113 protein-coding genes, 1 tRNA gene and 2 pseudogenes (2 of these 116 running past the window's edge) are annotated in these 111,431 nt (G+C 70.1%); 56 read left to right on the forward strand and 60 right to left on the reverse strand.

Annotated elements, in window-relative coordinates:
• Positions 1-1,119, reverse strand: the 5' portion of a protein-coding gene (locus AB0L00_RS08570) for a hypothetical protein (RefSeq protein WP_364430251.1). 198 nt of this gene lie to the left of the window's left edge; the window shows 1,119 of its 1,317 coding nt (coding positions 1-1,119); its start codon is at positions 1,117-1,119; its stop codon lies beyond the left edge, outside the window.
• Between the two features lie 182 nt (positions 1,120-1,301).
• A complete protein-coding gene (locus AB0L00_RS08575) occupies positions 1,302-2,099 on the reverse strand; it encodes an ATP-binding protein (RefSeq protein WP_364431593.1) in 798 nt (265 codons plus the stop codon).
• A gap of 146 nt (positions 2,100-2,245) precedes the next feature.
• Between AB0L00_RS08575 and AB0L00_RS08580 the strand changes: the two genes are divergently transcribed.
• From AB0L00_RS08580 to AB0L00_RS08605, 6 genes and pseudogenes are all read left to right on the forward strand, one after another.
• Positions 2,246-3,046: a helix-turn-helix transcriptional regulator gene (locus tag AB0L00_RS08580; RefSeq protein WP_364430253.1), complete on the forward strand. Its 801-nt coding sequence runs from the start codon at positions 2,246-2,248 to the stop codon at positions 3,044-3,046.
• A complete protein-coding gene (locus AB0L00_RS08585) occupies positions 3,037-3,162 on the forward strand; it encodes a DUF397 domain-containing protein (protein ID WP_364430256.1) in 126 nt (41 codons plus the stop codon). Before AB0L00_RS08580 ends, AB0L00_RS08585 begins: the two co-directional genes overlap by 10 nt.
• Before the next feature lie 117 nt (positions 3,163-3,279).
• Positions 3,280-3,378 (forward strand): annotated as a pseudogene (locus AB0L00_RS08590) (DUF397 domain-containing protein); the annotation flags it as partial.
• A gap of 172 nt (positions 3,379-3,550) precedes the next feature.
• The gene (locus tag AB0L00_RS08595) at positions 3,551-4,066 is read left to right on the forward strand and encodes a hypothetical protein (RefSeq protein ID WP_364430258.1); all 516 of its coding nucleotides are present in this window, start codon (positions 3,551-3,553) and stop codon (positions 4,064-4,066) included.
• Between the two features lie 443 nt (positions 4,067-4,509).
• Entirely contained in the window at positions 4,510-5,118 is a 609-nt protein-coding gene (locus tag AB0L00_RS08600; RefSeq protein WP_364430261.1) for a hypothetical protein, read from the forward strand.
• Positions 5,119-5,846: 728 nt separating this feature from the next.
• Entirely contained in the window at positions 5,847-6,047 is a 201-nt protein-coding gene (locus tag AB0L00_RS08605) for a hypothetical protein (protein WP_345354761.1), read from the forward strand.
• A 131-nt stretch (positions 6,048-6,178) separates the two neighbouring features.
• Here the strand turns inward: AB0L00_RS08605 and AB0L00_RS08610 are convergent, their stop codons facing one another.
• Together AB0L00_RS08610 and AB0L00_RS08615 are read right to left on the reverse strand one after the other, a co-directional pair.
• Positions 6,179-6,574, reverse strand: a complete 396-nt coding sequence (locus tag AB0L00_RS08610; RefSeq protein WP_364430264.1) for a carboxymuconolactone decarboxylase family protein — start codon at positions 6,572-6,574, stop codon at positions 6,179-6,181.
• Positions 6,575-6,652: 78 nt separating this feature from the next.
• On the reverse strand, positions 6,653-7,543 hold the full coding sequence (locus AB0L00_RS08615; protein ID WP_364430267.1) for a LysR family transcriptional regulator: 891 nt from the start codon (positions 7,541-7,543) through the stop codon (positions 6,653-6,655).
• A gap of 107 nt (positions 7,544-7,650) precedes the next feature.
• Between AB0L00_RS08615 and AB0L00_RS08620 the strand changes: the two genes are divergently transcribed.
• The gene (locus tag AB0L00_RS08620) at positions 7,651-8,508 is read left to right on the forward strand and encodes an oxidoreductase (protein WP_364430270.1); all 858 of its coding nucleotides are present in this window, start codon (positions 7,651-7,653) and stop codon (positions 8,506-8,508) included.
• Between the two features lie 54 nt (positions 8,509-8,562).
• Here the strand turns inward: AB0L00_RS08620 and AB0L00_RS08625 are convergent, their stop codons facing one another.
• The gene (locus tag AB0L00_RS08625; RefSeq protein ID WP_364430273.1) at positions 8,563-9,174 is read right to left on the reverse strand and encodes a helix-turn-helix domain-containing protein; all 612 of its coding nucleotides are present in this window, start codon (positions 9,172-9,174) and stop codon (positions 8,563-8,565) included.
• Positions 9,175-9,321: 147 nt separating this feature from the next.
• Here AB0L00_RS08625 and AB0L00_RS08630 point away from each other — a divergent pair, with 147 nt between their 5' ends.
• The 3 genes from AB0L00_RS08630 to AB0L00_RS08640 all read left to right on the forward strand — a co-directional run bounded on the left by AB0L00_RS08630 (position 9,322) and on the right by AB0L00_RS08640 (position 11,058).
• Entirely contained in the window at positions 9,322-9,834 is a 513-nt protein-coding gene (locus AB0L00_RS08630; protein ID WP_364430276.1) for a GNAT family N-acetyltransferase, read from the forward strand.
• A 59-nt stretch (positions 9,835-9,893) separates the two neighbouring features.
• Positions 9,894-10,526: an alpha-ketoglutarate-dependent dioxygenase AlkB gene (locus AB0L00_RS08635; RefSeq protein ID WP_364430279.1), complete on the forward strand. Its 633-nt coding sequence runs from the start codon at positions 9,894-9,896 to the stop codon at positions 10,524-10,526.
• 109 nt (positions 10,527-10,635) lie between these two features.
• Positions 10,636-11,058: a YkvA family protein gene (locus AB0L00_RS08640; protein ID WP_364430282.1), complete on the forward strand. Its 423-nt coding sequence runs from the start codon at positions 10,636-10,638 to the stop codon at positions 11,056-11,058.
• Between the two features lie 14 nt (positions 11,059-11,072).
• Here AB0L00_RS08640 and AB0L00_RS08645 read toward each other — a convergent pair whose 3' ends face one another.
• Complete coding sequence (locus AB0L00_RS08645) at positions 11,073-12,023, reverse strand: AraC family transcriptional regulator (protein ID WP_364430285.1); 951 nt, start codon at positions 12,021-12,023, stop codon at positions 11,073-11,075.
• Between the two features lie 154 nt (positions 12,024-12,177).
• Between AB0L00_RS08645 and AB0L00_RS08650 the strand changes: the two genes are divergently transcribed.
• Entirely contained in the window at positions 12,178-13,245 is a 1,068-nt protein-coding gene (locus AB0L00_RS08650; protein WP_364430288.1) for a saccharopine dehydrogenase NADP-binding domain-containing protein, read from the forward strand.
• Here the strand turns inward: AB0L00_RS08650 and AB0L00_RS08655 are convergent.
• The 4 genes from AB0L00_RS08655 to AB0L00_RS08670 form a co-directional block, all read right to left on the reverse strand.
• Complete coding sequence (locus AB0L00_RS08655; RefSeq protein WP_364430291.1) at positions 13,224-13,982, reverse strand: metallophosphoesterase; 759 nt, start codon at positions 13,980-13,982, stop codon at positions 13,224-13,226. The genes AB0L00_RS08650 and AB0L00_RS08655 overlap by 22 nt on opposite strands.
• Positions 13,983-14,117: 135 nt before the next feature.
• Positions 14,118-15,089, reverse strand: a complete 972-nt coding sequence (locus AB0L00_RS08660) for a hypothetical protein (protein ID WP_364430294.1) — start codon at positions 15,087-15,089, stop codon at positions 14,118-14,120.
• 15 nt (positions 15,090-15,104) lie between these two features.
• Positions 15,105-16,124 (reverse strand): pectinesterase family protein, encoded by a 1,020-nt coding sequence (locus AB0L00_RS08665; RefSeq protein ID WP_364430297.1) that lies wholly within the window; start codon positions 16,122-16,124, stop codon positions 15,105-15,107.
• A gap of 132 nt (positions 16,125-16,256) precedes the next feature.
• Positions 16,257-16,784, reverse strand: coding sequence for a MarR family winged helix-turn-helix transcriptional regulator (locus AB0L00_RS08670; protein WP_364430300.1), 528 nt, complete (start codon positions 16,782-16,784; stop codon positions 16,257-16,259).
• A gap of 49 nt (positions 16,785-16,833) precedes the next feature.
• On the opposite strand from AB0L00_RS08670, the gene AB0L00_RS08675 reads away from it, so the two are divergent.
• Positions 16,834-17,277 (forward strand): MarR family transcriptional regulator, encoded by a 444-nt coding sequence (locus tag AB0L00_RS08675; RefSeq protein WP_364430303.1) that lies wholly within the window; start codon positions 16,834-16,836, stop codon positions 17,275-17,277.
• A gap of 88 nt (positions 17,278-17,365) precedes the next feature.
• The gene (locus tag AB0L00_RS08680) at positions 17,366-18,352 is read left to right on the forward strand and encodes an NAD-dependent epimerase/dehydratase family protein (protein WP_364430306.1); all 987 of its coding nucleotides are present in this window, start codon (positions 17,366-17,368) and stop codon (positions 18,350-18,352) included.
• Positions 18,353-18,456: 104 nt separating this feature from the next.
• Here the strand turns inward: AB0L00_RS08680 and AB0L00_RS08685 are convergent, their stop codons facing one another.
• From AB0L00_RS08685 to AB0L00_RS08700, 4 genes are all read right to left on the reverse strand, one after another.
• Positions 18,457-19,209, reverse strand: a complete 753-nt coding sequence (locus AB0L00_RS08685; RefSeq protein WP_364430309.1) for a cupin domain-containing protein — start codon at positions 19,207-19,209, stop codon at positions 18,457-18,459.
• Positions 19,210-19,338: 129 nt separating this feature from the next.
• Entirely contained in the window at positions 19,339-20,466 is a 1,128-nt protein-coding gene (locus tag AB0L00_RS08690; RefSeq protein ID WP_364430312.1) for a HAMP domain-containing sensor histidine kinase, read from the reverse strand.
• Positions 20,463-21,158: a response regulator transcription factor gene (locus tag AB0L00_RS08695; protein WP_345354798.1), complete on the reverse strand. Its 696-nt coding sequence runs from the start codon at positions 21,156-21,158 to the stop codon at positions 20,463-20,465. The genes AB0L00_RS08690 and AB0L00_RS08695 overlap by 4 nt, the downstream gene beginning before the upstream one ends.
• Entirely contained in the window at positions 21,155-22,828 is a 1,674-nt protein-coding gene (locus AB0L00_RS08700) for a hypothetical protein (protein ID WP_364430314.1), read from the reverse strand. The genes AB0L00_RS08695 and AB0L00_RS08700 overlap by 4 nt, the downstream gene beginning before the upstream one ends.
• Positions 22,829-22,921: 93 nt before the next feature.
• On the opposite strand from AB0L00_RS08700, the gene AB0L00_RS08705 reads away from it, so the two are divergent.
• The 5 genes from AB0L00_RS08705 (at position 22,922) to AB0L00_RS08725 (ending at position 26,747) form a co-directional block, all read left to right on the forward strand.
• Positions 22,922-23,734 (forward strand): glycosyltransferase family 2 protein, encoded by an 813-nt coding sequence (locus AB0L00_RS08705; RefSeq protein ID WP_364430317.1) that lies wholly within the window; start codon positions 22,922-22,924, stop codon positions 23,732-23,734.
• A gap of 92 nt (positions 23,735-23,826) precedes the next feature.
• Positions 23,827-24,531: a TIGR04282 family arsenosugar biosynthesis glycosyltransferase gene (locus AB0L00_RS08710; protein ID WP_364430320.1), complete on the forward strand. Its 705-nt coding sequence runs from the start codon at positions 23,827-23,829 to the stop codon at positions 24,529-24,531.
• A 49-nt stretch (positions 24,532-24,580) separates the two neighbouring features.
• Positions 24,581-25,195: an SAM-dependent methyltransferase gene (locus AB0L00_RS08715; RefSeq protein WP_364430323.1), complete on the forward strand. Its 615-nt coding sequence runs from the start codon at positions 24,581-24,583 to the stop codon at positions 25,193-25,195.
• Positions 25,165-26,325, forward strand: a complete 1,161-nt coding sequence (locus AB0L00_RS08720) for a molybdopterin-dependent oxidoreductase (protein ID WP_364430326.1) — start codon at positions 25,165-25,167, stop codon at positions 26,323-26,325. The genes AB0L00_RS08715 and AB0L00_RS08720 overlap by 31 nt, the downstream gene beginning before the upstream one ends.
• Complete coding sequence (locus tag AB0L00_RS08725; RefSeq protein WP_364430329.1) at positions 26,322-26,747, forward strand: hypothetical protein; 426 nt, start codon at positions 26,322-26,324, stop codon at positions 26,745-26,747. The genes AB0L00_RS08720 and AB0L00_RS08725 overlap by 4 nt, the downstream gene beginning before the upstream one ends.
• 80 nt (positions 26,748-26,827) lie before the next feature.
• Here the strand turns inward: AB0L00_RS08725 and AB0L00_RS08730 are convergent, their stop codons facing one another.
• From AB0L00_RS08730 to AB0L00_RS08740, 3 genes are all read right to left on the reverse strand, one after another.
• Positions 26,828-27,076: a hypothetical protein gene (locus AB0L00_RS08730; protein WP_364430332.1), complete on the reverse strand. Its 249-nt coding sequence runs from the start codon at positions 27,074-27,076 to the stop codon at positions 26,828-26,830.
• The gene (locus AB0L00_RS08735) at positions 27,073-28,206 is read right to left on the reverse strand and encodes an inorganic phosphate transporter (protein WP_364430334.1); all 1,134 of its coding nucleotides are present in this window, start codon (positions 28,204-28,206) and stop codon (positions 27,073-27,075) included. Before AB0L00_RS08735 ends, AB0L00_RS08730 begins: the two co-directional genes overlap by 4 nt.
• A gap of 181 nt (positions 28,207-28,387) precedes the next feature.
• The gene (locus AB0L00_RS08740) at positions 28,388-29,026 is read right to left on the reverse strand and encodes an MBL fold metallo-hydrolase (RefSeq protein ID WP_364430337.1); all 639 of its coding nucleotides are present in this window, start codon (positions 29,024-29,026) and stop codon (positions 28,388-28,390) included.
• A gap of 85 nt (positions 29,027-29,111) precedes the next feature.
• On the opposite strand from AB0L00_RS08740, the gene AB0L00_RS08745 reads away from it, so the two are divergent.
• Positions 29,112-29,534: a MarR family transcriptional regulator gene (locus AB0L00_RS08745; RefSeq protein WP_364430340.1), complete on the forward strand. Its 423-nt coding sequence runs from the start codon at positions 29,112-29,114 to the stop codon at positions 29,532-29,534.
• Positions 29,535-29,634: 100 nt separating this feature from the next.
• Here AB0L00_RS08745 and AB0L00_RS08750 read toward each other — a convergent pair whose 3' ends face one another.
• Both AB0L00_RS08750 and AB0L00_RS08755 read right to left on the reverse strand, forming a co-directional pair.
• On the reverse strand, positions 29,635-30,684 hold the full coding sequence (locus AB0L00_RS08750) for a hypothetical protein (protein ID WP_364430343.1): 1,050 nt from the start codon (positions 30,682-30,684) through the stop codon (positions 29,635-29,637).
• A 91-nt stretch (positions 30,685-30,775) separates the two neighbouring features.
• Complete coding sequence (locus AB0L00_RS08755) at positions 30,776-32,950, reverse strand: hypothetical protein (RefSeq protein ID WP_364430346.1); 2,175 nt, start codon at positions 32,948-32,950, stop codon at positions 30,776-30,778.
• A 184-nt stretch (positions 32,951-33,134) separates the two neighbouring features.
• Here AB0L00_RS08755 and AB0L00_RS08760 point away from each other — a divergent pair, with 184 nt between their 5' ends.
• Positions 33,135-33,542: an STAS domain-containing protein gene (locus AB0L00_RS08760; protein WP_364430348.1), complete on the forward strand. Its 408-nt coding sequence runs from the start codon at positions 33,135-33,137 to the stop codon at positions 33,540-33,542.
• 525 nt (positions 33,543-34,067) lie between these two features.
• Here AB0L00_RS08760 and AB0L00_RS08765 read toward each other — a convergent pair.
• Together AB0L00_RS08765 and AB0L00_RS08770 are read right to left on the reverse strand one after the other, a co-directional pair.
• The gene (locus tag AB0L00_RS08765) at positions 34,068-34,868 is read right to left on the reverse strand and encodes a transglycosylase family protein (RefSeq protein WP_364430351.1); all 801 of its coding nucleotides are present in this window, start codon (positions 34,866-34,868) and stop codon (positions 34,068-34,070) included.
• A gap of 211 nt (positions 34,869-35,079) precedes the next feature.
• Positions 35,080-36,471, reverse strand: coding sequence for a gluconate:H+ symporter (locus AB0L00_RS08770; RefSeq protein ID WP_364430354.1), 1,392 nt, complete (start codon positions 36,469-36,471; stop codon positions 35,080-35,082).
• Between the two features lie 338 nt (positions 36,472-36,809).
• On the opposite strand from AB0L00_RS08770, the gene AB0L00_RS08775 reads away from it, so the two are divergent.
• Both AB0L00_RS08775 and AB0L00_RS08780 read left to right on the forward strand, forming a co-directional pair.
• Positions 36,810-38,150, forward strand: a complete 1,341-nt coding sequence (locus tag AB0L00_RS08775; protein WP_364430357.1) for an HD-GYP domain-containing protein — start codon at positions 36,810-36,812, stop codon at positions 38,148-38,150.
• 149 nt (positions 38,151-38,299) lie between these two features.
• Positions 38,300-39,427, forward strand: coding sequence for a PP2C family protein-serine/threonine phosphatase (locus AB0L00_RS08780; protein ID WP_364430359.1), 1,128 nt, complete (start codon positions 38,300-38,302; stop codon positions 39,425-39,427).
• Between the two features lie 76 nt (positions 39,428-39,503).
• Here the strand turns inward: AB0L00_RS08780 and AB0L00_RS08785 are convergent, their stop codons facing one another.
• Together AB0L00_RS08785 and AB0L00_RS08790 are read right to left on the reverse strand one after the other, a co-directional pair.
• Complete coding sequence (locus AB0L00_RS08785; protein WP_364430361.1) at positions 39,504-40,202, reverse strand: DMT family transporter; 699 nt, start codon at positions 40,200-40,202, stop codon at positions 39,504-39,506.
• Between the two features lie 153 nt (positions 40,203-40,355).
• Positions 40,356-41,237, reverse strand: a complete 882-nt coding sequence (locus AB0L00_RS08790) for a DMT family transporter (protein WP_364430363.1) — start codon at positions 41,235-41,237, stop codon at positions 40,356-40,358.
• A gap of 355 nt (positions 41,238-41,592) precedes the next feature.
• Between AB0L00_RS08790 and AB0L00_RS08795 the strand changes: the two genes are divergently transcribed.
• Positions 41,593-42,657: a PP2C family protein-serine/threonine phosphatase gene (locus AB0L00_RS08795; protein ID WP_364430366.1), complete on the forward strand. Its 1,065-nt coding sequence runs from the start codon at positions 41,593-41,595 to the stop codon at positions 42,655-42,657.
• Positions 42,658-42,693: 36 nt separating this feature from the next.
• Here the strand turns inward: AB0L00_RS08795 and AB0L00_RS08800 are convergent, their stop codons facing one another.
• Positions 42,694-42,891, reverse strand: a complete 198-nt coding sequence (locus tag AB0L00_RS08800; RefSeq protein WP_364430368.1) for a DUF3099 domain-containing protein — start codon at positions 42,889-42,891, stop codon at positions 42,694-42,696.
• 159 nt (positions 42,892-43,050) lie between these two features.
• Entirely contained in the window at positions 43,051-43,545 is a 495-nt protein-coding gene (locus tag AB0L00_RS08805) for a hypothetical protein (protein ID WP_364430371.1), read from the reverse strand.
• Between the two features lie 57 nt (positions 43,546-43,602).
• On the opposite strand from AB0L00_RS08805, the gene AB0L00_RS08810 reads away from it, so the two are divergent.
• Complete coding sequence (locus AB0L00_RS08810) at positions 43,603-43,743, forward strand: hypothetical protein (protein ID WP_364430373.1); 141 nt, start codon at positions 43,603-43,605, stop codon at positions 43,741-43,743.
• 218 nt (positions 43,744-43,961) lie between these two features.
• Complete coding sequence (locus tag AB0L00_RS08815; protein ID WP_345354847.1) at positions 43,962-44,375, forward strand: VOC family protein; 414 nt, start codon at positions 43,962-43,964, stop codon at positions 44,373-44,375.
• Between the two features lie 205 nt (positions 44,376-44,580).
• Here the strand turns inward: AB0L00_RS08815 and AB0L00_RS08820 are convergent, their stop codons facing one another.
• The 5 genes from AB0L00_RS08820 to AB0L00_RS08840 form a co-directional block, all read right to left on the reverse strand.
• Positions 44,581-45,927: an MFS transporter gene (locus AB0L00_RS08820; RefSeq protein ID WP_364430376.1), complete on the reverse strand. Its 1,347-nt coding sequence runs from the start codon at positions 45,925-45,927 to the stop codon at positions 44,581-44,583.
• A 227-nt stretch (positions 45,928-46,154) separates the two neighbouring features.
• Positions 46,155-47,225: a hypothetical protein gene (locus AB0L00_RS08825; RefSeq protein WP_364430378.1), complete on the reverse strand. Its 1,071-nt coding sequence runs from the start codon at positions 47,223-47,225 to the stop codon at positions 46,155-46,157.
• Positions 47,226-47,703: 478 nt separating this feature from the next.
• A complete protein-coding gene (locus tag AB0L00_RS08830) occupies positions 47,704-48,666 on the reverse strand; it encodes an NAD-dependent epimerase/dehydratase family protein (RefSeq protein ID WP_364430380.1) in 963 nt (320 codons plus the stop codon).
• A 33-nt stretch (positions 48,667-48,699) separates the two neighbouring features.
• Complete coding sequence (locus AB0L00_RS08835; RefSeq protein WP_364430383.1) at positions 48,700-49,320, reverse strand: AAA family ATPase; 621 nt, start codon at positions 49,318-49,320, stop codon at positions 48,700-48,702.
• A gap of 51 nt (positions 49,321-49,371) precedes the next feature.
• Positions 49,372-50,505 (reverse strand): hypothetical protein, encoded by a 1,134-nt coding sequence (locus tag AB0L00_RS08840; RefSeq protein ID WP_364430385.1) that lies wholly within the window; start codon positions 50,503-50,505, stop codon positions 49,372-49,374.
• A 77-nt stretch (positions 50,506-50,582) separates the two neighbouring features.
• Between AB0L00_RS08840 and AB0L00_RS08845 the strand changes: the two genes are divergently transcribed.
• Positions 50,583-51,443, forward strand: coding sequence for an HAD family hydrolase (locus tag AB0L00_RS08845; protein ID WP_364430388.1), 861 nt, complete (start codon positions 50,583-50,585; stop codon positions 51,441-51,443).
• A gap of 4 nt (positions 51,444-51,447) precedes the next feature.
• Here the strand turns inward: AB0L00_RS08845 and AB0L00_RS08850 are convergent, their stop codons facing one another.
• The 9 genes from AB0L00_RS08850 to AB0L00_RS08890 all read right to left on the reverse strand — a co-directional run bounded on the left by AB0L00_RS08850 (position 51,448) and on the right by AB0L00_RS08890 (position 61,102).
• Complete coding sequence (locus AB0L00_RS08850; RefSeq protein WP_364430391.1) at positions 51,448-52,119, reverse strand: shikimate kinase; 672 nt, start codon at positions 52,117-52,119, stop codon at positions 51,448-51,450.
• Between the two features lie 18 nt (positions 52,120-52,137).
• Complete coding sequence (locus AB0L00_RS08855) at positions 52,138-53,304, reverse strand: glycosyltransferase family 4 protein (protein ID WP_364430394.1); 1,167 nt, start codon at positions 53,302-53,304, stop codon at positions 52,138-52,140.
• Between the two features lie 14 nt (positions 53,305-53,318).
• A complete protein-coding gene (locus AB0L00_RS08860) occupies positions 53,319-54,536 on the reverse strand; it encodes an arylsulfotransferase family protein (protein WP_364430397.1) in 1,218 nt (405 codons plus the stop codon).
• Positions 54,533-55,516 (reverse strand): glycosyltransferase family A protein, encoded by a 984-nt coding sequence (locus AB0L00_RS08865; protein ID WP_364430400.1) that lies wholly within the window; start codon positions 55,514-55,516, stop codon positions 54,533-54,535. The genes AB0L00_RS08860 and AB0L00_RS08865 overlap by 4 nt, the downstream gene beginning before the upstream one ends.
• The gene (locus AB0L00_RS08870; RefSeq protein WP_364430403.1) at positions 55,506-57,092 is read right to left on the reverse strand and encodes a carbamoyltransferase C-terminal domain-containing protein; all 1,587 of its coding nucleotides are present in this window, start codon (positions 57,090-57,092) and stop codon (positions 55,506-55,508) included. The genes AB0L00_RS08865 and AB0L00_RS08870 overlap by 11 nt, the downstream gene beginning before the upstream one ends.
• A gap of 8 nt (positions 57,093-57,100) precedes the next feature.
• Positions 57,101-57,865: a creatininase family protein gene (locus AB0L00_RS08875; RefSeq protein ID WP_364430405.1), complete on the reverse strand. Its 765-nt coding sequence runs from the start codon at positions 57,863-57,865 to the stop codon at positions 57,101-57,103.
• Complete coding sequence (locus AB0L00_RS08880; protein WP_364430408.1) at positions 57,865-58,926, reverse strand: radical SAM protein; 1,062 nt, start codon at positions 58,924-58,926, stop codon at positions 57,865-57,867. The genes AB0L00_RS08875 and AB0L00_RS08880 overlap by 1 nt, the downstream gene beginning before the upstream one ends.
• The gene (locus AB0L00_RS08885) at positions 58,919-60,076 is read right to left on the reverse strand and encodes a radical SAM/SPASM domain-containing protein (RefSeq protein ID WP_364430411.1); all 1,158 of its coding nucleotides are present in this window, start codon (positions 60,074-60,076) and stop codon (positions 58,919-58,921) included. The genes AB0L00_RS08880 and AB0L00_RS08885 overlap by 8 nt, the downstream gene beginning before the upstream one ends.
• Before the next feature lie 786 nt (positions 60,077-60,862).
• Positions 60,863-61,102 (reverse strand): hypothetical protein, encoded by a 240-nt coding sequence (locus AB0L00_RS08890; protein WP_364430413.1) that lies wholly within the window; start codon positions 61,100-61,102, stop codon positions 60,863-60,865.
• A gap of 162 nt (positions 61,103-61,264) precedes the next feature.
• Here AB0L00_RS08890 and AB0L00_RS08895 point away from each other — a divergent pair, with 162 nt between their 5' ends.
• The 3 genes from AB0L00_RS08895 (at position 61,265) to AB0L00_RS08905 (ending at position 63,553) form a co-directional block, all read left to right on the forward strand.
• Positions 61,265-61,549 carry a hypothetical protein gene (locus AB0L00_RS08895; protein ID WP_364430415.1) on the forward strand — a complete coding sequence of 95 codons (285 nt, stop codon included), beginning with the start codon at positions 61,265-61,267 and terminating at the stop codon, positions 61,547-61,549.
• 289 nt (positions 61,550-61,838) lie between these two features.
• Positions 61,839-62,099: a hypothetical protein gene (locus AB0L00_RS08900; RefSeq protein ID WP_364430417.1), complete on the forward strand. Its 261-nt coding sequence runs from the start codon at positions 61,839-61,841 to the stop codon at positions 62,097-62,099.
• Between the two features lie 1,253 nt (positions 62,100-63,352).
• Positions 63,353-63,553 (forward strand): hypothetical protein, encoded by a 201-nt coding sequence (locus tag AB0L00_RS08905; RefSeq protein ID WP_364430420.1) that lies wholly within the window; start codon positions 63,353-63,355, stop codon positions 63,551-63,553.
• Positions 63,554-63,791: 238 nt separating this feature from the next.
• Here AB0L00_RS08905 and AB0L00_RS08910 read toward each other — a convergent pair whose 3' ends face one another.
• Complete coding sequence (locus tag AB0L00_RS08910) at positions 63,792-64,898, reverse strand: HNH endonuclease signature motif containing protein (RefSeq protein WP_364431596.1); 1,107 nt, start codon at positions 64,896-64,898, stop codon at positions 63,792-63,794.
• 858 nt (positions 64,899-65,756) lie between these two features.
• Between AB0L00_RS08910 and AB0L00_RS08915 the strand changes: the two genes are divergently transcribed.
• Positions 65,757-66,236, forward strand: coding sequence for a hypothetical protein (locus AB0L00_RS08915; RefSeq protein WP_364430423.1), 480 nt, complete (start codon positions 65,757-65,759; stop codon positions 66,234-66,236).
• Between the two features lie 374 nt (positions 66,237-66,610).
• Here AB0L00_RS08915 and AB0L00_RS08920 read toward each other — a convergent pair whose 3' ends face one another.
• From AB0L00_RS08920 to AB0L00_RS08935, 4 genes are all read right to left on the reverse strand, one after another.
• Complete coding sequence (locus AB0L00_RS08920; RefSeq protein ID WP_364430425.1) at positions 66,611-67,849, reverse strand: HipA domain-containing protein; 1,239 nt, start codon at positions 67,847-67,849, stop codon at positions 66,611-66,613.
• 3 nt (positions 67,850-67,852) lie between these two features.
• Entirely contained in the window at positions 67,853-69,487 is a 1,635-nt protein-coding gene (locus tag AB0L00_RS08925; protein ID WP_364430428.1) for a DUF262 domain-containing protein, read from the reverse strand.
• 364 nt (positions 69,488-69,851) lie between these two features.
• Positions 69,852-70,559: an HAD family phosphatase gene (locus AB0L00_RS08930; protein ID WP_364430431.1), complete on the reverse strand. Its 708-nt coding sequence runs from the start codon at positions 70,557-70,559 to the stop codon at positions 69,852-69,854.
• A complete protein-coding gene (locus AB0L00_RS08935) occupies positions 70,556-71,518 on the reverse strand; it encodes a hypothetical protein (RefSeq protein WP_364430434.1) in 963 nt (320 codons plus the stop codon). The genes AB0L00_RS08930 and AB0L00_RS08935 overlap by 4 nt, the downstream gene beginning before the upstream one ends.
• A 522-nt stretch (positions 71,519-72,040) precedes the next feature.
• On the opposite strand from AB0L00_RS08935, the gene AB0L00_RS08940 reads away from it, so the two are divergent.
• Positions 72,041-72,328, forward strand: coding sequence for a hypothetical protein (locus tag AB0L00_RS08940; protein WP_364430436.1), 288 nt, complete (start codon positions 72,041-72,043; stop codon positions 72,326-72,328).
• Between the two features lie 306 nt (positions 72,329-72,634).
• On the opposite strand, the gene AB0L00_RS08945 is transcribed toward AB0L00_RS08940, so the two are convergent.
• Positions 72,635-73,072 carry a winged helix-turn-helix domain-containing protein gene (locus AB0L00_RS08945; protein WP_364430439.1) on the reverse strand — a complete coding sequence of 146 codons (438 nt, stop codon included), beginning with the start codon at positions 73,070-73,072 and terminating at the stop codon, positions 72,635-72,637.
• 86 nt (positions 73,073-73,158) lie between these two features.
• Here AB0L00_RS08945 and AB0L00_RS08950 point away from each other — a divergent pair, with 86 nt between their 5' ends.
• From AB0L00_RS08950 to AB0L00_RS08985, 8 genes are all read left to right on the forward strand, one after another.
• Positions 73,159-73,500 (forward strand): hypothetical protein, encoded by a 342-nt coding sequence (locus tag AB0L00_RS08950; RefSeq protein ID WP_364430441.1) that lies wholly within the window; start codon positions 73,159-73,161, stop codon positions 73,498-73,500.
• Positions 73,501-73,512: 12 nt separating this feature from the next.
• Positions 73,513-74,871: an FtsK/SpoIIIE domain-containing protein gene (locus AB0L00_RS08955; RefSeq protein WP_364430444.1), complete on the forward strand. Its 1,359-nt coding sequence runs from the start codon at positions 73,513-73,515 to the stop codon at positions 74,869-74,871.
• Positions 74,872-75,001: 130 nt separating this feature from the next.
• A complete protein-coding gene (locus tag AB0L00_RS08960; protein WP_364430447.1) occupies positions 75,002-75,172 on the forward strand; it encodes a hypothetical protein in 171 nt (56 codons plus the stop codon).
• The gene (locus AB0L00_RS08965) at positions 75,172-75,876 is read left to right on the forward strand and encodes a DUF2637 domain-containing protein (RefSeq protein ID WP_364431599.1); all 705 of its coding nucleotides are present in this window, start codon (positions 75,172-75,174) and stop codon (positions 75,874-75,876) included. The genes AB0L00_RS08960 and AB0L00_RS08965 overlap by 1 nt, the downstream gene beginning before the upstream one ends.
• 17 nt (positions 75,877-75,893) lie before the next feature.
• Positions 75,894-76,262 (forward strand): hypothetical protein, encoded by a 369-nt coding sequence (locus tag AB0L00_RS08970; RefSeq protein WP_364430450.1) that lies wholly within the window; start codon positions 75,894-75,896, stop codon positions 76,260-76,262.
• Positions 76,262-76,390, forward strand: coding sequence for a hypothetical protein (locus tag AB0L00_RS08975; protein WP_364430452.1), 129 nt, complete (start codon positions 76,262-76,264; stop codon positions 76,388-76,390). Before AB0L00_RS08970 ends, AB0L00_RS08975 begins: the two co-directional genes overlap by 1 nt.
• A gap of 100 nt (positions 76,391-76,490) precedes the next feature.
• The gene (locus tag AB0L00_RS08980) at positions 76,491-78,047 is read left to right on the forward strand and encodes a replication initiator (protein ID WP_364430455.1); all 1,557 of its coding nucleotides are present in this window, start codon (positions 76,491-76,493) and stop codon (positions 78,045-78,047) included.
• A gap of 43 nt (positions 78,048-78,090) precedes the next feature.
• A complete protein-coding gene (locus AB0L00_RS08985; RefSeq protein ID WP_364430458.1) occupies positions 78,091-78,957 on the forward strand; it encodes a tyrosine-type recombinase/integrase in 867 nt (288 codons plus the stop codon).
• A 211-nt stretch (positions 78,958-79,168) separates the two neighbouring features.
• Here the strand turns inward: AB0L00_RS08985 and AB0L00_RS08990 are convergent.
• Positions 79,169-79,241 (reverse strand) — tRNA-Arg (locus AB0L00_RS08990).
• Between the two features lie 784 nt (positions 79,242-80,025).
• Between AB0L00_RS08990 and AB0L00_RS08995 the strand changes: the two genes are divergently transcribed.
• Positions 80,026-80,826, forward strand: coding sequence for a hypothetical protein (locus AB0L00_RS08995; RefSeq protein ID WP_364430460.1), 801 nt, complete (start codon positions 80,026-80,028; stop codon positions 80,824-80,826).
• Between the two features lie 213 nt (positions 80,827-81,039).
• Here the strand turns inward: AB0L00_RS08995 and AB0L00_RS09000 are convergent, their stop codons facing one another.
• The 4 genes from AB0L00_RS09000 to AB0L00_RS09015 form a co-directional block, all read right to left on the reverse strand.
• A complete protein-coding gene (locus tag AB0L00_RS09000; protein ID WP_364430462.1) occupies positions 81,040-81,336 on the reverse strand; it encodes a hypothetical protein in 297 nt (98 codons plus the stop codon).
• A 209-nt stretch (positions 81,337-81,545) separates the two neighbouring features.
• Entirely contained in the window at positions 81,546-82,130 is a 585-nt protein-coding gene (locus AB0L00_RS09005) for a hypothetical protein (RefSeq protein WP_364430465.1), read from the reverse strand.
• Between the two features lie 30 nt (positions 82,131-82,160).
• The gene (locus AB0L00_RS09010) at positions 82,161-82,745 is read right to left on the reverse strand and encodes a hypothetical protein (RefSeq protein ID WP_364430467.1); all 585 of its coding nucleotides are present in this window, start codon (positions 82,743-82,745) and stop codon (positions 82,161-82,163) included.
• Between the two features lie 440 nt (positions 82,746-83,185).
• Entirely contained in the window at positions 83,186-83,755 is a 570-nt protein-coding gene (locus tag AB0L00_RS09015; RefSeq protein ID WP_364430469.1) for a DinB family protein, read from the reverse strand.
• Between the two features lie 256 nt (positions 83,756-84,011).
• Between AB0L00_RS09015 and AB0L00_RS09020 the strand changes: the two genes are divergently transcribed.
• Together AB0L00_RS09020 and AB0L00_RS09025 are read left to right on the forward strand one after the other, a co-directional pair.
• The gene (locus AB0L00_RS09020; protein WP_364430472.1) at positions 84,012-84,518 is read left to right on the forward strand and encodes a hypothetical protein; all 507 of its coding nucleotides are present in this window, start codon (positions 84,012-84,014) and stop codon (positions 84,516-84,518) included.
• Positions 84,519-84,596: 78 nt separating this feature from the next.
• Positions 84,597-85,235 carry a hypothetical protein gene (locus tag AB0L00_RS09025; protein WP_364430475.1) on the forward strand — a complete coding sequence of 213 codons (639 nt, stop codon included), beginning with the start codon at positions 84,597-84,599 and terminating at the stop codon, positions 85,233-85,235.
• A gap of 10 nt (positions 85,236-85,245) precedes the next feature.
• Here the strand turns inward: AB0L00_RS09025 and AB0L00_RS09030 are convergent.
• Positions 85,246-85,539: pseudogene (locus AB0L00_RS09030) on the reverse strand (NUDIX domain-containing protein); the annotation flags it as partial.
• 123 nt (positions 85,540-85,662) lie between these two features.
• On the opposite strand from AB0L00_RS09030, the gene AB0L00_RS09035 reads away from it, so the two are divergent.
• From AB0L00_RS09035 to AB0L00_RS09045, 3 genes are all read left to right on the forward strand, one after another.
• Complete coding sequence (locus AB0L00_RS09035) at positions 85,663-86,310, forward strand: class I SAM-dependent methyltransferase (RefSeq protein ID WP_364430477.1); 648 nt, start codon at positions 85,663-85,665, stop codon at positions 86,308-86,310.
• 215 nt (positions 86,311-86,525) lie between these two features.
• Positions 86,526-87,509 (forward strand): GNAT family N-acetyltransferase, encoded by a 984-nt coding sequence (locus tag AB0L00_RS09040; RefSeq protein WP_364430480.1) that lies wholly within the window; start codon positions 86,526-86,528, stop codon positions 87,507-87,509.
• Positions 87,510-87,572: 63 nt separating this feature from the next.
• Entirely contained in the window at positions 87,573-88,247 is a 675-nt protein-coding gene (locus AB0L00_RS09045) for a lysophospholipid acyltransferase family protein (RefSeq protein WP_345354916.1), read from the forward strand.
• A gap of 24 nt (positions 88,248-88,271) precedes the next feature.
• On the opposite strand, the gene AB0L00_RS09050 is transcribed toward AB0L00_RS09045, so the two are convergent.
• Positions 88,272-90,680, reverse strand: coding sequence for a SpoIIE family protein phosphatase (locus AB0L00_RS09050; RefSeq protein ID WP_364430483.1), 2,409 nt, complete (start codon positions 90,678-90,680; stop codon positions 88,272-88,274).
• A gap of 638 nt (positions 90,681-91,318) precedes the next feature.
• Here AB0L00_RS09050 and AB0L00_RS09055 point away from each other — a divergent pair.
• Complete coding sequence (locus AB0L00_RS09055; RefSeq protein WP_364430486.1) at positions 91,319-91,903, forward strand: sigma-70 family RNA polymerase sigma factor; 585 nt, start codon at positions 91,319-91,321, stop codon at positions 91,901-91,903.
• 82 nt (positions 91,904-91,985) lie between these two features.
• Here the strand turns inward: AB0L00_RS09055 and AB0L00_RS09060 are convergent, their stop codons facing one another.
• Genes AB0L00_RS09060 through AB0L00_RS09070 form a run of 3 tightly spaced genes read right to left on the reverse strand, consistent with a single transcriptional unit; the run spans position 91,986 to position 95,820 of the window.
• A complete protein-coding gene (locus AB0L00_RS09060) occupies positions 91,986-92,939 on the reverse strand; it encodes a DUF6177 family protein (protein WP_364430489.1) in 954 nt (317 codons plus the stop codon).
• Positions 92,936-93,316, reverse strand: coding sequence for a hypothetical protein (locus AB0L00_RS09065; RefSeq protein WP_364430492.1), 381 nt, complete (start codon positions 93,314-93,316; stop codon positions 92,936-92,938). Before AB0L00_RS09065 ends, AB0L00_RS09060 begins: the two co-directional genes overlap by 4 nt.
• Before the next feature lie 53 nt (positions 93,317-93,369).
• Entirely contained in the window at positions 93,370-95,820 is a 2,451-nt protein-coding gene (locus AB0L00_RS09070; protein ID WP_364430495.1) for a hypothetical protein, read from the reverse strand.
• A 180-nt stretch (positions 95,821-96,000) separates the two neighbouring features.
• Between AB0L00_RS09070 and AB0L00_RS09075 the strand changes: the two genes are divergently transcribed.
• From AB0L00_RS09075 to AB0L00_RS09100, 6 genes are all read left to right on the forward strand, one after another.
• Positions 96,001-96,645 carry an SSI family serine proteinase inhibitor gene (locus tag AB0L00_RS09075; protein ID WP_364430497.1) on the forward strand — a complete coding sequence of 215 codons (645 nt, stop codon included), beginning with the start codon at positions 96,001-96,003 and terminating at the stop codon, positions 96,643-96,645.
• A gap of 123 nt (positions 96,646-96,768) precedes the next feature.
• Entirely contained in the window at positions 96,769-97,188 is a 420-nt protein-coding gene (locus tag AB0L00_RS09080; protein WP_364430500.1) for a CBS domain-containing protein, read from the forward strand.
• A gap of 18 nt (positions 97,189-97,206) precedes the next feature.
• Positions 97,207-97,962: a GAF and ANTAR domain-containing protein gene (locus AB0L00_RS09085; protein WP_364430503.1), complete on the forward strand. Its 756-nt coding sequence runs from the start codon at positions 97,207-97,209 to the stop codon at positions 97,960-97,962.
• Positions 97,963-98,021: 59 nt separating this feature from the next.
• Positions 98,022-99,926, forward strand: coding sequence for a SpoIIE family protein phosphatase (locus AB0L00_RS09090; RefSeq protein WP_364430505.1), 1,905 nt, complete (start codon positions 98,022-98,024; stop codon positions 99,924-99,926).
• A 327-nt stretch (positions 99,927-100,253) separates the two neighbouring features.
• Entirely contained in the window at positions 100,254-101,498 is a 1,245-nt protein-coding gene (locus AB0L00_RS09095; protein ID WP_364430508.1) for a glycosyltransferase, read from the forward strand.
• A gap of 8 nt (positions 101,499-101,506) precedes the next feature.
• On the forward strand, positions 101,507-102,046 hold the full coding sequence (locus AB0L00_RS09100; protein ID WP_364430511.1) for a DUF6328 family protein: 540 nt from the start codon (positions 101,507-101,509) through the stop codon (positions 102,044-102,046).
• A gap of 83 nt (positions 102,047-102,129) precedes the next feature.
• On the opposite strand, the gene proS is transcribed toward AB0L00_RS09100, so the two are convergent.
• Entirely contained in the window at positions 102,130-103,566 is a 1,437-nt protein-coding gene (gene proS / locus AB0L00_RS09105) for a proline--tRNA ligase (RefSeq protein WP_364394443.1), read from the reverse strand.
• Positions 103,567-103,754: 188 nt separating this feature from the next.
• On the opposite strand from proS, the gene lepB reads away from it, so the two are divergent.
• Together lepB and AB0L00_RS09115 are read left to right on the forward strand one after the other, a co-directional pair.
• The gene (gene lepB / locus AB0L00_RS09110) at positions 103,755-104,444 is read left to right on the forward strand and encodes a signal peptidase I (RefSeq protein WP_364430514.1); all 690 of its coding nucleotides are present in this window, start codon (positions 103,755-103,757) and stop codon (positions 104,442-104,444) included.
• 59 nt (positions 104,445-104,503) lie between these two features.
• Positions 104,504-106,111, forward strand: a complete 1,608-nt coding sequence (locus AB0L00_RS09115; RefSeq protein WP_364430517.1) for an ATP-binding cassette domain-containing protein — start codon at positions 104,504-104,506, stop codon at positions 106,109-106,111.
• 123 nt (positions 106,112-106,234) lie between these two features.
• Here AB0L00_RS09115 and AB0L00_RS09120 read toward each other — a convergent pair whose 3' ends face one another.
• The 3 genes from AB0L00_RS09120 to AB0L00_RS09130 form a co-directional block, all read right to left on the reverse strand.
• On the reverse strand, positions 106,235-106,789 hold the full coding sequence (locus AB0L00_RS09120; RefSeq protein WP_364430520.1) for a YceI family protein: 555 nt from the start codon (positions 106,787-106,789) through the stop codon (positions 106,235-106,237).
• 119 nt (positions 106,790-106,908) lie between these two features.
• Positions 106,909-107,274: a DUF2795 domain-containing protein gene (locus tag AB0L00_RS09125; RefSeq protein WP_364430522.1), complete on the reverse strand. Its 366-nt coding sequence runs from the start codon at positions 107,272-107,274 to the stop codon at positions 106,909-106,911.
• A gap of 215 nt (positions 107,275-107,489) precedes the next feature.
• Positions 107,490-108,977 carry a diacylglycerol kinase family protein gene (locus AB0L00_RS09130; RefSeq protein ID WP_364430525.1) on the reverse strand — a complete coding sequence of 496 codons (1,488 nt, stop codon included), beginning with the start codon at positions 108,975-108,977 and terminating at the stop codon, positions 107,490-107,492.
• A gap of 202 nt (positions 108,978-109,179) precedes the next feature.
• On the opposite strand from AB0L00_RS09130, the gene AB0L00_RS09135 reads away from it, so the two are divergent.
• Together AB0L00_RS09135 and AB0L00_RS09140 are read left to right on the forward strand one after the other, a co-directional pair.
• Complete coding sequence (locus AB0L00_RS09135; protein WP_364430527.1) at positions 109,180-110,160, forward strand: ABC transporter permease; 981 nt, start codon at positions 109,180-109,182, stop codon at positions 110,158-110,160.
• Positions 110,161-110,182: 22 nt separating this feature from the next.
• A complete protein-coding gene (locus AB0L00_RS09140) occupies positions 110,183-110,980 on the forward strand; it encodes an ABC transporter ATP-binding protein (protein ID WP_345355935.1) in 798 nt (265 codons plus the stop codon).
• Positions 110,981-111,044: 64 nt separating this feature from the next.
• Here AB0L00_RS09140 and AB0L00_RS09145 read toward each other — a convergent pair whose 3' ends face one another.
• Positions 111,045-111,431 carry the end of a phospholipase D-like domain-containing protein gene (locus AB0L00_RS09145; RefSeq protein WP_364430530.1) on the reverse strand. The gene runs 843 nt beyond the window's last position, so the window shows 387 of its 1,230 coding nt (coding positions 844-1,230); its start codon lies beyond the right edge, outside the window; the stop codon is at positions 111,045-111,047.

Consider the following 111,431-nt stretch of genomic DNA (forward strand, 5'->3'; position numbering starts at 1 on the left):
GCCGGTCAGCGTCGTGTTCAGGAAGAAACCGACCAGGGCCACGAAGACTCCGACCAGGCCCACCGGCCCCAAGGTCTGGTGCAGGATGACGAAACCCACCAGAGCGCTCAACGCCGGCAGGGTGACCGCCACGGCGGCCGCCAGCCTCTTCGGACAATGCAACGGCACATGGGCGATCCAGAACAGGAGAAAGCCGCCGGTGTTGAAAACGCCGGAGGCGATCCCCCGCAGAAGGATCCCCCAAGTCCAGTGGATCATCAGCAGCGAAGGAACTCCCAGGGCCAGATTCACCGTCAGCAAGAGGGCCCCGGTCTTCGCCAGCATCCCCGCGTCCGACACCGACTTCCTCGCGGAGACGCCGACAGCGGCCAGCACCGCGCCGGCCACGGCGGCCAGGAGACCGGCACCATCGACGTGTTCTCCCCAGGGAATGAACATCATCGCTCCCGACGCCGACAGCAGCGGCAGGAACAGCGGGAGTCCCTTCTTGTCGCCCTTCCACGCGAGCGCCATCGCCAGGATGGCCGGGCCGAGGGTCACGATCGCCACACCGGTCGCCAGGGGCATCCTCGCAGCGTAGAACTGCCCCAGAACGGAGGCGCCGAACCCCGTCGCCAGATACGGCAGGAACGACAACACCCATCGGTGCCGCTTCTCCCGCTCGACGATCCGGGACAGGAGGGCGTGCACCAACGTGAATTTCCGAACGGCACTCAGGACCCAGGGAAAGACCCGGTCCCGCCGTTCGGTGTCCGGCACCGCGTCACGCAGGCGCGGCTCGTTCAGTTTGCGCCGCCCCGCTGCCATCACGATGCCGTAAAGCGGCAGGGTGAAAAGGCAGAGGACGGCGTTCGCCTGCAGAGCCGTCAGTTGATGTCCGGCCGTCAACGGCTGTAGGACCGCGCCCGACACGCGTGCGGCGACCGTATTTCCGATCAGCGCGACTCCGGCCGTCAGCCAGACCGAACGGCCGGCCAGGCCGAGCAGCCACCGAGCCGCCCGGCGCGGATGGTGAATCAGCCACCCGGATAAAGATCTGTCTCGGCCACCAGGTAGACTCGACGAATCTTTCCGATTTTCAGGTTTCATTGCAAAATTCCCCTTTTGTTGATCGCGCACGCTTTTGCGATACGCATGACGGAAACGCCTTGCCGGATCGGCACCGGGTGGAGTCTCCGTGCTCCCACTACCGTCCGGAAGGCGCGTTCGTCGGCAAGCCGCTGAGCAGCCGAAACCGTCGGCTGCCGCGCCTGCTCAGGCCCATGAAGACGGGGGCCGGCTCCGGTCACGGCGGCGAAGCGTCAAGCGCGGCGGCAGTCCGTGGCGGTGTCGAGTTCGGCGCAGTGGCGGACGATCCGTTCCACCACCTCGACGCGGTCGTACGGCGAGTGGCGCACGACGCCGAGACCGGGGGCGCGGTAGGAGATCGACCCGTCGCGCACCCAGACGTGCATCCCGGCGCGGACGCAGATGACGGCCATGCCGTAGCCGATGGCCAGTTGCAGCGGGCCGAGGCCTCGGGCGGCGAGCAGGGCGTGGATCTCCTCCGCCGTCCGCCTCGTGGTGCTCTCGCCCGGCGTCACCAGCCCGGCCGGTACGGGCACGGTGAAGTAGACCGCCTTTCCCGGAACCGGCCCGGCACCCAGCCGCGACCGCGTCCGGTACATGCCCCACTCGCCGCCGTACTCCGTGGTCAGCGCGTCCACCACCTCGAAGCCGCGCCCGCCCTCGGCGTACGGCGGCGGCCGCAGCCGCCCGTCCGGGACCGGCCCGCGCCACGGCGCCGAGTCGTAGACCGCGAACACGACCTCCGGCTCCACGCGCCATCGCACGTACGCCCACAGCTCCGGCAGCCCGGCGATCGGCAGGTAGGCCGGGATCGCGCCGCCGTACGCGTGGACGTGGACGTTGGTCGCCAGCTCGGAGAGCGCGACGGCGGCGTCGTACGTCGTGACGGCGGGCATGCGCAGCTCGCCGAACACCGCCTTCAGCACGCCGCGCGCGAAGCCCGCCCCGGTGGGGCCCGGCGGAAGAGGCCAGGCGGCGCACCCGCCGGCCGGTACGACATTCGGATCGACGCCGCCGATCGCTGTCACCATGCTCACCTCGCCGTCCCTCTGTCGAAATTCCTTTCCACAGCCTGGCCAACGGACCTCACCTTGCGTAATTATTCGCTCTACACTCCGTTACATTCTGGTCGACCGGCCCCCGCCGGTTGCGAACACCTGCCAACGGAGGTCCCCCCATGCCGCGCCGATCGAGCCCTCTCGACCCGTCCGCGTCCCCCCTCGCCCTCTTCGGCTCGGAGCTGCGCTTCCTGCGCGAGCGCGCCGGCCTGTCCCAGGACCAGGCCGGCACGAAGGCCAACTACAGCGGCTCCCACATCGGCGCCGTCGAGCGCGCCGAGGACATGCCGCTCCGGAACTTCGCCGAGCGGATGGACGACGTCCTCGGTGGCAACGGCATCCTGCTACGCCTCTGGGACGGCCTCCTCAAGCGCAGCGTCCACCCCCCGTGGTTCGACTGGCCGATCCACGAGTCCACCGCCGACCTGCTGCGCAGCTTCCAGCTCGCCCTGGTCGACGGCCTCCTCCAGACCGAGGCGTACGCACGGGCGCTGCTGCACGGCGACGAACAGAAGGTGCGCGCCCGGCTGGCTCGCCAGGAGATCCTCCGGCGCACCGAGCCCGAGCCGCCCTATCTCGCCTGCGTGCTCGACGAGGCCGTGCTCTGGCGCGAGGTCGGCGGCCCGCAAGTCATGCGCGAGCAGCTCCAGCACCTGGTCGCGGTCGTCTCCGAGAAGATCAGCGTGCAGATCCTCCCCTGCGGGCTGCACCGCGGCGTCAACGGGTCGTTCACACTCGCCACGGTCGACGATCGGAGGGAGGTGGCGTACGTTGAGACGGCGGCGCGCGGGATCACGACGGGCGAGCCGGCGGACCTGGCAAGGGTGACCAAACGGTTCGAGTCGATCCGGTCGCGCGCGCTGCCGGTCGACCAGTCGCTCGACCTGATCACGAGGACGGTGAAGGAACGATGGAGCTGACCACCACCCCCGAGTGGCGCACATCCACCCACAGCGGCGACGACGGGGGCCACTGCGTCCAGGTCGCGGTGCTCCCGCTCACCAGCAGCGACCCGGCCCCCGCCGACCGCGCCTAGCCATCTCTGACGGAGGCGGCGAAGGAACGATGACGCTGACCACCACGCCCGAGTGGCGCAAGTCGACCCGCTCGCAGTACCGACAACGGCGGCGACTGCGTCCAGGTCGCGCTCTGGCGCAAAGCGAGCTACAGCGGCGACAACGGTGGAGCCTGCGTCGAGGTCGCAGCGGCGCCGCTCACAGGCGATGACTGGACCCACGCCGGGCGCGGCTAGCGGTATCTCGTAGCGGGCGATCGGCGATCGCCCCTTCGCGGGGTGGCCATGTCCGGCGGAGTCGCTCGCGGGCGGTCGTGGCCGGAAGACCGTTCGCGGTCGCGTCCGTGCCAGGCGTTCGCGTTCGGAAAATCGTTCGCGGGCGTGCCCTGCCCTGAAGAGACTGCCGGGCGTGGCCATAACTCAGCAGCTCGCCCGAGTCTCCGGGGCCGAGCTCGACGCCTGCCGGGCGTCGGTCGAGACATTGAACCTGCTGTGCTCATTCGACCTGCGACCGCGGTCGGACCACCTTGACCTCGACTGGTCCCCGGAAGGTCTCGTCCGGTCCTGTGAGGTCGCGGGGGTCGACACCGCGACGGTCGCGGCGCTCCGCCGTTCGGTCGACGGAGACGACGAGGTCAATCCCGCGTACCGCGACTTCCCCTATTCCGTCTGGAGTCATCCGGTGACCGCGTTGGTGCCGGACGTCGTCACGGAGGTCGCCACTCGACTGCGGCGGATCGAACCACGGGCCGTGCTCGACGCGCTTCCCGCCGACCCGGCGGAGGCGCTGGCGCGGATGGGCCGGAGCGTCGAGTTCCTGTCGGGCCATCCCCGCCGCTATCTCGAAGAGCACTTCACCGCCCTGCTCGCCTTTTACCGCGACACGGCCGAGCGGGGTCTGGCCGTCGTCCTCTGGTGGGACTGACCGATCCGAGCAAGCCCCTTCCTGCCTTCGGTGCGGTCCGGCGGCGGCGGGCAAAAATCTCGGAGAACCTCCCTACGGCCGCCCGAATGACCATGCTTCGCCCGCATTTGCTGGCCCGGTCCCGAAGCATTGACCGAACTTTCTGTGCGCCCCTATCGCCCCGGCCGCACGCGCGCGCACGGCACTACTGAGGTGGTGGGCGAAAGTCTCGGAGACCCCATCCGCCATCGCCCGTTTCATCAAGCTTTGCCCGCCTTTATGGGCCGGGACTCAAAGCGTTCGCGGCACCGCAGGTTCCTGACCTGGGCTGCGGCTACGCCGACGTGTGCTTTTTGAGATGGTCCCCGTTTCCGAGCAACTTCGGTGGCCTGGCGAGCATCTCTTCTCGTGAGGTTGATGATCACGAGTGCTCGCCGCGCTCGGCCGAACTCGGGGAGAGTCAGATGCAGGGTAAGAGCCGACGGAAGTCGCGTGTACTGATCGCAGCGGTGGGCGTCGCGGGCGGTGTCGCCGCCGTCGTGACCGCCCTTGCGCCTTCCAGCTCAGCGCCGGCCGCCACGGTCGACGCCGCTGCCAGGATGACCGCCCACACGCCGACCGCCTTCGGGACCGGCACGGCGTCCCCCTTACCCGCGACCGCTACGCCGCAGCCGTCCGCCGGGAACGCACGGCCCTGCGCGGCCGAGCACGGGAAGTACCACGGCACGGTGCTGAGAAGGTTCCCCGTCTTCGGTGACATGGGTGCGCCGAAGGGCGAACGAGGCGGCACCCTCACCGTCATGCGGTCCACCTCCTGCGGCACCGTATGGGCCGAGGTGAAGAAGGACGGGAAGTACCGGGGGACGTACGGCACCACCGTCTGGATCGCCACCTACGCCGACACGCCGACCGACCGCTGGAAGGTGGCCGAGAACGAGGCCGACGTGTCCACCAGCGGTGTGCTCTCCACGAAGGCGGTGCCCGCGCTCACACACGGACGAATCGAGGCGTCAGCCGGCTGGGCGGGGAACGACTTCAGCTTCAACACTCCACTCCGCAGCATCCGGTACTGACGGCCTTTGAGCGACAGGATCGCGCTCCCCCGGCCCGGCCGGCGAGTGCGAGACGCTGCGCTCACCGAGCCTTCGTACCCTCACCCGGACCGGGCAGTACAGCACGTTGCCGCCGCTGTTGCCGCACCAAAGCCGACCATTCGGACAGCAGACCGGCGACATCGACGCCAACCTGTCAACACCGACGGCAACATGTCCATCACAACCGCAACTCGGGACGCCAGCAGGCGGCGTCGCAGAACGGCGGCGGGCGGTCGATCCCTTCGCCCCATACGGCGGACGACACGATTTGCGACCGGGCAGAATTCTCGGATAACCCACCCCACCCCACTGCCGCCCTGTTTATTGCGCTTCGCCCGCCTTTGCGGGCTCAGCCGCAAAGCGTTCACCGAGACTTCTGCACGCCCACAGCCGCACACAGGTACGGCACGGCTGGGTGGTGGGCGAATCCTCGGAAAACCCACCCACCGCCGCGCGACGTATCACCGTTCACGCGCCTTGACGGGGCATGCGGCACCGCGTTCACCGAGCACTCTGCGCGCCACCCAGAACCCACGACCCGCCGTCGGCGATCGGCGCGAACCCCTGACCTGCGGCGCCGCGCCGACGAGGTGCGGCTCACCGGAATTGTTGGGGTTGGAGGCAACTTCGGCGGCTTGTGGAGCATCTCCATTCATGAGGCAACGATCACGAGCGCTCGGTGCGCTCCGATCTCGGGGAGAGGCCCGGTGCAGACCAAGAACCGCCGCAGGATGCCCATACTGATCGCCGTGGTGGGCTTCGCGTGCGTCGCCGCGGCCGTCGCGACCGCGTTCGCTCCCTCCAGGCCCACGCCGGCCTCCACCGCCAAGGCCGCCGTGGCGGGCTCGCATCGAGTGGGCGGCGTACGATCGGCGGTCCTGCCCGCCCGGTTGCTGCGCCATCGCTGACGCGGCGGACGACCGACTTCGCGGCACCGGGCCGGACACGGCTCTGCGGACGACCGACTCCGCGGCTCGGGGCCGGGACGTGGGTCTGGTGGACGCCCCGCTGCGCCCGGGCCGGGAGCGCTGCCGCGCGCTCACATCTCGACGGGGAGCAGGCCGCGTTCGGCGAAGACCTTCTTGGCGACGAAGGTCGCGTTCAGGGCGCGGGGGAAGCCGCAGTAACCGGCGGAGTGCAGCAGCGCCTCGACGATCTCCTGCGGGGTCAGGCCGACGTTGAGCGCGGCGTTGATGTGGACTTCGAGCTGCGGCTCCGCTCCGCCGAGGGCGGTGAGCATGCCGAGGGTGACCAGTTGCCGGTCGCGCGGCGCCAGGCCGGGACGGGCGTAGATCTCGCCGAATCCCCAGGCGACGACCTGGTGAGCCAGCTCCGGCGAGATGTCGGCGAGGGAGTCGACGACCTTCTGCCCGGCCTCGCCGTCGATCTGCCGCAGAACGTTGAGGCCGTGCTCGTACTTCTCTTCGCGGGTCATCGTGAACTCCCTGGTCTTTCGTCATGGTCGGCCGGCTCCGTGCCGGCACGTCGATGACGGTAGGGCTTCGAGCGCGGTCTAACGCAAACCCGGCGCGGCCAGCTCGCGTACGACACCGACGAAGCCGTCGACCAACGCGTTGTCCGTGCCGGTGGGCCAGGCCAGCGCGACCCGGAGCGGCTCGACGTCGGTGAGCGGCACCCAGACCAGGTCGGGGCGGGCGTAGTACCGCGCCATGCTGACGGGCGCGAAGCAGATCGCCGCCCCTTCGGCGACCTGTTCCAGCATCTCCTCGACGTTGTCGTTGGTCGGGCCCCAGCGTGGGGCCGAACCGTCCGGCCGTGGGTTCACCGCCCACCAGTCGACCCATGCGCGCGGCGCGCGTTCGGTCCACATCAGGGGCTCGTCCTTGACGTCGAGGATCGACAGCGCCGTACGTTCGGCGAGCGGGTGACCGGCGGGCAGGCCGACGACCCGCTGTTCGGTGTGCACGACCTTGCTGTGCATGCCCGTCAGGTCGGCGGGCAGCCACACGAAGGCGACGTCCACCCGGCCGTCGCGCAGCGCGGCCGCCTCCTCGCCCCAGTCGAATCGCTTGGGCTCGACCCGTACGCCCGGGTGACGGCGGGCGAACTCCGCGCGGGCGCGTGTGGTCAGCTCGCCCGCGCCGCTGGCCTCGAATCCCACGCGCAGCACGCCCGTGGCGCTGCGGCGGTGGCGTTCGGCCGCGGCGGTGACGCGGTCGGCCTGCTGAAGCGTCAGGCGGACCTCGGCGAGGATGTCGCGTCCTGCGGCGGTCGCGGTGACGCCTCCGGCGTGCCGGTCGAACAGCCGCACGCCGAACTCCGCCTCCAGGTTCTTGAGGGCGTACGAGAGCGCGGGCTGGCTGACGTACAACCGCTCGGCGGCGCGGCCGAGGTTCCCCTCGTCGTCGATCGCCACCAGGTACCGCAGCTGTCGCAGCTCCACGCTGCGATCATAAGCCGCCTTTATGGTTCAAGTGATCTTTTGTCTTGGACGCTCCGGTCGGCCCACTGCCATAACTGGAACATTCCACTTCGACAGGAGTTCATGAAATGAGCGTTGAGAGCACGCGTACGGCGAGCGGCAGGGTCTGGCTGATCACGGGGGCGTCGTCCGGCTTCGGCCGGGCGATCGCCGAGGCGGCGCTGGCCGCCGGCGACACGGTGGTGGCCGCCGCCCGGCGGCCCGAGGCGCTGGACGACCTCGTCGCCGCCCACCCGGACCGGGTGAACGCCGTCCGGCTGGACGTCACCGACACCGCGCGGATCGCCGCCGTCGTCGCGGAGGTGCTGCTCTGGTACGGCCGGATCGACGTCCTGGTCAACAACGCCGGTCGCAGCCAGATCGGCGCGGTGGAGGAGACGACCGACCGGGAGTTCCGGGAGCTGATGGACGTGCACTTCTTCGGGCCCGCCGCGCTGGTCCGCGCGGTGCTGCCGCACATGCGCGAACGGCGCTCCGGGGCGATCGTGCAGCTGAGCTCGATGGGCGGTCAGTTGTCGTTCGCCGGGTTCGGGGCGTACTCGGCGACCAAGTTCGCCCTGGAAGGCATGTCCGAGGCGCTGGCCGAGGAGGTCGCCCCGTACGGGATCAAGGTGCTGATCGTCGAGCCGGGCGCGTTCCGTACGAGCCTGTTCGGCGGCGCGCTGTACCGGTCCGCGGCCATGGACGCCTACGCCGAGACGGTGGGCGCGACCCGCTCCATGGCCGAAGGAGCGAACGGCAAGCAGCCCGGCGACCCGGCCAAGGCCGCCGCCGCCATCCTGACGGCGCTGGACGCGGAGCGGACGCCGCTGCGGCTGCCGCTGGGCGACGACGCGGTGGACGCGCTCGTCGCGCACGCCGGCGCCGTCCAGCGGGAACTACGGGAGTGGGAGCCGGTGTCGCGCGGCACCGGCTTCGACTCCTGACCCTGCCCGCCGGGCTCGGGAAGGGGCGTCCTTCCTTCAGCGGAGTCGCAGCGGTCAGAACAGCGAGGGCGTCAGCATCCACAGCAGCTCGGCGTCCTCGTCCGCCGACGGGTTGCGCCAGCTCTTCTTCTCCCGGCCGGTGAAGGTCAAGGAGTCCCCGGCCCGCAGCAGGAAGACCTCGCCGTCGAGGGTGATCTCGAACGAGCCCCGCGTGACATGGATGAACTGCGCGTCCGACCGGGTTCGATAGGGCGGGTCCCCGTCCTCCTCGCTGTTGCCGCCCGGCGCCACCGTCGAGTGGAGCACCTGGATGCTGCGGTTCGGCCGGGGGGTGAGCAGGGAGTCTCGCACCCCGGTGCCGCCGAAGTGCAGCGCGGGCCTGCGGTCGGCCGGCACCAGCCCGGTCTCCTCCTCGTCGAACAGCTCTCCCACCCGGACGCCGAGCACCTCACAGATCCGCAGGAGCGAGGCGACCGACACGTTGGCCCGGTCGCGTTCCACCTGAGACAGGAAGCCCTTGGTCAGTCCGGTCTCCTGCGCGAGCCGCTCGATCGTCAGATCCCGTTGCCGTCGGGCGCGTCGCAGCCGGTCTCCTATCCGCGGCCGCGCGGCGGAGCCCGGCTCGGAGCCACGGTCGCCGCGCGGCTCGGATGCGTCGGTGTCCATGGGGAACTCCCTGAGATTTGCGTTGGCAAACTTAGTTTAGTGTGGGCATACTCTCCGAACGGTTCACCGCCCACCCTCCGGAGCCGCCGTGCTTTCTCGGGCGCGATTCGGAGACGGCTTCGAAACCTTCCGCGAGAGGAAGAACTTGTGACGACACCGGCCGGTGCCAACGTTCGGATCGAGCCGTGGGCCGAGGGCGACCTCGACCTGCTCCGGCGAATCAACGCCCCCGAGATGATGGAGCATCTCGGCGGCCCGGAGAGCGAGGAGAAGCTCCTCGCCCGGCACCAGCGCTACCTGAAGCCGGGAGACCACGGCTCCGAGGCCATGTTCCGCATCGTCGTGCTGCCCGAAGAGGAGGCCGTCGGCAACATCGGTTACTGGGAACGCGAGTGGCGGAGCGAGACCGTCTACGAGACGGGCTGGAGCATCCTGCCCGAGTTCAGCGGCCGGGGCCTGGCGACCGCCGCCGGGCGACTCGTCGTCGAGCGCGCCCGCGCGGAGCGCCGGCACCGTTTCCTGCACGCGTATCCGTCCGTCGACCACCCGGCGTCCAACGCGATCTGCCACAAGCTCGGCTTCACCCTGCTGGGGGCCTGCGACTTCGAGTACCCGCCGGGGCACCTCATGCGCTGCAACGACTGGCGCCTGGAACTATGACCCGGCGGACACATCCAACGATCGAACATCCGTTTGAAGGCGATGCGTAGACTCCTGCTATGACCCGCGCTTTTCAGGCGTCGCTGCTGGACTCCGACGACGAGATCGGTCTGCGCCCGCTCGGTCCGTCGGTGCACCGGACGCCGCTCGACCACGGCGCCTGGATCGACGTGCGCCGGGGCTGGGTCACCGGCGCCGACACCCTCTTCGAACGGCTCCAGGACACCGTGCCGTGGCACGCCGAGCGCCGGCACATGTACGACCGGGTCGTCGACGTGCCCCGCCTGCTGAAGTTCTACGACGAGGGCGAGACGCTGCCCGACCCGGCACTCGACGACGCGAAGCGGGCGCTCGACGCGCACTACGCCGCCGAGCTCGGCGAGCCGTTCCGCACCGCCGGGCTGTGCTTCTACCGCGACGGCCGCGACAGCGTCGCCTGGCACGGCGACACGATCGGGCGCGGCAGCACGCAGGACACGATGGTGGCCATCGTCTCGGTCGGCGCGCCGCGCGCGCTGACGCTGCGCCCGCGCGGCGGCGGCGGCGAGGCCCTGCGGTTCGAGCTCGGCCACGGCGACCTCATCGTGATGGGCGGCAGTTGCCAGCGCACCTGGGAGCACGCCGTGCCGAAGACGACCCGGCCCTGCGGCCCGCGCATCAGCGTCCAGTTCCGACCGCGCGGCGTCCGCTGAGCCCGGAACCGTCCACCCTGACCGTCCGTCCTACCTGGTTCGGCGCCCGCGCGAATAGCCGGGCGAATGCGGGACATACTCGGTGTGTCCCCGACCCTTCGGAGGAGCAATGGCCTGGCTCGGCGCCCTCATCCTCTTCGTCGGCGCGATTCTGACCTTCGCCGTCGGTGGTGACATCGGGGCCTTCGACGTCCGTACGTTCGGCGTCGCCGGGATGGTCGTCGGCGGCGTCCTGCTCGTCCTCGGCATCCTGCGGCTGCGTCGCCGTCCCCGGGCGACCGGGCGGCGCTCTCCCGCCCGTGGCCTCCGGGCCGGGGTACAGGCGCGGGTGCAGGACCGGGTGTACCGGACGAGCAAGGGCAAGATCATCGCGATGATCGCCGTGGTCATCTACATCCTCTCGCCCATCGACCTGATCCCGGACGTGTTCCTGCCGTTCGGGATCGTCGACGACGCGACGGCGTTCACCTGGCTGCTGTTCGCGATCGGCCAGGAGGTCTCCCGCAAGCGCCGCAGCACGCTCAGCCCGTAAGCGCCGCGGCACGCTCAGCCCGTGAGCGCCGCGCGGGCGGACGACGCGTCCGCGCGGTACCGTCCGGGCGCGGTCGCGAACTCGCGCTTGAACGCCCGCGCGAACGCGAACTCCGAGGTGTAACCGGTGCGCTCGGCGACCGCGCGCAGCGGAAGGTCGGTCTCCCGCAGCAGCCTCGCCGCGATCGTCATCCGCCACCACGTGAGGTAGCCCAGCGGCGGCGCGCCGACCATGCTCGTGAAACGCCGGGCGAAGGCCGCTCTGGACAGACCGCCCCGAGCGGCCAGCGACTCGACCGTCCAGGGCCGGGCCGGGTCGTCGTGGACGGCCCGCAGCGCGGCCGCGACGGCGGGGTCGCGGAGCGCGGCGCCCCAGCCGGTGGTCACGTGGTCGGGCCGGTCCTCGTAGAACGCGCGCAGCATGTACAGCAGGAGCAGGTCGAGCAGGCCGGCCAGGGCGGCGTCCCCGCCGGGCCGGGGCCGGGTGCTCAGCTCGTGGCCGAGCAACTCGATCGCGCCGCGCAGTGCGGGATGCCGGCCGACACGGGCCGGCAGGTGGACGACGTCGGGCAGTTCGGTCAGCAGCGGGTGGGCGCGGGAGTGGTCGAGGCGATAGGCCCCGCACAGCATCTCGGTCCGGGCGTTCGTCGCGTCCGCGTCGACGGGCAGGGCGGCGCGGCCGCGTGCGAGGTCGTCGTACGTGAGGTGGACGTCGGTCAGTGGCCGCGACGGTGAGTCGGCGAGGCCGTGGCCGAGCTCGCGCGGCAGGAACACCACGTCGCCGACGCCCAGGGCCAGGGGCTCGCCGCGCGCGGGGATCAGCCAGCACGAGCCCTGCAGGATGACGTGGAACCCGGCGCCCTCCTGCGGCCGGAACCGGACCCCCCACGGCGGGCGCAGCCGCGTACGGGACGAGTGCGGCCGGCCGGTGCGCATCACCGCGACGGCGTCGCTCAGCACATCCATGCACCGACCGTACGCCCTGATCGGTTCCGGCGAGACGATCGGGTATGGAATGCGGACGTACGGGCATGGGACGGCCTTCTCGCGAGTCCTAACGTCATTCCCGACAGAGGTCGCGGACGTACCGCGACCCGTCATGGATCTCGGGGAGGACGAGATGAGGATCGCCGTGTACGGGGCGAGCGGATTCACCGGCGGGCTGGCCGTGGCCGAGGTGCGCCGCCGCGGTTTCACTCCGGTGCTGGTCGGCCGGGACGAGGAGCGGCTGCGCAAGGCGGCCGTGGCGGCCGGAGCGGCGGACGCCGAGGTTCGCGTCGCCACGCTGGACGCGCCCGGCGCGCTCGCCGGCGCGTTCGCCGACTGCGCCGCGGTGGTCAACTGCGCCGGACCGTTCACGTCGTGGGGTGAGCCGGTGGTCCGCGCCGCCATCGCCGCAGGACGGCACTACGTCGACACCTCCGGCGAGCAGCGGTACATCAAGCGGTTCCTGGACACCTACGGCGCCGAGGCCGAGGCGGCCGGCGTGGCGGTCGTTCCGGGCCTGGCCGACGACGGCGGCCCCGGTGACCTCATCGCCCACCTGACGGCGGAGCGGCTGCCGGCGGTGGAGGAGCTGGTCGTCGCGGACCTGCGGCGGCCCGGGGGTGGTGCCTCTCGCGGCACCGCCCGGACCATGGCGTTCGCCGAAGAACCACTCGACTACGTGGACGGCGCGTGGATCCCCGCCGGTGAGCACGGCCCCCTGTCACTCGGGGTGCCCGGCTCGGACGAGGAGGTCCCGGTCGCCCTGTTCGGGCTGCCCGGCGTGGCCACCGTGCCGCGCCACGTGCCCGCACGCCGGGTCCGAAGCGTCATGCGGGCCGACATGGTGGCGCTCTTCCTCAGCCTGACGCCGGACGTCGTGGAGAGCGTCCCGGAGGTCCTGGATGACGAGGCCCGGCGCGCCGGGCGATGGCTGATGGCGGTCCGGGCCGACGACGGCCGGGGCGGCCGCGCCGAGGGGTGGGTCACCGGACCCGACCCGTACGGCCTGACCGCGGTGATCGCCGTCGAGGGCGCCCGGCGGCTCGCCGCGGGCGAGGGACGTGCCGCCGGGCCGGGCCGGGCGGGGGCGTTGACGCCCGCCCAGGCGTTCGACCCGGCGGACTTCCTCGACTTCCTCGCCCCGCACGATGTCACCTGGCAGGTCTCGGCGGTGCCGGGTCAGGGGACGACGACGCGGTAGTGGGTGGTCAGGCGCCCGTCATCGTCGAGGACGTGGAAGGCGAACGCGGGCGGGATCTCATGGTCGACGAGACCGTCCGTGCCCGCCGTACCCGTCTCCCAGGGCAGCCGGACGGTCGAGACGACGCCCGGCGCGACCACCAGCGGCCGACCGGCGAACGTCGTCGCCGCGGGCGTGTGGGCGTGGCCGCAGACGATGGCGGCGACGTTCGGGTGGCGGGTGACGAGCGCGGCGAGCCGGTCCTCGCCGAACTGCCGGATCCCGTCGATGTACGGGACGTGCAGCGGGACCGGCGGATGGTGGAACGCGACCAGGACGGGCGTGGTGGGCGGTGTCTCGGCGAGCACCGTTTCCAGCCAGGTCAGGGTCTCCTCGTCGAGGCGGCCGTCGTCCCGGCCGGGGATCGACGAGTCGCACAGCGCGAAGACGGCGCCCGGTGCGCGGTGCACCCGGTTGATCGGCCCATCGCCGGCCGGTTCGCCGAGCAGCGTCGTGCGGAACGCCGCGCGTACGTCGTGGTTGCCCGGACACGTGAGCAGCGGGTGCCGGGAGGCAAGGAGCCCACGCGCCTCCTCGTACTCGGCCGGTAGCCCGTGGTCGGCGATGTCGCCGGTGACCAGGACGGCGTCCAGGTCGTACGGCAGCCGGTCGAGGTGGGCGAGGACGGCGCGTGTCCGCGCCGCCGCGCGCGGGCCGCCGTCGAGGTGCGTGTCACTGAGGTGCGCAAAGACGATCACACGGCGAACGTACGGCGTGGGCGGGAGCGGGTTAAGGGCCACTCGGCCCCGACCGCCGCCGACCACCTGGCCCGGCCTCGCACCGCCTTCCGCCGACCTTGGACGCGCCCACCTGTCCCACGGCGGCGGGGGGCGTCAGCCGGAAGCGGTCGTGTAGCTCACCGGCGTGTAGGCCGGGCCGCAGGTGCTCGCGCAGGGAAGCGAGAACGAGTAGACGCGACCGCCGCCGACCAGGGCGTCGGAGGCGTCGACGACCCGGATCCGGTAGTCCCGCCCGCCGGTCGTGGTCGGGGCGATGACGTACGCCTGGCCCATGTCGCCGTCCATGGTGGCGTTCCGCCACGAACTCCCGTCGTAGTACTGCACGCCGTGGATGCCGTTCGGCAGATGGGAGACGGCGATGACGGGCCACCAGACCTGGGCGTTCTGCAGGAAACCGATCTTTATGTCGCCGCTGTAGCCGGGCGCGGGCACGAACTGCCAGCTGATGTGCCGGTTGTTCCAGTGGTTCGGGTACATGTCGCCGACCGGGGCGCCGTTCTTGACGAACCGGTTGAGTGACGCCTGCGACAGGTCGAGGTGGTAGGGGTCGTCGCGGCACCAGGCGTTGCCGTCGGCGCAGCTGTCGGCCACCAGCATTGTCAGCGTCGCGCCGTCGTAGGTGTCGGCGGTCCACGAACCGTTCCGGCAGAAGGGCTGGTTCGGCGCTCCGTCGTTGACGCCGGTGCAGTAGTCGCCGATCGTGACCTGCACGTAGCGGCCGCAGTTCTGGCCGTTGGCGAAGATGCCCATCCGGGCGGCGTCCGACGCCGAAATCGGGCGCGGGTAGCCGTTGTAGTCGTGGGGCGTGTTGAAGACGTTGAGCGCGACGAAGTCCTGGCTGTCCAGGTTCGCCTGGGGCAGCCCGCATCCGCCGTACGGCGAGCCGAGCCCGGTGAACCACGTCGCGTTGCCGGTGACCGGGGACGACGCCGCCGGCGCCGCCCCGCCGGACGGTGTCCGGTCGGCGGCGAGTGCGTGCGATCCCGCCGGGGACGCGCAGGCGAACGCCAGCGCGCTCAGCACCGTCAGCGACGTACGCGGTCGCGCGCGGTTCCGCTCGGGCATCTCGGCCTCCAGGGGTCAGAACACCGGGTTCCAGCCGTCCGAGCCGGCCAGGTAGGCGTTGGGGGTGTAGGAGGGCGCCTGGGAGGCGCCGAGCTGGGGCCGGTTCGCGTTGACCGCCGCGCCGGCGCCCGTGTTCGTGTACTCGGAGAACCGCGCGCTCCGCCACGAGAAGCCCGACATGTCCGTCCAGGGGTCGTCCCGGATGTGCGCGCCGAGCGTGCACTCGCGGAACAGCACCTGCCCCACCGCGTGCGCGTCGCCCGACGGGTGCCAGGGACGGCCCAGATAGACCGACTTGGCCGGCGCGTCGCTGGTCAGCGTCGAACGGTAGAAGAGCAGGTCGTACGGGTTGGTGTCGGTGGTGGCCGCAGCCGTGACGTACCCGTTGTTGGCCGAGGAGCCGCGGCTCAGCGAGTGGATCTCCGTACGGTCGAACACCGCGGTTCCCCGGCCGAAGATGAAGTCGATGTCGCCCTCGACGTAGGACTTGCGGATGTAGGACCGGCCGACGGTGCCCGTACCCGCCGTCCACAGCAGCAGCGTGTCCTGGTTGCCGAGGACGCGGACGTTGTTCAGCACGGCCCGGTCCGCGTTCAGGTCCAGGGCGACCGCCTGCGAGCTTCCGTTCTTGGCCTCGTCGTAGTCGTTGGCGAAGGTGAGGTTCTCGGCGCGGAAGTCGTTCGCGGACACGGCGGCGGTCGCGCTGCCCTGCGTGCCGTACGTGCTCGCCGGGTGGTTCTCGACGATGACGACCTGGTCGCGGCCCGAGCCGACACCCTTGAGCGTGACGTGCGTCTTGGCCGACGGGATCGAGACGGTCCCCCGGTACGTGCCCGGCTTGACGTCGATCTCGTAGCCGCTGCCGCCGGCGGGGGCGGCGTTGACGGCGGCCTGCACGGTGGTGAAGTTCCCGCTGCCGTCCGTGGCCACGGTGACGACCGTGGCCGCCGACACCGGGCCGCCGTACGACGCGACCGCCGTCAACGCCAGCGACACGGCGACCCCCACTGCACCGACGCGTCGCATCTGGGACATCCCGCCTCCCGAGAGTCGACCGGGTGAGCGTGGCCCGGTCAGGAGCAGGTTCCGGTCCCCTGGAACGCCGCGTCAAAGCCGGGCCGCGCACCGGGGTCGGCCGACACGACCGTCTCCGTACGCCGCCGCAGGTCACCGGCCCGGCGGGCGACCGGACGGGGGCGGGTCCGTGCTGAAAGTTTCACCGGCGCCGGACGCCCCTGTCATCGCGGTGAACGACTGGACGAACGAGGTGAGCAACCGGGCGAACGCGACCCGGTCCTCGTCCGGCCAGTCGGCCATCGCCCGCGCGAACGTCTCCTGCCGGAACCGGTGGATGAGGGCGAGCTGCTCGCGGGCGGCATCGGTGAGCGCGACGGGCGTGCGGCGCCCGTCCCGCTGGTCGGCGAGGCGGACGAGCAGGCCGGCGTCGACCGCGCGGGCCACCAGCCGGCTCGCCCTCGGCTGGTCGACGTCGAGCGCCGCCGCCACCTCGGTGATCGTGCAGGGCCGTCCCATTCCCTCGATCGCGTCCAGCACGCCGAAGACGGTCGGATCGAAGGTGACGCCGTCGAGGTCCCGACCCACCCTGCTCAGCGCGCGGCGCGTCTGGCTCCGGCGGATGGCGACCATGGCGCGCTCCACCGCGATCAGTGCTTCTCGTTGCCGTTCCGCGTTCATGGATGTTAGTTTACAAATACTTGTACTTTTACATGAAAGTGAGACTGTGATGCAGCAGCGTCCCGGCGTCCGGCAGCACCGCCCGTTCGGCTACTGGGTGAAGGAGATCGATCGCCGCATCGAGGAGATGGGCCGCCGGGTCCTCGCCGAGCAGGGGCTCGACCGGCGGCTCTGGCAGGTGCTCAACACGATCGCGAGGGGTCCGGTCGGCCCGGACGACCTGGACCGAGAGCTCGCGCCGTTCCTCTCGGCGGACGAGCCCACCCTCCGGCCGTACGTCGATGACCTGGCCCGGCGCGGATGGGTGTCCCGGAGCGGCGAGGGCGACCTCACGCTCACCGACGCCGGCCGGGACGCGTACGCCCGCGCGCGCGAACGGATGTACGCCGCGCGCGCCCGCGTCGTCGAGGGCCTGTCGTCGGAGGACTACGACACCCTCATGGACCTCCTGGAGAGGATCGCCGGCAACCTCGGCGCCGAGGTCGCCGCCTGACCACCCGCGCGGGCGGTGATTCTTACGGAATGCGGACGGCTCGCCGCCGTCCCCGATCGGGCCGCCCGGCCGCGGTTAGCGTGCGGACATGCGCGTACTCGTGACCGGCTCCGCCGGGTTCATCGGATCCCACGTCATCGAGGAGTTCCGGGCGCACGGCCACGAGGTGCGCCTGCTCGACCTGCGGTCGGGCGAGGACGTCCGCGACGCCGTCACCGTCGCGCGGTGTCTCCTCGGCGTCGACGCGGTCTGCCACCAGGCCGCCAAGGTCGGGCTGGGCGTCGACGTCTCCGACCTGCCCGCGTACGCCTCGGCGAACGTCCTCGGCACGGCCGTTCTGCTCGCCGGGATGGCCGGGGCGGGCGTCCGGCGGCTCGTCCTCGCCTCGTCGATGGTCGTGTACGGCGAGGGCGCCTACGACTGCGCGGCGCACGGCCGGGTACGGCCCGGACCGCGCGCCGAGGAGGACCTGGCGGCGGGGCGATTCGAGCCGCGCTGCCCGCTGTGCGGCGCGGTGCTGACGCCGGGCACCGTCGGCGAGGACTCGCCCGTCGACCCCCGGAACGCCTACGCCGATTCCAAGCTCGCCCAGGAGCACCTCGCGGCGTCGTGGGCCCGGACCACCGGCGGGACGGTGCTGGCACTGCGCTACCACAACGTGTACGGCCCTCGAATGCCGCGCGACACCCCGTACGCCGGGGTCGCCGCGATCTTCCGCTCGGCCCTCGAGCGCGGCGCGGCGCCGCGCGTCTTCGAGGACGGCGGGCAGCGCCGCGACTTCGTCCACGTCCGCGACGTCGCCCGCGCGAACCTCCTGGCGCTCGAGGCGGCCGGGCCGCGCCTCGGTGAACTGCGGGCGTACAACATCGCCAGTGGCGAGCCGCGTACGGTCGGGGAGATGGCGGTCGCGCTCGCCGAGGCGTACGGCGGGCCGGCCCCGACCGTCACCGGTGAGTACCGGCTGGGCGACGTTCGCCACATCGTCGCGGCGCCCGACCGGGCCCGCACGGAGCTCGGCTTCCGCTCCACGGTCTCCTTCGAGGACGGCATGGCCGAGTTCGCCACCCGCCCCTGAGCCCCGTTCCGAAGACTCGGTGAACTCCCGCCGCCGGAGGCGCTCTGCCCCGGTACGCCCCACCCGGGCGCGGCGGTTCGCCGAGTCTTTCGCCCAGCGGGTGATCAGGAATCGAGGAACTCGATCGCGGCTGTCTCGTCGGCGCCCAGAAGGAAGTACCCGAGGAACGTCACGCCTTCGTCCTGGGCGTCGAACCGCGCGATACGGACGTCCTCGGGCTCGTAGAACACGTCTCCGGGGCCGAGTACGGAGGCCGCCTCGCCGTCGATCTGATAGACCGCCGAGCCTTTCTCGATGCTGCCGAACACCGGGCCGTTGTGCACATGCAGCCCGGCCGCGTGGCCGGGTGCGATCGTGATGCGCCGGACCTCGACCCGGTGTGTGCTCCGCGGTGCCGGCAGGAGCTGGTCGAGCAGCACCGAGCGGGTGATCGGCGGGATGTCCTCGGCGTCGGCGAGGTGACCGTCGCGGTACTCGCCGTCGGTGACCGGGGCGCCGGTCTCGGGAGCCGCGCCGTCGTCCGGGATCGGCTCGATGGCCAGGTGGGTCATGGGAACGGTGGGGGCGGCGCCGTGCCAGTGCCACTCGCCGGGTGCGATGTGCACGGTGTCGCCGGCGTGGATCGTCTCGACGGGCCCGCCGCGGCGCTGCACCCGCCCGGTGCCCTCGGTGACGACGAGCACCTGCCCGAGCGGGTGACGGTGCCACACGGTGCGGCCGCCGGGGGCGAAGCGGACGCTGTCGATCTGAGTCCGCGCCCCTCCCTCGGGCTCGGCGACCGGCTCGATCCAGGCGTCGCCGGTGAACCACTGGGCCGGAGCGGCGGCGCCCGTGGCGGAGCTGCGGGTTATGCGCATGATGTCGTGACCTTCCTTCGGCCGTCGGTAGTAGACGGCGCGTGATCGCTAAACGCGTGTACATACTAGTAGGTACAGAGGGCTTCGGCGCTCAGGCCCGTCGACGCTACTCGGGACGGAGCCTCCTGATCAGGCGCCGAGCGGGAGCCGGACGACGAAGCGGCAGCCGGCGCCCGCGTTCGAGACGCCGATCTCGCCGGCATGCGCCTCGACGATGCCACGGGCGATGGCCAGGCCGAGACCGGCCCCGCCGCCGGGCGTGCGCGCGGCCTCCCCGCGGAACGCCACGTCGAACAGGCGTGGCAGGTCCTCGTCCGGGATCCCGCCGCAGGCGTCGGACACCGTGACGTACGCCATCCCCTCCTCGGCGCCCGCCACGATCTCCACGCCCCCGTCCTCCGGCGTGTGCCGGATCGCGTTGACGACGAGGTTGCGCAGGGCACGGCCGAGTTCGGCGGCGTCCACCTCCACGGGCAGGACGCCTTCGGCCTGCCCGCGCAGCCGTACGCCCTTCGCCCGAGCCAGCGGCTCGGTCCCGGCGACCGTCTCCGACACCAGGTCGCCGAGGCCGACCCGCTGCCGGGACAGCCGCAGCGCGCCGGCGTGGATCCGGGACAGCTCGAACAGATCGTCCACCATCGCGGTCAGGCGGTCGGTCTCCGCCCGCATCTGCGCGTGGTACCGGCGGACGGTGACCTCGTCGGCCACGACCTCGTCCTCCAGAGCCTCCGCCATGGCCCGCAGCCCGGCCAAGGGGGTGCGCAGGTCGTGACTCACCCAGGCGACGAGTTCACGACGGCTGCTCTCCAGGGCGCGTTCGCGGGCGCGGGCCGCGTCGAGGCGCTCGTACGCGGCGGACAGCTCCGCGCCGAGCTCGGCGAGTTCGGCGGGCAGCCGGCGCTCCGGCGGGCCGAACCGGCCGCCCTCCCCCGCCGCCCGTACGGACACCAGGAGCGACCGGGTGCCCCCGATGAGCCGGCGACCGAGCAGCAGCGACACCCCGAGCCCGACGAGCCCGCCGATCACGGTGACGGTGAGCGCGACGGACCGGTCGTGGTCGCTGATCAGCATCTTCAGGGTGATCGCCACGATGCCGGCCACCGTGGCCAGGACGGTCGCGGCCGACACCACGGCGAGCAGGGCGGTGATGGACCGCCCGCGCAGCGCGTACAGCGCCGAGACTCCGACCGCGCCGACGAGCAGCGCGGCACCGGCGGCGTACGCCACCACCTCGACGAACGCGTTGAAAGGGATCATGTGAGCGGCTCGAATCGGTAGCCGACGCCCCAGACGGTGAGGATCCGGCGGGGCGCGGTGGGGTCTTGTTCGATCTTCTCTCGCAGCCGGCGGACGTGGACGGTGACCGTCGACGAGTCGCCGAACTCCCAGCCCCAGACCTTCTGGAGCAGGTCCGTGCGGGTGAACGCCTGCCGGGGATGGCGCATCAGGAACGCCAGCAGGTCGAACTCCCGTGCCGTCAGCGAGACCTCCTCGCCACCGAGCCGTACCTCGTGCGCGGCCGCGTCCACCGTCAGGTCGCCGTCGGTGATCGTCTCGCCGGTCGGCGCGAGCGCGCCGCGCGCCCGGCGCAGGACCGACTTCACGCGCAGGGCCAGCTCACGCGGGCTGAACGGCTTCGTGACGTAGTCGTCGGCGCCCGTCTCCAGGCCGATGAGCCGGTCGGTCTCCTCGCCCAGCGCGGTCAGCATGACGATCGGCACCGGCCAGCGTTCGCGGAGCCGCCGGCACACCTCCAGACCGTCGATGCCGGGCAGCATGAGGTCGAGGACGACCAGGTCCGGGGGCCGTTCCTCGGCGGCGCGCAGCGCCGCGTGCCCGTCGGCGACGCAGACGACCTCGTGCCCGTCGCGGAGAAGATAGCGGGACACGACGTCGGCGACGGTCGGATCGTCGTCCACCACGAGCACGCGCCCGGTCTCGGATCTCACCACGGCGACCTCACGAGTGCCTGGATCAACAGCGCGGTGACGGCCTGTGCGAGAAGCAGCGTACGGGCCGGCGGGCGGTGAACGGCGCACGCGACCGTCGTCCAGGCCGCGTACGGGATCCAGATCCGTTCGACCTCGCCGCGCGTCACGCCGGACAGGTCGAGGGCGACCATCCCGATCAGCGCGGCGGCGACCGGCCAGCCGAGTCGCCCGTCATCGACCGGGCCCGTGCGGCGGACCATCGAACGGGCGAGCGCGACCGCGCGCCCGAGCACCGCCGGAAGGGCCGCCGCGGTCGCGGGGCCGACCAGCAGCGCGAGCACGGACAGGTCCCCGAGCAGGAAGTAGGCGTACGGCCGCGCGCGAGCTCCCCCGCCCACCGCCCAGGCGGCATGGGTCCCCGCGACCCCTGCGAACCAGGAGAATCCCGCGACCGTGCAGGTGGCCGGAACGACCACGCAACCGACGGCCAGAGCGGCGAGGACCGGGCGCGGCGGTCGCGTCAGCACCAGGACGGCCAGTGGCAGCGCGAACAGCGGCAGCAGCCCGTAGCTCAGGTACGGCAGCGAGCCGAGCAGCACCCCGCCCGCGAACGCGACGGCGAGCCCTCTTCCATCCTGTCCGGCGGCACGCCCCGCAGCGGACTGCACGACGGACCGTACGACGGGCGACCCAGGGGGGCGCGTGGCGAGCGGCCGAGCGGCTCCTGTGATGGGCGCCCCGGCAGCCCTTGCGGCAGGCGGCGCGGCGGACCATGCGGCGGGCGGTACGGCGGGGCGCGTGGCGGCCACGGTGACGAAGGCGACGGCCCAGGCCGCGACGCCGAGGAACAGGGCGTCCACACTGGTGGCGACCCACAGGGCCGTCGGCGCGAGGACGAGGAACGGGACCGCGCGGCGAGCCGTCTCGGCACCGGCCAGCCTTCTAACGGTGACCGCGATGGCGGCGGAGGCCGAGCCGCCCACCACGATCACGAGGGCCGCCGCCCAGCCCGCGTCGCGCAGGCCCGCGTGCCGGAGCCCCCAGAGGATGAGGGTGGGCAGGGGCGGGTGGCCCTTGACGTGCGTGGGGTACGCCTGCATGTCCCGTGTGAAGCCGCGAAGCCAGCGCAGGGGGTCATCACCGACGGCGGGCAGGCCGGCCAGGTACTCGGTCGGCGCGGTGAGGGGCCTGGCCAGGCCGTCCGGCAGTTGCAGCACCGCCGCCCACAGCGCCGACCCGAGCCACGCGACGACGAGCACCGCGCCCCAGGGCAGGCGCCGCGCCGCGACCGGCAGGACCGCGACCGCGACCAGCGCCACGACCGCCGCGGGCAGCAACGGGCCGAGCAGCAGCCGCGGCGCCGCGTGCAGCGGAGGGAGCCGGTCCACCGGCAGGTGCCCGGCGGCCCGCAGAACGGCCCCCACCGCGAACCCGACCAGGATGATCCCGGCCCAGACCACGAGCGCCGTCCGGGCATGCCGCCCCGGCCCCTCGTCGAACCGCCCGGGAGCCCGGTCCCCCTCCGCAGCGGACCCGCCAGGAGCCTGGTCCAGTTCCACGGCGGACCCGCCGAGAGCCCCGCTCGGCCCCGCGACGGCCTCTCGAGGAGCCTGCTCCACGTCCGCGGATGGCCTGGCGGAACGCCCCTTCCGGCTCGGCGACCGCATCGGCGCGCTGAAGCTGATCACGTGTTCACACTAGAGCTGACCAGGGGGTACGCGCCGTACACGTCATCACTCCGTAAGGGTTGTCCGCGGGGGTCCCGGCGTAGCGTCATCGACATGATCGACGTCGTACTGCCCTGCCTCGACGAGGCCGCCGCCCTGCCGTGGGTGCTGACGCGGATGCCCGAGGGCCATCGCCCGATCGTGGTCGACAACGGCTCGACCGACGGCTCGGCGAAGGTCGCCGAAGCCCACGGCGCGCTGGTCGTCCACGAGCCGCGCCGCGGCTTCGGCGCCGCCTGCCATGCCGGGCTGCTGGCCGCGACCGCCGACATCGTCTGTTTCATGGACGCCGACGCCTCGCTCGACCCTGCCGACCTGCCCAAGGTCGTCGGACTGCTGACGGACGCCGCCCCGGACGCGCGGCGCTCGGACGCGTACCACCCGGACGCGGCCCGTGTCCGGGCGGACCGCACGGACGCGGACCGCGTGGACGTTGAGCGCGTGGACGTTGAGCGCGTGGGCGTTGAGCGCGTGGGCGTTGAGCGCGTGGGCGCGGAGTGGGTGGCCGAAGACCGCGTGGGCGAAGTCGGTGCGGATCTGGTGCTGGGCCGGCGGCGGCCGGTGTCGTTTCGCGCCTGGCCGCCGCACGCCCGGCTCGGCAACGCCATCGTCGCGCGCCGCGCCGGCCTGACCGACCTCGGCCCGATGCGGGCGGCCCGGCGGACCCGTCTCCTCGACCTCGACCTGACCGACCGGCGATCCGGATACCCGCTGGAGATGGTGCTGCGCGCCCGTGCCCGGGGCTGGCTGATCGCCGAGACGGACGTCGCCTACCACCCCCGTACCGGCCGGTCGAAGGTCACCGGAACGATCCGCGGCACGCTCCAGGCCGTCCGTGACATGCGGCGCGTACTGGAGGCCATATGACCGCGCCGGCCGGAGACGGCATCACCACATCGGTCGGAGATGGAGCCACCACTCCTGTCGGAGCCGGGATCACAACTCCCGCCGACGGTGGGGTGACCGCTCCCATCGACGGCGGCGGGACGGGCCGGGAGGCGGTATTCGGGGGCGCGACGACGCTGCTCGTGATCGCCAAGGAGCCGGTGCCCGGTCGGGTCAAGACCCGGCTGACACCGCCGTACACGCCCGTCCAGGCTGCGACGCTGGCGGAGGCGGCGCTGGCCGACACCCTCGCCGCCGTCGCCGCGACCCCGGCGGCGCGGCGGGTGCTGGTCCTCGCCGGTCGGCCGGGCCGGTGGCTGCCGGACGGGTTCGAGGTGATCCCGCAGCGCGGCGGCGGGCTGGACGAACGGCTCGCGAACGCCTTCGCCGAGACGGACGGGCCCGCGGTCCTGGTCGGTATGGACACGCCTCAGGTCACCCCGGCGGAGCTCGGCTGGGCCGCCCGGAGCCTGGACGACGGCGACGCGGTGTTCGGCCCCGCCGCCGACGGCGGATTCTGGCTCCTGGGCCTGCGGCGGCCCGATCCCCGCCTGCTCCTCGGCGTGCCGATGTCCCGTGCGGACACGGGGGCCCGTCAGCGCGCCCGGCTGCGCGGCCTGCGGGTCACGACCCTCGACACGCTGACCGACGTGGACACCGCGGCCGACGCCGTACGGGTGGCGGAGCAGGCGCCCGGCACCCGGTTCGCCGCCACGCTGGCGGCGATCGGCCAGGCGCGGCACCTGGCGGCCGCCCCCACCCGGGGAGCCACGCGATGATCGGCCGGGCCGGACGCCCGGCGGCCGCCCCCACCCAGGGAGCCACGCGATGATCGGCGGGCTGTACGAAGGATCGCTCGCGGGCCTCGGGTCGGTACAGCTCGAGCACGCCGACGGGCGGCGGGAGCGGCTGCCGGTGGACCAGTGGTGCGACGGGCGGCCCGGCGACGACGCCCTGCTGGACCGGTGCGCCGGGCCGACGCTCGACGTCGGGTCCGGGCCGGGTCGGCTCACGGTCGCGCTCGCCGAGCGCGGGCTGCCCGCGCTCGGCATCGACGTCACGCCGTACGCCGTCGAGATGACGCGCGCGGCGGGCGGGCTGGCCCTGCTCCGTGACGTGTTCGACCATGTCCCGGGCGCGGGGCGGTGGGAGACGGTGCTGCTCGCCGACGGCAACATCGGCATCGGCGGCGACCCGGCCGCGCTGCTGCGCCGCGTCGAGGCGCTCCTGCATCGGCGGGGTCGGGCGATCGCCGAGCTCGGCGCGGCGACGCGTACGGAGTGGGTACGGCTCCGCGACGCGCGACAGGTGAGCGACTGGTTCCGCTGGTCGCACGTCGCGCGCGACGCGATCGGCGCGTACGCGGCGGAGGCCGGCCTGCGGGTGGCCGAGGTGTGGACGGAGGCCGGGCGGTGCTTCGCCGACCTGACCCCGCTCGGCTGATCACTGCCATCGGGCGATCCGCCGCGCGCGAGCGCGACGAACGGGACGAGCGGACCGCCGCGTGGCTCGGCGTGTGGCTCGGCGTCAGTTTCACGGTCGCGTTCGTGACCGGGCTGATCAGCCATTTCATGCAGCATCCACCAGGATGGGCGGTCTGGCCGTCGCGGCCGGTCGGCCTGTACCGGCTCACCCAGGGCGCGCACGTGATCGGGGGTCTGGTCACGATCCCGCTGCTGCTCGCCAAGCTGTGGACCGTCTATCCGAAGCTGTGGCAGTGGCCGCCGGTGCGCTCGGCCGGGCACGCGCTCGAACGCGCGCTGGTGCTTCCGCTCGTCGGTGGAGCGTTGTTCCAGCTCGTCACCGGGCTGTTCAACATCGCGTACTTCTATCCGTTCCCGTTCTTCTTCACGGCGGCGCACTACTGGACGGCCTACATCGTCTTCGGCGCGCTGATCGTCCATGTCGCGAACGAATGGGCGAAGGTACGCGGCCTGCGCCCGGCCGCGTCACGGGGCGGTCCGGGGGCGCGTCCCGTGGGACCCTCGCGCCGAGGGTTCCTCGCCACCGTCGCGGGAGCGTGCGGGCTGGTCGGGCTGACGACCGTCGGGGAGACGTTCACCCCGCTCGGCGGGCTCGCGCTGCTGGCCCCGCGCCGTCCGGGTGTCGGGCCGCAGCGGCTGCCGGTGAACAAGACGGCGGCGGCCGCCGGCGTCACCCGGAACCAGGCCTGGCGGCTCGTCGTCACCGGCGACGTGGCCCGCGAGCTGTCCCTCTCCCTCACCGAGCTGCGGGCGATGCCACGGCACGCCGTACGACTGCCGATCACGTGCGTCGAGGGGTGGAGCGCGGAGGCGACCTGGGCCGGGGTACGGCTCCGCGACGTCCTCCACGCGGCGGGCGTCGACGCGGGCGCGCGGGTCCGGGTGGAGTCGCTGGAGGCGGGCGGACGGTACCGCGTCTCGGAGGTCGACCCACCGCACTGGCACGACGAACTCACGCTCCTCGCCCTGGAGCTGAACGGCGAGCCCTTGTCGCTCGACCATGGGTACCCCTGTCGGCTGATCGCCCCGGACCGCCCCGGTGTGCTGCAGACCAAGTGGATCGCCCGGCTGGTGGTGCACACGTCATGAGAGGACGCCTCATCGCCTACGGTGCCGGCGCGACGCTGATCGGCGTCGGCGGCGTCGGGCTGCTGCGCGACGCCGCCGACACTCATCCGGTGGGCTGGCTGGTCTGGTTCGCGGGCGCGGCGCTCGTTCACGACCTGCTGCTGGCTCCGCTCGTTCTCTGCGTGGTGCTGCTCACCGGGCGGCTGCCGGCGTCGTACCGCCGGCCGATCCGCGCGTCGCTGGTGCTCGCGGCGTCCGTCTCGGCCGTGGCGCTGCCGATGGTGCTGGGGCTCGGCCGCCGGGCCGGGGACCCGTCGCGGCTCCCCCAGGCGTACGGGGTCCACCTCGCGGTGATCCTCGGCTTGATCGGCCTGGGGGGCGCCGTGGCCGTGGCGCTCCACTCCGCACGGCTCAGGCGGGGACGGTCCCGCCGGTCACGGTGAGGGCGGTCCCGGACCGGGAAAGGGCGGCCTCCCGCCCCACCGGTTCCGGATCGAGGCGGCGGCGGCCGCTCGCCGTCCGGTCAGTGGAACTGCGGGACGACCAGGTAGATGCCGTAACAGACGATCAGCGCGCACGCCAGGAAGCACAGCCCGGCGGCGACGGCGCTGAGCGCGCCGTCCCGGCCCCGGCCGGTGCCCGCGGTCGGGCGCACCGACCAGGCGAGGACGCCGACCGCGAAGATCACGACGATCGACACCCCGACGGCGGAGGCGACGACGGCCACCTCCCCGAGGGCGCTCCACTTGATGTTCATCGCGCTGCCTCTCACACGGCGGAGGGTGACATGGCCGCCGTGGTCGGCTGGTCGTTGACGTTCGCGGCGTGCACCGGATTCCGCCGGGACACCACGTAGATCGCGGTGGCGACGGCGATCGCCGCGACCAGGACGACGACGATCCCCGCGGTGCCCTGCTGCGCCACCGCCGCGGCCAGCCCGCCGACCGTCGCGGCCGCGGGCAGGGTGAACACCCACGCGAGGACCATCCGGCCCGCGACGCTCCAGCGCACCTCCGCGAGCCGGCGGCCGACGCCCGCGCCGAGGATCGCGCCGGAGCAGACCTGCGTCGTCGACAGCGCGAACCCCAGGTGGGAGGAGGCCAGGATCACGGTGGTCGCGGAGGTCTCGGCCGCGAACCCCTGCGGAGACTGGATGTCGGCCAGCCCCCGGCCCATCGTGCGGATGATCCGCCAGCCGCCGACGTACGTGCCGAGCGCGATCGCCAGCCCGGCCATCGTGACCACCCACCAGGGCGGCCCGGAGCCGTGGGAGAGCACACCGGCGGAGATCAACGTGAGGGTGATGACGCCCATCGTCTTCTGGGCGTCGTTGGTGCCGTGCGCCAGCGACACCAGCGAGGCGGAGGCGATCTGCCCGGCCCGGAAGCCCCGCGTGACCTCCTCCTGCCGGCCACGCCGGGTGATCACGTACGCCAGGTAGGTCCCCGCCACCGCGACCACGCCCGCGATCAGCGGTGAGGCGAGGGCGGGAATGAGGATCTTCTCCGTGACCACGGAGAAGTGGACGCCCTTCACTCCGGCGCCCACCCAGACGGCCCCGATGAGTCCCCCGAACAGCGCGTGGGAGGAGCTCGACGGCAGGCCGAACACCCAGGTCACGAGGTTCCACACGATGGCGCCCACGAGGCCCGCGAAGATCATCGCCGGTGTGACGAGCGAGTCGTCCACGATGCCGCCGGAGATGGTCTTGGCCACCTCGGTCGACAGGAACGCGCCGACCAGGTTGAGCGCGCCGGAGATCGCCACCGCGATCCGAGGAGGCAGCGCACCGGTCGCGATGGAGGTCGCCATCGCGTTCGCGGTGTCGTGGAAGCCATTGGTGAAGTCGAAAGCCAAGGCCGTGAGCACCACGGCCACTACGAGGAACGACCAGTCGCCCATTCGATCCCGCCTTCTGTCCGGCGGCCCACGTACCCAGCGAAGCGTAGGTTCACCCGCTGAACACGCCGTGAACCGTTCGGAACGCCCGAGCCGGAAGACGACGACGATGACGCGAAGGCCGGTGCGGGAGGCGGGGCCCGCCGCCTCCCGCACGGCGGATCTCCGCCTTCCGCGCGGCGGATCAGAGCTCGACCGTGTCGCCCGGGGAGAGCCGCTCGTACGCCGTTCCCGTCCCCGGGCCGTTCTCCCCGAGCAGGCCGTTCACGACCGTCTTGCCGATCTCGCTGAGGACCTCGTCGTGCACGGAGAACGCACGATTCGGCTTGACCGCGCGGACGTAGTCGACGACCTCGGCGGCCTTCTGCCAGGGGCCGCTGATCGGCACCATGAGGCTGTCGACCGGCCGCTCCGGCAGGGTGAAGGCGTCGCCCGGGTGGAAGACGCGTCCGTCGACGAGGAACCCGACGTTGCCGACACGGGGGATGTCCGGGTGGATGACCGCGTGCCACTCGCCGTACACCTCGACGCCGATGCCGTCGATCTCGAGGGCGTCGCCGTGGCCGACGGTCGTGACCCGGCCGCCCAGGCCCTCGAGCTTGGCGGCGGTGGCGCCGTTGGTCCAGACCCGCAACCCCGGCGACGAGTCGAGCGCGGCGCGCAGCGCGGCCTCGTCGAAGTGGTCGAAGTGCTCATGGGTGATGAGCACCGCGTCGGCGCCCTCCAGCGCGCCCGGTCCGGTCAGCCCGCCGGGGTCCACCACCAGCGTCGTGCCGTCCTTCTCGATCCTGATGCAGGCGTGCCCCAGCTTCGTCAGTCGCATGGGCCGACGTCCCTTCCTTCCGGATTTTGTACAGCCAAGCTGTATATCAACGCCGAATATACAGCACGGCTGTAGAGTCCTCGATGTGGACGAGGTGGACGTCAACGAGGTCGCCCATGAGCTGCGACTGGTCGTCGGACGGCTGGTGCGCCGGGCCCGCAGCCCGGAGGACCCGCCCACGCCCCAGGCCGCCGTTCTGGGCCATCTGGACCGGGAAGGCCCCATGACCACCGCCGAGCTGGCCGACCGGCAGCGGGTGCGGCACCAGTCGATGGCCCGTACGGTCGGGCAGCTCACCACCCTCGGCCTGATCGCCCCCGGCCCGCACCCGAGCGACGCCCGCAAGACCCTGCTCACCATCACCGACGCGGGCCGCGCCGAACTGCGGAGCCAGCGGACCAGGCGGGCCGGCTGGCTGGCCGAGGCGATGGCGAGCGAGCTCAGCCCCGAGGAGCGGCGGGAGCTGGCCCGCGCGGTCGCCCTCCTGGCCCGCCTGGCCGACCGCTGACCCGCCGACCCGGCTCACGGGAGGGCCCGGCCCCACCGGCCCCGGAACGCGATACGGGCCCGGGACGTGGGTCCCGGGCCCGTACGGAGGGTGTGGCGGCTCAGCCGTTACGGACGTAGACGCCGTCGCCGGTCGGGTCGTCCGGGTCGCCCTGGGGGAACGAACCGCCGACCGACCAGACCGTCTTCGTGCCCGCCCGGTTCGCCAGCGCGGTCAGGTTGACGTCGTGTCCAGCCGGGCGCGGCGCGGCCGAGGAGGCGAACGCGTCACCCGTGACGTGGACGAGCGCCGGGTTCCACGCGCCCTGCAGGATCCACAGGCCGCCCGACCCGTCGGCTGCGGCCTTGGTGTACCCCACGCCCTTCGTGGCGACGAAGGACTTGGACTTCGTGCCGGTCAGCCGCAGCGCCAGGGGCTTGTAGCAGACGTCGTCGCCGTCCTCGCCGCAGGACCACGACTGCGAGCCGACCGCCCAGACGTTCTTCCCCGACACGGTGATGTCGGCGAAGGACGTGGTCGCGTCGGGTTCCGGCTTGGCCAGGGAGACGGTCTTGACGACCTTCCAGGACTTGCCGTTCCAGTGGGCCACCACGGCCTTGTCGCCGCTCGAGCCGCCCGCCCAGATGTTCTTGGCGGACACCGCGTGCACGGTGCCGATGTGGGCGGGGAGCTTGACGCTCGTCCACTTCTTGCCGTTCCAGTGGCGGGCGGTGGTACCGCCGTTCACCGCCCATACGTCGGAGGCGCTGACCACGTCGGCGTCCGTCGCGCGGAAGCCGCCGGTGAACTTCGCGGACGTCCACTTCTTGCCGTTCCAGTGCACGACCGAGCCGTCCTCGCTGCCGAACGCCCAGACGCTCTTGCTCGACGAGGCGTCGACGACGTTCAACGGCATCGACCAGCCTGCGGGGAGCTTCACGTCTTTCCAGGTCGTCCCGGACAGGTGCTGGACGACCGGCCGCGTCTTGCCGCTGACGGACCGCTTGCCCACCGCCCAGGTGCTCCCGGTCGGCGCGACGGTGACGTCGCTCAGGACGTCGTCGCCCGGCAGTTTCGTCGTCTGGGTGACCTGCCACGTCGGAGTGGCCGCGTGCGCCGTGCCGGCGCCGATTCCAAGGGCCAGCGCAGCCGCGCCGACCCCCACGATCATTCGTCGCATTCTCGCCCTTTCGCTTTCTCGAAGAGGACGCCGGACATGATCCTTTGGTTCACCTGTTCGTTACTTCTCGGAGAATTACGCCCTAATGCGATGAATCGGGCTCCTGGTCGGGGAACTCCGACAGCAGCCGTTCGGCCGCCTGCCGCACGCCCGGGTCGGTGTCGTCCAGCAGCTCGGCCACGGCGGGAAGGAGGGTCACGATCGTGGAACGAACGTGCTCGGGCCACTCTTCGGGCCGCTCTCCCGCGGCGACCGGACCGGGAACGGCCCGCGCGAGATCCGTCACCAGGGACAGCAGGGGGATCCGGACGCGGTTCTCCGAGTCGGTGGCCATCAGGACGAGGAAGGGAACGGCCACCACGGTCGCCGGGAAGACCCTTCCGTCCTTGATCAGAGCCACGCGCAGGTCCGCCAGCGCCACCACGGCGGTCTTGGCGTCGGCGGACGCCGCCGCGCGGATCCGTTCCGGGAGCTCGGTGGCCGGACCGCGCGCGCCCTCGATCTCCTCCCAGTCGATCCGGAGCAGGTACGCGTTGAGGTCCCGCTTCGGCCACAGGCGTTCGAGGTCGAGGCGCAGGGTGGCGATCCCGCCGGCTCCGCCGACGGTCAGGGTGCCCTCCGGGTCCAGGGTGAGCGCCTCGATGCCCGACCCGAGGTCGAGGGTCGCGGTCAGGCCCGAACCGTAGTCCCACACCCGGACGGTCCCCGTGCTCCAGGCGGCGACGATCGCCGGCCCCGTCTCCAGGCATTCGAGGCCGACCGCGACCACCGTGCCGTCGCGCCGCCAGAGGCCGATCACCTCCGGGTCCTCGCTACCGGGCGCGCACACGTTCACCAGACCGGACGAGTCCCCGCTCACCACCGTGCCACCCGGCCCGTCGAAGTGCCGGCAGGCGATCGCGGTCACCGGGGCGTCGTGCGCGGCAGGACCGAGCAGAACCGCCGCGGCCCCCGCATCCGCCGGGGTCTCCGCATCCGCCGGGATCCCCGCATCCGCCCGGGTCCCCGCATCCGCAGGTGCCTCCGCGTCCGCTGGGCCCCCCGCATCCGCCAGGGTCCCCGCATCCGCCGGATCGTCCGGTCGGGGGGTCGGCCAGAGGTGCAGGCCGCCCGCCTGGTCGCCCGCGACGACGCCGACGGCCGGGTCGGCGGCCCAGACCGTCAGCCCGGCCGGCCGGTCGGCGCCGCTCAGCACCGCCGGGGGCTCGAGCTCCGGAGCGGCGAACGACTGGTCGGAGACGCTTTCGACGGTCCACCGTCCGTCGACGTCGGTCTCGCCGGCGCGCAGGGACAGCGGCTCCGGGCCCGCCGGCTCGGCCGGCTCGGCCTGGTCCGGCTGGTCGGCCTCCGGGGATCGGATGTCGTCGACCCAGTCGACGCCGAGCGTACGGGCCAGGTCCTCGAGAGCCGTACGGGTCCGGCCGTGCACAAGGAGGGTGAAGTCGGCGTCCCCGTCGTCGAGATAGATGATCGCGTCAGGTGCGCCGTAGGCGACGGTCCTGGCGCCGAGCTCACGCCAGGGCAGCAGGCCGAGCTCCGGGAAGTCGCGCCGGATCCGGTCCACCAGGTCGGGCTCCGGGTCGTCCGGCCACACACTCCAGCCGTAGTGCCCGGGCAGCCGCATGACGGCCAGTTGCAGGAAGAACTCCGAGATCGACCGCGCCTGCACGGCCCAGCCCTCCCCGACGCTGACCAGCACCTTCGGGTCGGGAAGCGCGGCCTCGGCGGCGAGATAGCCCCACTCGTTGCAGTACTCGTACTCCGCCTTGAACACGCAGACCCGATGGTCGTCGTCCGGCCCGACGAACGGGTTGCCCGGCGGCAGCCCGTCGGAGACGCCGTATCCGGTGGGGTCCGGGCGCACCGTCGGCGGCCATTCCGGGTTCGTCCAGTACAGCCGAGGCCGATAGGTGAAGGAGTTGAACGGCAGGTCCCACCACTCGTCCAGGGCCGCCGGGATCGGCAGCTTCAGGTCGACGCCGGCGAACTCGTCGTCCTCCTCGCCGGTCCACTCGGCCTTGAGACGGCGTACGTACGCGTGATGCTCGGACTCCGACCAGCGCGGCCAGCGGGGTTCGCCGCCGGGCGGCTCGTATCCCCACTCCTCCTGGAAGGCGCGCAGCAGCTCCCACCTCGGGCCGGTGTCCGCCAGATGCTCGGCGAACTCCGCGGGCGTCATACGATCGCGGTCGTCCCACCGCGGCATCACCCGTCGCAGCCGCTCGGCGAACCGCCGATAATCGATCATTTCCGGCACGGCGGCCAGCGTAGGGGCATCATGCGCCGATCGCACTTCGTGGGACCTTCGGCCCTAGCGCCTCCCGTCTCCACTCGGCGAGCATGCTCTTAGTCAGGCGGAGAGCCGTGGGACGGCGATCCGGCGCCCGCGCCCGAAGGCAGGGGCGCGCCAGGCTCCGCCGATCCGTAAGCGGGGGAATCCCATGGCGGAAGAGTTGCTCACGAGTCCGTCCGCCTCCAACCGGGCCGTGACCGTACGGGAGAACCGGCAGAGCCTCGGACCGCTGCTGGAGGCGATCGTTCAGGTGGGCCCGGGAGCGGCGCCGGTGGTGTCGCTGCGCGGCGAACTCGACCTCGCCGGCGCGGACGCCTTCGAGGAGCTGGTGCTCACCGTGATCCTCAGCCACGGACCCGACGTGGTGATCGACGCCGCCGGCCTGGCGTTCTGCGACGCGCGGGGGCTGGGCGCTCTCGTGCGGTGCGCCAATGAGGCCCGCCGGACGGGTGGCCGGTTGACGCTGGCCCGGCCGAGCCATCGGCTGCGCCGCCTCATGCGAGTGGTCGACCTCGACCGGCTGCTGTACATGGCCTCGGTCCCGGAACCTCGCTGACCTGGGATGATCTGTTCGACATTGTCGACAGACCTGTGTTGACGGGCCCGCATACCCCAAATAGCTTCATTCATGCGTCGTGAAGGCGCCGGCGGTCTTCCCGTCGGCCGGCTCTCGGCGCCCGCCCGCGCAGGTGGCAAAAATTTCAGACCCGTACCGGGTCGCTCCCTCTTGCTCTGCGCATGTCGCGGCCCAAGCTTGCCCCTTCCCCCATTACGGGCGGGGTGCTCCCCCGCACCCCGCCCGGAGGAAGTCCCCTTCCCCCGGTTATGGGAGAGGTACTCCCCCGTACCTCGCCCATGAAACCCCCATCCCCGTTATGGGCGGGGCGCTCCCCCGGCGCCCCGCCCATAAGAAGCCTCCATCCCCCGGTTATGGGCGGGGTGCTCCCCCGGCGCCCCGCCCATAAAAGCCCCATCTCCCCCCTCACGGGCAGGGTGCTCCCCCTGCGCCTCGCCCGCAGAAAGCCCCCATCCCCCCATCACGGGCGGGGCGCTACCCCGGCGCCCCGCCCGTATGACTTCCTCAGCTGAACAGGTAGTGGCCGCAGTTCGGCCACTGGCCCTGCCAGCGGCCGTTCACCCGGTTGTAGAGGAGTTGCGCGCGGTAGGTCTGCTCGGCCGCCGGCGCGTCGCTCGGCAGTCCCGACCCGCCGACCGTCGCCCAGGACTGCCGGTTGAACTGGTACAGCCCGTAGTAGCCGGCCGGGTTCACCGCCCGCGGGTTGCCGCCCGACTCGCACTTGGCCAGCCCCGCCCAGTTGAGGCGGGCGGCCGACCCGACGCCGCTCGGCTGCGGGCCGAGCGCGATGATCTGCGACACCGGCTTGCGCTTGACCTTCTGGTCGATGACGGCCTTGACCTTCTTGCCGTGCCGCCGGACGTACGCGGTGGTGACCATCTTGTAGCCGGAGCGGCCCGCCCGGGTCACCTTCCGGCTGAAGGCGGGGAGCTTGCCGTCCTTCTTCTCGACCGTCGGCGCCGGGATCACGACCTTGGTGGTCTTGGGCGCGGACAACAGTCGCAGCACCTTGATCGTCGGAGCCGGAGCGGCGTCCACGGCGGGCGTGACCAGGTCGTACCTGCCAAGCTGAATGCCGACTTGGGCGAGGACGTCACGGACGGTCGCCCCCGTCGTCATCGTCTCGGCCTTCTTCTTGCGGTCGACGAGGACGACGACCTTGATCGGCGTCGCCGTCGGCTTCACCGCCGCGTCGCGCGGCGCGACCGCCGCCGCATCCTTCTTGCCGTCACCGGCCTTGCCTCCACAGGCCGAGGCGGTGATCGCGAGCATCGTCAGACCAGTGACCAACAGGGAACGGCGCACATTTCCTCCGTATCGGCAGCCCCCGTACCGGCCAGACCATAGCGGAGCGTACGACCGCATTCGCCACAAGCGACGAATTTCATCCCGATATCGATCAGCCAGCACCGACAGCCGCTACCCGCCACAAAAGCCACGCGGGCACCGCTCGGCCTTGAACCACGCGGGCGCTGCCGCCCCTCAGACCACGGGGACGGCAGCGCCGATCAGCGGACTAGATGACGAGCGACAGGAGGAGCACGAGGACGAAGGCGACGACGGAAATGATCGTCTCCATCAGCGACCAGGTCTTGACGGTCTGGCCGACGCTCAACCCGAAGTACTCCTTGACCAGCCAGAACCCGGCGTCGTTGACGTGGCTGAAGAACAGCGAGCCCGCGCCGACCGCCAGCACCAGCAGCGCCGTGTGGGAGCTCGACATCCCGCTCGCCAGCGGGGCGACCAGGCCGGCCGCCGAGACCGTCGCGACGGTCGCCGAACCGGTGGCGAGCCGGATGGCCACCGCGATCAGCCAGCCGAGGACCAGCGCCGGGATCGACCAGTGCTTGGAGAAGTCGACGATCATCTGACCCACGCCGATGTCGACGAGCGTCTGCTTGAAACCGCCGCCCGCAGCGACGATCAGGAGCACGCCCGCGATCGGCGCGAGGGAGCTCTCCACGACGGACGAGAGGCGTTCACGAGTGAAGCCGGCGGGGCGGCCCAGCGTGAACAGAGCGAGGATGACGGCGGCCAGCAGGGCGATCACCGGGGTACCGATCACGTCGGCGACCCGCTGGGTCATGTTCTTCGGGTCGTCGATCACGATGTCGACCAACGCCTTGATCAACATGAGCGCGACCGGCAGCAGCACCGTGACGAGGGTCGCGCCGAAGCCGGGACGCCGCCCCGTCTCCTCCGCGTTCGGCTGCGGCACCATCCGATCGGGGGCCGGGACGTCGACCCACCGCGCCGCGTACCTGGAGAAGACCGGGCCCGCGATCACCACCGTCGGGATGGCGACCAGGATGCCCAGCGCCAGCGTGACGCCCAGGTCGGCGTGGACGGCGCCGATCGCGGCGAGCGGTCCGGGGTGCGGGGGGATCAGGCCGTGCATGACCGACAGGCCGGCGAGGGCCGGGATGCCGATGCGCATCAGCGAGTAGTTCCCGCGCTTGGCGACGAGCAGCACCACCGGGATCAGCAGGACGATGCCGACCTCGAAGAACAGCGGCAGCCCGACGACAGCGGCGATCAGGACCATCGCCCAGGGCATGACCCGGCCGCTCGCCCTGGCGAGGATGGTGTCGACGATCTGGTCGGCGCCGCCCGAGTCGGCCAGCATCTTGCCGAGGATGGAGCCGAGGGCGATCAGCACGCCAACGCTGGCGACGGTGCTGCCGAGCCCCTTGGTGAAGCTGTCGACCACCTTGTCCAGAGGGGCGCCCGCGACCGCTCCGAGCGCCAGCGAGCCGAGCGTGAGGGAGAGGAAGGCGTGCACCTTGAACGCCGTGATGAGCACGACGATCACGGCGATGCCCACGAGGACGGCGATCAGTAGTTGAGCGTGCCCGGCCGAGGTGATCGGCGGGGGTGCCGCGTCGGCGAGGTGGGTGAGGGGGACCAAGGCCTGACCTCCAGGGGGGTTGGGCAGGCCGGCGGTGCCGGCGGGGGTTGAACTGGGGCTTAGAGGTTGGACTGGGCTTGGGGGCTGAACTGGGGCTTAGAGGTTGGACTGGGCTCGGGACCTGAACTGGAATTTAGGGGGTGAACTGGGCTTATGGGTTGAACTGGGCTTACTCGCTGACGGTACCCCGGTCCGCCGGAGCGATCACGACCACCCACCGTCAGCCGCGCCGGACCGTGGTGACGCTGGGTCGAGGAGGTTGTGACCGCGCGGCCCTCGCCAACGATCACGATCTGTGACAGAGTGACTACGGTCACAGTCCCCCCAGGGAGAGCGGTATGCGCGGACTGCCTCTCGCCGCCCGGGCCTACGCCGGCGGCGTCATCGCACTGGCCATCGGCGTCATCGCGACGTCCTCGTTAACGGGCCTGTGCTGGCCGAGACTCGCCGTCCTCGCCGCCCTGTTCGTGGTCACCGAGTCGTCGGCGGCGACACTCACGATCAAACGCGCCCGCGTGTCCATGAGCTTCGCGGCGGGCCTGGCCGCCGTCGTGCTGGCCGGCCCGGTCGGCGCGACGCTGATCGGCGTGACCGCGATCCTCACCGGCCGGCGCGACATCGGCCTGGTCAAGCGCCTGTTCAACGCCGCGCAGTACGCCCTGAGCGGGTACGCGGCGGGCGCGGTCTTCCAGACGCTCGGCGGCCATCCGTACCGCTGGGGCGACGCCAACTGGACCGGTCAGGTCCTGGGGCCCTTCATCGGCGCGCTGGTCACCTTCGTCACCGTCAACCTCGCGCTGCTGGCCACCGTCCTGCTCGTCAGCCGGCAGGCGACCTGGCGGGAGATCCTGGCGCTCGGGCGTCTGGTCTTCCCCGGCTGCCTCGGCTTCGGGATGATCGGGCTGCTCATCGCGGGCATCTGGCCGGCCGCCGGTCCGCTGTCCGCCGTGCTGGTGCTGATGCCGGTGTTCATCGCCCGCTGGGCGTTCACTCAGATCGTCGCCCAGCAGCGAGCGCACGCCGCCACCGTCGCGGCGCTGTGCCAGGCCGTCGAGACCAAGGACTACTACACCCGCGGCCACAGCGAGCGCGTGGCGTACGGCTCCGTGATGATCGCCCGGCAGATCGGGATGCGCCCCGACCGGATCAACCGCCTCCGGTACGCCGGCATGCTGCACGACGTCGGCAAGCTCGGCGTGCCGACGAAGGTGCTGCAGAAGCCGGGCCGCCTCACCGAGGAGGAGAACGCCGCCGTCCAGCTGCACCCGATGCGCGGCGAGGAGATCGTGCGCGGCATCGACTTCCTCGACGAGGCGCTCGGCGGCATCATGCACCACCACGAGCGGGTGGACGGCACCGGATACCCGATGGGCCTGGCCGGCGAGGAGATCCCCGAGTTCGCGCGCATCCTCGCGGTGGCCGACACGTTCGACGCGATGACCTCGACACGGTCCTACCGCCCCGGCCTGCCGGCCGAGACCGCCATCGAGGAGCTGCGGCGCTTCGCCGGCACACAGTTCGATCCCGTACTGGTCGACGCCTTCCTCACCGCGCTGGACCGCGACGGGTGGGTGCAGGCGGAGCCGGTCCCGCCGCCGGAGAGCGACGACGTGGAGACCACCCAGCAGGACCACGACGACCCGTCCATGCCGATCGGTGTGGAGGCCGGTGCCCCGTGAGGGGATGCCGCGCGGACGCCCGAGCACGGCGCGTGCGCCCCGCGCGGTGAGGACCGAGCTCGGCGAGCGCCACGCCCGCTGAGCCTCGGATCCGCGAACCCCGCATCCGGCCGGTGGCCGCGGCGTGATAACCAGGGAGGGTGGCGGTCGTGCGGCGCCTCACCGACCTTCGCCGGGGCCTCCATCTGGTCCATGTCCTGGTGGCCGTCCCGCTTGCGCTCATTCTGATCATCTCGGTCGTCGACTACCTGACGCCGTCGACCGTCCACCTGAGGCCGCTCCTCGTGGTGGCGCCCGCGCTCACCGCCTCGTTCGCCGGCCCGCGGGCCACTGCGCTGATCGGAGCGCTGGCCCTGGTCGCCGGGACGTTGGAAGGCGTGGAAGAGCACAGTCTGACAAAGCCCGACCAGTGGATGGAGATGCTGGCGATATTCGCCGTATCGGCGTTCGTCGTGCTCTTCCGGGCGGTCCAGGAGCGGCACGAGAAGGTCCTGCATCGCGTCCGGTCGGTCTCCGAGATAACTCAGCGGGTCCTGCTCCGGCCGCTGCCGCGGCGGTCCGGGCCCCTGCGCATCGCATCGATGTACCTGGCCGCGGCCGAGGAGGCGAGGATCGGCGGGGATCTGTACGCGGCGGCCCGCACGGGCGACGGCACCCGTCTGCTGATCGGGGACGTTCGGGGCAAGGGACTGGACTCGGTCGGTGAGGCGTCGGCGCTGCTCTGCGCCTTCCGCGAGGCGTCACACCATCAGCACCTGCCCCTCTCGGCGCTCGTGCGGCGTCTGGAGTCCAGCGTCTGCCGGGACGTCGCGGAGCTCACCGGCACCGCCTCGAACCCCTCCGAATGCTTCGTCACCGCGTCCATCCTCGATGTCCCCGACGCCGAGCCGAAGGTGGACGTGGTCCTCTGCGGTCATCCGCCGCCGCTCCTTCTCCGCGGGAACCGGGTACTGGCCCTGGAGCCGGACGAGGTGGTTCCTCCGCTCGGACTGGACTTCGTGAAGTCCGCCCGACCCCAGCCGACGACCTTCCCGTTCGAACCCGGTGACGTCCTTCTGCTGTACACCGACGGCGTGGTGGAGGCTCGCGACCGTACCGGCGCCTTCTTCGACCTGACGGCGTGTCTGGCGAAACGGGCCGGCGAGGACGTCGACACCCTCATCGAGCGGCTGCGCGGGAATCTGTTCGACCATGTGGGCGGTCGCCTGGGCGACGACACCGCCATGATCGCGATCGAGCGACCGCCGGCGGGGCCGGGCGAGGACGAGCGCGGCTGATCATCTGCCTCCCTGCCGCGCGATCCGTCCCGCGAGATGGTCCGTGCGCGATGGCGTCGGCGAGTCCGAAGGACCGTCAGGCGGCCTCGGATCGCAGCTGGATGATGCGGGACCGGCTGAGCCGGAGGGTGCCGTAACAGATCAGCGCGAACCCGGCGATCTCGGCGATCACCCAGCCTCCCGTCCGGACTCCCTCCCCGAACATCGTGACCCCGTACAGGATGCTGGCCACCGGGTCGGTGATCGTCAGCGCCGGCTGTGCGGCGACGAGGGTGCCGCTCTGCAGCGCGTTCTGCAGGAGGAACAGGCTGCCGAACCCGGCCGCGACCATCGCGTACGGTTCCCACGAGGTCAGCAGGACGGCGAGGCCCTTGCCGGCCAGGCCGGTGGTCGCCTTCATGAACGTGGCGGTGAAGGCGAATCCGAGCCCGGCGGTCACTCCCAGCAGCGCGACGCGTGCCGGGCCGGAGGTCGACCTCGCCAGGAACACGATCCCGACGATCACGCCGACCGTGACCACCGCGGCGGTCACCCAGATCAGCACGCCCGGAGGGCGCCGGCCGGGCGTGGGGGACGCCGCGCCGAGGAATCCCGCCAGGCCGGCCGTCATCGCGCCGACGGCCAGCCAGACGCGCCGGCCGAGGTGGACCTGGGACAGCCGGGCGATGAAGATCATGGTCAGCGGCAGCTCCGCGACCAAGAGAGGCTGGACCAGGGCCAGCCCCCCCTCGCGACAACGCCAGCGCCTGCAGGAGGAATCCCGCGATGAGCGCACCGATGCCGCCCAGCCACACCGGCCGGCGGATCAGCGCCCACAGCAGGGCCGGGCGGAAGGCGGACTCCTCGGGGGCCGACCGCGCGGCGCGGCGCTGCAGCACCGATGCCAGGGCGTTGCTCGCCGCGGCGAGCAGCGCGAAGAGGACGGCGGTCACGGCAGCCTCGCCTCCGGGCACTCGGAGACGTTGTTCTCCCGTTTGGCGAGGTACGGCGAGCGGCCGAGGATGACGATCCCGGAGACCATCATGGCCAAGCCGATGATCTGTCCGGCCAGCGGGCCGGGGCCCAGCCGCAGCCGCTCGGTGAAGACCAGGACGCCCAGCAGGATCCCCGTGATCGGCTCCGCCGCGGTCGCCGCGGGCAGGGAGACGCGAAGCGGCGCGGCGTCGAAGGCGGACTGGGCCAGCAGGAGACCGCAGATCGCGACGATGACCAGGGCGTACGGCTGCCAGCTCGTGACGATCGCCCAGAGCCCGTGGCCGAGTCTCAGCAGCAGGCCCCGGGTGACGGCGTCCTGCAGGCCGAAGAGCATCCCGGCGGCCGCGGCGAGCAGCATGGCCCGGGTCTGGAGCGGGGAGCGCCGTCCGATCGACACGAGTACCAGCGCCAGGAACACGATCCCGGCCGCCGCCAGCCAGCGCTCGGACTCCGGCCCGGTGGGGTGCTCGCCCGTCGGCCGGCCCAGCACCAGGAACAGCGCGATCCCGCCGGACGCCATCAGCCCGCCCAGCCACTCGTTCCAGTGCAGGTTCTCCTTACAGACGATCCGCCCGATGACCAGCGCGAACAGCAGGTTGGTCGCCAGCAGCGGCTCGACCTTGGCCACGTTCGCTCCGGACAGTGCCAGCGCGCCGAGGATCTGGCCGCCCACCATCGCGGCGAGCCCGGCCAGCCAGAGCGGTTTGTGGATGAGATCCAGCAACAAGGACGGGTGCAGCATCCGCCCGAGCGGCTCTCGGTACGCCGCGTGCTGCTGGGCCACGAAGCCCAGCCCCAGCAGGCCGGCGGCCGCCAGCCCGATAAGAAAGATCATTCCCCCCCCCCCGATCGAAATGGGTCATCGCCTCCCTGGCCGCCGTACCCGCGCCTGACCGGTCCCTCGTCGGCTCCCTCGCGCATGGTCGGCCGGCCCGTCCGCCTCCTAGTGATCGCCGGTCACCCCGTCGCCGCTCTGGTCCGCGGTCGCACCCACAGCGGTTCTGCTCGGAATACGCCTGCTAGGTGGCCTTTCCCGCGATTCACCGGGTGATACCAGGAATGACGGCCGGGCGCGGCCTCTCGGTCCCGGTGGCGGTCCGGGGCGGTCCGGTAAACTGGACGGTGATTCCCGCCTAATGCAACGATCATTCGATCCGACGAATGCCGGGCAGGTCCGCCCGATCGCGGAGGTGAGGCTCATCGCCGAGGAGAGCAGGACCGGCAGGGCCGACCCGATCGCACGCTGGCTGCCGTTCGCGATGATGGGCGCCGTGGCGGCCGTCGACCTGATGGCGGGCCCGGAGTTCGGTTATCTGCCCCTGCTCGCGCTGGGGCCGGCGTTCGCGACCCTGCACTACGGGGCACGTCACACCGTGCTGATCGGCCTGATCGCCTTCACCCTCTGCGTCGTCCTGGCGGCCTACGACAACGTCCTGGGCCACCGGCAGGACAACCTCACACTGGCCTCGATCATCGGTGTGACCTCGGCGAGCGTGCTGGCCAGCCGCCGGCGGCAGGAGCGTGAGCGAGAGCTGGCCACCGTGCGCACGGTGGCGGAAGTCGCCCAGCGGGTCCTGCTGCGCCCGGTGCCGAGGTCGGCCGGACCGCTGCGCATCGCGGTGAACTACACCTCCGCCGCGGCCGAGGCGCGGATCGGCGGTGACCTGTACGAGGTCGTCATCACGCCGTTCGGGGTCCGCATCCTGATCGGTGACGTCCAGGGCAAAGGGCTGGAGGCCGTCGAGACGGCCGCCGGCGTGCTCGGCGCCTTCCGGGAGGCGGCGTACGACGAGGCCGATCTCCCGAGCGTCGTCAAGCGGCTGGAGAAGTCGCTGAACCGCATGCTGGCCGGCGAGAGGTTCGTCACCGCCGCCCTCGCCCAGTTCGGCGACGCTCACGTACGGCTCGTCAACTGCGGCCATCCGCCGCCGCTGATCATCGGCCGCAGCGGCGACGTCCGCGTCGCCGAACCCGAGGACCCGTCACCGCCGCTCGGCATGACCGATCTGATCGACGCGCCGCCGCGGCCGTACCTGCTGCCCTTCTCCCCCGGCGACCAGATGCTGCTGTACACCGACGGCGTCATCGAGGCCCGCAACGACGCCGGACAGTTCTACCCGCTCATCGACCGGGCCGTGCTGCTCAAGGCCGCCGGAGCCGAAGAGGCGCTGAGCGACCTCCAGGCCGACCTCATCCGGCACACCGGAGGTCCGATCGCCGACGACGCCGCGATGCTCCTGGTCCGGCATCGCTGAGCGCACGGTCGCCGCGCCGAGGGCCAGGGCGATCGGTCACCGGCGTTCGTCGCGATCGTCACCGCGGTTGGCCACGATCACCGCGACCGGCGGGATGGCGAACGCGACGATCGTGAGCGCCGCGGCCGCCGTCGCCGAGAAGCGGACGACCACCGTCCAGGACAGCAGGAACAGCACCATGCAGACGGACATCATGACCAGGTAGGTCCGTCGGCGGCTGCGCTGGCCGGTCACATCGCCTCCTCGAACCCGCGCCGGATGAGCCACCCGTTCACCGGCCACGCCCTCGAGAACCCGGTGATCGTTCCGACCCGCGTCGGAGACCAGGTGGGGACCATACGTCCGCCCTACCCGGACGGACGGCGAACACCACGCCTTGCGCTCGGACGGCGGCTACTCGATGCGGCGGGCCAGTAGCGCTCCGGCGGTCATGGCCGCCGCTCCGGCGAAGGCCGCGGTCGCCGCGATGAGCGCGGCGCCGGTGAAGCCATAGGCGCCGGCCAGCCCGGCGAAGGCATACGGGGCGACGGTCGCGCCGGTGTAAATGCCGATCTGGACGGTATGGCCGGCGTTCTCGGCCTTACGGGCGACCAGCCGCAAGGTGGTGGCGAGGAGGAGTCCCGTCCAGCCCCATCCGGCGGAGAAGGCCAGCGCGGAGCCGAAGACGAAGGTCACCGGTGTGCCGATCGCGATGAGCACGAGCCCGAGACCTCCGGTGAGCATCATCGTGGTGATCAACGCGGCGTTGCGGTGGGGCGCGCGATCGGTGAGGGCGCCCGCGCCGAGCCGGACGGCGACGGCGAGCAGCGCGCTGAGCGACAGCAGGTTCCCGGTGACGGTGGCGGGCAGCCCGGAGCGGGTGCCGAGCTGAATGAAGTACGTCGCCACGGCGTTGTTGCCGGTCGCCGACAGGGCGGCGGCCGATGCCCACGCCGCGCCAGACAGTTGGTCCTCACCCCGGAGGGCGACACCCTCCGCGGCCGCCTCCTCGAGCTCCTCGCACAGGACTCACCGCTGGCCGGCCTGACCGCCGAGCAACAACGGACCCTGCAGGACCTGCTCGAACACGCCATCATCCGTCGATGAGGTAGTCCTTCGCCGCCGTCACCAGGCGCCCTCGGACCGGTCAGGAATCGAGAAGCGCCGACCGGCGGCCCGCGCCTAACGTAATCGTCGTGCCGCCCGGCGAACGTCACGCCGCTCGACCGGGGAACCCACGCCGACGTGGCGTTGTGACATCCGGCCCGGATGTCATGCCGACCGATGCAGGCGGCACATGGACCTCAAGCACAAGGAGACAGGCCATGAAGGCGCACGTCAGCTCGATCCTCCTCGGCGTCCGAGACATGGACCGGACCAAGCAGTTCTACGCGGAGGGGCTCGGCTGGAAGATCGAGAACGACTACGGCGTCTCGGTGTTCTTCGAATCGGACGGAGGCTCGCTCGTCGGCTTCTACGGCCGCGAGGGCCTGGCCGACCAGGTGGGCACGAGCCCGGAGGGCAGCGGCTTCAGCGGACTCGTCCTCACCTACGTCGTCCGTAGTGAGGCGCGAGTCGACGAGATCATCGCGGAGGCGGAGAAGGCCGGCGCCACGATCCTCAAGCCGGCCGGCGCCCTGCCGTGGGGCGGGTACGGCGGCTCCTTCGCGGACCCGGACGGCTACATCTGGAGTCTCGGCTACAGCGCCCAGGGAGCGGACCAGCCCTACGCGGAGTAGCCGCCGAGGAAGACCCCCGGCGCGTGTGGGTGACGCGGCCATCGCCGGCTCGGGAGCCGGTGACGCCGAGCCGGTGACGCCGAGCCGCAGACGCCGAGCCGCGGACGCCGAGCCGCGGACGCGAAAGGGCCCCGGCCGACGCCGGGGCCCTTTCGCGTCCGAGCCGACCAAGGACGCCGACCGGTCGCTCCTGTCGAGCGGCCGGTCAGTGGGAGGGATCGGTCAGGTCCGCCGCGGCCCCGGCGGGGGTTTCCCGGGGCAGCATCACGGCCGCCACCAGGAGGGGGACGAGGGCGGCCACCGCGCCGCCGAGCGTCATCGTGTAGCGCGGCCCGATCAGTTCGGCCAGTTTGCCGATCAGCGGGGCGCCGAGCGGGTTGGTGCCGAGGATGACCAGCATGTACAGCGCCATCACCCGGCCGCGCATGGCCGCGGTGACGCCGAGCTGCATGGTGGCGTTGCTGGTCGTGGTGAAGGTCAACATCGCGACGCCGGTGGGCACCAGCAGCACCAGGAACAGCCAGTACGACGGCATCAACGACGCCGCCATCTCCAGCACCCCGAACAGCACCGCCGAACCGATCAGCAGCCTGCGGTTCGGGCCTACCCGGCGGGCCGCCACCAGCGCACCGATCAGCGCGCCGACGGCCTGCATGGTGGAGGCCAGCCCGAACGCGGACGCCCCGCTGTGGAAGACCTTCTTGGCGATCAGCGGCGTGATGATTCCGAGGTTCATCCCGAACGTCGCCACGAACCCCAGCACCACCAGCACCATGACCAACTCGCGGCGGGCCCGCACGTACCTCAGTCCCTCCAGCAGCTGGCCCTTGGTGCGGGCAACCGGCTCGGCGGTGCGCAGCTCGTCGGCCCGCATGAACGCCAGAGAGACCAGCACCGCGACGAACGACGCCGCGTTGACCAGGAAGACCGGCCCGGTGCCGATCACCGCGATCAGCAGTCCGGCCACCGCCGGGCCGAGCACCCGGCCGATGTTGAAGCAGGCGCCGCCCAGCGCGATCGCATTGGGCAGGTCGGTCCTGCCGACCATCTCCACCACGAAGGTCTGCCGAGCCGGGTTGTCCACCACCGTCGCGACGCCCAGGGCGAACGCGAGCAGATACACCTGCCACAACCGGGCGCTGCCGGTGAGGTCCAACAGCCCGAGGATCAGCGCGAGCAGGCCCATCGCCGCCTGAGTGATCACCAGGACGCGACGCTTGGAATAGCGGTCGGCGATCACACCGCCCCACAGCCCGAACAGCATCATCGGCAGGAACTGCAATCCGGTGGTGATGCCCAATGCCGTACCGCTGTTGTGACTCAACTCCAGCATCAGCCAGTCCTGAGCCACCCGCTGCATCCAGGTTCCGGTGTTGGACACCAGCGACCCGGCCGTGAACAGCCGGAAGTTGCGGTTGCGCAGCGACCGGAACATCGGCGCCGCCAACGCCCGGATCAGCCGCGATCCGCCTCCGCCCTGGTCGGCGTCTCCACCATCGGTCCGGTCCGGCTTGTGCTCTGTGAGTTCACCGTACTCGTTAGCGGGGCTCATTACTTATAGCTTACTAAAGCGTCATCAAGGGAGAAAAGTCCTCATCGGCGGCGACGAGAACGGCGGGAAGCGCGAGGCTTCCCGCCGTTCCGTTCAGGCCCGAGCGGCGTTCAGGTGACCACCCCGGCCGTTTAGGCTTGAGCGGTGTTCAGGTGACCGCCCCTGCCATTGGGGGTGGAGCGGTGTTCAGACCGCTCCTGACGTGGGTCGCGTGACGGTTGCCGCCGTCACGCGACCTTGTCGGCCGCTTCGAGGAGGTGCGGCTTCGCCGCGGCCTCCTTCTTCTTCGCCTCGACGAAGAAGCGGCCCACTGACCCCGCCCCCAGGAGGACGAGGATGTATCCCGCGACCGAGTCGAGACTGATCGTCGGGGTCTTGAGACCCGCGACGAGGCTCCACCCGAGCGACAGGACGGGCTTGGCCGGCTGCAGTTCGGCGTGCGCGGAGATCGTGAGACCACGCTTCCACGCACCGCTCATGCAGGTCGACGAGATCGTCGCGAGGGCGCCGACCCCCAGGCCACCGAGCGTCGCCCACATGTCGTGCTGCGTCACGACCGTCGGGCCGTGCGCCGACATGAAGGCGATGAAGGTGACCGGCACGGTGACCAGTCCGGACAGCGCGGAGGCCGTGAAGACGGCCTCGTTGCTTCCCGCACCCTGCTCACGCCGGCCGAGGCCGGTGAAGATGCGAGCCATCGCCCAGTAGCACGCGCCGTTGATGAGAACGGCGACGATGCCCATGGGCGACAGGTGCGACACCGCTCCCCCGTAGAGGAGAAGAGCGCCGATCACCGAGACGGCGACCCAGCTGACGATCCGCCAGTCCCGCCGACCGCTGGCGAGCGCTGCCATCATCGGGCCGATGATCAGCGTGAGGACGCTGCTCATGGCCGGGGGCATGTGGTGGACCGCCTCCTGGCCCGACCAGATCGACAGGCTGCTGGTGCAGCCGAAGACCAGTGCGGCACGCCACACGGGCCACTCGACCTGGCGGAGCTTGGGACGAACCACCAGCCACAGCGTCACCGACGCGGCGACATCCGTGAGGAAGCTCGTGACCAGGGCGGGCATGCCCGTGGCCCCGGACTTCACCAGCAGGATGCTGTTGCCCGTGCCGCACGTCATGGCCATGACGGCCATGAGCCAGCCGAGCGCCGGCCGCCGACGCTTGACGGGGCCGCCGATCTCGCCGGTCAGCCACCGTCCGCCTTTCCTGACGGGAGCACTTACCAGCCGCCACGGCACCTCGAAGAGGTAACGCCGAGCGGCCGACTGAGCCTCATGGAATTTACCCATGGACCCCCTCCTTCTGTGAGGGGTGCTCACGAAGAGGTCCCGGGTTGTTCAAGCCCGGTCCGCTTCGCTGCACCCGTTGAACGGATGCAACTCGAGAACCGGGATTCGTCCTGGTTTGTGGAGTTGCGCGAATCACGCTAACACAAGGCCCCGACATTCGGTGGTAACCTTTTCGGCGTGCAAGCCCCTCATTTATCGCGGCGGACTGTTCACCCGTCGGCAGGGGCGCACGGGAGACGGCGACCCGGCTCTGCGTTGGAGAAATCTCCTTTTGTGAGGCAGGATCGGGCCGTCGTTTTCCCAGCTCAAACCAGGACGGCAACGACCCGTCAGCGGTTTCGTGCGAACGGCGCATGCCGCCCCGAACCGATGCACGACTCGAATCGTGGCCGGATTCGGCCATTAACCCCTCCGCAAACAATGCGTCACGGGCCGTGAAAACCAATGGTCGAGGCATGCCCACGCCGGAAGCCATCCGTCAGGGATTCACGGTGGCCAGTGACGAACGATTCGCGAACCAGGCGATCGTTTCGGCCAGTCCGGTCCGTAGGCTCACTCGCGGTTCCCAATCGAGGGCCCGGCGGGCCAGACCGATGTCCGGGCGCCGCCTGGTGGGGTCCTCATCCCGCGCGCTGACGTGCTGAATCGGGGACTGGGAGCCGCACAGCTCCCGGATGAGCTCGGCAATGGCCACGACCGTCAACTCCTCGGGGTTTCCGATATTCAACGGTCCGAAATGGCCCGCAAAGGCGGCCTTAATTAGCGCGCCGGCGGTGTCGTCCACATGGCACAGCGAACGCGTCTGCCGCCCGTCGCCGTGGACGGTGATGGGCCGGCCGGCCAACGCCTGCTGAATGAAGGTGGGCACGAGCCGGCCGTCCTGCGCCCGCATGCGGGGGCCGTAAGTGTTGAAGATGCGCAGGACCACGGTGTCCACGCCGTACACGTTCCGGTACGCCTCGCACGCCGCCTCACCGAACCGCTTGGCCTCGTCGTAGCAGGAACGCGGCCCCATGGGATTCACATTGCCGTGGTACGACTCGACCTGGGGATGGATGGACGGGTCGCCGTAGACCTCACTGCTCGACGCGTACACACAGCGAGCCCCTTTCGCGCGGGCGAAGTCCAGGGCGTTGAGCGTGCCGAGCGAGCCGACACGGAGGGTCTCCACGGGCCGCGCCAGATAGTCGACCGGACTGGGCAGTGAGGCGAGATGTATCACGAGCTCGACTCGGCCCGGCAGGTCGAGAGGCTCGTTGATGTCGTGTTCGACCAGTGCGAATCCAGGCCGCCCTGCCAGGTGCGCCACATTGCGGGCGGTACTGGTGGCGAAGTTGTCCACGCAGTAGACCCGGCACTGCCTATCCAATAGCAGCTCGCACAGATGCGATCCGATGAATCCGCTTCCCCCGATGACTACTACTCTCGACAATTCATTCAACTACGTCCCCCTCTACTGGGTGCCGAATCCGCGCTATGAACGAATGAAGTCGATGATCGCCTCGACGCCCGGGTCGTAGCCCTTCGCCGTGGCCACGCGAAGCGTGGGAACCGCTAGTGACACCTCCTCGAAGCCGCTCCCGGTCCGGGCGCCGGTTCCCTCGCGCCGGGCGAGCTCCGCCCGCCGGGAACTCGGGCTGTCGGGCTGCTCGCGGCGCCGTTCGGTCACGCGTCGGCGCGCCAGCTCGAGATCGATCACGCAGTGGACGACCTTGATGTCCGCTTCGGCCTTGAGCGAGTCCAGCCCGAGGCGCCACCTCCGGTGCTGGAAGGCGGCTTCGGCCACGACGGTCACCTTCGACGAGAGCAGCAGGTCGATCGTCTGGAAGAAGGCGTCGAAGGTCAGCCGCGCGACGGACTCCTTGCCGGCGGCAGCGAGATCATGGCCGAAGGTGTGGAAGATGCCCTCGTTGATGGCGTCGCGCGACACCAGAGGGCACGGCAGCGCCTGCGCGAGCAGACCTGCCATGGTGGTCTTGCCCGAGCCGGGCGGTCCACTCACGACGACCAGGGTCGGCCGGTACGCGCCGTTGGTCCGCGCCGTACCGGACGATCCCGCCGAGTCCCCGCCGGCGCCCGCCGAATCGCCGCTCATGGCATCGCGACGATCACCGTATGCCTCGTGGTCGGCCATCCCCTTCGATCCTCACCTGCGCGCGGTCGGCGATGTGTCGGTGTCGTCTGCCCAGGCGATGGACAGGTGCTGCGGCACGGTGAGCAGTGGCGGCCCTCCCTCGGGCAGGAATCCCGCGCCCAGCCACGTTCCCGCCGTGATGGTGGCGCTGCCCGCGGCGCCCGCCGCCGCGGCCGCGGCGGTCCCGTCGTGCAGGTAGCGCAGGTCCACGCTGACGCCGGTGGCGCTGCGGAGCCTGCGCCGTAGCGCCGGCGCCCGCTCCGTGAGGTGCCCGTAGATCCCCTGTCCGTCGTCGGCGGGCAGTCCGTCCCGCACGAACGAGGCGACGCTGACGACGATCCGGACCCGGTCGGACGTCGAGCCCGCGGCGTCCCGGACCGCCTGGGCCAGCGCAGCGCCGACGGCGGCTTCGACACCGTCGGCGTCGGGCCGTCGGGGCGTGGGCCGGGCACGAACGCGGCGGAGTCGCCGCAGGGTGCGGCCGTGGCGCTCGGCGACCGCGGTCTTGATGCGCGTATGGCCGAGGTCGGCCACCACCGCGGCCTCTTCTCCGGAGTCCGTGGGCGCGTGCCGGGCCGCGCCGATGAGCGGGGCGAGTTCCGGCCGGGGCAGCACGGCCACGGGGCCGGTGCCCGGTGCGAGGGCGGTGCCCGATGCGAGGGCGGCGGCCGGTGCGAGGGCGGCGGCCGGTGCGAGGGCGGCGGCCGCCTCCACGCCTTCCAGGACGAGCGGTCCGCACCTGCCCGCCAGCAGACCGCCGGCGAGCCAAATGCCGTCGACGGTCACCCAACGGGCGAGGAAGGCCCGGTGGTACGGGGTGGTCCCCTGCCGGCCGGCGGTCGCCGGATCCCGCAGTGTCGCGATCAGCGCTCCGAGGCGCATCCCGAAGGTGTGCAGTACTCCGGCGGCCGAGCGGGCCGCCTCCGCGTCGGGTGACGCCACGGCGGTGGCGAGGTCGTCCGCCAGGCGGTCCCGCCGCAGGCCGCGCAGGCCGCGTTCGGTGGCCAGGGTGTGCAGGGCGTTCAGCGAGCACGCGTCCTCCGCGAGCCATCCTTCGACGCCGATCGCGCCGGCCGGTCCCAGGACGACGTGATTCAGCGACGCCTCGCTGGTGAGTTCTCCGGGGCGGAAGGACGTCGCGGTCACGATGTACCCCGGCGGTCGCAGTCGCCTGTCGCGCGTCGAGCCGTCTCACGCGGCGCGCCTCGGGTTAACGTCGCGGCGTGACGCATTCCCCCCTGCCTCCACTCCCCCTGCCGGCACTTCCGAGGCTGATCGCGACCGACCTCGATGGAACGCTGCTGGGCGCCGGGGGCGCCGTCAGCACGCGCAACGCCGTCGCACTGCGCCGGGCGGCGGGCGCCGGCGCCACGGTGGTGCTGGTGACCGGACGGTCGCAGCCCAGGCTCCGGGACGTCTACTCCCAGCTCGGCGCCCGGTACCTCGCGATCTGCGCCAACGGCGGCGTGGTGTACGACCCGGTCGAGGAGCGGGTGCTCGCCTGCCGGCCGATCGCTCCCGAAGACGTTCACCAGGTACGCCTGCGGCTTCGCGAGCGGGTGCCCGAGGTGGTGTTCGCCGCCCACGTGGAATGCGGTGGCCGGGTGCTGTACGAGCCGGGCTGGCCCGGATACCGCGAGGTCGGAGACGGCCGTTCGCCGGCCGGGCCGCCGGACCTGGCCGGCGGGCCGGTGGTGAAGCTGCAGGCCCGGGCCCCCGGGCACGAGCCGGAACCGTTCACCGCGCTGGTCGCCGAAACCGTCGGCGATCTGGTCGAGGTGACTCGGCAGGGGTACCGCGGTCTGATCGAGATGAGCCGGCGCGGGGTGACGAAGGGCAGCGCCCTCGCGACCGTCGCCGACGAGCTGGGGATCTCGGCCGAGGACGTCCTGGCATTCGGCGACATGCCGAATGACGTTCCGATGATGCGGTGGGCGGGGTGGTCGGTGGCCGTGGCCAACGCGCACCCGGAGGTACGGGCCGCGGCCGAAGAGGTGACCCTGGCCAACGTGCAGGACGGCGTCGGCGTCTACCTCGAACGCCTGCTGGACGGGCGCACCCGGCCTGGAGCGGCCACGGCGTGACGACCTACTGCTCAAGGCCGAACACCGCGGCGACCCGCCGTACAGAATCCTCCTCGGTGATCGTGGGATCCACCGTGAACCCGTTCAGACCCAGCTGCCGGGTCTGCTCGGTGAGCCGGTCGGTGAACATCGCGTCGCGCTGAAGCAGGTTCCGCAGCGCGCGCTGCGGGTCACCGGTCTTGGCGATGAACCCCCATGCCGGGCCGCCACGGCCCTCGAACACCTTTTGGCGGAACTCGTTCGTCGGCAGCAGCCACACGGCGTGGCCGGTCTCGGCGAGCAGGGGCCGGACGAGGTCGGGCAGCAGCCGGAACCCCTCGGCGATCACCGGCCCGTCGGCCGAGAGGGCGAGAAGGTCTTCGACGATCAGGGCGAACCCTTCGCCCTGGTACCAGTGGAAGGTGTCGAGCATCTCCTGCGGGCTCCGGGTCACCCACCGTTCGTCCATGTCCATGGCGGCGAACCTGCCCAGGTACGGAGCCTGCTCCGCGGGCATGCGGCGGGCGTGGTCGGGCATGACCGCGTCGGTGTCGTACAGGGGCAGCCCATGGCGGTCGGCGAGGCGCCGGGCGATGGTGGACTTCCCGGACCCGCTGCCGCCGCCGATCCAGTAGACGTTGCGCAACCGCTCCCGGAGAACCTCGGGGGGAGTCTCTTCGTGCAGTGCAGAGTGCATTCGTCGCTCCTCGCGTGTCTATCGGCTGGAGACCTCGCCGCTGCTGCGGCGGTGGGCGGTCTGGTAGAGGTCGGCGTACTTACGGGCGATTCCGCTCCAGGAGTACTCGGTGATGCGCGTGTTGTCGGCCGGCCGTAGCCGGCCGTGCAGCGCTGCGGTCATCTGTTCCTGGAAGCCCTCGACGTCGTACGGCGAGACCGCGGGGACATCGGGGAAGTCGTGCAGGATCTCGGGCACCTGGTCGGTGACGATCAACGGGCAGCCGCAGGCGATGGCCTCCAGAGCGACCATGCAGAACGTCTCCAGGAGGTTCGACGGCACGACCGCGACGTCGGCGGCCTGGTAGTACGCGGGCAGCCGGTCGTGCGGAACGAAGTTCAGGAACGTCACGGACGCGTCGATGCCGAGCCGGGTGGCCGCGTGTTGCAGGTCCTCGCGGGTGGGGCCGTCGCCCACGATGAGCAGCCGGCTGTTCTCGATCTGCCGGCTGATGCCGGCGAAGGCCGTCAGCAGGGTCTCCACGTTCTTGTCGGCGGCGAGGCGGCCCACGTACAGCACGATACGTTCGTCGGAGGGCAACCCCAGCGTGCGGCGAGCGTCGTCGCGGTCGCCCGGTGTGAAGTGCTGCAGGTCGATGCCCGGTGGGATGACGGCCGAAGCCGGCAGGTCCGCGTCCGCCAGCGCCTTGGCCTGCGCGTGGCCGATCGCCACGATCTCGGCGTTGGCGCGGATTCGGCTGATGCGCCGGGCCAGCGCCTCGTCGGCGCGCGCGTCGGTGCCGGTGGGCATCCATTTGCCGACCCGTCCCCAGTGGGTGACGACGATCGGCCCGCCGACCCGCTCGAGCAGCGCTTCGGCGTCGTCCAGGCCCTGGACGTGGATCACGTCCGCGTCCGCGAATCCCGGCAGCCTCGTCACGGTGGACAGCCACCGGCGGCGGCGCAGGCGCCGGCCGGCCGTGCGTACGCCGCGGGGCGCGGACGTGATGGCGGTGTCGAGCCAGGCCGGCCAGCGCAGGTAGCTCGGATCCAGGTCATCGAGGCCCGCGAAGTAGGCCATCCGCGGCCCACCGACGAACAGGTTCACCTGGGCTCCGAGGGAGGGCAGCGCACGAGCGATCTGGATCATGCCGATCTGGCCGCCGGGCACGCCGGCGCGACCGGGGACGCTCGTCTGGCTCCTCATGATCATCAAGGTCTTCATGGCTGCCCGCCTTTCCCGGTCGACCCGACCACCGCCGCCGTACGGCCTGCCGCCCTCCGCACGAGGGCACCGGTGGGTACGGCCGACATCCGGTAGATGGAGACCCGGCCGCGGTCGGCCCCGTACACCTCGACGGGCAGGGACAGTTCCCACACGACCCGGCCGTCGGGGGTCAGCTCGAAGGCGCCTCCCGCGGTGGAGTTCGTGACCAGGAGATTGCCGCCCGGCAGTGGCTCGGCGCCGCCGGCGAGCGGACAGAAGAACGACTCCGGCGGGGAGGCCGTCCAGCTCCACACGATCTCGTCGGTGGCCGGGTCCATGACGACCAGGCGCGAGCGTTGCTCTCCCCTGCCGTTGTCGAAGATCAGGAGCCGCCCGTCCGGGAGCATGGTGGGCTGATGCGGCCCCGACAGTTCGCCGGGCCCCCACCACCACCTCACCCGGCCGTCGGCGCGGCCGATCACGGCGACGGTGTCGAGTTCCCGCATGCAGACCAGCAGGTCGCCCTGCGACCAGATACCGGCGGGGTGGGCCGGCAGCACCTCGATGGTGTTGGTGTGCAGGACGTCGCACGGCGATCCCGGAAGGGCGCGAAGGAGCCGCAGCGCGCGGCGCCGCTCTCCGTCGTGACTTCCCGTCCGCAGGATCGCGCGGGTCTCGGCGACCACCGCGTCCGGGACGTCGTCGCCCCGGACCGGCCACCCGCGTGACCGGAACGCGGCGCCGCGCCGCTGAACGGCCGCGTCGATCAGCCGTCGCAGCTCGGCGTCCGTCCGCAGGATGTCATAGAGCGATGCCTCACTCTTCACGACGCCGTCGGCGGTGACCGTGGAGATCAGGTTGTCGAGCACGACCTGAGCGGACCCGCCCCCGTCCACGCGGCGGGGCGTCTCGGTGAGGACGAGGATCGTGCCGTCTGCGGTGATCGCCAGATCGTGGTGCGCGGCCACGTCGCACGCCCACTCCAGGTGCGAGTCGGGGGTGAGCTTCAGCAGCGCGCGCAGCGGCACGACCGCGAACAGGTTGCCCGCCGCGTCCATCTCGACGTGGTTCCAGCCTCGCAGGTAGCTGGGCGGGTCGTCCTGCGGGCGGGGCTGGCCGTGGGTGTGGCTCCAGGTGTGCAGGATCGCACCCTCGCGGTCGATGACGTACGCCACCGGCGTGGGATAGCTCGACGCAGGCGAGAACAACAGTCCCTGCGGCTCTGTGTTCATGACATCGCCTCGGGTCCCACCGGGGCGGCGACGTCGGTGAAGAACCGGCCGATGTCGGCGTGGTCGGGTGGCAGCCGTCGGCCGATCCGCTCGTGCAGGTAGCCGAGGATCTGGTCGAACAGCAGGTTCGGCATGCGCCGGTGCCGCGCGATGAGGTCGTCTCGATACCGTTCGAGCGCCACCATCCAGGCGCGGTATCCCACCACGACCGGGTCCGCCACCGGCCACTTGGCGTTGATGTGGTCGCGCGCCAGGGCGAACTTCGACGGGGATATCAGCTGAGCGCCGGACACCATTCCGCTGGTGTCGGGCACCTGGTGATAGATGGAGGTGATCTCGTCGATGAAGGTGACCCGGTAGCGCAGGACGGTGGTCAGCGCGATCCAGAGGTCCCAGTCCTCGCACACCTCCAGAGCCGGGTCGAACCGTACCTTGGTGTCCCGGAAGTTGCGCACGATGACCGCACCGGTATGCAGGTAGTTCGCCACCATCAGGAACCGCGGATCGTACGGGTACGCCTTGAACCGGTATCCGCTGAGGTCCGCCGGAAGGGCGTCCAGCCGTCGCTCGGACACGACGGCGCCCAGGTAGACGAAGTCGGCGTCGCCTCGCCGCAGCGGTTCGCAGCCGACGGCCAGGTGCTGGGGCAGGAACACGTCATCGTCGTCGAGGAACGCGATGTACTCGCCTTCGGCCGCCTCGACGGCGAGGTTGCGCGGCACCGAGGCCCCGCCCGAGCACCGGTCGAGTTCGAGCAGGGTGACGGGCAGTCTCCGCTTCCACGTGTCGACCAGGTCGCCGACCGATCGGCCGCCGTCGTTGACCACGATCGCCTCGACCGCTCCGACGTCGTCGGAGAGCCTCCGGCCGGCCGTCATGACGCTCTTCAGCGCCGCGTCCAGGGCCGCCGGCCGGTTCAGGGTGGGGATGATGACGCTGACCAGCGGCCGGGAGCGGGACGTTCGCGGGTCAGCCGCCATGGTGACCTCCCGCCGGCGACCCGGGAGCGTCCCCCGCCGTCAGCCGCGTGTACCACCGCTCGCCGACGACCATGTCGTCGATGCCGCGGTCCTCGCAGTAGGCGACCAGGTCCGACATCCGGTTGATGAACCCTCGCCGCAGGTGGTTGAGCGAGGTGTTGCACAGCACGCCCAGCCCGGTCCGGTCGGCGACCGCGCTCAGCAGTTCGTGCAGCGGCGGGTTGCTCGCCGCGGTGACGCTCTGGGCGCGGGCCGAGCCGTCGACGTGCGTCACGGCCGCCAGCTTCGGCGACCGGACGCGCCGGAAGTACAGCATGTACGGGTCGGGGAAGTCCTCGATGAAGGCCTCCGCGAGGTCCTCCTCACGGCAGACCGGCGCGATCGGCCGGTACGACTCCCGCTGTTTGATGTCGTTGAGCCGGTCCCGGGTCGCGGCCGAGGAGGCCTCGGCCAGCAGCGACCGGTTGCCCAGCGCACGGGGGCCGATCTCCCAGCGCCCCTGCACCCAGGCGACGACCCGGCCGGCGGCGAGCGTCTCCGCGAGGGCGTGGTCGTCGCGGGGCCGGTCGCGCCACCGCTGCGGGTCGGGGCGGGTGTCGTTCACGAAGTCGAGCCCGGCGTACACCGACCAGTCGATCGGCGTCGTACGGCCGTGATGGGCCAGCGCGTCGATCGCGGTCCCGATCGCCGACCCGGAGTCGCTGGTGCACGGCGGAACGAACACGGAGCTGAAGTGTCCCAGCTCGCGCCATGCCGCGTTCCAGTCGCAGTTGAGCCCGCAACCGCCGGAGATCCGCAGCGGCGTACCGGCCGGCAGCTCGCGGAGCGCGACCTCGGCGAACAGGTCGAAGATCCGCTTGGTCAGCAGGGCCGCGGCCGTCTTCGCGGCCTTCGACTGGACACCGGCGTTGTAGAGCACCGTGTCGGCGAACTCGGCCTTCGGCGCCGGGTTGACGGTCGGCGCGGCCAGGATGCGGTCGACGGCGGCCTCGATGTCGGCGTCGGCGTCCTTCGCGTCGGCGAACGCCGCCAACGCCATCAGCTTGCCACTGCCGTCCGTACGGGGCGTCTGCCCGTGATCGGGGAACGTCGGGTCGGCCAGCGAGAACAGGAACGCGTAGCGGTCGCCCGGGTGCGGCAGCACCGGCACGGTGCGTACCACCTGCCAGTTCCGGTCGACCAGGTAGAAGGAGCCGACCACGCCCTCCCACACCAGGACGGTGCTCAGCTCCTCGTCCCCTGGCGGCGCCATGCCGACGGCGGTCATGATGTGGGAGCGCTCGTGCGACGAGGTGAAGTAGTCGACGTCGGCGCCGAAGAACCGCATCTTGCCGCGCTGCACCGCCGAGACGCCCGCGTAGCCGGCCCCGATCGCACCACCCGTGCGCGGTTTGGCCCAGCCGCCCAGCGCCACGACATCGGGCATGCGGTCCAACCGCTGGGCGGCCTCCAGGAGCGTCGTCGGGGTGAGCTGCGCGTACCGGGGAAAGGTGTCCTTCTCCGATTCCAGGCACCACAGCAGCCGGCCGTCTTCCACTACGGCGATGGATCCGTCGTGGCCCGGCTTTATCGCCATGATCAGCATTACGGGAGGACCTCCTGTACGGCTTCGCCGAGCTCTCGGGTGACCGCGGCGACCAGGTTGGTGACGATCTCGGCCATCAGCCGTGCACCGATCTCAGGGCTCGCCGCCGCCGCTCGGTACACCACGCCGGTCTTGGTCCGCAGGTCCTGCGGCACGGGAAGGATGAGGTAACGCGCCCGGCGTGGGACCTCGTCGTCGGCGAGCAGTTCGTTCCGGACCAGGTGCGGCGCGGCGTGCATCACCAGGCTGGTCTCCACCATCGCCGCGTGGTGGTCGTCGTGGCGGGCGACGCCGGTCTCGGCGGCGATCGCGTTGCGGCTGTCCTCGGTCACCACGTCCCACCAGGTGACGGCCATGACCCGGGCCTGCGGCGCGGTCTCGATGAACAGTTCGGCCGCCTCTCTGAGCGGGCCCAGGTTCACCTTGTGCGACTCGAGCAGCACGAACCGGCGGGCGCCGTGCCGGTAGGAGGCGCGCAGCACGTCGAGCACCAGGTCGGTGAAGGTCGCGGCCCGTACGCTGGTCGTTCCGGGGAACCGGCCGCCACTGGCCGCCGGGTCGGTGGGCAGACCGTAGGTCAGGGGTGGCAGGACCAAGACCCCCAGGTGATCTTCTAGCTGCTCGGCGAGGTAGGTCGAGATGATCGTGTCGGTGGAGAGCGGCAGGTGGGGGCCGTGACCGTCGATCGAGCCGATCGGCAGGACGACGATCCGTTGCCTGATCTGGCCGTCGTACTCCTGCCAGGTCATGTCCGCTATGCGCATCAGCGTGTCTCCTCTGTGCGCCCGGAGGGCTCGGCCGAGACCACGTGCGCGAGTGCGCCCGGATCGTCACCGCGCCGGGTTCGGGCAGCGGCGGCGGGCGGATCGCGGTCGACCCAGCCGAGGCTGGGGGGCGGCGGCCCGTTGACGGGTCCGCGTCGTCGTAGGTGCAGGTAGTCCTCCTTGTTGCCGCACCCGAACCCGGCCCCGCAGGCGGTCCACGGCGCGCGGGACAACTGGAGGTCGAACCCGTCGTCCAGGACGTTGCCGATCCGGTCCTTGTCCAGGGCCTGATAGCGGGAACACCGGTACACGTCACCGCGGATACCGATGTAGAAGTAGTTGTGGCCGGCGCTGCACAGCTGCCCGCGCAGGTCCCGCATCGCGGCCATGTTGAGGTCGAGCAGTTCGGGGTGCACGCCGAGGCGGACCGCGCGGGCGACACCGTCCTCCTCACGCTCGCGCAGGATCGGCACCATGACCTGGAGCTCGGTGTGCACGCCGTGCGGGGTGAGCGGGTCGTAGCCGAGGTCGAGGTTGAACCGCAGGCCCGCGTCTTCGGCGGCCCGCTTCAGATCGACGACCTGCTGTTCGTTGTCGGGGAACAGCAGGCCGTTGACGACGACGAAGCACCCGTAGCGCTCCTGGGCGAAGCGCGCGTTCGCGATGAACCGCTGCAACGGGATCTCCGTCGGGTGGTAGGTGACCCACAGCGAGATCCTGCTGATGTCCCCTTCCCGGTCGAGCTGTTCGAGACGGCGCTTGAGCAGCGATCCGTTGGTCACCAGCTCGACGAAGTCGGTGTTCGGGCGGGTGCTCAGCTGGGCGGCCTTCGACAGGAACGGCCGGGAGGCGAACGGCTCCCCCAAGGTCGCCAGCCGCACCCCGACCCGGAACGGCCGGTCGGCGATCCAGTCCACGATCTTCTCGAAGCGGGCCTGGTCCTCGGGCGGCCAGTCGGCGGCGTTGCTCTTGGCGTAGTCGTTGATCGAAACGCAGTACGTACAACGGAAATTGCACAGTCGCTGCCCGGACACGTACCAGATGCGAACGCTGTCAGACACAGGCGCCCCCTCGGCCACAGCCGTTCAGCGGGAAGCTGGCCAGGGGAAGGAACTGCCTGCGGGAGAAGTCGGGCAGCTGATCATGGCACGCCCGGCAGATGTAGTCGTCAGGCGCTTCGGCGACGCCGAACACCCTGCGGCGCAGCAGAACCGCCTCCTCGCTCGTCATGAGCTCGTGTACGGATCCGGAGCGGATATTGCCGAACTTCTCGCGCTGGTAGTAGTCGTTGCAGCAGATGAACATGTCGCCGCCGACCGAGAAGTGCGCGTGGTTCACCGGCCAGCTGCAACCACGCAGCCTGCCCTCGACGTGCACGTCCTGGTAGTAGTCCTCCGACAGCGTGCCCGCCCGATCCGAGATCAGCGACGAACTGACGGCGGCCCCGCGTGGCTCGAAATGCGCACGCACCGCCTCGAGCCGACGCTCCACATCCTGGCCGACGCCGTTGACCACGATCGCGACCCGCAGTCCTGCATCGAGCGCGGCCTCGACGTTGGCCAGCGTCCGTCCGGGTCGCTTGTAGCCGGTCAAGGCGCGGAACTCATCCTCATCGAGCGAGGGCACGTTCACGACGAGCTGGAGCAGCGTGTCCCCCTGCTGGAGCAGGGCGATCTTCTCGTCGGTCAGGTTGCTGGCGTTGCAGAGCAGCCGCAGCTTCAACCCGTATTCGCGCAGGACCGCGACCCGCTCGGCGAAGAAGCGGTCCAGCGTCGGCTCGTTGTAGAAGTGGAACGTGACATACCGGATCGTGTCGTAGACAGCGATCTTGTCGATGATCTCCTCGAACAGCGGCATCGGCATCGTCGCCGGCGGTTTGCGATCAAGCGAGACCGGACAGAACTCACAGCCCCAGTTGCAGTGCGCCGTGACCTCGATCTGGGCGGTGGTCAGCAGATACTCCGTGCACAGCTCCGCCGGCCGCTGCAGCCAGCCGCGATCGACCAGGTCGTCGACGACCGCAGGCCCGTACGCCGCCGCGAGCACCGACCGACCGACCGGAGCGGCTGCGGCGTCGTGCAGGGCGTCCAGTGCGGCGGCGTCCCTGTGCCAGACAACGGACCTGTCCAGACCGATCGCCCCGAACACGGCCCAGTCCGGCGCTCGCATGTCGGGATATGCCGTGACCAGCTCGTCCACCGTGTACGACACCGGGCTCTCATCACCCGGGCGGACGAATGTCAGATATGGCGAGGTCTGCACCGAATCAGATGCCGGCCGTGCCTCCGTCTGCAACCCACCCGTTCGTAGGTCGGATCCATCCACTCGGCGCCTCCCAGCTGCCAGCAAGTTCGCGAGGTGGCCACGCGAATGCCCAGGCTGTAAGCCGGATTCGCGGCGAAGCCACCACCCGTCGGCAAGGTTCTGTAGGTGATCTTGGCGTCCGTCGGGGATCTTGGCGCAGTTCGTAGTTGATTTCAACCCTTGACTACCAAGCAACCGCAGTTGAGGGAATTGGTCGGGAGTAGAAGCAGGAGGTAGTCCGACCGGAGTGATTGATCCACTTTTCGGACAACCGGTTAACCAGCCGTTAATCCCACCATAAACGGGAAGACGAGGTCATTGCGCAGGTGACCTTGCCGGATTCGATCCTGTGACCGGAATGCAGATTGCGGTCCCGGGGCGGCAAGGCGAGCGTGAGCAAACCGCCGACGGCGGGTCGCTCGCGCTCGACGCAGCACCCACCGAGATACCGGACCTGAACAGGACATACGTGGAGGAAGCCCGTCCCCCGCACTGGCGTGGAAGTGGGCCGCCGAATCCTTGCGGCGATGAAGGAGCGCGGTTCCGCACCGACGGCGTACGCGTCCCAATACGGGAGGCAGGCAGGACGGCGAACACCGGCCGAGCTCGAGAGCTTCGGGCCGTCACCCGGCGACGATATGCCGCGCTTCGGCCGCGATCCCGCCCATATCACTTGCCGAGGTATGGCCCGGCTCAGCCGTCAGCCGCGACCCCTTCCACGAAGTGGTCAAGCCCTTCTTCCGGAGGTGGACAACCGAAAACCTCGATAATGCGAGGCCACATTTCGGGCTTGACCTTGTAGCAGTGGGCCATCCACTCGTCATCGCCCCGGTCGAACATGTCTCGGATGCGGACCAGCTGATCGCGAGTGATCGGCAGGGTCGTCCGCAACCACTCGTCCTCGCTGCCATAGGCAGCGAGCTGCCATCCCATACAGCGCTCCCTCGATAGTCGCACCATCTCGGCGATCTCCCCATGAGCGACCGTACGGCCTTCACCCCGCCCCCGGAGAGGGGGCCAGGCTTCAGGGACGCAAGGTGAAGCCGTCCCCTGGACGTACGACCTTGCGCCTGCCCCCTGAGACCTGGCGGTGCGGTGGCCCCCGCCGCACGTGATCCCGGAAGGCATCACCTCACCGAGGCCGCCGCCCACGCCGGCTCCGCCATCGAGGAGGAGTTCGAGAACTCCCGCCAAGCCGCCGTCCACGGCATGAAGATCACCGGCTGGTGGCGCCGTCTGGCGGAAGACTCCCGGCTCCGGACTGCCCTTATCGCCCGGTTCATAAAGAACGGGCGCCCAACTGGCTACGTGACCAAAGGGAGTCTCGCCATGCCGAAAACGCCGGTACCGCCCAAGCCGTCGAAGCCGCCCACGGCCTGAGCGGCGCACAAGCCGACCACGCTTCCCAAGTACGGGACGCGGGTGACACCTGCCGTCTCCTTCCGGCCCCTGTGCCGGGAGGAGGCGGTTTTCCGATGAGGGCTTCTTCGGGGACCCGCAAGGCGCTTCGAGCTGATGCCGCGAGCCGACTGCACGCGTCACTCAAGGACGCCGCAGCCGCCTTAATCACCAAGGCCATTGACCGCCGGATGGCCCTCCTCGCGTATGGCCTCGAGGCCACTGCTGCCGGTTGCACCGGCCGTCTTGGCCGGACAGTCCTATCTAGATCATGCACAAACAGGGCCCCAACGAAAAGGATCGTGTAGCCATGCCCGACGAGCGCAGCAGCAAGACCCAGATCCCGGTCTACACCGGCCGGACTTACTTCGTCGGCTGGCGCCGTCTGAAGCCGCAGGTTCCCGTCAACGGTCGCGTCTACGTGCGCCGATCCCTCTGGCGGGGCACCGTGCTCACCTACGCCGACGGCCGCGTGGTGTTCCGCACCCGGCGGCGACACTTCATCATCGACGGTGGTTGGGTTCACGCCTGACTCCACCCCCGACAGCACCAACCGCGCCCCACCCGTCAACGCGGGTCAGGGGCGCGGCTCCATTCCTGCCGGTGCGCAGTCGGACTTCGCCCCCCAGCCCCCTAAGTCGGCGCAGCGCCACTGCGAGCGGCGGCACGTCTCCGCGCCGCATGGCTGGCGCGTCTGGCGCAACGTCCGGAGCATCCGCCTATCACCGGCGCAACAGGTAACCCATCCATCGGCCGGCCGTTCGACCTGCGGCGCGGCTGCGCGACGCCGCTCCCACACGGGCCGACGCCCGGACTTTCATCCCACGTCCACCGGCTGAAGGCTGCTTGCAGGGGCGCCCGGCTGCACACACGCGAAGTTCCGACGACCTGCGTTCCCGCTGGTCACCCTGGAGCGCAACCCCGACCCGGACCGCAGGGCCGGCCACGGCCCGAGGAACGGAAGGGGGACGGCAGTTCCCTGTTGTCGTTCCACGTGCTGTCGCGTTTCGAGCACAGCTCACCCAGCACATCCGCAGGTGTGCTCGGGTTGCAGGCCAATGCCTGCCACACGAACGGATACGGACACCGGACCAGATGATCCAACGTGGCAACGTCGGCAGCCAGGTCGGACGCCGCATCACGGTAGTCCGCAGGCGTGTGGAAAGACCGGCCCCCACCGCCGTGATCCCTACCGCCCACACGGGACAATCTAGCCTCGAACCGATCGTCAGCCAGTCCTGCTAACGGTGCTGGTCGAGGTTGAGAGTCGGTTGCAGACCCACGCGAGCCGACCGTTCGCCGCTGCACTCGCACTCGCGGCCCGGCGCGAGCTGAAGGTCGAGGAAGTGCAGCACCTGGCCGTCCTGCCGGGTGCCTCAGCACGTATGCGAACTGGTCTGAGGCGTCGCCTCGCAGAACGGAAACCCTCGGGTGATGCCGGTTGAGCTGTGCGTTCCGTGACGGCCTGGCCAGCCTTCAGACACAATCCAACCGGGTCAGCGAAACCCCGGCGACCTGTGTTCATGCTGGTCAGCCGGGGTTTTCCTTGATCAGGTGGGTGCCCCCGGCAGGATTCGAACCTGCGGCACACGGTTTAGGAATCCACAGGCGATCCGGCGGCCGTAGCGGCCCTGACCTGCGGAGGGCTACCGCCAGGGTGGAACGAAGACAGGCACCATCCCGCGCATATCCCGCGTGCGGTGCTCATGCTTCCGGATGTCCGCTTCGCTCTCCGTACGGCCGGCGGCCGTGCGACACTCGTAGTATCGGCAACAGGGGGTGACCGTGACCACCAGCAACGCGGAGTACGCGGCCGAGCCACCCGAGCGCGGCTCAGTGTCACTCGACGAGCTGGCACGGCGCAAGCATGTCCGGCCGATCGAGTCTGCCGACGATCTCGCCCAGGACGACGTCTTTGACACCGACGAGGAGCTTGACGCCTTCCTGGCGCACGTCCACGCCTCCCGTCCGGCCGACCTCGCCTGAGCCGCTGTGGATCGCGTAGTCCTCGACACGGACGTCTCCTCCCTCAGCCTCAAGCGCCGGCTCCCCTCCCCCGTCATGACCCGTCGACAAGCAGCCGTGCATCACCCTCGGCGAACTGATCCAGTGGGCAGAGCTCCAGCAGTGGGGCCGCCGCAACCGCGACGCCCTCAACCACTGGTTCGACGGCGTGATCGTGCTGCCGTACACCGATGACGTCGCCGAATTGCACGAACAATCGTCAGACGGGATCCGTCGAGACGATACGCCCAATCGACTCGCCAATCTCCGAAATTCGATACGGAATGCATGAATCCTTCAAGATCCGGTTAACCCGCCACCGATATAGCTTTCTTCCGGTCTCGGTAGCAAAACCATTATAGTGCATTCCACAATCCGAGAAGTCGTGATAGTAAGCCGTGCGCGGGCGCGACACGAAATCATGAAAGACTTCCATAAGACCGAAGAGGATATCTTCGTCCCATGAGCGCGGATCAAGCGGCCAGGCGTCGACGATACCCAGCCTTCGCTCTATCTCCAGTCTAGGGTCAACATCAATAATTCCCGGGTCATCCACACATCCCCTAGGGAACGCCTGATCCAGGTAGCCATTCTGCGCGAACTCGCTGATCAAAACAGCGAATTCGCGGCACGCCCTTTCCACGTCAGGCGCGGCCTGGTCCTTAGATCCATCGCTCGATCGCCTCCAGTACGGCCTCGGAGAGCTTTGCATTGGGATCTCGTGCACTCGCGCGACAATTTCGCGTACAAACTGATCCGCCGTTAGCGTAAGCGGTTCATTTCTACCAAAAAAGCCAGAACTCGTCAGCCGGTCAAAATCATCCGCGACATTCTCATCTCTGAACGCTTCTTCAAGCAGACGCTTGATCGCTTGATTGTCGGAACGAATACGCTGGCTCCCCCCAATAATGCGTACCGCCTCCTCTACGAAGAGGTGAGGCGGCCAAACCAGTTCATAATCACTGAGTTCCACCCTAGAATTGTCTGGAATTCGCTCAAAAAACGACGTCGACACTTGACCTTGAGATGCATGCGGCACCGCTGAGGCACTCGTGACACGCGCGGCAGAGGCACTTCCCTTCGGGGTTATTTGAAGCAGAAGCTGCTGAAGTTGCTGATTTTGTTGCTTGTAGATAAGCATCGACTGCCGATCCATCTCGCCCTTGTCGTAACGCTTATGACATGTGGGGCACAGCGCGATGAGGTTCTCGGCCTTGTGCTCCCGCACCTTGGCCCACGGATCGATGTGAGCGATCTCCACTGGAGTTGCTCGGCACGTAGGGATGGAGCATCGGTGCCCGGCTTCGACTAGAATCGCGCGCACCATTGGCCGGGGAATCTCAGGGCGTGAATCAGGCACGATAACAGGATACAAGAGACCCCTGACAGCAGCGAGGGACGAAAGGTAGGCAGCACGGCTCTCCTCACTCGACGAAGCTAACTAGCTGTTGACGCACGTGCTCAACACTGAGGTGGGACCGCTCTGAGCGAGCGCCATCGGCGGCGCAAGGCCGCGCTCTGGGAGCGCGAAGACAACCTCCAGGGCGCCAGCGGGCTCATGATCAGCGGCGCCGTCTTCCAGTTCATCCCTGCCGAGGTGGTGACCACGCTCTCCTTGAGGGCAGCCGCGTCGTCAGGCGGTCGGTCAGGAACTCATCTTCCGGTGATCGGAAAAGCCGCGGAGATAGAGCCGCCTGCTGGGTTTGAACCACGACCTATTCATTACGGGTCAGGCTGAACCCGTCCACAGCCATCCAGATTAGGCCCGTGAACTGGCGTTCGTCCGTCAAGTGGCCCAGACCCGCCCAAGATCGCCCGGGGTGATTGTTAGTACCAGCGTTGCCCCTCGACGCTCTGCCTCCTCGATACGAACTACCGGCACGGTCACGGTCACCGCCAGCTCGCCCTGATCGGGCGTGTGGTGCCGTGCGATCGCGACAGGTGCTATACGACGGTGTTGCTGTACTTCCGTGCTGTACAGCAGGAGACGCCGCATTCAGCGCCGGCGGATTTACAGAGGGTCGGCGAATTTGCGTCCACTCGTCCGCTGACCTGCACTCATGCCACGCAGCAGGTCGCTGAGAGGCAAGGTCATCCCGCGCATATCCCGTGTTGGCTCCGGTCGTATCTGTCACTGATGTGCCAGGGCCATACGATCCTGATCGTTCCTATATCGGGAGGGCCAGTGGATGCCGTCGATTGGTCACGGATTACCGACGTGCGCGCCTCCAGCTCGACGTCTGCTCGGGCCGCAGTAGAGGCGCTGCGCGATCCTCGGTCGGCTGCACACGCTGCCAGGGCGGTGGCGGATCTGCGGTACGCGGTCAGCAACGATCACGCCGGGACGCTGTATCCGGCCGCGGTGCCTGCGACCACCCTGTTCCTGGCGGTGATTGCCGATCAGCCAGGCCCGGCGCGCATGGAAGCCCTCCATGCACTGTTGGACTGGTGGGGTTGCTTCGTAACAGAGCCAGAGTGCCCGGTTTACGACGATCCGGAGCGCGGCCCCGTGAACGTGTGCGAAGGCATCGCGGAGAGGGTGCGGGCGGCGGCAGGCATGCTCCGAAGGGTGGCAGAGGACCCATCCGCCGGCGGCCGTCACCGCCCTGTCGCCAAAGAGCTCCTGCATAACCTCGACGCCGGCTGGAACGGCAACGACATCTGACCCCAACCCCAGCGCGTCCAACAAACGAACGGCCAGCTATTCATTACGAGTCATACGCAGAGCGTCCACGGCTGTCCAGATCTGACCGCTGACCAGCCTTTTCGACTCCGCATCGTCCAACCCCGTCCAAGCCCATTGTTAGCGCCAGTGTTAACGAGCTCCTCACCCAACACCGCCGGGGTGCGCTGGGCCGGAGTGCTCTCCCGCGCGAACGGCGAGACGGTGTGACAGACGGTTTCGCGCGGGTGAGTGCTCCGGCTCGCGGGGGGCTGGGGGTCGCGAGACCCCCGCTTCGGCCCGCTCAGCCGACTAGGCGGGGTAGATTCCTCTTCGCCCCTAGTAATTGGGGCAGCCCTTCGTTTTACCTCCGTCGATCACTCCTCGCTTCGAAGCAATGATTTGCTCCGTACCTGGACGTTTTCAGCGAGCCCATCACGGATCCGAGGAACAGGCGCAAGCTCATCAGCGAATTTCGGCCACTCCAGCACGACCTTCTTCACCAGGTCGGTAACCACGTCAGCCAACTCGGCATCGTTTGCCCCTAGTTTGCGCTGCAATCTAGCGAACTTTCCAAGGTTCACGTCTTCGAAACGTCTAGAATTCCCGAACTTGAGCCCCAAGTTCTCCGGGTTGCCATCCATGCGATACCAGGCAGTTGCAACAAGATCATAAGCTGGAGACAATGTCGGTATGCGAGGATCCCTATATATCAGCGACCAATTCTTAAGGTGGGCATCGCCGTTAGCAATAAGGACCATGAAAGCTAGCCTCCGAGCGAACTCGCGCAGCGCTTCAGTATCTTGACCGCGATAGATCAGAGATGCGATGGTTTCGAAATTACCCGTATACTTCCCTTCGGGATAAACATTTCGAACTTGAGCGAGATCCTCGATGTGAATCGGTCTTCGTTGAAAGTCTCGATCAAAGCGTTTAATGGAGTACGCCCACTCCTCACCGCCTGGCCAAACTGCAGCAGGCAGTACGCTCAATTCATCTCTATGCACCAACTTAACGCCCGGAACATCGATCCCTACGGCAGACGCGAAAGACATCATCACGTATTCGTTGCGGGGAACTTCTTGATACGTCCGGTCAGGAAGCTTGACGATAGTATCCCCAAGCTTCCCAAAAGCCGGCAGTGTTAGCCTGTCATCCTCGCTTAGCATCGAGAACTTAAGGGCTACCCCTGCGAGCGAAAACCTCCAATCAGGTATTTCCTCAACCAGACCGGCGCCTGCCACGTGCTCAGAGGGGTCCCACGACTGCTCAGGTGCGGCATGACCTTCGGGCAGAATGCTAACGGCTCCAGGCAGATCGTGCCCTACTTGCGCAAGCAACTCCATCTCACGATCTGCCGAAACTCCACGCTCGTCTGCGATCCATTTTCGCAGTACACCCTCAGGGAGGAGGTTCGAGAACCAAGGAGGCAAGCGCAGAGCGGCCGCGTGCCTGGCAGTTAGGTCCTGTTCGAATTGGAGGCCGAGTACGGGGCGTTGGGGGTCAAGCGCGTAATCCTCCGCAATCTCAAACCAGGTGTAGTCTCCTCGTTGATGTAGCGATCCTATTCTGCGATTCCCCAGCCATACTGCATAGCGCGTCTCAGACGGAGCCATATTTCACTCTTCTTTGTCATCATCAAGGATTAGATCTGCGAGAGGGGGAGTATCCTCGAAACCCCATTCGCACATGCGATCGATGAAATCATAAAACTGACCTTGTATCGCCGAATCGCGCACTGAGAAGAACTGCCTTGCGTCGCCCTGCCGTAGGTGCCGTAGTGCCGCAGGAGAGATCATGTGCGACTGCAATACGTCATCCCATTTGACTTCCCTCACGTACCCCACCGGATGAAGCAGGGCATCCAACTCCTGAGTTTCGCCGCTTCCCTCTACCAGGAGCAAATGGTTGGCCGCCAAAGCCAAGAACTCCTTATTGCCTTGAAGTATGCTTGGCAACACCTTACTTGCCGAAATACTGTCGCCTATCGCATCACAAAGTTCCGCCCGAGATATATTCCTACCAGTTCGCAGATCACGCGGTTTCCGGTGCCACCAGGAGCACAAGAGCATTCGGCCTGAAGCTGTCCGCGGAGCCAATTTTTCCGTCGGCGGTAGCTGCCACTTTTTATGCTCCACGCTTCGCAGCAGTGACTGGACGTCCCGAGTTTCGCTGTTATAGCCAAGACAATCAAGGAATCTTCGCGTCACTAGCGAACTACTGCCCATGTTGGCCTCAGAACCCTCGACTGAAGCTCGCCAGAGCCATCGTCGCAAAAGACGAAGATTCCTAACGTCCGGCTTATCGTGTAGCGCAAAAAAACGAGTTATAACAACTAGAAGATTTTTGAATGGCAAGAATGAAACGTGCGGAATCGCTCCAAAATCCTGCAGAAAAACGATAGCTTGAGTAAGAGCTCGCTCACTTTCATCCTGCATGTCTTGCAGCTCAGATGAAGCGAGCGCGGGAATTCGGTCTATATCGGTCGTCCGCGTCGCCAGAACGGCACGCATAATAGTTCTTTCGTCGACTATGCCGAAGCCTGTGCGTTCGTTGAGGGAAGCAGAAATATCCTCTAGCCGACGACTTCGCCCTGAGGCTTGCCCCCCGCTTGTAAGTGCTGAAAATAGCTCCGAGGCCCGGAGATGCACTCCTGACGTATTCAATCTCTCGAACACGTCAACGGCTACTAGCGGATCTTCGTGGCGCACCACATAAGTCGCTATTTGGAATTTACGTAGGTTCCACGAAATTTCAGAGGCCCGCTCATAGTAGCGTATCCCCGCCCTATCTCGGGCGAACCACTCCATTAGCTTCCCAGTCTCAAACAACACGGGTAGCGGGATCACCAAAGGATCGTTCAGCACGGGATCAGCTATGAAAGTTTCTGAACGAAGATCGTAACTAAGCGCAAAGCGTCGGTCTATTTGCCCTGTCTCGATCAGCGAGCCTGCGAGGCTCACTAGGCGCTGCTGCCCGTCGATGATCCAATATGCGCGGTCCTCGGCGGGAGCATGCACCGTTAGAGGACCGAACTGGACATCCTGCTCAGGGGCTGGACCTTCCGAAAACATAAGTGTGCCTATCGGATAGCCACGGGCAATGCTGTCAAAAAGAGCGACATTCTGCTCCTGTCGCCATACATACCTTCTTGCATAAGAAGGGATCCGTATCTGGCCACGCCTAATCATTTCCACTACGTACTCGATAGAGAAAACTACCAACTGGCTGGCCGGATCACTTCTCCTGACCATTGTCACCTCCCGTCCGTTGAACTCGGTACGAGTCCTAACGCTCTAGCCCCATGATGCCTTGGGGCGCGGCTCGCTGCGGGCACTGCGTCCTTGGTCTCTGTGCAGCTTATCGAGCGAGGCAGGGACAGGGCCTTGAACTGCGGTTCACCGATCTAGATACGAGCGTCGCCTGTGCGGCTGGCCTGCGCGCCGGGTCGGCCCGCAGAGGCCGCATGCCCGGCGCGTCGGCCTTGCCGCGGCGGGGAGCGAAGCGAGCCGCCCTTGAAGACGTAGAGAAAGTCCTCATTCGGCAGGTCTGGCCGTTCGGCCCCTAGAACGCTGGTGTCTCGTCTGGTGCTCGCGGCGGTGTCTGGTTGTCTCGTGGTCAGTCGGTAGCTGGCTGCCGCTTGGTGAGGTGCGGGATGAGTTCGGCCATGTCCGTGATGACGGCGCTGGCTCCGGCGGTGGTGAAGCGTTCGAGTTTGCCGGGCTTGTTGGCGTAGCCGATGCTGAGCGTTCCGGCGTTGTGTGCTCCCTCGATGTCGCTGAGGGAGTCGCCGATCAGGACACAGTCGGCGGGTGCCGCGTCCAGTTCCTTGACGGCCTGGCCGATCAGGTGGGGGTCGGGTTTGAGCAGCCGGGGGTCTGGATCGGTGCGGCCGATGATGGCGGTGAACATCGGTGCGAGGCCGGCGGCCGTGACGTAGCGCGCGACTGCTTCACGGGAGTTGTTGCTCACTGCGGCGATGGCGCGTCCGTCGTTGTGGGCTGCTTCGATGACCTGTCGGGCGTGTGGGGTGGCGTCGGCCACCTCGACGGCGCGGAGCTCCATCGTGCGCAGCTCGTCCGCGACGGTCTGGGCGAGGTCGGCGCTGATGGTCGCGGCGAAGCGCAACACATCGAACGGATCACCGGAGGCTGCGGCGTCCCCCGTGATCTCAATGCCTTCTCCCGTGACCAGGTCGCGTAGGTGGGCGGCGATGGTGGGGGCGGGCAGTCCGGAGAAGATGCCGCAGATGGGGCCGTCGAAGTCGAACAGCAGGTGCCTGCTGCGGGCCAGGACGTCGGCCAGGGCAGTAGGGGGCGGGGTCATCCGGTGATCTCGCGGCTGATCGTCTCCCAGACGGTGTTGAACCACTGGCGGGCCTGGGCGACGTACTGTGCCCCGACGGCTGAGCCGTCATGGACGGTGTGTCGGAACAAGCTTGCTTCCTTCCCCATCAGGTCGAACATGGGATGCGGTGTGCCCTTGATCTGCACGACATGTTGCCTGATCGGGTAGAAGCCGAAGAAGACCTCTTCGTTGTTCACGATGTAGAGCTTGAACAGCGGCGGGCAGTCCTGGACGCGGATCTCGGCCGTGGCGCTGTCGACGATGCCCAGGTCGGCCAGTTCCTCGACCGAGTCCAGGATGGCTTGCCCGTGGCGCAACATGATCCGACTCGTGCGCTGGCGGAACTCTGGGTCATCGCCCAGGTCGTCACTGCGGCACGGTACGGGCATCGGCTTGGAGACATCGGGCACGAGGATGCGCAGGGTGAGGCTCCGCGGTTTGAGTTGGCCGGCGCGGATCTTGTCGAGTGGTTCTTGGATGACGCCGTGCAAGGTCTCGCCGGAGAAGCCGAAGAAGTCGATCGCGACGTGTTCGCGGTCGAAGGCCGCTTCGACGTAGGGCCGGATTCTGATCGGCGCGGTGGCCACCGCTGCGTCGACGGGGAGCGCGGCGGTTGCTGCGGTCGGACCGGCCGGGGCCGCCACGCCTTGATGTGCGTCTTGCTCGTCATCAACGCGTTCGAATAGCTGTTCCGCAGTCCATCCAGGGAACATCTTTTCAAGAACGCGGCAGTGGTCCGGATACGGGAGTCCTTTGACATCTCCGGAGATCCAGCGGTGAAGCTGCGCGCGACTTGGTCCCCTGCCGACAAGGGACGGGTCGACCTTGCGCGCGGCTTTGTCGTATTCGGCGCTGAACGTCCGGTAGGTCTGCCAGTGCCGTTCGCGGAGCAGCGCTTTCAACCGCACGGGGGGCTTTGTCTTCGTCTGCTCGCCCATTAGGGCGAACGTAACACGAGACGAGCAATAGATGAGACGAAGAGAGAACAAGACGCCCGAGATGCGATAGGCGCGGTCTCGCAGCGCAACACCTGGTCCGGCGAGGCTCGGGATCGTGAACGACGAACGAAACACCGAGCTTGGGACGCGGACCCACCTGGAGGGCCGGGGGCGGGTCGCGTCGATTGATCGAGCGCGTCGGCAGGCTGCGAACAGGAGGGCTGCGGGCTTGACGGAGGTCGAGCGTCGGCTACTGCTCGAAGAGATCGCGCGGATTTCTGCGGAGTTGGGCGACTTGCAGGTCAAAGCCGCTGAGGTCGCGCGCCGGGTTGCGAGTTTGTCGCGTTCACGGGCGCAACGAACTGCCTGAAGCACCTAACGCGCTGGCCGTGGCGCCGTGATGAGCTGCGGGGCCGGCGACGTCGGGACAGGGTCATTCGTGGCCTGCCTCTCTCCGCGCGGGAGTTGAGGGATGACCTGGGTTCCCGTCGCCGGCCTCGCTTTCAACCGAGGGAGCGCAGCATGGACGGGATCAACCGGAAGCAGGAGCTGGAGACGCTGGTCGAGTTGTGCCGCGAACTGGTTCAGCTCGGCGTCAAGCCGGGACTCAGCGATGCGCGTCCGGCTCTCTCGGTGCGGACCGAGTTGAGCCGCCAGAAGATCTGGGTGGAGGTCGACGCGTCCCGTGGCGCGTTCGTGTGGCGTCGCGATGATCACGAGCGTCACTCGCTCGATGATCCGGCCGGCGCGGCGGCACGCCTCGCCGAGTACCTGAAGCGCCGTGATGCGGGGTCGGGCGAGCAGTCATGACGCCCGATCCGGTCACCGTGCTGCATCGCCGGTTTCCAGGGCTGGTGTTCTGGTTCGGCGTACGCACGGGGGCGTGGTGGGCGATCGTCCCACCCCCGGCCGGATGGCGGTTAATCGAGGCCGCCGATCCTGATCAGTTGACCCAGGCGGTCATCAAATCCCAGTCCTGGCCCTGGCCCGCGCCACGCCAAGGCGCACGCTGGACGCTGGGCGAGGGTCGATGCCGCTGACGGTTAGCGCACGGCCGTAGACGCCGCTACCTGCCTTCACGCGCATCCGCGGTGGGCAGGGCGGCTTCGCCCTGGTTTAAAGGTTCTTGGTGCGCTCGTCGAGTTGTTCGATCTTCGTGCGTAGGTGCCCGATGGCGCTGCGCATCTCTTGAAGCTGACCGAAGATCATCTGGAACTCTTCGCTGCGTTCTGCTGCCCCATCCTCGGCGCCGGCTGATGAGTCCGGCAGTGCGATGACGACGGTACGGCTTCCCTGCCTGCTCTCTAGGAGCCCTTCGCTGCGCAGGACATCGACGGCGCGTTCGATGGTCGCCTTGGCCGACCCGAACCGCTCGGCCAGTTCCCCGATCGGCGGGAACGGCTCCCCGATCGGAAACCGCCCGGCGGCGAGGTCTTCTCGCAGCTCATCCGCGATGCGGACGTACAGCTTCCGACGGTCCGGGTGCGCACTTGGCATGAGTCCAGGGTAGACGATCCAGCCCAGGTTTCTAGGTTCCCCAAGAAAGTTGTCCAAGATCGCTTGACTCTCCCTGTTTCCTAACTAACCTATGAAACTGTCCTTCCTAGAGAAGCTAGGGAGGCGGTTTCTGAGGGAGTGTCATGCAGAACATCGGTATCCCGGTCGACACCCGCGCGCTGACCTTCGTGTGCGTCGCTCCGCCCGCGCCCAAGCTGGTCAACCGGGAGACGGGTGAAGTCAAGGTCGACACCGAGGGCCGCACCGTCTTTCAGGTGGGTCTGTCGGTGGCGACCGAGGCCGGCCGGATCGACCTGGTCACGGTGAACGTCCCCGGTGACCCGCAGGTTCAGGTGGGGCAGATCGTGACGGTCTCTGATTTGATCGCGCGGCCGTGGAAGCAGGTGATCGGCGGTCAGGAGCGGCAGGGGATCTCGTTCGGGGCCTCGGCGGTGGTTCCGGTGTCGGTCGTCCGGGCCGCCTGAGCGGGGCTCGTCATGTTCGACAAGGCAACGCTGTTCGTAGCGGTCGCGGGTCTTGTCGCCGTTGTCGCCGGGGGCCTGGCATGGCGGCGGGTGCATCCGCTGTCGTTCTGGCTGTGCGTCGGGTTCCCGGCCCGCGCGGTCTGGCTGTACGCGACCTGGCAACACGTCGCCTCAGCCTGCAAGCTCACGTATAAGCGGCGGCGCTGGCGCGTCACCCTCGACTCCGTCCCGGTCCTGGGGGCCGCCTCCCGTGAAGCAACGGCGATCGTGGAGCGCCGGCACCTGCGGCGGGTCGAGATCGAGAAGGCTCCCCGCCTGGGCCTGATCCGGCCGTCTCGGCTGGGCTGGCGGCTGCCGATCACGCTGAACGACGGCCAGATCCCCGACGACTTCGCCAAGGTCGCCGAAAGGCTGGCACACGCGTGGCGGGCTCACGCGGTGCGGGTGCTGGACTCCAAGCCCGGCAAGGTCGTGCTGATCGCCACCCGCAAAGACCCCCTGACCTCGGTTCCGCCCGTACCGCCTGAGCCGGATGACCTGCTGCGGGTGCGGCCTGGGGTGCTGGAGAACGGGCGGCCGTGGGTGATCGACTTCAGAACCGTCCCGCACTGGCTGTTCGCCGGCGCCACCCAATCGGGCAAGTCAACGCTGCTCAACGCCATCATCCGCGGGCTTGCCCCGCAACCGGTGGCCCTGGTCGGCTTCGACCTCAAGGGCGGAGTCGAGTTGACCCCGTATGCGGCGCGTATGTCGGCGCTGGCGACGACGCGGGCGGGGTGTGTGCGGCTGCTCGATGGGCTGGTGTCGGAGTTGACGCACCGGATGGCCGACTGCCGCGAACACGGCGTGCGCAACGTCTGGCGGCTGCCTGAGGAGTTGCGCCCGATGCCGATTGTGGTGGTGGTCGATGAGGTCGCCGAACTGTTCCTCATCGCCGACAAGGCCGAAAAGGACACCGTCGCGAAAACGTCGGTGGCACTGCTTCGGATCGCCCAGCTTGGTCGGGCGTTCGGGGTCTACCTGATCGTCTGCGGCCAGCGCATCGGCTCTGACCTCGGCCCTGGCGTCACCGCACTGCGATCCCAGTTGTCCGGGCGGGTCTGCCATCGGGTCAACGATCCGGAGACGGCGACGATGACGCTCGGCGACATGGACCCCGCTGCACTCGAAGCCGCCCGCGCCATCCCCGCCGAGACGCCCGGCGTGGCGATCGTGGCCGGCAGTGACGGGTCCTGGCACCGCGCCCGCTCGGCCCTCACGACCGAGGCCGATGCGGAAGCCGCCGCACACGCGCACCGCCATCTCGCCACCCCCTGGACGGATCTCGTCCGCACCGGCCCGCGCGCCGTCCCTGACGACCAGGCCGCCTAACCCCTCGACCCCCCGGAGACTCGCCATGACCAACGTCATCCCCCTGCGCCGTCCCGCCGTCCCTGCTTCGGTCCCTCGTCCCCGTCCTCGTCGGTCCTCGTCCCGCCGCCTCGTCCTGGACCCCGTCCGCATGACCTTCGACGACACGCGCGGTGTCCACGTCGTGGCCTGTGCGCGCTGCGCCGAGACGCAGGCGGCCTACGCGGACGGGTTGGGCTGGCTGCTCGACTGGGCCGAGGCCCACCGCTGTGATCCGGAGTTGGCCGCCCTGCTCGCCTCGTGTGATCGGGAGGCGGCGTGATTCCCCGCCTCGGCGGCCTTCTGGCCGACTCCGGGCCGGTCGTCGTGCTGGCCGGGATCGCCGCGGCGGGCTCGTTCACCCACATCCGCGACACCGCCCGCCAGCACGGACAACACGGCTGGATGGCCTGGGCCATCGCCGTCTGCATCGACCTCACCTGCGTCATGGCCGCTCGTGAACGGCAGCGTGACCGGCGCACCGGTCGACGTACCGGGCCGGTGTCCTGGCCGTCGCTCGTGTTGGCCGGCGGGGTGGTGCTCTCGCTGGCCGCCAACCTCGCCCAAGCCGAACCCACCCCATGGGGCTGGCTGACCGCCGCAACCCCGGCAGGCGCGTTCCTGGTGGCCGTCTCGATGCTCGAACGACGCTCCGCCGGTCGACGCCCGGCCGAGGCTCCCTCGTCCTCTTCCTCGGCCTCGTCCGCGACGGGCGCTGTCGACTCGTCCCCGGTGCCGCCGTCGTTCGGACAGCCGTCCTCTGACCTCGTCCTCGTCCGGGACGACGCACCGAAGCAGGACGAGCGTCGGGACGAGGTTGCCTCGGCGGGCGGGCCGGCGGCCGAACTGCTCACCTTCGCCCGGCGCGTCGCCACCGAACACGAACAACGCCACGGACGCCCCATCACCCGCGACGCCCTACGCGCCCGGCTCGGGATTTCCAACCAGCTCGCCTCTGACCTTCTTCGCCAGATCCGCACCGCCTGAAGAGAGGAAACCTCGTCATGACCGCACAGCCGATCGTTCCCGGTGACCTGTTCGCGCGCCACCAGACCATCAAGGGCCTTCGCGCCCTGGCCGATTTCCTGGAGGCCAACCCCGCCGTTCCGGTCAACACCTATGGGTGGGAGGTCAGCTACCACCCCCACGGCACCGATGCGCAGAAGGCGGCCGAGGTCGACCGTATCGCCGCCCTCCTCGACGCCGTCCCCGTCGACGAGCGAGGCGACGGTGGCCATTACACCGTGGCCAAGACGTTCGGCCGCATCACCTACAAGGTCGTCCACGTCCCGGCTCGGCGCATGGCCGCCCACGAGGCGCTGATGAGCTACGCCGACGTCTTTGACGCCATGGCCGACCAGGACGCCGCGTGATGGGCCTCGATGACGAGCGTAGGGCGCTGGTGCCGCATGTGGAGCACTGGGCGTGCTGCCACTGCACCGGCGGCCTGAACTCCGAGGGCCAGACCTGCCAGCACTGCCAGGGCCTCGGATTCTCCTGACGCCCTGCGCCCCCGGCGTGGCCACACAACCGCCAAGTCGTCCGCCACGTCGGGGGCCATCCCTCCACCGCTCCAAAGAACGACAGGAGACGCCTCCATCTTGCCTGCTGCCGTCCCCTCCCCGCTCACCCTCCGCGACATCGCCCGCCGCGCCAGCTCGCCCGACTACCAGCGCTGGGCCGCACAGATCCGCCGGACCGGTGGCTGCGCCCAACCGATCCACCTGCGCGGGCGGGTCGACTACCGCGACCCCCTCACCGGCGCCCTCCTCCACCGCTACTCCACGATCCATGAGCCGGACGGAGTGCTGCGCGTGGCGTGCAAGACCCGCCGCGCGTCCCGCTGCCCCTCCTGCGCCAAGGTCTACCGCGCCGACACCTACCAACTCGTCCGCGCGGGACTCGTCGGCGGCAAAGGCGTGCCCGACACCGTCACCGCTCACCCGGCGGCATTCGTCACCCTCACGGCTCCCTCGTTCGGGCCGGTCCACGCCCGACGCGAAAAGGCCGACAAGGTCCAGCCGTGCCACCCTCGGCGGGACCTCGCCGAGTGCCCGCATGGGCGTCCGCAGTCCTGCACGCAGCGGCACGGGGCCGACGATCCGCGGTTGGGGGAACCGCTCTGCCCGGACTGCTACGACTACACCGGCTCCGTCCTGTTCAACGCCCTCGCCCCCGAACTATGGCGACGCTTCACCCTCGCCCTGCGGCGGCGGCTGGCCAAGGCGGCGGGCCTGACGCTCGCTGAGATGCGGGCCGTGCTGGCGGTCTCCTTCGCCAAGGTCGCCGAATACCAACGGCGGGGCATCGTCCACTTCCACGCCGTGATCCGCCTCGACGGACCCGACGGGCCGACCACGTCCCCACCGGCCTGGGCAACCGGCGGACTCCTCGACGACGCCGTACGCCACGCCGCCCACGCGGTCACGGTCACCACCCCTGCAGCCGAGGACGTACCGGCTCGCTCGCTGGCATGGGGGTCTCAGGTCGACGTGCGGCCGATCACCACGACCGGGGAACTGACCGACCAAGCCGTGGCCGGCTACATCGCCAAATACGCCACCAAGGCGGCCGAATGCGTCGGCACGCTCGACCGGCGTATCCGCCCGACCGACGACCTCGACCGCCTCAACATCCGCGACCACGCCCGGCGCCTCATCACCGAATGTCAGCGACTCGGCGCGCTTCCGGAGATGGCTGATCTTCGATTGGCGGACTGGGCGCACATGCTCGGCTTCCGCGGCCACTTCTCGACCAAGTCCCGCCGCTACTCCACCACCCTCGGCGCCCTCCGCGAAGCGCGCATGGCCTACAACCAGCGCGAACACGACATCACCACCGGCCGCCTCCCCCTCTTCGACGACGACCAGGTCCTCGTCATCGCGCACTGGGACTACGCCGGTCAAGGCCACACCCCCGGCGAAGCCTTCCTAACCGCCGCGATCAACGGCACGTCGCTGCCACCGCTCGGCCCTGGCGACGGTGACGCCTGCGCTCGTCTCATCGACGAACGGCGCGCCGAGTGCGACGGTTCTCCGGCGGGCGCTGCTGCACTACGGGCTGAACCCTCCGCGCTGGAAGTTCCCTGTTCCGGCCGAGGAAGCCGCAGCTCTGAAATGGCTTGGGAGCCGATCGCTCCCCGTCACAGATCTCGCTGAGGCGGACGTCATTCGATCCGCTCTGAACGCCATCGCTGTCACGATGACCGGTCGCCCGGCCGCTGCCACCACCGTCGCGCGCAAGCGCGCCGTGCTCTACAACGTGCTCAAGTACGCGGTGAGGGAACGGAAGCTCCTCGACGCCAACCCCATCGATCAGGTGGATTGGAAGGCTCCGGAGAAAATTGAGCAGGTCGACCGGAGTGTTGTCGCCAACCCGGCGCAGGCGCGGCAGCTCCTCGCCGCGGTGACCTATGTGGGTCGGCTGTCTGGTCGCGGGGCACGGATGCGCGCGATGTACGCGTGTATGTACTACGGCGGCCTTCGGCCCTCCGAGGCGATCGGTCTGCGGCGGCAAGACTGCGAACTGCCCGATCTGTGCGCCTGCGTCGGCGAATGCTCCTGTGATCTCCCGGCTTCAGCGTGGGGTCGGCTGACGCTGACGAAGTCACGGCCGAGACCGGGCAGGCTCTACACCGATAGCGGACAGAGCCACGACGAGAAGGGCCTCAAGCGACGTCCGGTCGGTGACAAGCGCCTCGTCCCGATCCCGCCGGAGCTGGTCCGCATCCTGGCTGAGCACCTGGAGCAGTTCGGCACGGCGGAGGATGGCCGGCTGTTCGCCACCTCGACCGGCGGCACGGTCTCAGCGTCGGCGGTCTGGCGCATCTGGCATGCCGCTCGTGTCATCGGCCTGTCCCCCGAGCAGCAAACCACGCCCCTCGCCGGACGCCCGTACGACCTGCGGCACGCCTGCGCGACGCTGCTCCTGAACGCAGGCGTACCGCCCAAGGAGGTGGCCCGGCGGCTGGGGCACAGCGTGGAGGTCTTGTGGAAGGTCTACGCGGGCTGCCTCGACGGGGACGAGGAACGGATCAACCGCCTGATCGAAAAGGCGCTCGCCGCGTAACGCGTTCTGCAGCGACAGGGCTCCGGGTCCATCCCGGGGCCTTCTTGCTTTTTCGGGGGCTCACCTGGGCGAACCCCGCCCCGGCTCATCCCGCGTATATCCCGCGACCACCGGCTGAGGGGTGCTTTCGGTGGCATACGGCTGCACACATGCGAAACCCCGGCGACCTGTGTTGGTGCTGGTCAGCCGGGGTTTTCCTTGATCAGGTGGGTGCCCCCGGCAGGATTCGAACCTGCGGCACACGGTTTAGGAAACCGTTGCTCTATCCCCTGAGCTACGAGGGCTTGACGCTGGTAGAGCCTAGCGGACCCGCCCGGCTCCGCGCCTCCAGTCGGCGACCGTTCCGGACATGTTCCGGATCTTGACCGTCCGATGCGGACCAGCGCGCACCGTCAAGGGTAGTGCCGTCCTCGCACGCTCCGCCCCCGGCCTGGTCATCCCGCCCGCCGTCGTACCACCGTCCGGGGAGCGGGCCGGGCTAAGGTAGTGAAGCCTCCGCGCTCCAGGGAAGTTGCCATGCCTCGTCGGTCCCCAGGCGAGATCAGACGTCAGCTACCACGTGCGGTCTTCCGCGGCCGCGGGCCCGCAATCAAGGGGCTGTCCGGTGCGACCAACCATCAGATCGCTTTCTTCGAGCGACACAACGGATTGCCACCCGGCGACGTCGGTCGCGCCCTCCGTGTCTGGGCTCAAGGCCCGATCCCTCACCCCTGCGGAGGGCTGACATGCGGAGAAGCGACCACCCTCTGGCGCGACATGCACGCGCGCACGTTGCTCAATGACGTCCTGCACACCTTGCGACGAGCCGCACGCCGAGACCTGAGCCGAGCGCTTGTACCGCTTGACGACGCCTTCCTCAGAAGGACCGTTAACGATCCGACCGCGTCGCCCGATCGACCATGGTGGCGCAGACGGTTCGTACGCTAGGCACGACAGTGCGACCTTGAGCACCGCGAGCACTCGGCCGGAGGGACCGGCGCCCACGCCGCGCGCCCGTAGGGCGTGCCGGAGCGGGCGGTCTGCGGCGGCCCTTGCGGTCTGGTGCGGGCAGAAGGACTCTGCCACGATGTGGTCCGCCCGAGGAGCGGTAGGAACAGCGCGGAGGGACAGTTGCCTGGGCTGGCGGAGCTGACCTACAGCACGGTCGGCGGAATCGTTGGGGCGACGGCGACCGGCTATCTGACCAGGCAGCATGAGCGGCGGCAGCTACGTGCCGACGTCATGCAGCGACTGCAGACGATCGCGGAGATAACCGCCGGGGTCCGTGATATCGAGATCGGGTGGGCTCCGGTCCGCCGGGCGGTCGGCGGACGATCGCACCTGACAAGCGGGCTCGGCCTGAGGGCGACCCTCGACGGCGGCATCGACGCCGAAGACGCGCTCCATAAGGCTTTCGCCGGGTTCGGAGTGGCCGCGCTGGCCGCCGGCACCCCGCGTCGGGTCATGGACTTCGCCGCCGGTTCCCACGAACGCGCCTTCGAGTGTGAAGTGATCAGAATCATCGACCGCCGCGCCGGTGGCGTCCTGGGAGAGTCGGTCGATGTACTGATGCGGGCCGCTGAGGAGTACCAGCGAGCGGCCACCGGACTCCTGCTCCACACCCTCTGGCGCCCCTGGCGGGCGCGGTTGCGCCTCCGCACCCGAATCCGCGTGCTCCGCACCGATGTGGCGGCGCTCCACGACCTCCAGGAGGCGGCCAGGACACGCTTGATCGAGACCGAGAACATCACGCTGCTCTTCGCTCGTCTCGACCCGGACCAGCGGCGCTGGGAAACCTGGAAGATCTCCCCGATTCCCGGGATTGCGACGCCGTACGCCTCGGCCACGGAACCCCACGGCCAGAACGCATCAGCCAAGGCGGACGGTTAGCTTCGGTCCGACGAAGCCCGAGCCAGCGCAATACCAGCGAATCGACGGCCGAGCCATTCATTACGCGTCAGGCTGTACACGTTCACCGCCCCTGCAAGGCGTGCGAGGTGGCGTCGGCTACCTCGACGGCGCGTAGCTCCATCGCGGGTCACTCGGCGCCGGCGTTCACTCCGGCGCAGCTGCTCTCTTCGTATGTCTGGGGCTGCTGCTTGCTCAGGCGCAGGGGTTGGTGCCCCTGAAGACGTCCCCGGCCCTGAGCTGAAGATCTTCCGCACCTGCACCGGTGAAGACGAGGCGAGCGCCGTGAGGCGGGTGCAGCTCGGTTACCTTCACCTGGGGATATCGCCGGATCTCCGTCAGTGCCAGGTCGACTGCTTGTCCGTGCCGACCCACGCCCCGGAAACGTGCGCCCACCCGTGTGGTCGCCAGACATCGCACGACGACAGCCAGAAGATCGGTGCCCGTGGTGTCCACCCGCTCGATCTGGACGGCGGGGCGGGGTGCTTCCATGGGGGCCATTGTCTCCCCGCCCGGGGCGCGGGATCCGATCCCGACTTGATCGTCCGGGCCGAGACCTACGCGGCGAGCGCATCATCCATCCGTTGGTCGGCTGCTCGATCGTCGCCGTCGATGCGACTGGCGTAGAGCTTGAGGGCCATTCACGCCCTACAGAATCACGAGGTCTGCGCGTAATGGAAAAGGTTCAGTGTTGACCCGGCTCAGAGCGCGGTTACCTCGTCGTCGGTGAAGCCGGTGGCGGCCTTGAACTCCGCCAATATGTGTTCCTGCGGAAGCGCGGACGGTATCTGCATGAGGGCGATGTCGTCGCTGCCGATCCACCAGGGCGTCACCAAGGCGACCTCGGCACCCGACTTCAGCCGCAGCAACAGGGCCTCACGGCCAGCGTCCACCTTGCTGAACCCGCGCTGCAGACGCCCTTGCACGTCGATGTACCAGAGGTGGATGCGGGCAATCGGTCGTGCACCATCGAACCGGTTCCAGTTGGCGATGTCCACATAGAGGTAAGGGGGGGCAGGCCAGGGCCGCAAGGCGTCGAGGCGGTTCTGGACTTTGATCAGGAACTCACGTACAGAGGGCTCGTCGTGGCGCAGCGGAATGTCGCCGACCAATTGGTCGCCTGACCGCAAGGCTTCGGTGAGCGCCGTGTACTCTTCTTCCGGCGTCAGGTCGAACTGCGGACGTTTTATGATCCTTTGCGCGACACGCTCGATAACACTGTCGTCAAGCTGTCTCGAAAATTGAACGTTGTGCAGGATCCCGTTGATGATGGCGCGCCATAGCATGATTATGCCATTCCTTGCTCACTGATCAGGTCACCATGTGAAATCGATCATATCATCGTCGATCCTTACGCCCTGGCTGCGCAGGTGATCAACAACCTGCTGATTGATTTCAGCGCTCGGCCTGTAGTGGCCACTTGAGTTGCTTATCGCATTAACCCGGCCATCGGAGACCGAGAGTGTTCCCGCGCCGGCCACATCTTCACCACCGAGGAGACTCGAATGGTGGAACTTGCCATACTCTTCGAAGTTGGACGCATAGATGTTGCCGTGTTTGTCCATGACGAATATGGCTCCGGGAGCATCAGGGTTCTCACCTACGACGCTGTTGAAAGGTCTTCCCTTGCTGTCTCGCAGCAAGCCGTCCTCATCGACTGTGAGCCTGTAATCTCTGCGCTCCACATCATCGAGGTAGCGTACTTCTATTCTGTCGCCCCAGGGGCCTATGATCCCACCCGGCTGGTTCTCGCCCCGGTAGCTTTCCTTCAGTGGGGTTGTTTTGAATGGAGCTTTTTCGGCTGCGTCACCTGCAGCGCGTGACGCTTTTCCGCCGAACTTCTTGAAGTAAGGCTCAGCGGCTTCGAAGAGCCCCTTCCCGATCGCATCGTACTTACCCATTCGCTACTGCGTTCATAGGCATATTGACGTACCGGCCTTGCTTGAAGACGGGTGTCATCGGCGGCGGCGCTCGGCGCTCCGAACCGGCGGCGTTGTGGCGCGGAATGCGCATCAGCGAAATCAGCAGTGTCCGGCTTGATAGTGGAGTCGAATACCTGACACGACTAAGAGAACTGCGGGCGAGGGCAATGCCGCCCACATTGCCTTGGACATCTTTCGAGTAGGCATCGACTCAGTCACTCGCGCCACTCCCGCAGAACCATCATCGGGCGCCATAGGGGTACGACCTCTTTGACGAGCCATGACAGCGTTGGGTTCCTGTCAAATGGCTGCTCGAGCGCACCGCTGGGGGCTCCGCTGCCCCATGCCCCCGCGAGCCGGAGCACTCGCCCGCCCTCGCGGATCAGAGCTGCGGCCACCGTGTCGTCGTACTCAATGCCTCACTGGCCTACGCGACCGTCGATGCACTCCCGCAACAGGTCCGCGTGGCCGCAGTGTCGGGCGTACTCTTCGATCCGGTGCACCAGCACTTCCCGGACGGCGATGGCGTCCTTCCCCGGCCGCACGCTCAGGTCTGGATACTCGGCCAGCACGGCGTCGGTGGTCGCCTGTTCACGGGCCAGGTCGGCGTATGCGGCGTCGACGACCGCCTGTTCGGCGACCGCTCCGTCGAAGTCGGCGTCGCCCGCGCCGTACAGCTTCGGCGGGGGGCCGCCAGGCAGGATCCAGCCGCGCCAGTCCCGCTCTACCTCGGCGAGATGCCGGAGCAGGCCGAGCAGCGACATGGTCGACGGCGGGACCGACCGGCGGGCCAGCTGTTCCGCGTTAAGACCGTCGCATTTCATCAGCAGGGTCAGTCTGTAATGCGTCAGGTAATCCTGCAGTGTCGCCAGTTCGCCTTCCGGACTGACTCCGGTGTTGTCGCGGGGATCCTCATCCGGGTTCACCCACATGTCGGGGTAGACGGTTGCCTGGCTCCACCGCTGGGGTTGATCGCTCACTCCGGCCATGGTGGTCCTCGGGCACCCGGCCTGCCAGCGAATTTCCGCGACTGCACGCCTGACCAGCGCTTCCGTCTTGCCGACTGAGCGCGCCAGTGTCCAAGGGGCCGCAGTTGCTGTAGCCGGGCGTCTCCGGACTGTCAACGGTCAGCGGTCTAGAGGGCCGCCGGCCAACCTCAGTCTAGAGATCGGGATTCATCCCATGAAAAATAATCCGGCATTAGCGAAGCCCGGCCGGGCGTCTGCCCTGGCCGCGTTACGGGATATGGGCCTGGCATTCATCCACTGGATGAGGCTGGGCCCGGTGCGCGGCCTGGCCTGCCAGCTCGCCAGGTTCGACAACCGCATCCTGGCGCACAGCCGCAACGGCGCGCCGGAACCCAACGCCAGGGTGGGAGACCTGCTCGCGCTGCGGCCGGGAAACCCTCCCTACAAGGGCAAGACGGCGCGTGCGACGAGCCGCGAGGACGCTGAACTGCTGCGGTCGGTCTTCCAGCCGCTGGACGGTCAGTTCCTGGCGATGCACCGGCTGTACGCCGGCGCGATCCTGCAGGGCAACCACCGGCGCTACGAGCTCCTGAGGCGTGCGGGCGACCCGGAGTCGAAGATCTCCTTCGACACTCCGATCTTCATCAACAACTTCACGGTGGAGACGCGAGAGCAGGTACGCCGCCCAAGGCGATCGCGAAGGAGCACGGCACGGCGCAGGGATCCGCACGGCATGGGTCTGCCGGACCGCCTCGCCCGCCCATGGTGCCGCGCCTCCCGCTGATCACCTACGGGCGGGCTTGCCCACGGTCGCGAACAGAACGGCCGGGCTCCGCACGCGGAGCCCGGCCGTTCAGGCATCGTGGCCCACTCCACCGGTGTCGCGCCCGGCGGGGGCATCGGAGCCGGGCCGATGGCCATGGCGGTGACCTCCCATGGAACGCAGACCAGCCACCTGGCGATGCGACTCGCCCCTCCCCCGCCCCCTCGCCGCCGGTCGGCGTTGAACTGCGGCGTCGTCCTGATGTTCGCCATGTTCATCGGCCTCGGCCTGATCGCCCTGTCCGGATTCTCGCTGAACGACCGGCCGGACCAGGCGAGCGACCGCTGGACCTACCTCGCGACCGCGGTCGTCTGCCTCTGCCTGACGGCGGCGGTGTACCTGATGGTCCTCGTTCAAGGACGCAGGCTCAAGCGCGGGTACGAGGCCTATGCCGCCGTGTGGCCGGCGATGATGCACACCTGGCAGAACGCCATGGTCTGCCTTCGGTGTCACGGCGCCTTCTTCCCGCCCGGCGTCCTGCACCCCTCGCTCGGGCCGAGCCGGCTCATCCCCCTCGACGGTTTCCACGCCGCCGTCAGCGACATCGGCGCGCGCATCGCCGTCGGCGCGCCCGCCGCCCCGGACCGGAGCATTCCATCCGTGGCGGAGACCGCCGATGGAGCGCTTCGGTACGGGCGGTGTAGAGGGCGGCGTATTCGCGGCGCGGCGGCGCGGTGAGCCGGAACCGCGCGTACCCGGCGAGGGTGAGGGAGGGCAGGTACAGGCCGCTCTCCTCACGCAGTTCCCGTACGGCCGCCTGGAGGGGCGTCTCGCCCGGATCGATCCCCCCGCCCGGCAGTTCCCACTGTCGCCGGAAGCGGTCGAAGACCAGGAGCAGGCGCCGGCCGCACCAGACCGCGACCAGCGCCGCGGGCATCGGCGCGTCGTCGGGTACGCCGGCGACCCGCGCGGCGGGCAGGAACGCGGTCAGCGCGTTCCCGGTCCTCTCGTCCAGGGCCAGGGCTCGGTCCATGCGTTCCATGGTGCGTGCCTCCCGGCCCGCGCCGGGAGATCACGGCGGTTCAACGCTTCGGATCTTCGCGATCGCCACCGTGCATGGAGCGGGCACGGCGAGGGTGGGAGGCGGTCGTTAGGCTGGGCCGGCATGGAGGATCTCGGGCGTCAGGTCGCCTACTGGGACGGGGCCGGGGCCACCAAGACGTTCACGCACCCGGTGGATCTCGGCTGGCTGGCAGGGGTGAGCCGGGACGCGCGGGTCCTGGACTACGGCTGTGGGTACGGCCGCGTCATGGCCGAGCTGAGCGAGCACGGCTTCACCGACGTGTCCGGCGTGGACCTGTCCCCCGCTCTCATCGCGCGCGGCCGCCGGTCACGGCCGGACCTGCGCTTCGCGGTGCTGGAGGCGCCGCCGGCGCTGGAGTACCCGTCGGCGGGCTTCGACCTCGTCCTGCTGTTCGCGGTGCTCACGTGCGTTCCGGACGACGGCGCTCAGCGGGCGCTCGTCGCCGAGCTGAGCCGTGTCCTGGCGCCCGGCGGGCTGCTCTATGTCAGCGACGTGCTCCTGCAGGACGACCAGCGGAACCGGGATCGCTATGCCGCCTACGCGCGGCGCTTCGACGCGCCGTACGGGGTGTTCGCCACCGGTGACGGCGCGGTGTGCCGGCATCACGACCTCGCCGGGCTGCGCGCCCTGCTGTCGGATTTCGAACCGGTGGACGAACGCCGGATCGACGTCACCACGATGAACGGCAACCGGTCGCGGGGAGTGCAGTTCCTGAGCCGTAAACGGTGACGCGAGGACGGGTGCGGCCGGCAGGGGAATTGGCTCGAGCGATGCGACATATACGACATGAATCGCATTGCGGACCAGGTGGAAGGCCAGGTCGGGCGCCTGCGGATTGCGATGCGGTACCGGCTCTGGGCGGCTGTTCGGAATCAGAGACGTGGTCGGTCCAGGGCGCGTACGGTCCTTGTTCAGGGAAACGGTCCAACGATCGAGGAGCGTCCTTGGACAAGGTTCAGCGACTGCGCGACGTCTCCGACGCCGACGTCGCCGCGTGGCACGAGGTCGTCGCGGCGTCGCTCGCCCACGATTTCCCCGATGAACCGGCGCCGACGCTCGATCAGGTGCACGGCCAGGTGACCACGTCCGGGCTGAGCAGCCGCCACCTGCTCTGGGTCGCCCGCGCGGACCGCACCGTGACCGGCGTGGCGCGGCTCCGGCTGTTCGAGGGGACGGGCCGGCGCCATCTCGGGGAGTTCACCCTGCACGTCCATCCCGAGCACCGCCGCCGGGGCGTCGGAACGACCCTGCTGCGGACGGTCGCACGGGCCGCCCGGGACGAGCAGCGCCGCACACTCGTGGTGGAGGCGTCCTCGCAGACGTCGGGCGCGGCCTTCCTGGAGGCGAACGGCTTTCTCTGCGCGCTGTCCCTCAGCCTGTTGCTGCTGAACGTCGCGGAGGCGCGCGGCGTCGAGGACATCGTCGGGACCGAGCACCCGGGGTACCGCCTGACCCGCTGGCTCGGGGTGGTTCCGGACGACCTGGCGGAGGCGTTCGCCGAGGCCAAGGCCGCGATGGGCGACATCCCGGCGGGGAAGATGAACTACGGCACGACCACCTGGGACACCGACCGGGTACGGGACATGGCCGAGGTCGTCGAGAAGCGCGGCGACACGCTGCTGACGGTGGCCGCGCTGCACGAGAAGACGATCGCGGGCTTCACCGAGCTGATGATCCCGGTCGGTGACGGTACGCGGGCGATCCAGTACGACACCGCCGTCGTGTCCGGGCACCGCGGGCGGGGGCTCGGGCTGTGGGTGAAGGCGGCCATGCTCGAGTGGCTGCGCGCGGAGTGGCCCGCCGTGCTGGAGATCGAGACCGACAACGCCGAGGACAACGCCCACATGCTCGCGGTCAACGAACGGCTGGGGTTCCGGCCGCTGCGGCAGACCCGGCAGTACCAGTGCGACCCGAGGATGATCCACTAGGCGGACGTTGGCGGTTCCCTGGCCTCGGCGGGTCTACAGTGACGGAGAGTCGAGGAGGCAGAGTTGCTGTACTGGTTCATGTACCGGGTGGTCCGCCCGCTGCTCCGGATCCTGTTCCGGCCGGTGGTCGTGGGGCTGGAGAACGTCCCGGAGGATGGCGCGATCATCCTGGCCAGCAACCACCTGTCGTTCGTGGACAGCGTGCTGATTCCGCTCGTCGTGCCGCGCCGGGTCACGTTCATCGCCAAGGCCGAGTACTTCGAGGGCAAGGGCGTGGCGCGGATCCTCGGCGCGTTCCTGGACGCGATGGGGCACATCCCCGTGCCGCGTACGGAGCAGCGCGCCGCCGTGGCCGCGCTGGACATCGCGCTCGGCGTCCTGAACAACGGCAGCGCCTTCGCGATCTACCCGGAGGGCACCCGCTCCGAGGACGGCCGGCTCTACCGCGGGCACACGGGTGTGGGCTGGCTCGCGCTGAACGCCCAGGCGAGCGTCGTGCCGGTGGCGGTGAAGGGCACCGAGAAGATCATGCCGGTCGGCGCGAAGATCCCGATTCCCCGGCTGCACCGGCCGGGCGTGAAGTTCGGCAAGCCGATCGACTACACCGCGTTCGCGGACATGCCGCCGGCCAAGGGTCGCCGCGCGATGGTGGACGAGATCATGAAGGAGATCGAGAAGCTGTCGCGCCAGGAGTACGCGGGCGTGTACAACGAGCGGTCCAAGCAGACCCAGGCCTGACCGCGGGGCCCCGCCTTCCCCTCCTCACAGGGGGTGTTCGAACCAGACGACCTTGCCGGTCGGGGTGCGCTGGGTGCCCCAGTGCTCGGCGAGGGCACTGACGAGCTGCAGGCCCCGCCCGTTCTCGTCGGTGGTCTCGGCCCGGCGCAGGTGCGGGAGATCGTAGCCGTCGTCGCGGACCTCGCAGAGCAGGGAGTTCGCCCGGATCAGGCGCAGCCCGAGGTCACCCGCGCCGTGCACGATCGCGTTGGTGACCAGCTCGCTGACCAGGAGCTCGACGGTGGGCACCAGGGCGGGCAGGTCCCAGGTCTGCAGGGCCTCGCGGGCGAGGCGGCGGGTCTCGCGGACCACGGCCGGCTCCGCCCTGAGGTTCCAGGAGAAGACGTCCTCCTTCGGGATGCCCTCGAAGCGCACGGCCAGCAGGGCGATGTCGTCGTCGTACCGGCCCGCCGTGCCGAAACCCTCGATGAGCGTCTCGCAGACGTCCTCCAGCGGCCGCGGCGGGCCGGAGAGGAAGTCCCGCAGCGCGGTGAGCCCGACGTCGAGGGGCCGGTCGCGGCGTTCGACCAGGCCGTCGGTGCACACGACGAACTGGCTGCCGTCCTCGACGTCGAAGCAGACCGTCTCGAACGGGACGCCGCCCACGCCGATCGGGGCGCCGGGCGGGACCTCCAGCAGCCAGGACTCGCCGGACGGGGAGACCAGTACGGGCGGCAGGTGCCCGGCGTTGGCGATCTCGCAGCGCCGGGCCACCGGGTCGTACACGGCGTAGACGCAGGTCGCCAGGCACTCGTCGCCGAGCCGCCGGGCGAGGTCGTCGAGCTGGCGGAGCAGTTGGTCGGGCGGGAGGTCCTGCGGGGCGAGCGTGCGTACGGCGGTGCGGAGCTGTCCCATGATGGCGGCGGAGGTCAGGCCATGGCCCATGACGTCGCCGACGACGAGGGCGAGCCTGCTGCCGGGCAGCGGAATCGCGTCGAACCAGTCGCCGCCGACCCGTACGGCCTCGTCGGCGGGGACGTAGCGGTAGCAGATCCGCGCGCCGGCGACGTCGGGCGGGGCGTCGGGCAGCATGCTGTGCTGCAACTGCGCCGCCACGCGCGCCTCGCGGCGGTAGAGGCGGCCGTTGTCGACGCACACCGCGGCCCGGCGGCCCAGCTCCTCCGCCACGGCCACCTCCCGCTCGCCGAACGGCGGCCGGTCGCGTCGGCGCAGCAGGACGATCGTGCCTAAGATCTTGCCGCGCGCGATGAGCGGCGTGATCAGCAGCGCCCGGCCGCGCAGCAGGGGCCGCAGGTCACGGCTGCCGACGCGGGAGGAGATGCGGCGGCTCACGCGCTCGCTGACCCGGGGGACGTTGACGCTCTGCCCGGTGGTCAGGTCGTCGGCGAGCGGCATCCTGGACGGCATCCGGATCACCTCGCCCAGGGGGACGAGATCGTCCCAGTGGCCCTCCTCCTCGTCGTACCGCATGGCCACGCGTACGACGCTGGGCGAGGCGTCCGCCTCCGGCGGGGGCAGCTCCTGGCCGGTGACGATCGACTCGAGCAGCTGAACGCCGGCGAAGTCGGCGAACGAGGGCACGAGCGCGTCGCACAGGGCGTCGGCGGTCTGGACCGGGTCGAGCGTGTCGGCGAGGCGGGCGCCGACGTCGTTGAGGAAGTCCAGGCGCTCTTGGGCCGCCAGGTGCTCCAGCGGCTGGTGGGGTGGCGGGTCGTACGGCGCCGCGGCGGTCGGGCGGACGCGGCCGAGCCGTGGCGCCGTGTCGCGGTGGCCGGCGAACGGCAGGCGTACGGTCACGCTGACGTTCACGGCCGGATAGCCGCGGGCGAGGACCTGATCGCCGATCTCGCGGTGGTCGAGGTCCGGCGGCAGCAGCTCGGCGAGCCGGCGCCGGAGCAGCGCGGAGTCGACGGTGGACGACTGCACGAGGGTGGGCTCGACGCGAAGGATCCGGACGCCGCTCGTGGCGGTGAGCGGGGCCGGCGGCGGGGGCGTGATGAGGACGTCGCCGAGCGCGAGGCCGTGGCCGTGATCCTTGATGCGCTGCGCGTCGGCGGCCACGGCCAGTCCCCGGGCGTCGCCCGGTCCGGTCAGCGGATACACCCACCAGGCGATCTCCCGCACGGCGCCGTCGTCGAGACGCGAGACCAGGCACACCCCGGTCCAGACGTGGCGCAGCCGGCGGTCACCGAACTCGAACGCCGACCGGTGCTCCTGCGGCAGGTGCAGCAGGGTGCGCAGCGGGCGGCCGGCCACCGCGTCGTACGGGGCGCCGAAGACGTCCTCGGCGGCGGGGTTCCAGCGGGTCACGCGGCCGAGCTCGTCGAGCAGGACGACGGCCATCGGGGTGATCCCGAGCAGGTGGCGATCGAGCAGCCGGGGTGGCGCACCGGCGGCTGCGAGGCGCGTGGCGGGGCGTTGCCGAGTGACCACGGATGATCCCCCTCTCCAGCGAGGATGCAGGCGCACGGCCCCCCGACCCGCGATGTGACCGACGTTACAACCGGTTGCCCGACTGCGCTGCGTTTCGACGCGATTACGTCGCTCAGCGAAGGCGTCGGCACGTCCGGTGACCGAACCAGGCCATCGCCGCCCACGGCAGCGCCCACCGCCGCAGGGGGTGCTCACGCGGCCGTGGGTCGATCGCGCGGCCACGCCCTGTGGTTTTCCGCAGGCCGCGCATGAAGCACGTTGTGTCCGGCGAAAAAGGGGTAACCACCCTTTTCGTCCAGGCAGGGCCGGTCCGCGGCCCAGCGGAGCGACGGAGGAGAGAGCCCCATGTGGACACAGAGTGTGACGAAGCTCATTTCGCAGCGTGTCGAACTTGCGTTAAACTGACGACTCCGGTAGGCGCCCGTGTGAGAGGCGCCGAGCCTCTTCGCCGGTCGAGCCGACACAGTCGTCGGTGGCGCATCGGCGATCCGGCCCGCCGCTCCCCTGGCGGGCACACATAGCCGACAGCTGCACGGAGATCATCCGTGTCCGGCGCCTTCGAACCGGCCCCGCACCGCCGCGGGGAGCTCCCCCGACCGAGGACATCCGTCCAGGTCAGCACTTCTATGGAGCAGCAAATGACGACTGTGGCGAGCGATGCCCGCCAGGACGTCGAGCGATACCAGCGCGACGTCACGCCGCTCATCGACCCGCTGTACGCCAGCGCGGTGCGAATGACGCGCAACCCGGCCGACGCCGAGGACCTGGTCCAGGAGACCCTCGCGAAGGCCTACGTGAACTTCCACCAGTTCAAAGAGGGCACGAACCTCAAGGCCTGGATGCACCGCATCCTGACCAACAACTTCATCAACACCTACCGCAAGAAGCAGCGCGAGCCGCAGCGCGCCGCGACCGAGGAGATCGAGGACTGGCAGCTCGCCCGAGCCGAGTCGCACACGTCCACCGGCCTGCGCTCGGCCGAGCACGAGGCGCTCGACCGCCTGCCCGACTCCGATGTGATCAAGGCGCTGCGTGACCTGCCGGTCGAGTTCCGCACGGCCGTCTACCTCGCCGACGTCGAGGGCTACCCCTACAAGGAGATCGCCGAGATGATGGGCACCCCCATCGGCACGGTGATGTCCCGGCTGCACCGCGGCCGCCGTCAGCTGCGCGAACAGCTCAAGCAGTACGCGCCGCGCGTCGCCGTGGTCCGCGCCGCCTGACCCGGCCGGCCCACCCGGGCCGGCCGCCATCGCGCTCGCCCGGACCGGGCCGGCTCCCATGGCGGCGAGCCACCGGACCCGCTCAGAACCCGCCCTGCAGCTGCCGGGTCAGCTGCCCGTACCGTTGCCAGCCCTCCTGCTGCCGGCCGTCCCCCAGCACGTACCAGGTCGCCGGCGACCGGGCGTCGCCGATCCGGTGCGCCGGGACGCCCGGCGGCCCCGCGGCCGCGCCTCCCACGGCCATGCCGATCGGTGCGGACGGTCCCAGCCAGCGCGGAACCGTCGTCACGTCCGCGCGGCCATTGCCCAACTGGGTGAACAGCGAGATCAGGTGCCGTCCGGCGGCGATCCCGCCGAGAAGAGTCGGCAGGCCGGCGACCGGCACCGTACGGGGATCGGCGTACCCGATCACGAGGGTCACCGCCTCCTCGACCTCCTCACCCACCTTCGACACGAGCAGCGTGCCGACGGCCGGTGTCGCGCCCGCGCCGACGATCGTCAGCCACGTCGCCGCGGCGCCCCGCGACCAGAACAGCTCACTGAGCCGCTCGCGCCGCCACACGTCGGTGGCGGGCTCGGCGGTCCCCCAGCCGCCGGGCGGCCCGCCGGTCAGCGCCGTGCAGACCTCCTCGGTGGCGGCGCCGATCGCGGTGTCCGACGTGTACCGCACCCGGAACGTCACCGTCAGCTGCGCGCCGACCGGCTCCGCCGGGGGCGTCGTGTACGTCGGCGCGTACGTCCGGGCCCGCGGGTCGATGATGAATCCAGCGCCGTCCCACACGAGCGGCACCCCGGACAGACCGTCGTAGTAGCCGCCGTCCGCGCGGACCACCCAGTGACTGTTCGGGCTGGTGAGCACCAGCCGCATCGGCACCGTGATCCGTGCGCCCGGTCCGGTGACGATCTGCAGTCCGCGCCCCGTCTCGCTGCAGAACCGCAGCCCGTCGGCCAGCCACTTCGTGAACCCCACGACCGGCCGGTCCTGAAGGATCACCATGGCGTCGGCGGTCAGCGCGTCCGCCGCCGGCCCGGTCATGTGTCCTCCTTCGTCGGAGGAGTGACCAGAGGCGGCCAGATGGCGCCGCCCTGCCAGTGCACCAGGTCGTCCGCGAACCTCCGGGCGATCCGCGCCGCGTCCGGTATGCCCGCCGCCGCGCGTACCTCGACCCACCAGACCGGTACCTGGACGTGGGCGGCCGTCTCCGGGCCCAGCAGCCGCTCGATTTCGCCGCGGACCTCGACGAGTTGCGGTGTCTCGATGGACACGGTCAGCCGCCCGCCGGCGTCATAGAGGTGGAAGGCCCCGTCGCCGGCGTCGTACGGCTCCAGCGACTCACCGAAGGCGATCATGCCGTCGACGACGGTCGAGATCTCGGGCCGGTGCCGTACCAGGGCGACGATGTCGCTGGTCAACAGCCTCACCTCCTATCGGGAAGCGTGATCACGGGTCTTCCAAGGGGTCGTGGTCACGCGGCGACCGCCCGGGCGAACGCCTCGACCGCGATCCGGATGACCGCCGCCCGCGTCTCATGGCCGATCCGCGCGGCCTCCACCGCGGTTCCAGCCGCCAGGTGGCGGTCATAGGGGACGTGCACCACCGGCAGCCCACCCGAGCTGAGCATCTGCGCGGCCCGCGTCAGATCGGCGTCCACGTGCGGGGTATGCGTCACGAACGCGATCACCGTACGGGGCAGGAGGTGGTCGTAGCCGTTCCGCATCTGCCACTCCAGGGCGCCGTGCGCGCTGAGCGCCCCGTCGACCGTGCCGGGCGTCACCATGACCTGGGCGTGAGCGTCGGTCATGATGCCGCGTTGCAGCTCCGGCAGCAGCCCGGCCCCGCAGTCGATCACCGCCGCGGCGAAGTAGCGGCTCATCGCGCCCGCCGCCGTACGGAAGGTGGCCAGATCGAGCTCTCCCGCGATCCGTCCTCCGGCCGTCCCGGACAGCACCCACAGACCGTCGGTGGTCCGGGCGAGGTACCGGGACGCGTCCTCGAACGACCTCGGGTGCGCCGACATCAGGTCGTGCAGCGAGAGCTGCGGGCCGACGCCCATCCGCAGCGGAAGCGAACCGAGCCCGGAGTCGGCGTCCACGGCCAGAACGCGGTCCTGCCGGTACTGCGCGATCGCGGTCGCGGTCAGCCCCGCCACGGTGGTCTTGCCCGCGCCACCACGGATGCTGGTGACCGCGATCTGCCGGCAGGACGGGACCGGCCGGCCCAGCACCGCCTCCACGTCGGCGGCCTTGCGGACGTCGCCCGCGGCGGAGGCCCCCACGGCCCGGCGCACGCCACGGGACATCCGGCGCATCAGGGGATCGCCGTACGCGGACCGGCGCACGAGGTCCCGGGCGGCGAGCGGCGCGCCCGTCGCGGGCGGCCCGGCCTGCGTGGGACCGGGCACGAACGGTGGTTCGGAGGGAGCCGAACCCCCCACCGGCCGATCCTGTGGAGCGCCGGGATCCTGCCGCCACGCCTCGGAGCCGGTGGACCATGCCCCCTGCTCCGGCTGCCTCGGCGCGTCCTGCGGTGCCGCCGGAGACCCCCAGGACGGCTGGGCGGCGTCGTCCCACCGCACCTGCGGCGGCGGCTCCCAGGGGGACAGACCCTGTTCTCCCTCCGCCGGAGCTTCCTGCCGCGCCGCCGCAGGAACGTTCTGCTCCCACTGGGGTGCCGCGTTCGGCATCCACGAGAGCGGCTGTTCCTGGTCGGCCTGGGCCGGGCCGCCCTCCGCCCAGGACGGCTGCCCACCCGCGTCCTGTCGTGGCGGGGCCTGCCGCGGCGAAGCCTGCCGCGGCGGGGCCTGCGCCTCCTCCCAGGGTGGCGCGGGCTGGTCCCACGCCACCGGGGGGAACTGTTCCCACTGCGCGGGCGGCGCCTGTTCGGCCTGCGGCGACGGATCCTGTTCCGCCTGGGGCGGGAGCCCCTCCCCCTGTACGGGCGGCGCCTGTTCCACCTGCGGCGGGAACCGTTCCCACTGCGCGGGCGGCAGCTGTTCGGCCTGCTGCGGCGAAGCCTGTTCCGCCTGGGGCGGGAATCGCTCGCCCAGCACGGGTGGCACCTCTTCCGCCTGCGGCGGTGAGGCCTGCGAGGGGAACCGCTCCCGCTGCGCAGGTGACGCCTGTTCGCCCTGCGGCGACGGATCCTGTTCCGCCGACGGCGGGAACCACTCCCCTTGCGCCGGCGGCGCCTCTTCCGCCTGGGGCGGGAATCGCTCACCCAGCACGGGTGGCACCTCTTCCGCCTGCAGCGGTGAGGCCTGCGAGGGGAACCGCTCCCGCTGCGCAGGTGACGCCTGTTCGCCCTGCGGCGGCGAAGCCTGCTCCGCCTGTGGCGGGACCGACTCCCCCTGCGGCGGCGCCTCTTCCGCCTGGGGTGGGAACCACTCCTCCTGCGCCGGCGATACCTGTTCCGTCTGCGGAGGGGCCGGTGACTCCTGGGGCGCGGATGGCCGCTCCGCCTGTTGCGGCGCCGGTTCCCCTTGGGGTGGCGCGGGCCGGCCCTCGGTGGGCGCCGGGCCCTGTTCCGCCTGGGACGCCTCGCTCTGGTCTCGCTGCGACGGTCGCTCCGGCTCCACCTCGGGGAGGTCGAGGACCGTGCCGCCGATCAGGGGGTGGGCGACGAAGGAACCGTCATCGGCCGGAGGCTCGTCGGCGTACGAATCGACGGCCGCGCGCTCGACCGGCGGGGCCGGCGCGCCGCCGTTCAGTGCGGGAGCCTCGGGTGGGGACGGTTCGTCCCGCCACTCGGGTGGTGGAGCGGACGTGACCTCGAACATGCCGCCGGCCGGCGCCTGGCTGCCGGCCGCGCGCGGCGCGGATGAGGGCATGGGGCGACCGCTCGGATCGGAGACCATGAGCCCGGACAGAGGAATGCCGAGCTCGGTGAGCACGGTGACCTGCCAGGGCTGTTCGGACACCGGTCTCCTCTCGGCGCGCACCAGGCGTAATGAGGGCGGAAAACGCTATTGATCCTATCGGCGCGGGCCCCCTGCCGGGCTCCGGCTACGAGCATGCGGGCCCGTTACGGTGTGCTTTCGGTGCGCTACAGTGAGCGATTGAGCTCCGCTGATCAGGCGGACTTTCCGGGGGGAAGACAAATGCGAATCATTCTGGCGTTCTCCATCGCCGCCGCCATTCCGGCGGTGCTCTCGGCCGCCGCGGCCGGGGCCCAGACCAGACCGGCGCCTCCTGCGGCCGACCTCGGCGAACAGGCCATATGGCCGAAGGGACCTGTCCGGCCCGCGCCACCCGGTGCGGTCATCCGCGACCTGTCCGCCGCCCCGAGCGCCCAGGCGCCGATCACCGTACGGATGCCTCCCGCGCCGGGCACCGGGGCTCCGGCGTCCGACTCGACGCCGCCGCACGGTGGCCCCATGCGGCCGCCGGCGCCGCCGGCACCGTCGGCGGACCCGGCCACCGGTCCGGCCGCCGCGCAGGGCCCGACCCGGCTGACGCTGCGGACCGCGGTGGGCTCGGCCGCCCCGCGCACCGTGACGTTGCAGTGCGACCCGGTGGGCGGCACCCACCCGAAGGCCGCCCAGGCGTGCGCGGACCTCGACAAGGCGCGCGGCGACCTCACGGTCGCCCCCGACGAGAAGAACCCGCGGGCGTGCTTCATGATCTACTCGCCGGTCGCGGTCAGCGCGGAAGGCCAGTGGCGCGGCGAGCCGGTCAAGGTCAGCGAGCGGTACCCGAACACCTGCGTGCTGCGCGCCAAGACCGCCTCGATCTTCGACTTCTGACGATCGAGTTCGGCGAACACCTCGATCTCCCGTCGAGACCGACGTTCCGTGGGCCGTCTTGTCCGGAATAAGACCCGCCTCTGGGGGTAGTCGGCGCATGACGGGCGAAGGGAAGTGTTCGCAATGGCGCAGAAAGTACGCGACGTGATGACGCCCGAGCCGGTCGCCCTCCCTCTCGACGCGCCGCTCACCGAGGCGGCCCGGTTGATGCGTGACCAAGGAGTCGGCGGAGTGCTCGTCACCCAGGCGGGCCGATTGTGCGGGATGCTCACCGACCGCGACATCGTCGTACGCGCCGTGGCGGAAGGACGCGACCTGCACGGCACACGGCTCGATCAGGTCTGCAGCGCCGGCGTGGTGACGATCGGGCCCGATGACGAGACCGAGACCGCCGTGCGCCTCATGCTGGAGCGAGGCGTGCGGCGGCTGCCCGTCGTGGAGGGGGACAGGGCGGTGGGCATCGTCTCGCTGCGGGACGTCGCGACCGGCGGCGACGCCCCGATCGCCGACGCCCCTCGTGGCGGCGAACACCTGGCCGGTTAGGGGGCTACCGTGGACGGCGTGGGACCGCAGATCAGCAGTGAGCTCGCCGTGGAGATCGCCCGTCTGGGCCTTGTCCACGAGGCGTCGGAGACCGTGGCGCTGCGACGGGTGACCGAGTTGGCGGTCCGCACGGTCCGTGGGTGCGCGGGTGCGACCGGGATCCGATGGGCCGCCGGGGACGACCCCGAGCCCCGGGACCTGGCCGGCACCCATCCGGACCTGGCCTACCTCGTCGACGTCCAGTGCACCCGCCGGGACGGCCCGGTCTTCGACGTGGCGCGCACCGAGACGTCGGTGTTCTGCTCCGACACGCTGGTCGAGACCCGGTGGCCCTCCTTCACTCCGATCGCGCTGCAACGCGGGGTGCGGTGCTTCGCCACGACGGTGCATCGCACCGGGCCGATCCTGATGACGCTGACGATGTACGGCGTGGTGCCCGGCGCCCTCGACCGGCGGGAGCTGGGGATCGGTGCCCTGCTCGCCGCGCAGGGCGGCGCGGCCGTGTCCAACACCCGGCACTACGAGGACGCCCACCGTACGGCGGTGCAATTGCGGCAGGCCGTGGAGGCGCGGGCCGTCGTGGATCAGGCGAAGGGCGTGCTCATGCACGCGATGGGCTGTGACGCCGAGACCGCGTTCAACGAGCTCAAGAGGATCTCCCAGACCCGGCACGTCAAGCTGACGGCACTGGCGCGGCGGATCGTCGAAGGCAGCAGGCCCGATGCCGACGGCACCGGGCGGTCCGGCCTCGCTGGAGCCGCGGGCGGCCGTTAGAGTACGAACAGCCGTCCGATTTGGTCGCGGGCAGCGATCGCATCACGCTGGGAGGCGATATGTCCGACCAGCAGGAGACCCGGTCCCTTCTCCAGGAGACCGCCAAGGTCAAGATCCGGCTGAGCGAGCTGCGCAGCGCCGCCGCCCTGCCCGACGCCGACCCCGGGCCGCTCCTGGAGGCGGCCCTCGTCGAACTCGAGCTGGCCGTGGCGGCGCTCGGCTCCACCGGTGAGGACCGCGCCACCGCGGAGGCCCGATCGGAGGCCGCCGAGAGCGAGCGCCGGATGCTGCGCACCGTGTTCCAGGACGCCCCGGTCCCGCTGTTCCTGCTCGAGCGCGATGGCACGGTCCGACGGGTGAACCGCCAGGCCGGCGCGCTGCTCGGTTCGTCAGCCGGCTACCTCACCGGCAAGCCGTTCCCGGTCTTCTGCGACATGGCGACGCGGGCGGCGGTCGGCTCGCACATCGCGGGGGTGTTCCACTCGGGACAGCGGCGCCGTACGCGGGTGCGCTTCCTGTCCAAGCACGGCCCCGTGTTCGCCGACGTTACGCTCGCCCGGATCTGGGTGAGCGGGGAGCCCGAGCCGCTCGTGGTCGCCGCGACCGCTCCGTCGACGCGTGAGCCGGCGACCCAGGAGCCCGCGCCCGAGGTGCCGGCGACGGACGACGCGGTGGCCACGGTCGTGCACCGGATGGACGTTCTCGCCACCGCCACGGGGATGCTGCTGGAGGACGACTCGCTGACCGAGTCGGTCGCCGTCCGCCGCTCGGCGCGGCTGATCGCCGCCGAGCTCGCCGACTGGGTCATCATCGACCTGGAGCAGAACGGCGCGCTGCGGCGGCAGGTCGTCATGGGCCCGGATGACGAGCGGCGGACCCAGGTCGCCCGGATGCTGGAGAACGTCCACCCGGGTTCCGGCTCGCTGCCCGCCCTGGTGTACGACAGCGGCCAGTCGGTCCTGCAGGCCCACATCGAGGACCTGCGGACGCTCGGGACCACGGAGGGCGATCTGCCCGTGTGCGGGCTGATCGAGGCGTCCTCGCTGATCTGCGTGCCGCTGGACGACGGCGAGCGCACGCTGGGCACCCTCACGCTGACCGTCTCGGGCGAGCAGGGGCCGTTCGACCTGATGGACCTCGGGCTGCTCGAGCGGCTCGCCCGCAACCTCGCGCTGGTGATCCGGACCGGGCGACGCTACCGGCGCCGCATGGAGGTCACCGAGCGGCTGCGCGCCGGTCTGCTGCCCCGCGAACTGCCGGCCATCCCCGGGACCGAGGTGTCCGCGCGGTACGTCGTGGCGACGCGGGACGGCGGGTTCGGCGGCGACTTCTACGACGTGTTCCCGACCGCGGTCGGCTGGGGGGTGGCCCTCGGCGACGTCTGCGGCAAGGGCGAGGACGCCACGGCCGTGAACGCCGGAGCGCGGCACGGCATCCGGATCCTCGGCCGGTGGAACGCCAAGCCCGACGAGGTCCTCTCGATGGTGAACGAGACGCTGCTCGACCAGGAGCGGTTCGTCACGGCCGTGATGGCCTGCGTCGAGCCGCGCGACGAGGGCCTCGCCGTCATGATCGGCAGTGCGGGGCATCCGCCCGCGGTGCTCATCCGGCGCGACGGGCTGATCCGCACGCTGAGCGGTGGCGGCATCCCGCTCGGCCTGTTCGCCGACGACTTCGAGGTCGGCGTCGAGTCGCTCGACCTGGAACCCGGCGACACGCTGTTCCTGTACTCCGACGGCGTCGTGGAGAGCTCCGACGCGCAGCGCGACCGCTTCGGGCACGAGCGTCTGGTCGAGATCCTCGCCGCGCACGCCGCCGGTCCGATCGCCGACATGCCGCTGGCGGTCGAGCACGCTCTCATCGACTTCTGCGGCGGTGAGCTGCGCGATGACGTGTCGATGTTGGCCCTGCGCGTCACCGCGGACGCCGGTGGCCGGTCGGCTGTTTCCGGGTCGGCTGTTTAATCGCCGCCGTATGAGGTAATAATTGGGTCCAGGAACTCGTGCCTAAGACGCAGGCACACCACCGGAGGGCGGCATACCCGCCCTCGATCTCCGGAGGGTGTGCATGCGTACATACAACTCAGGCCCGGTCAACGGCCTGACGTCGGCGTTCCTCTCTCTTTCCCCCACGGTCCCAGGCAACGGTCCTGGCCGTGAGTGCGTGCGCGCATCATTTCCCATCCCCGATCACTCCCACGGCTTCCGTCCCGTACGTCGGGAAGCCGGACGGGACGAGATCGTCACGGACACCGACGCGCCCGGTCGTCTGATCTTCCTGGAGGTTGCTCGATGATGAACATCGCCATGGTCTCGGTCCAGAACAGCCCCCTCGGAGCCGCCAAGGGACTTGAGGACGGTCTCGGCGCCCACGTCGCCGACCTCGCCCGCGAGCTCGGCCACCAGGGTCACCGCGTCACCGTCTTCACCCGGCAGGACGGGCGGGACCCGCGGGAGCGGGTGCGGTTCGCCCCCGGGGTCACGGTGGAGCAGCTGGCCGTCGGGCCGGTCCGCCCGCTGGCCGAGGACGAGCTGCTGCCCTACCTCGCCGACTTCGGTGCGGAGCTGGCGCGGCGCTGGCACGGTAAGCGCCCCGACGTCGTCCACGCCCACCACTGGGTGAGCGGTCTGGCCGCGATCGCCGGTGCGAACGGCCTCGACATCCCGGTGGTGCAGTCCTTCCACACCCTGGGGACGGCCCTGAGCCGGTCCGGGCAGCCCTGCTCGCCCACGCGGGTACGGCTGGAGAAGGCCATCGGCCGCAGCGTTCGCACGGTCGTCGCCATGACCGAGAACGAGCGGACCGAGCTCGTACGGCTGGGTATCTCGCGCCGCCAGATCACGCTGGTGCCCGCGGGCGTCGACGTGGACAAGTTCACCCCGAACGGCCCGGCCCTGCCGCGCGGTGAGGCGCCGCGCCTGGTCACGCTCCTGAAGGTCGGCCGGCACCAGGGCGTGACCTCCGTCATCCAGGCGCTGGCGCGGATCCCGGAAGCCGAGCTCGTGGTGGCCGGCGGCCCGGCGCGGGAGGACCTGGAGACCGACGAGACCGTCCACCAGCTGCGGATCAAGGCCAAGGAGGCCGGGGTCGCCGACCGCGTCACCTTCATCGGCCGCGTCTCGGCGAACGACGCGCCGAAGCTGCTGCGCTCCGCCGACCTGACGATCAGCGTCCCCGCGTACGAGAACGTCGGCCGGGTGCCGCTGGAGTCGATGGCCTGCGGGACCCCCGTCGTCGTCTCCCCCGTCGGCGGTCACCTCGACTCGGTGATCGAGAACGTCACGGGCATCCACGTCCCGGCCGATCGGCCCATGGAGATCGCCCGCCGCGTTCGCGCGCTGCTGGCCGACCCGACGATCCGCACGGCCCTCAGCATCGGGGCGGTCGACCGGGTCCGGTCCCGGTTCTCCTGGGAGCGCGTGGCCCACGAGACCGTCAAGATCTACGAGTCCCTGCAGCCGGTGCCCGAGCCCGAGCCGGAGCCCGTTCTCGCGGGCGTCGGTGCGGGCGCCGCGGACGAGGACGAGGACCTCTGACGGCGCCGATGGGCACGAGCGATACCGAACCTGATCCACGTCCGGACGAGACACCGCGGGAGCGGTTCGACCGCGAACTCGTGGAGATGCTGCAAGGGCTGCGCGTCATCGTGGCCGGGGTGCAGTTCCTGTTCGCGTTCCTGCTCACCCTGCCGTTCTCGAACGGTTTCAAGCGGGTCGGCCACGTCGGGCAGTGGGTGTTCTACCTGTCGTTGATCACGGCGGCATGCGCGTCCATCTGCCTGATGGCCCCGGCCGCCCAGCACCGGATGCTGTTCCGGTCCGGCCGTAAGGACCTGCTGGTCAACCGGTCGAACCGGTACGGCATCGCCGGGACGCTGGCGCTCACCGTGTCGATGTCCAGCGCCGTGGCGGTCGCCGCGAAGGGGTTCTTCTCCTCCGGGCTGGCGGCCGTGACGGCGGCGGCGATCGTCGGGGTGGCCGCGTGGGCGTGGTTCGTACAGCCCATGCTGACCCGCCACCGGATCGAGGACGACGGCGAGCGGCCGGAGGCCGGCCGGCGGGAGCTGCGTACGATCATCGACTGAACGACGAGGAACGGCCCCCGCGCGAGGGCCTGTCTACTTTGCGACAGGCCAGGCACGGGGGCCGTTTCTCGTGCGTATCGAGGTCAGTACGAGCGGCCGAAGATGACCCGCTTGCCGTACGCCGACGGCTGCCCGCAGCGGAAGCAGGCGCCCGTCTCCGCCGGCGCCTCCGCCGGGATCACGCGCGGCGTCGCGGCCGTGTCGGCCTTGATCTCGTCCTCGCACTCCGTACGGCCGCAGTGCAGGACCCGCGCCCAGCCGCCGCCGACCTGGGACCGGAAGGACTCCCAGTCGTCGATCTCGGCGGTGTGCTCGTCACGGAAGCGCTCCGCGCGGGCGTACAGGAACGCCTGGAACTCCTCCAGGATCTCGGGCAGCACCTCGGGCACGCGGTCGAGCGGGATCTGCTCCTTGCCCTGGTCGCCGAGCCGGCGGGCCAGCGTGACGACCCCGGCGTCGAGGTCGCGAGGGCCGAGCTCCAGCCGGATCGGGACGCCGCGCATCTCCCAGTCGTTGTACTTGAAGCCGGGCCGCAGCTGGGTGCGCTCGTCGACGTGCACGCGGACGCCGGCCTGCTTCAGCCGGGCCGCCAGCTCGCTCGCCGCCGCGACCGTGCGCTCGGCGGTCTCGTCACGGCCGATCGGCACGATCACGACCTGGTACGTCGCGATGCGCGGCGGCAGCACGAGCCCCTTGTCGTCGCCGTGCGTCATGATCACGCCGCCGAGCATGCGGGTGCTCATGCCCCACGACGTGGTGTGGGCGTGCACCAGCTCGCCCTGGGCGTCCTGGTACTGGATGTCGAAGACCTTGGCGAAGTTGGTGCCGAGGTAGTGCGAGGTGCCGGCCTGCAGGGCCCGCCCGTCGCGCATCATGCCCTCGATCGAGTAGGTGCGGACCGCTCCGGCGAACCGCTCGCTCGGGGTCTTCTCGCCCTCGATGACCGGCATCGCGGCCAGCTCACGGGCGACCCCCGCGTAGGCGTCGAGCGCCCACATGGTCTCGCGCATCGCGTCGTCCTCGTCCGCGTGCGCCGTGTGCCCCTCCTGCCACAGGAACTCGGTGGTGCGCAGGAACATGCGCGGGCGCAGCTCCCAGCGCACGACGTTGGCCCACTGGTTCAGCAGCAGCGGCAGGTCGCGGTGCGAGTCGATCCACTTGGCCATGTACTCGCCGATGACGGTCTCGGAGGTGGGCCGCACGACCAGCGGCTCCTCCAGCTCCTTGCCGCCGGCGACCGTGACCACGGCCAGCTCGGGCGAGAACCCCTCGACGTGCTCGGCCTCGCGCTTGAAGTACGACTCCGGGATGAACATCGGGAAGCAGGCGTTGCCGTGCCCGGCCTCCTTGATGCGGCCGTCGAGGTCCGCCTGCAGCAGCTCCCACATGCGGTAGCCGTACGGCCGGATGACCATCGTGCCGCGAACAGGGCCGCGGTCGACCAGCTCGGCCTGGACGACGACCTCGTTGTACCAGGCGGAGAAGTCTTCGGACTGAGGAGTTACGCCTTCCCGACTCACGCAGCCGAGCGTACCGGCCTCCGGGCGCTCGCGTGGACAACCTGGGGGTACGGCCGCGGGAAGACGATCACGGACGGCCCGGCGGAGCCGGGGGTGATGATCTCGGCGGCGGCCACCGGATACCAGGGGACGACCACGTTCGTGGGGCCTTACGCCGATCACATCGCGATTCGGTTTACCGTACAGGCGTGTCAGACGAGACCCCGCCCGAGGCGGAGCAGAAGAAGCCCGCGAAAAAACGGTCGTTCCTCCGTGAGCTGCCCATCCTGATCGGCATCGCGCTCGTACTCTCGCTGCTGATCAAGACGTTCCTGGTGCAGGCGTTCTTCATCCCCTCCGAGTCGATGGAGCGGACCCTGCACGGCTGCGCGGGCTGCACGGGGGACCGGATCCTCGTCTACAAGGCCGGGTACCGGTTCCACGACCCGCACCCCGGGGACATCGTCGTCTTCCGTGCCCCCGGGCCCTGGGAGCCGGAGACCCGGATCGCCAAGCCGAGCAATCCGCTGCGGCGCGGGCTGAACTGGGTCGGCGGCCTGTTCGGCATGCCCCAGGCGAACGAGAAGGACCTCGTCAAGCGCGTCATCGCGGTCGGCGGCCAGACGGTGCAGTGCTGCGACGCCCAGGGCCGGGTGCTGGTCGACGGCAAGCCGCTCGATGAGCCGTACATCTACCAGGACGACCACAAGAGCTTCGGCCCGATCAAGGTGCCGGCCGGCCGCCTCTGGGTGATGGGAGACCACCGGTCGGACTCCGCCGACTCCCGCTTCCACCTCGAGGACGGCTACCAGGGGACCATCCCGGTGAAGAACGTCATCGGCCGCGCCTTCGTGATCGTCTGGCCGCCCTCCCGCTGGAACACCCTCGGCAAGGGTTGACGGCGGCGCGGCGGAAAACCCATTGGCGTGTTCGGCGGGATGGCGGAGACTGGCCGATCGTGGGCCACGTCGAAGTCGCGCATCTCGATCACGTCCTGCCCGACGGGCGGGTCCTGCTGGACGACGCCTCGTTCCGGGTCGCGGACGGCACGGTCGCCGCCCTGGTCGGGCCGAACGGCGCGGGCAAGACCACGCTGCTGCGGCTCGTCGCCGGTGACCTCGAGCCGCAGGGCGGCACGATCACTCGCAGCGGCGGGCTCGGGGTGATGCGGCAGTTCATCGGCAACATCCGCGACGAGTCGACCGTCCACGACCTGCTCGTCTCCACCGCGGTCCCGCGCGTACGCGACGCCGCGAAGGCCCTCGAGCAGGCCGAGCTCGCCATGATGGAGCGCGACGACGAGCCCACCCAGATGCGCTACGCCCGGGCGCTCGCCGAGTGGGGCGACGCGGGCGGCTACGACGCCGAGGTCCTGTGGGACGCCTGCTGCGTCGCCGCGCTCGGCGTCCCGTACGACCGGGCCCGCTGGCGGGACGTGAAGACGCTGTCCGGCGGGGAGCAGAAGCGCCTCGTCCTGGAGGCGCTGTTCCGCGGCCCCGACGAGGTGCTGCTGCTGGACGAGCCGGACAACTACCTCGACGTGCCCGGCAAGCTCTGGCTGGAGGACCGGCTGCGCGAGACGCCCAAGACCGTGCTGCTCGTGTCACACGACCGCGAACTGCTGGCCCGCGCCGCCCGGCAGATCATCACGGTCGAGGCCGGGAACGTCTGGGTGCACGGCGCCGGCTTCGCCACGTACGCGCGGGCCCGCCGCGACCGCAACGAGCGCCTGGAGGAGCTGCGCCGCCGCTGGGACGAGGAGCACGCCAAGCTGAAGGCGCTCGTCCGCATGTTCAAGCAGAAGGCCGCGTACAACTCCGACATGGCCTCGCGCTACCAGGCCGCCCAGACCCGGCTGCGGCGCTTCGAGGAGGCCGGGCCGCCGGAGGTCCCCCCGCGCGACCAGAACATCAAGGTCCGCCTGCGCGGCGGCCGGACCGGCAAGCGCGCCGTGATCTGCGAAGGCCTCGAACTCACCGGCCTGATGCGGCCGTTCGACCTGGAGGTCTGGTACGGCGAGCGCGTCGCGGTGCTCGGCTCGAACGGCTCGGGCAAGAGCCACTTCCTGCGGCTGCTGGCCGGGGAGGACGTCGCCCACACCGGCGCGGGCCGTCTCGGCGCGCGGGTGGTCCCCGGACTGTTCGCGCAGACCCACGCCCGGCCCGACCTGCGCGGCCGTACCCCGGCCGAGATCCTGATGACCGAGCACGCGCGGCTGCGCGACGAGGCGATGGCCGCGCTGGCGCGGTACGAGTTGCAGTACTGCGGGGATCAGGCGTTCGAGACGCTGTCGGGGGGCCAGCAGGCCCGGCTGCAGATCCTGCTCCTGGAGATGAGCGGCTGCACGCTGCTGCTGCTCGACGAGCCCACCGACAACCTCGACCTGGCCAGCGCGGAGGCGCTGCAGGAGGGCCTCGAGGCGTACGCGGGCACGGTGCTCGCCGTCACCCACGACCGCTGGTTCGCCCGGTCGTTCGACCGCTTCGTCGTCTTCGGCGCCGACGGATCGGTCTACGAGGCCACCGAGCCCGTCTGGGACGAGACCCGAGTAGCCCGCCCCCGCTGACCCGCAGACGGGCCGGCCGCCGTGGGCCGGCGAGGGTCTCGGCCGCCGTGGACCAGCGGAGGTCTCGGCCGCCGTGGCCCGGCGGAGGTGCCGGTCGCCGATGCCCGGCCCGTGCGCGCCGGGTCAGTCGGCTGCGCGGAGCGCCAGGTCGAACTCGACCTCGACCTCGTCGGCGAGCTTGAGGGCGCCGAGCAAGGCCGAGTAGGGCTTGATCCCCCACTGTGTCTGGACGACGGTCGCGCGGCCTCGGACCCGGTCGTCAGCCACACCTCCCCGTACGGTGAGAGGGCGGGTCCGGCCCATGATCGTCAGCTCTCCGGTGAGAGTGAACGACTCGGGCGTGCCCTGGGCCCCGCTCGATCGGAAGGTGATCAGCGGGTGGGCACCGGCGTGGAGGATCTTCTCGCGGGCGTTCTTCTCGATCTCCGCACGGTCGGAGTCGGTCAGCGGCTTGACGCCTCCGGTGCCCTCACGCACACGCAGCGAGTCGACCTCCGCGTCGACGTTCACCGACAGGCTCGCGGGGTCCGTTGGGTCGACGGCCGCCTCGCCTGACCAGCGGGTCACCTCGATCGTCAGGTCGTGCCCGACCTTGCGTCCGACCCCGCTGCGGGAGGTGCGGAGCAGGAGGCTCCCCGAATCCGGCCCCAGCGCGTAGGTGCCCGTCCTCAGCGCCATGTCTCCAGATTACGCCCGGCCACCCCGTTCGCCGGGGTGGCGGTGGGTCGGCGGTCAGGGAGGAGGCGCCCGGCCGGGCGCCTCCGGTTCGACGTGCTCAGGTGCACCGATCCGACGTCTCAGTGTCGCGCGGGCAGGCCGATCTCACGGACGATGTCCCCGATCGTGTGGAACTCCTTGCCCTCGGGCAGCCCCGAGATGGCCTCGACCACCGAGTCGGGCGCGCCCTTGCTCCGCAGGTGGGCGAGTAGACGCCGCCGGTCGGCGGGGAACTCGCTGGGCGGCAGGTGTCGGCTGAGCTCGGCCCGGCGTGCGACCTCGGCGGGCGACATGCCGCGTGCCGGTCGCGCGGGCCGAGCCGTGGCGTCTCCGCCCGTCTCGCCGTGCTCCGACCGCGTCGTCCCGCTCCCCCTGATGAGGTTGTTCGTCTCCTTCCGGAGGTGCTCGTCCTGGGCCGTACCCTGCTTGTCGCTCTCGCGCTGCATGGATGACCTCACCTTTCGCGTAGCCCCCTCTCGGACGCTCCCCCGGGCATACAGGCGTTCCGGTCCGACCCCCCGGCAGGGGAACGCCCGAGATCCTCGACTGGAATCGGGTGGTCGCGCTGCGTGACCACCCTCCAGCCGCCCTACCCGACCAGAGCGGTCGCGAACCCTGGCGCCCCCGGACGGGACGCGCGGAGGGACGCTCCGCGCGCGTCTCAGTGGATGCGGCTTGTGGTCTTCGAGGGCACGAAGACGGCGAGCGCGGCGGGGGCCTTCGACACGATCACGTTGCCCTCGGAGGCGCCGACCTCGCCGTCCCGGGTCAGCCGCAGCGCGCCGTGGCCGCCCTTCAGTTCGAGTTTGCCCGCCGACCAGGCGCTGTAGTCCGGCATCAGTCGCAGGTGCCCGAGCAGCAGGGCGGCGACCGCGCGGCTCCGGCTGATGTGGCGCTTGGCGCCGATGAGCCGGATGTCGAGCACCCCGTCGTCGAGCCGCCGGCGCCAGGTCGGGGCCACGCCGCGGGCGCCGTACCGGCAGTTGCCGATGAACGCGAACCACACGCGCCGCCGGCGGCCGTCGACGTACACGTCCGTCGGCTCGGTGTGGCGGAGCACGCGGACGGCGGCGACGGCCAGGGCGGGCCACTTGCCCAGCCGGCCCTCCAGCCGCTCCCGTCGCTGGACGAGTTCGGTGTAGGCGCCGAAGCTCGCGGTGTTGAGGAAGATCTCGTCACCGGCCCGGCCGACGTCGACGCGCGCGACGCAGCCGGACCGGTACGCCGCGACCGCGTCCGCGACCGTCTCGAGGCCGAGGGCGCGCGCGAAGTGGTTGAGCGTGCCGCCGGGGATCACCAGGAGGGGGACGCGCTGGTCGAGGGCGGCGGCCGCCGCGGCCCGGATCGTGCCGTCGCCGCCGCAGGCGCCGAGCACGGCCGCGCGCCCGGCGGCGTCCTTCAGCGTCGTCTCGAGGTCGTCGTCCGCCTCGACGATCTCCGCGGCGGGGAGACGTTCCTTGAGCACGCGGGTCACGTCGTTGTTGCCGCCGGCGCCCGGGTTCACGACCACGATGACGCCCTCGCCGTCCTCCGACACGCCGCGGAGCGCCTCGACCGGCTTGGACCAGCGGGAGCTCGCCGGGCCGGGCATGGTGGGCCACAGCAGGCGGGTGCCGAGACCGGCGACCGTGCCCAGCGCGAGCCCGGCGAGCACGTCGCCCGGGTAGTGCGCGCCGGTGTAGATCCGGGAGAAGGCCACGGCGCCGGCGGTGACGCCCACCGGCACCGCCACGGCCGCCGGGGCCTCCATCGCGACCGCCGTGGCGAACGCGGCGGCCGACGCCGAGTGGCCCGACGGGAAGGACGGGGAGGTCGGGAGCCGCCACGGCGAGCGGATCGAGGGGATCAGGGTGACCCCCGCCCGGGGGAACAGCGGGCGCGCCGAGGGGGTGAACAGCTCGATCAGCGGGCGGGACCGTCGGAACGTCTGCTTGCCCACGAGGTTCGCCAGCGGGCTGGCCAGGCCGATGGCGATGGCCCCGCGCAGCGCCGCCCGGCGCATCCGCGGTCGGCTGGTGAGGGCGAGCGTCCCGGCGACGCCGCCCCACAGCACCGAGTGGTTCGCGATTCTGGACAGGCGCGGCAGGATGTATTCGAGGCCGGGCAGCTTGGCCGCGGCGACCGCGTCGAAGGCACGCTGGTCCAGCACTCTCGCTCGATTCAACAGGGACATGAACCGGTGTATCCCCGTTGCGCACCGGATCACGCCAATGATCACATTCTTGGCATCGCATCTCGCGGTTGGTCGTTGCCGCGCGCCCGTCTGCAATAGGCTGCTCGGCATGAGTCACCCGGAACGGCTCGGAGCCTCGGGTGGCGGGCAGGTCAGCACTATCGCGGAGCCCCCTCACATGACCGGGAACCCCCCGCTGGCCGAGTTCGCCGCGCGCCATGGGCTCAAGAAGAGCGCCGCTCGTCCCCCCCTCGGTGAGTACATCCGCCAGCTCTGGCAGCGACGTCACTTCATTTGGGCGTTCGCCTCGGCCAAGAGCGTCGCGATGTACACCGAGTCGCGTCTCGGCCAGCTTTGGCAGGTTCTCACTCCCCTGCTGAACGCCCTGGTCTATTACCTGATCTTCGGTCTGCTGCTGGGCCGCAGCGGGGACGTGTCGAAGTACATCCCGTACCTGGTGACCGGCATCTTCTTCTTCCACTTCACCCAGCGGTCGGTGACCTCGGGTGCCAAGTCGGTGCAGACCAGCATGTCGCTGATCAGGGCGCTGCACTTCCCGCGGGCCACGCTGCCGTTCTCCTACACGATCGTGGAGCTTCAGCAGCTGTTCGCGTCCATGGGCGTGCTGCTGGTGATCATGCTCGGCTTCCAGGAGTGGCCCACCTGGCAATGGGCGCTGATCATTCCGATCCTCCTGCTTCAGCTGATGTTCAACATCGGCGTGAGCCTCGTGGTCGCCAGGATCGGCGCGTTCGTCCCGGACCTCAGCCAGCTGCTGCCGTTCATCCTCCGGACCTGGCTCTACTTCTCCGGGATCATGTTCTCGATGTACACCCTGAGCTCCAAGGTCCCCACGTGGGCCATGCGGGTCATGGAGGCCAACCCCGGCTCGGTGTACGTCGAGCTCGCGCGCCGCACGCTGATGGGCTCCTACCGTCACGACCTGGCCCACATGAAGGCGAAGTACGCCGAGAAATGCGCGGCGGGCGGCACCACGCACAAGCAGATCGTCGCGGCGGCGAACGCCTGCAAGCAGCACGCCGAACTGGTCTCGACCAACCACATGATCTGGATCTACGCCGTGGGCTGGGCCGTGGTCGCCTTCGCGGTGGGCTTCTGGTTCTTCCACCGCGCCGAGGAGAGGTACGGCCGTGGCTGACGCCGTCAAGGAGAAGGTCAAGGTGTCCGCAGCCCCCGACGGGTCGGCTCCCCCGGTGGTGATCGACGAGAACCGCGAGCCCATCGTCATCGTCGACGACCTGCACATCATCTACCGCGTGTACGGCGCGGGCGGCAAGGGCAACGCCAACAACGCCATCATGCGCATCCTGCGCCGGCAGAACCGCCCGTCGATGAAGGAGGTCCACGCGATCCGCGGGATGTCCTTCGTCGCCTACAAGGGCGACGCGATCGGCGTCATCGGCACCAACGGTTCGGGCAAGTCCACGCTGCTGAAGGCGATCGCCGGGCTGCTGCCGCCGCAGCAGGGCGGGGTCTACACCGAAGGCCAGCCGTCGCTGCTCGGCGTCAACGCCGCGCTGATGAACGACCTGACCGGCGAGCGCAACATCGTGCTCGGCTGCCTGGCGATGGGCATGACGCCGGACGAGGTCAAGGCGAAGTACGACGAGATCGTGAAGTTCGCCGGACTGAAGGAGGGCTTCATCCAGCTGCCGATGCGGGCGTACTCCTCCGGCATGGGCTCGCGGCTGCGGTTCGCGATCGCCGCGTCGAAGTCCCACGACGTGCTGCTGATCGACGAGGCGCTGGCCACCGGCGACGCGAAGTTCCGGCGCAAGAGCGCCGCCAAGATCGACGAGCTGCGCAAGGAGGCCGGTGCGGTCTTCCTCGTCGCCCACCAGCTCGACTCGATCCGTGAGATGTGCAACCGGGTGCTGTGGGTGGACGAGGGCCGGCTCATCATGGACGGTGACACCGACACGGTCGTCGACGCCTACGTCGAGGCCACCGGTAAGTGATCGAAGCCCGCTTCGGAGGTCGGACGTTCCGGGGAAGCGACCTCCGAAGCGGGCTCTCGCCGGATCATCCGGGGTCCGGCACGCTGCCCCGCAGCTGGAAGTGTGACTGGGCGGCATTCCAGAGCCGGGTGAAGTTGCCCTGGTAGGCGCCGTAGATGTCGGCCCCCTCGATGCTGATCATCGTTTCGTCGTTGTGCCGCAGCGCCGGCTCGGTGTAGTTCGGGCTCCCCGTGATGACGACCTTGCGGAGCCGCCCGGCGTACGTGCCGTTGATCAGGACGTACTTCGAGTGGGCGAAGGCGTCGACCTCGTCGCCGGTCTCCTCGTCGTCGTACATGTAGTGGCTGCTCAGTAGGTCCGGCCCGCCGTCCTGTTCGAGGATCTCGCGGGCCCGGTCGCTCAGGTTCGTGTAGATGACCCGGACGTCGCAGCCCTGGTGGGACAGCGTCCA

The sequence above is a fragment of the Actinoallomurus sp. NPDC052308 genome (assembly GCF_040679195.1).
GTDB lineage: Bacteria > Actinomycetota > Actinomycetes > Streptosporangiales > Streptosporangiaceae > Actinoallomurus > Actinoallomurus liliacearum.

Coding starts and splice junctions, on each gene's coding strand:
- AB0L00_RS08575 (WP_364431593.1), bottom strand. CDS start 2,099: ATGGTGACAGCGATCGGCGGCGTCGATCCGAATGTCGTACCGGCCGGC.
- AB0L00_RS08580 (WP_364430253.1), top strand. CDS start 2,246: ATGCCGCGCCGATCGAGCCCTCTCGACCCGTCCGCGTCCCCCCTCGCC.
- AB0L00_RS08585 (WP_364430256.1), top strand. CDS start 3,037: ATGGAGCTGACCACCACCCCCGAGTGGCGCACATCCACCCACAGCGGC.
- AB0L00_RS08600 (WP_364430261.1), top strand. CDS start 4,510: ATGCAGGGTAAGAGCCGACGGAAGTCGCGTGTACTGATCGCAGCGGTG.
- AB0L00_RS08610 (WP_364430264.1), bottom strand. CDS start 6,574: ATGACCCGCGAAGAGAAGTACGAGCACGGCCTCAACGTTCTGCGGCAG.
- AB0L00_RS08620 (WP_364430270.1), top strand. CDS start 7,651: ATGAGCGTTGAGAGCACGCGTACGGCGAGCGGCAGGGTCTGGCTGATC.
- AB0L00_RS08625 (WP_364430273.1), bottom strand. CDS start 9,174: ATGGACACCGACGCATCCGAGCCGCGCGGCGACCGTGGCTCCGAGCCG.
- AB0L00_RS08635 (WP_364430279.1), top strand. CDS start 9,894: ATGACCCGCGCTTTTCAGGCGTCGCTGCTGGACTCCGACGACGAGATC.
- AB0L00_RS08640 (WP_364430282.1), top strand. CDS start 10,636: ATGGCCTGGCTCGGCGCCCTCATCCTCTTCGTCGGCGCGATTCTGACC.
- AB0L00_RS08645 (WP_364430285.1), bottom strand. CDS start 12,023: ATGGATGTGCTGAGCGACGCCGTCGCGGTGATGCGCACCGGCCGGCCG.
- AB0L00_RS08650 (WP_364430288.1), top strand. CDS start 12,178: ATGAGGATCGCCGTGTACGGGGCGAGCGGATTCACCGGCGGGCTGGCC.
- AB0L00_RS08660 (WP_364430294.1), bottom strand. CDS start 15,089: ATGCCCGAGCGGAACCGCGCGCGACCGCGTACGTCGCTGACGGTGCTG.
- AB0L00_RS08665 (WP_364430297.1), bottom strand. CDS start 16,124: ATGTCCCAGATGCGACGCGTCGGTGCAGTGGGGGTCGCCGTGTCGCTG.
- AB0L00_RS08670 (WP_364430300.1), bottom strand. CDS start 16,784: ATGAACGCGGAACGGCAACGAGAAGCACTGATCGCGGTGGAGCGCGCC.
- AB0L00_RS08675 (WP_364430303.1), top strand. CDS start 16,834: ATGCAGCAGCGTCCCGGCGTCCGGCAGCACCGCCCGTTCGGCTACTGG.
- AB0L00_RS08680 (WP_364430306.1), top strand. CDS start 17,366: ATGCGCGTACTCGTGACCGGCTCCGCCGGGTTCATCGGATCCCACGTC.
- AB0L00_RS08685 (WP_364430309.1), bottom strand. CDS start 19,209: ATGCGCATAACCCGCAGCTCCGCCACGGGCGCCGCCGCTCCGGCCCAG.
- AB0L00_RS08690 (WP_364430312.1), bottom strand. CDS start 20,466: ATGATCCCTTTCAACGCGTTCGTCGAGGTGGTGGCGTACGCCGCCGGT.
- AB0L00_RS08705 (WP_364430317.1), top strand. CDS start 22,922: ATGATCGACGTCGTACTGCCCTGCCTCGACGAGGCCGCCGCCCTGCCG.
- AB0L00_RS08715 (WP_364430323.1), top strand. CDS start 24,581: ATGATCGGCGGGCTGTACGAAGGATCGCTCGCGGGCCTCGGGTCGGTA.
- AB0L00_RS08725 (WP_364430329.1), top strand. CDS start 26,322: ATGAGAGGACGCCTCATCGCCTACGGTGCCGGCGCGACGCTGATCGGC.
- AB0L00_RS08735 (WP_364430334.1), bottom strand. CDS start 28,206: ATGGGCGACTGGTCGTTCCTCGTAGTGGCCGTGGTGCTCACGGCCTTG.
- AB0L00_RS08740 (WP_364430337.1), bottom strand. CDS start 29,026: ATGCGACTGACGAAGCTGGGGCACGCCTGCATCAGGATCGAGAAGGAC.
- AB0L00_RS08750 (WP_364430343.1), bottom strand. CDS start 30,684: ATGATCGTGGGGGTCGGCGCGGCTGCGCTGGCCCTTGGAATCGGCGCC.
- AB0L00_RS08760 (WP_364430348.1), top strand. CDS start 33,135: ATGGCGGAAGAGTTGCTCACGAGTCCGTCCGCCTCCAACCGGGCCGTG.
- AB0L00_RS08775 (WP_364430357.1), top strand. CDS start 36,810: ATGCGCGGACTGCCTCTCGCCGCCCGGGCCTACGCCGGCGGCGTCATC.
- AB0L00_RS08790 (WP_364430363.1), bottom strand. CDS start 41,237: ATGATCTTTCTTATCGGGCTGGCGGCCGCCGGCCTGCTGGGGCTGGGC.
- AB0L00_RS08815 (WP_345354847.1), top strand. CDS start 43,962: ATGAAGGCGCACGTCAGCTCGATCCTCCTCGGCGTCCGAGACATGGAC.
- AB0L00_RS08820 (WP_364430376.1), bottom strand. CDS start 45,927: ATGAGCCCCGCTAACGAGTACGGTGAACTCACAGAGCACAAGCCGGAC.
- AB0L00_RS08825 (WP_364430378.1), bottom strand. CDS start 47,225: ATGGGTAAATTCCATGAGGCTCAGTCGGCCGCTCGGCGTTACCTCTTC.
- AB0L00_RS08835 (WP_364430383.1), bottom strand. CDS start 49,320: ATGAGCGGCGATTCGGCGGGCGCCGGCGGGGACTCGGCGGGATCGTCC.
- AB0L00_RS08850 (WP_364430391.1), bottom strand. CDS start 52,119: ATGCACTCTGCACTGCACGAAGAGACTCCCCCCGAGGTTCTCCGGGAG.
- AB0L00_RS08855 (WP_364430394.1), bottom strand. CDS start 53,304: ATGAGGAGCCAGACGAGCGTCCCCGGTCGCGCCGGCGTGCCCGGCGGC.
- AB0L00_RS08860 (WP_364430397.1), bottom strand. CDS start 54,536: ATGAACACAGAGCCGCAGGGACTGTTGTTCTCGCCTGCGTCGAGCTAT.
- AB0L00_RS08865 (WP_364430400.1), bottom strand. CDS start 55,516: ATGGCGGCTGACCCGCGAACGTCCCGCTCCCGGCCGCTGGTCAGCGTC.
- AB0L00_RS08870 (WP_364430403.1), bottom strand. CDS start 57,092: ATGGCGATAAAGCCGGGCCACGACGGATCCATCGCCGTAGTGGAAGAC.
- AB0L00_RS08875 (WP_364430405.1), bottom strand. CDS start 57,865: ATGCGCATAGCGGACATGACCTGGCAGGAGTACGACGGCCAGATCAGG.
- AB0L00_RS08890 (WP_364430413.1), bottom strand. CDS start 61,102: ATGGGATGGCAGCTCGCTGCCTATGGCAGCGAGGACGAGTGGTTGCGG.
- AB0L00_RS08900 (WP_364430417.1), top strand. CDS start 61,839: ATGCACAAACAGGGCCCCAACGAAAAGGATCGTGTAGCCATGCCCGAC.
- AB0L00_RS08910 (WP_364431596.1), bottom strand. CDS start 64,898: ATGGTGCGCGCGATTCTAGTCGAAGCCGGGCACCGATGCTCCATCCCT.
- AB0L00_RS08920 (WP_364430425.1), bottom strand. CDS start 67,849: ATGGCTCCGTCTGAGACGCGCTATGCAGTATGGCTGGGGAATCGCAGA.
- AB0L00_RS08925 (WP_364430428.1), bottom strand. CDS start 69,487: ATGGTCAGGAGAAGTGATCCGGCCAGCCAGTTGGTAGTTTTCTCTATC.
- AB0L00_RS08930 (WP_364430431.1), bottom strand. CDS start 70,559: ATGACCCCGCCCCCTACTGCCCTGGCCGACGTCCTGGCCCGCAGCAGG.
- AB0L00_RS08935 (WP_364430434.1), bottom strand. CDS start 71,518: ATGGGCGAGCAGACGAAGACAAAGCCCCCCGTGCGGTTGAAAGCGCTG.
- AB0L00_RS08940 (WP_364430436.1), top strand. CDS start 72,041: ATGGACGGGATCAACCGGAAGCAGGAGCTGGAGACGCTGGTCGAGTTG.
- AB0L00_RS08950 (WP_364430441.1), top strand. CDS start 73,159: ATGCAGAACATCGGTATCCCGGTCGACACCCGCGCGCTGACCTTCGTG.
- AB0L00_RS08955 (WP_364430444.1), top strand. CDS start 73,513: ATGTTCGACAAGGCAACGCTGTTCGTAGCGGTCGCGGGTCTTGTCGCC.
- AB0L00_RS08960 (WP_364430447.1), top strand. CDS start 75,002: ATGACCTTCGACGACACGCGCGGTGTCCACGTCGTGGCCTGTGCGCGC.
- AB0L00_RS08970 (WP_364430450.1), top strand. CDS start 75,894: ATGACCGCACAGCCGATCGTTCCCGGTGACCTGTTCGCGCGCCACCAG.
- AB0L00_RS08975 (WP_364430452.1), top strand. CDS start 76,262: ATGGGCCTCGATGACGAGCGTAGGGCGCTGGTGCCGCATGTGGAGCAC.
- AB0L00_RS08985 (WP_364430458.1), top strand. CDS start 78,091: ATGACCGGTCGCCCGGCCGCTGCCACCACCGTCGCGCGCAAGCGCGCC.
- AB0L00_RS09000 (WP_364430462.1), bottom strand. CDS start 81,336: ATGGAAGCACCCCGCCCCGCCGTCCAGATCGAGCGGGTGGACACCACG.
- AB0L00_RS09005 (WP_364430465.1), bottom strand. CDS start 82,130: ATGCTATGGCGCGCCATCATCAACGGGATCCTGCACAACGTTCAATTT.
- AB0L00_RS09010 (WP_364430467.1), bottom strand. CDS start 82,745: ATGGGTAAGTACGATGCGATCGGGAAGGGGCTCTTCGAAGCCGCTGAG.
- AB0L00_RS09015 (WP_364430469.1), bottom strand. CDS start 83,755: ATGGCCGGAGTGAGCGATCAACCCCAGCGGTGGAGCCAGGCAACCGTC.
- AB0L00_RS09020 (WP_364430472.1), top strand. CDS start 84,012: ATGGGCCTGGCATTCATCCACTGGATGAGGCTGGGCCCGGTGCGCGGC.
- AB0L00_RS09035 (WP_364430477.1), top strand. CDS start 85,663: ATGGAGGATCTCGGGCGTCAGGTCGCCTACTGGGACGGGGCCGGGGCC.
- AB0L00_RS09055 (WP_364430486.1), top strand. CDS start 91,319: ATGACGACTGTGGCGAGCGATGCCCGCCAGGACGTCGAGCGATACCAG.
- AB0L00_RS09060 (WP_364430489.1), bottom strand. CDS start 92,939: ATGACCGGGCCGGCGGCGGACGCGCTGACCGCCGACGCCATGGTGATC.
- AB0L00_RS09075 (WP_364430497.1), top strand. CDS start 96,001: ATGCGAATCATTCTGGCGTTCTCCATCGCCGCCGCCATTCCGGCGGTG.
- AB0L00_RS09080 (WP_364430500.1), top strand. CDS start 96,769: ATGGCGCAGAAAGTACGCGACGTGATGACGCCCGAGCCGGTCGCCCTC.
- AB0L00_RS09090 (WP_364430505.1), top strand. CDS start 98,022: ATGTCCGACCAGCAGGAGACCCGGTCCCTTCTCCAGGAGACCGCCAAG.
- AB0L00_RS09095 (WP_364430508.1), top strand. CDS start 100,254: ATGATGAACATCGCCATGGTCTCGGTCCAGAACAGCCCCCTCGGAGCC.
- AB0L00_RS09100 (WP_364430511.1), top strand. CDS start 101,507: ATGGGCACGAGCGATACCGAACCTGATCCACGTCCGGACGAGACACCG.
- AB0L00_RS09120 (WP_364430520.1), bottom strand. CDS start 106,789: ATGGCGCTGAGGACGGGCACCTACGCGCTGGGGCCGGATTCGGGGAGC.
- AB0L00_RS09125 (WP_364430522.1), bottom strand. CDS start 107,274: ATGCAGCGCGAGAGCGACAAGCAGGGTACGGCCCAGGACGAGCACCTC.
- AB0L00_RS09135 (WP_364430527.1), top strand. CDS start 109,180: ATGACCGGGAACCCCCCGCTGGCCGAGTTCGCCGCGCGCCATGGGCTC.